The 113,897-nt window shown below is 69.9% G+C and carries 108 protein-coding genes, 1 pseudogene and 1 riboswitch (2 of these 110 only partly in view); of the genes and pseudogenes, 43 read left to right on the top strand and 66 right to left on the bottom strand.

Going from position 1 to position 113,897, the window contains the following annotated elements:
• A protein-coding gene (locus ACGFZS_RS14285) for a GlsB/YeaQ/YmgE family stress response membrane protein (protein WP_355709529.1) crosses the window boundary here: on the bottom strand, positions 1-42 show its 5' portion. The gene continues 225 nt to the left of window position 1, outside the view; the window shows 42 of its 267 coding nt (coding positions 1-42); the start codon lies at positions 40-42; its stop codon lies beyond the left edge, outside the window.
• Positions 43-230: 188 nt separating this feature from the next.
• On the opposite strand from ACGFZS_RS14285, the gene ACGFZS_RS14290 reads away from it, so the two are divergent.
• Positions 231-1,475 carry an APC family permease gene (locus tag ACGFZS_RS14290; RefSeq protein WP_393795282.1) on the top strand — a complete coding sequence of 415 codons (1,245 nt, stop codon included), beginning with the start codon at positions 231-233 and terminating at the stop codon, positions 1,473-1,475.
• 53 nt (positions 1,476-1,528) lie between these two features.
• On the opposite strand, the pseudogene ACGFZS_RS14295 reads toward ACGFZS_RS14290, so the two are convergent.
• From ACGFZS_RS14295 to ACGFZS_RS14355, 13 genes and pseudogenes are all read right to left on the bottom strand, one after another.
• Positions 1,529-2,097 (bottom strand): annotated as a pseudogene (locus tag ACGFZS_RS14295) (SMI1/KNR4 family protein).
• Between the two features lie 110 nt (positions 2,098-2,207).
• Complete coding sequence (locus tag ACGFZS_RS14300; RefSeq protein WP_351487190.1) at positions 2,208-2,600, bottom strand: YccF domain-containing protein; 393 nt, start codon at positions 2,598-2,600, stop codon at positions 2,208-2,210.
• On the bottom strand, positions 2,597-3,460 hold the full coding sequence (htpX, locus tag ACGFZS_RS14305; RefSeq protein ID WP_355709537.1) for a zinc metalloprotease HtpX: 864 nt from the start codon (positions 3,458-3,460) through the stop codon (positions 2,597-2,599). The genes ACGFZS_RS14300 and htpX overlap by 4 nt, the downstream gene beginning before the upstream one ends.
• 250 nt (positions 3,461-3,710) lie before the next feature.
• A complete protein-coding gene (locus tag ACGFZS_RS14310; protein WP_393795283.1) occupies positions 3,711-5,234 on the bottom strand; it encodes an NADH-quinone oxidoreductase subunit N in 1,524 nt (507 codons plus the stop codon).
• Positions 5,231-6,805, bottom strand: coding sequence for an NADH-quinone oxidoreductase subunit M (locus tag ACGFZS_RS14315; RefSeq protein ID WP_393795284.1), 1,575 nt, complete (start codon positions 6,803-6,805; stop codon positions 5,231-5,233). Before ACGFZS_RS14315 ends, ACGFZS_RS14310 begins: the two co-directional genes overlap by 4 nt.
• A gap of 6 nt (positions 6,806-6,811) precedes the next feature.
• A complete protein-coding gene (locus tag ACGFZS_RS14320; RefSeq protein ID WP_393795285.1) occupies positions 6,812-8,806 on the bottom strand; it encodes an NADH-quinone oxidoreductase subunit L in 1,995 nt (664 codons plus the stop codon).
• Positions 8,803-9,180 (bottom strand): NADH-quinone oxidoreductase subunit NuoK, encoded by a 378-nt coding sequence (gene nuoK, locus ACGFZS_RS14325; protein WP_359210432.1) that lies wholly within the window; start codon positions 9,178-9,180, stop codon positions 8,803-8,805. Before nuoK (ACGFZS_RS14325) ends, ACGFZS_RS14320 begins: the two co-directional genes overlap by 4 nt.
• The gene (locus ACGFZS_RS14330; RefSeq protein WP_359210429.1) at positions 9,180-9,821 is read right to left on the bottom strand and encodes an NADH-quinone oxidoreductase subunit J; all 642 of its coding nucleotides are present in this window, start codon (positions 9,819-9,821) and stop codon (positions 9,180-9,182) included. The genes nuoK (ACGFZS_RS14325) and ACGFZS_RS14330 overlap by 1 nt, the downstream gene beginning before the upstream one ends.
• On the bottom strand, positions 9,818-10,435 hold the full coding sequence (locus ACGFZS_RS14335; RefSeq protein ID WP_393795286.1) for a NuoI/complex I 23 kDa subunit family protein: 618 nt from the start codon (positions 10,433-10,435) through the stop codon (positions 9,818-9,820). Before ACGFZS_RS14335 ends, ACGFZS_RS14330 begins: the two co-directional genes overlap by 4 nt.
• Positions 10,436-10,437: 2 nt before the next feature.
• Positions 10,438-11,406 (bottom strand): NADH-quinone oxidoreductase subunit H, encoded by a 969-nt coding sequence (locus ACGFZS_RS14340; RefSeq protein WP_393795287.1) that lies wholly within the window; start codon positions 11,404-11,406, stop codon positions 10,438-10,440.
• On the bottom strand, positions 11,403-12,800 hold the full coding sequence (locus tag ACGFZS_RS14345; RefSeq protein WP_393795288.1) for an NADH-quinone oxidoreductase subunit C: 1,398 nt from the start codon (positions 12,798-12,800) through the stop codon (positions 11,403-11,405). Before ACGFZS_RS14345 ends, ACGFZS_RS14340 begins: the two co-directional genes overlap by 4 nt.
• Positions 12,797-13,411, bottom strand: coding sequence for an NADH-quinone oxidoreductase subunit B (locus tag ACGFZS_RS14350; RefSeq protein WP_393795289.1), 615 nt, complete (start codon positions 13,409-13,411; stop codon positions 12,797-12,799). The genes ACGFZS_RS14345 and ACGFZS_RS14350 overlap by 4 nt, the downstream gene beginning before the upstream one ends.
• A complete protein-coding gene (locus ACGFZS_RS14355; RefSeq protein WP_355709555.1) occupies positions 13,402-13,812 on the bottom strand; it encodes an NADH-quinone oxidoreductase subunit A in 411 nt (136 codons plus the stop codon). Before ACGFZS_RS14355 ends, ACGFZS_RS14350 begins: the two co-directional genes overlap by 10 nt.
• A 238-nt stretch (positions 13,813-14,050) precedes the next feature.
• Here ACGFZS_RS14355 and ACGFZS_RS14360 point away from each other — a divergent pair, with 238 nt between their 5' ends.
• From ACGFZS_RS14360 to ACGFZS_RS14380, 5 genes are all read left to right on the top strand, one after another.
• Entirely contained in the window at positions 14,051-15,250 is a 1,200-nt protein-coding gene (locus ACGFZS_RS14360; RefSeq protein ID WP_393795290.1) for a sensor histidine kinase, read from the top strand.
• Positions 15,251-15,435: 185 nt separating this feature from the next.
• Positions 15,436-16,794: a sensor histidine kinase gene (locus ACGFZS_RS14365; RefSeq protein WP_393795291.1), complete on the top strand. Its 1,359-nt coding sequence runs from the start codon at positions 15,436-15,438 to the stop codon at positions 16,792-16,794.
• A 304-nt stretch (positions 16,795-17,098) separates the two neighbouring features.
• Positions 17,099-17,806 carry a response regulator transcription factor gene (locus ACGFZS_RS14370; RefSeq protein WP_365692427.1) on the top strand — a complete coding sequence of 236 codons (708 nt, stop codon included), beginning with the start codon at positions 17,099-17,101 and terminating at the stop codon, positions 17,804-17,806.
• Positions 17,807-18,008: 202 nt separating this feature from the next.
• The gene (locus ACGFZS_RS14375; protein ID WP_393795292.1) at positions 18,009-19,937 is read left to right on the top strand and encodes a 2-oxoacid:acceptor oxidoreductase subunit alpha; all 1,929 of its coding nucleotides are present in this window, start codon (positions 18,009-18,011) and stop codon (positions 19,935-19,937) included.
• Positions 19,930-20,991, top strand: coding sequence for a 2-oxoacid:ferredoxin oxidoreductase subunit beta (locus ACGFZS_RS14380; protein WP_393795293.1), 1,062 nt, complete (start codon positions 19,930-19,932; stop codon positions 20,989-20,991). Before ACGFZS_RS14375 ends, ACGFZS_RS14380 begins: the two co-directional genes overlap by 8 nt.
• A gap of 76 nt (positions 20,992-21,067) precedes the next feature.
• On the opposite strand, the gene ACGFZS_RS14385 is transcribed toward ACGFZS_RS14380, so the two are convergent.
• Positions 21,068-21,472: a helix-turn-helix domain-containing protein gene (locus ACGFZS_RS14385; RefSeq protein ID WP_359210396.1), complete on the bottom strand. Its 405-nt coding sequence runs from the start codon at positions 21,470-21,472 to the stop codon at positions 21,068-21,070.
• Positions 21,473-21,564: 92 nt separating this feature from the next.
• Here ACGFZS_RS14385 and ACGFZS_RS14390 point away from each other — a divergent pair, with 92 nt between their 5' ends.
• From ACGFZS_RS14390 to ACGFZS_RS14400, 3 genes are all read left to right on the top strand, one after another.
• Complete coding sequence (locus ACGFZS_RS14390) at positions 21,565-22,419, top strand: SDR family oxidoreductase (RefSeq protein WP_393795294.1); 855 nt, start codon at positions 21,565-21,567, stop codon at positions 22,417-22,419.
• Positions 22,420-22,550: 131 nt separating this feature from the next.
• Positions 22,551-23,516, top strand: a complete 966-nt coding sequence (gene rarD / locus ACGFZS_RS14395) for an EamA family transporter RarD (protein WP_393795295.1) — start codon at positions 22,551-22,553, stop codon at positions 23,514-23,516.
• A 31-nt stretch (positions 23,517-23,547) separates the two neighbouring features.
• Complete coding sequence (locus tag ACGFZS_RS14400) at positions 23,548-24,012, top strand: VOC family protein (RefSeq protein ID WP_393795296.1); 465 nt, start codon at positions 23,548-23,550, stop codon at positions 24,010-24,012.
• 52 nt (positions 24,013-24,064) lie between these two features.
• Here ACGFZS_RS14400 and ACGFZS_RS14405 read toward each other — a convergent pair whose 3' ends face one another.
• Positions 24,065-25,459, bottom strand: a complete 1,395-nt coding sequence (locus tag ACGFZS_RS14405) for a tetratricopeptide repeat protein (RefSeq protein ID WP_393795297.1) — start codon at positions 25,457-25,459, stop codon at positions 24,065-24,067.
• 238 nt (positions 25,460-25,697) lie between these two features.
• Between ACGFZS_RS14405 and ACGFZS_RS14410 the strand changes: the two genes are divergently transcribed.
• Positions 25,698-26,285: a flavodoxin family protein gene (locus tag ACGFZS_RS14410; RefSeq protein WP_393795298.1), complete on the top strand. Its 588-nt coding sequence runs from the start codon at positions 25,698-25,700 to the stop codon at positions 26,283-26,285.
• Positions 26,286-26,322: 37 nt separating this feature from the next.
• Here ACGFZS_RS14410 and ACGFZS_RS14415 read toward each other — a convergent pair whose 3' ends face one another.
• The 5 genes from ACGFZS_RS14415 to ACGFZS_RS14435 form a co-directional block, all read right to left on the bottom strand.
• Positions 26,323-27,222 (bottom strand): ABC transporter permease, encoded by a 900-nt coding sequence (locus ACGFZS_RS14415; protein WP_393795299.1) that lies wholly within the window; start codon positions 27,220-27,222, stop codon positions 26,323-26,325.
• A complete protein-coding gene (locus tag ACGFZS_RS14420; protein WP_393795300.1) occupies positions 27,209-28,264 on the bottom strand; it encodes an ABC transporter ATP-binding protein in 1,056 nt (351 codons plus the stop codon). The genes ACGFZS_RS14415 and ACGFZS_RS14420 overlap by 14 nt, the downstream gene beginning before the upstream one ends.
• 56 nt (positions 28,265-28,320) lie before the next feature.
• Positions 28,321-29,562, bottom strand: coding sequence for an outer membrane lipoprotein carrier protein LolA (locus tag ACGFZS_RS14425; protein ID WP_393795301.1), 1,242 nt, complete (start codon positions 29,560-29,562; stop codon positions 28,321-28,323).
• 276 nt (positions 29,563-29,838) lie between these two features.
• Positions 29,839-30,762, bottom strand: a complete 924-nt coding sequence (locus ACGFZS_RS14430) for a CHRD domain-containing protein (RefSeq protein WP_393795302.1) — start codon at positions 30,760-30,762, stop codon at positions 29,839-29,841.
• 209 nt (positions 30,763-30,971) lie between these two features.
• Complete coding sequence (locus tag ACGFZS_RS14435; RefSeq protein WP_359210369.1) at positions 30,972-31,979, bottom strand: polyprenyl synthetase family protein; 1,008 nt, start codon at positions 31,977-31,979, stop codon at positions 30,972-30,974.
• A 1,077-nt stretch (positions 31,980-33,056) separates the two neighbouring features.
• Positions 33,057-33,252, top strand: a riboswitch (cyclic di-AMP (ydaO/yuaA leader).
• Positions 33,253-33,257: 5 nt separating this feature from the next.
• Between ACGFZS_RS14435 and ACGFZS_RS14440 the strand changes: the two genes are divergently transcribed.
• Positions 33,258-33,755 carry a transglycosylase SLT domain-containing protein gene (locus ACGFZS_RS14440; RefSeq protein WP_393795303.1) on the top strand — a complete coding sequence of 166 codons (498 nt, stop codon included), beginning with the start codon at positions 33,258-33,260 and terminating at the stop codon, positions 33,753-33,755.
• A 95-nt stretch (positions 33,756-33,850) separates the two neighbouring features.
• On the opposite strand, the gene ACGFZS_RS14445 is transcribed toward ACGFZS_RS14440, so the two are convergent.
• From ACGFZS_RS14445 to ACGFZS_RS14455, 3 genes are all read right to left on the bottom strand, one after another.
• Positions 33,851-34,657, bottom strand: coding sequence for an HAD family hydrolase (locus ACGFZS_RS14445; RefSeq protein ID WP_359210363.1), 807 nt, complete (start codon positions 34,655-34,657; stop codon positions 33,851-33,853).
• 421 nt (positions 34,658-35,078) lie between these two features.
• Positions 35,079-36,275, bottom strand: a complete 1,197-nt coding sequence (locus ACGFZS_RS14450) for an FAD-dependent oxidoreductase (RefSeq protein ID WP_393795304.1) — start codon at positions 36,273-36,275, stop codon at positions 35,079-35,081.
• Between the two features lie 26 nt (positions 36,276-36,301).
• Complete coding sequence (locus ACGFZS_RS14455; RefSeq protein ID WP_393538497.1) at positions 36,302-37,546, bottom strand: ATP-grasp domain-containing protein; 1,245 nt, start codon at positions 37,544-37,546, stop codon at positions 36,302-36,304.
• 275 nt (positions 37,547-37,821) lie between these two features.
• On the opposite strand from ACGFZS_RS14455, the gene fahA reads away from it, so the two are divergent.
• The 8 genes from fahA to ACGFZS_RS14495 all read left to right on the top strand — a co-directional run bounded on the left by fahA (position 37,822) and on the right by ACGFZS_RS14495 (position 47,338).
• The gene (gene fahA, locus ACGFZS_RS14460) at positions 37,822-39,033 is read left to right on the top strand and encodes a fumarylacetoacetase (protein ID WP_393795470.1); all 1,212 of its coding nucleotides are present in this window, start codon (positions 37,822-37,824) and stop codon (positions 39,031-39,033) included.
• Positions 39,034-39,381: 348 nt separating this feature from the next.
• Positions 39,382-40,320, top strand: coding sequence for a M56 family metallopeptidase (locus tag ACGFZS_RS14465; RefSeq protein ID WP_393795305.1), 939 nt, complete (start codon positions 39,382-39,384; stop codon positions 40,318-40,320).
• A 147-nt stretch (positions 40,321-40,467) separates the two neighbouring features.
• Positions 40,468-41,259 (top strand): GntR family transcriptional regulator, encoded by a 792-nt coding sequence (locus ACGFZS_RS14470; protein WP_393795306.1) that lies wholly within the window; start codon positions 40,468-40,470, stop codon positions 41,257-41,259.
• 40 nt (positions 41,260-41,299) lie between these two features.
• On the top strand, positions 41,300-41,527 hold the full coding sequence (locus ACGFZS_RS14475) for a ferredoxin family protein (protein ID WP_010986276.1): 228 nt from the start codon (positions 41,300-41,302) through the stop codon (positions 41,525-41,527).
• Positions 41,528-41,543: 16 nt separating this feature from the next.
• Positions 41,544-42,890 (top strand): ABC transporter substrate-binding protein, encoded by a 1,347-nt coding sequence (locus tag ACGFZS_RS14480; protein WP_393795307.1) that lies wholly within the window; start codon positions 41,544-41,546, stop codon positions 42,888-42,890.
• Positions 42,887-43,792: an ABC transporter permease gene (locus ACGFZS_RS14485; RefSeq protein WP_393795308.1), complete on the top strand. Its 906-nt coding sequence runs from the start codon at positions 42,887-42,889 to the stop codon at positions 43,790-43,792. The genes ACGFZS_RS14480 and ACGFZS_RS14485 overlap by 4 nt, the downstream gene beginning before the upstream one ends.
• A complete protein-coding gene (locus ACGFZS_RS14490) occupies positions 43,776-44,546 on the top strand; it encodes an ABC transporter ATP-binding protein (protein WP_393795309.1) in 771 nt (256 codons plus the stop codon). The genes ACGFZS_RS14485 and ACGFZS_RS14490 overlap by 17 nt, the downstream gene beginning before the upstream one ends.
• 11 nt (positions 44,547-44,557) lie before the next feature.
• Entirely contained in the window at positions 44,558-47,338 is a 2,781-nt protein-coding gene (locus ACGFZS_RS14495; RefSeq protein WP_393795310.1) for a fumarate reductase/succinate dehydrogenase flavoprotein subunit, read from the top strand.
• A 33-nt stretch (positions 47,339-47,371) separates the two neighbouring features.
• On the opposite strand, the gene recQ is transcribed toward ACGFZS_RS14495, so the two are convergent.
• The gene (gene recQ, locus ACGFZS_RS14500; RefSeq protein WP_393795311.1) at positions 47,372-49,363 is read right to left on the bottom strand and encodes a DNA helicase RecQ; all 1,992 of its coding nucleotides are present in this window, start codon (positions 49,361-49,363) and stop codon (positions 47,372-47,374) included.
• A 365-nt stretch (positions 49,364-49,728) separates the two neighbouring features.
• Here recQ and ACGFZS_RS14505 point away from each other — a divergent pair, with 365 nt between their 5' ends.
• The gene (locus tag ACGFZS_RS14505) at positions 49,729-50,250 is read left to right on the top strand and encodes a hypothetical protein (protein ID WP_393662581.1); all 522 of its coding nucleotides are present in this window, start codon (positions 49,729-49,731) and stop codon (positions 50,248-50,250) included.
• Positions 50,251-50,322: 72 nt separating this feature from the next.
• On the opposite strand, the gene nuoN is transcribed toward ACGFZS_RS14505, so the two are convergent.
• The 14 genes from nuoN to ACGFZS_RS14575 are packed head-to-tail and all read right to left on the bottom strand — an operon-like array spanning position 50,323 to position 66,157.
• A complete protein-coding gene (gene nuoN / locus ACGFZS_RS14510) occupies positions 50,323-51,972 on the bottom strand; it encodes an NADH-quinone oxidoreductase subunit NuoN (RefSeq protein WP_393795312.1) in 1,650 nt (549 codons plus the stop codon).
• Entirely contained in the window at positions 51,969-53,540 is a 1,572-nt protein-coding gene (locus ACGFZS_RS14515) for an NADH-quinone oxidoreductase subunit M (protein WP_393795313.1), read from the bottom strand. The genes nuoN and ACGFZS_RS14515 overlap by 4 nt, the downstream gene beginning before the upstream one ends.
• A 5-nt stretch (positions 53,541-53,545) precedes the next feature.
• Positions 53,546-55,447 carry an NADH-quinone oxidoreductase subunit L gene (nuoL, locus tag ACGFZS_RS14520; RefSeq protein WP_359210330.1) on the bottom strand — a complete coding sequence of 634 codons (1,902 nt, stop codon included), beginning with the start codon at positions 55,445-55,447 and terminating at the stop codon, positions 53,546-53,548.
• A 15-nt stretch (positions 55,448-55,462) separates the two neighbouring features.
• Positions 55,463-55,762 carry an NADH-quinone oxidoreductase subunit NuoK gene (gene nuoK / locus ACGFZS_RS14525; RefSeq protein ID WP_046726439.1) on the bottom strand — a complete coding sequence of 100 codons (300 nt, stop codon included), beginning with the start codon at positions 55,760-55,762 and terminating at the stop codon, positions 55,463-55,465.
• The gene (locus ACGFZS_RS14530; protein ID WP_365692477.1) at positions 55,759-56,601 is read right to left on the bottom strand and encodes an NADH-quinone oxidoreductase subunit J; all 843 of its coding nucleotides are present in this window, start codon (positions 56,599-56,601) and stop codon (positions 55,759-55,761) included. Before ACGFZS_RS14530 ends, nuoK (ACGFZS_RS14525) begins: the two co-directional genes overlap by 4 nt.
• Positions 56,598-57,200, bottom strand: coding sequence for an NADH-quinone oxidoreductase subunit NuoI (gene nuoI / locus ACGFZS_RS14535; RefSeq protein WP_359210324.1), 603 nt, complete (start codon positions 57,198-57,200; stop codon positions 56,598-56,600). Before nuoI ends, ACGFZS_RS14530 begins: the two co-directional genes overlap by 4 nt.
• Positions 57,193-58,560, bottom strand: a complete 1,368-nt coding sequence (gene nuoH, locus ACGFZS_RS14540; protein ID WP_393795314.1) for an NADH-quinone oxidoreductase subunit NuoH — start codon at positions 58,558-58,560, stop codon at positions 57,193-57,195. The genes nuoI and nuoH overlap by 8 nt, the downstream gene beginning before the upstream one ends.
• The gene (locus tag ACGFZS_RS14545) at positions 58,557-61,061 is read right to left on the bottom strand and encodes an NADH-quinone oxidoreductase subunit G (protein ID WP_393795315.1); all 2,505 of its coding nucleotides are present in this window, start codon (positions 61,059-61,061) and stop codon (positions 58,557-58,559) included. Before ACGFZS_RS14545 ends, nuoH begins: the two co-directional genes overlap by 4 nt.
• Positions 61,058-62,404 (bottom strand): NADH-quinone oxidoreductase subunit NuoF, encoded by a 1,347-nt coding sequence (gene nuoF / locus ACGFZS_RS14550; RefSeq protein ID WP_393795316.1) that lies wholly within the window; start codon positions 62,402-62,404, stop codon positions 61,058-61,060. The genes ACGFZS_RS14545 and nuoF overlap by 4 nt, the downstream gene beginning before the upstream one ends.
• A complete protein-coding gene (gene nuoE / locus ACGFZS_RS14555; RefSeq protein WP_393795317.1) occupies positions 62,404-63,174 on the bottom strand; it encodes an NADH-quinone oxidoreductase subunit NuoE in 771 nt (256 codons plus the stop codon). The genes nuoF and nuoE overlap by 1 nt, the downstream gene beginning before the upstream one ends.
• Positions 63,171-64,493, bottom strand: coding sequence for an NADH-quinone oxidoreductase subunit D (locus ACGFZS_RS14560; RefSeq protein WP_359210311.1), 1,323 nt, complete (start codon positions 64,491-64,493; stop codon positions 63,171-63,173). The genes nuoE and ACGFZS_RS14560 overlap by 4 nt, the downstream gene beginning before the upstream one ends.
• Positions 64,490-65,233 (bottom strand): NADH-quinone oxidoreductase subunit C, encoded by a 744-nt coding sequence (locus ACGFZS_RS14565; protein WP_355709624.1) that lies wholly within the window; start codon positions 65,231-65,233, stop codon positions 64,490-64,492. The genes ACGFZS_RS14560 and ACGFZS_RS14565 overlap by 4 nt, the downstream gene beginning before the upstream one ends.
• Complete coding sequence (locus ACGFZS_RS14570) at positions 65,230-65,784, bottom strand: NADH-quinone oxidoreductase subunit B family protein (protein ID WP_030174336.1); 555 nt, start codon at positions 65,782-65,784, stop codon at positions 65,230-65,232. The genes ACGFZS_RS14565 and ACGFZS_RS14570 overlap by 4 nt, the downstream gene beginning before the upstream one ends.
• A gap of 13 nt (positions 65,785-65,797) precedes the next feature.
• Positions 65,798-66,157: an NADH-quinone oxidoreductase subunit A gene (locus tag ACGFZS_RS14575; RefSeq protein ID WP_007383963.1), complete on the bottom strand. Its 360-nt coding sequence runs from the start codon at positions 66,155-66,157 to the stop codon at positions 65,798-65,800.
• Positions 66,158-66,937: 780 nt separating this feature from the next.
• Between ACGFZS_RS14575 and ACGFZS_RS14580 the strand changes: the two genes are divergently transcribed.
• Positions 66,938-67,744: a C40 family peptidase gene (locus ACGFZS_RS14580; RefSeq protein ID WP_393795318.1), complete on the top strand. Its 807-nt coding sequence runs from the start codon at positions 66,938-66,940 to the stop codon at positions 67,742-67,744.
• Between the two features lie 212 nt (positions 67,745-67,956).
• Positions 67,957-68,583: a peptide deformylase gene (gene def, locus ACGFZS_RS14585; protein WP_393795319.1), complete on the top strand. Its 627-nt coding sequence runs from the start codon at positions 67,957-67,959 to the stop codon at positions 68,581-68,583.
• Between the two features lie 6 nt (positions 68,584-68,589).
• Here the strand turns inward: def and ACGFZS_RS14590 are convergent, their stop codons facing one another.
• Positions 68,590-69,924, bottom strand: coding sequence for a geranylgeranyl reductase family protein (locus ACGFZS_RS14590; RefSeq protein ID WP_393795320.1), 1,335 nt, complete (start codon positions 69,922-69,924; stop codon positions 68,590-68,592).
• Between the two features lie 48 nt (positions 69,925-69,972).
• Between ACGFZS_RS14590 and ACGFZS_RS14595 the strand changes: the two genes are divergently transcribed.
• Positions 69,973-70,479 (top strand): GNAT family N-acetyltransferase, encoded by a 507-nt coding sequence (locus ACGFZS_RS14595; RefSeq protein ID WP_393795321.1) that lies wholly within the window; start codon positions 69,973-69,975, stop codon positions 70,477-70,479.
• A 164-nt stretch (positions 70,480-70,643) separates the two neighbouring features.
• Positions 70,644-70,925, top strand: coding sequence for a PASTA domain protein (locus ACGFZS_RS14600; RefSeq protein WP_393538503.1), 282 nt, complete (start codon positions 70,644-70,646; stop codon positions 70,923-70,925).
• A gap of 27 nt (positions 70,926-70,952) precedes the next feature.
• Here the strand turns inward: ACGFZS_RS14600 and ACGFZS_RS14605 are convergent, their stop codons facing one another.
• Genes ACGFZS_RS14605 through ACGFZS_RS14620 form a run of 4 tightly spaced genes read right to left on the bottom strand, consistent with a single transcriptional unit; the run spans position 70,953 to position 75,826 of the window.
• Positions 70,953-71,648: a demethylmenaquinone methyltransferase gene (locus ACGFZS_RS14605; RefSeq protein ID WP_393538183.1), complete on the bottom strand. Its 696-nt coding sequence runs from the start codon at positions 71,646-71,648 to the stop codon at positions 70,953-70,955.
• Between the two features lie 23 nt (positions 71,649-71,671).
• A complete protein-coding gene (locus tag ACGFZS_RS14610; protein ID WP_393795322.1) occupies positions 71,672-72,970 on the bottom strand; it encodes an acyltransferase in 1,299 nt (432 codons plus the stop codon).
• The gene (locus ACGFZS_RS14615) at positions 72,970-75,417 is read right to left on the bottom strand and encodes a bifunctional polysaccharide deacetylase/glycosyltransferase family 2 protein (protein ID WP_393795323.1); all 2,448 of its coding nucleotides are present in this window, start codon (positions 75,415-75,417) and stop codon (positions 72,970-72,972) included. Before ACGFZS_RS14615 ends, ACGFZS_RS14610 begins: the two co-directional genes overlap by 1 nt.
• Positions 75,418-75,439: 22 nt before the next feature.
• Positions 75,440-75,826: a hypothetical protein gene (locus ACGFZS_RS14620; RefSeq protein ID WP_393795324.1), complete on the bottom strand. Its 387-nt coding sequence runs from the start codon at positions 75,824-75,826 to the stop codon at positions 75,440-75,442.
• A 305-nt stretch (positions 75,827-76,131) separates the two neighbouring features.
• Here ACGFZS_RS14620 and ACGFZS_RS14625 point away from each other — a divergent pair, with 305 nt between their 5' ends.
• On the top strand, positions 76,132-77,178 hold the full coding sequence (locus ACGFZS_RS14625) for a chitinase (protein WP_393795325.1): 1,047 nt from the start codon (positions 76,132-76,134) through the stop codon (positions 77,176-77,178).
• Positions 77,179-77,241: 63 nt separating this feature from the next.
• Here the strand turns inward: ACGFZS_RS14625 and ACGFZS_RS14630 are convergent, their stop codons facing one another.
• The 5 genes from ACGFZS_RS14630 to ACGFZS_RS14650 form a co-directional block, all read right to left on the bottom strand.
• On the bottom strand, positions 77,242-77,691 hold the full coding sequence (locus ACGFZS_RS14630; protein WP_393795326.1) for a hypothetical protein: 450 nt from the start codon (positions 77,689-77,691) through the stop codon (positions 77,242-77,244).
• A gap of 7 nt (positions 77,692-77,698) precedes the next feature.
• Positions 77,699-78,898 carry a cyclic dehypoxanthinyl futalosine synthase gene (gene mqnC / locus ACGFZS_RS14635; RefSeq protein ID WP_359210281.1) on the bottom strand — a complete coding sequence of 400 codons (1,200 nt, stop codon included), beginning with the start codon at positions 78,896-78,898 and terminating at the stop codon, positions 77,699-77,701.
• A gap of 72 nt (positions 78,899-78,970) precedes the next feature.
• Entirely contained in the window at positions 78,971-80,014 is a 1,044-nt protein-coding gene (locus ACGFZS_RS14640; protein ID WP_393795327.1) for a prepilin peptidase, read from the bottom strand.
• Positions 80,011-82,956 (bottom strand): hypothetical protein, encoded by a 2,946-nt coding sequence (locus ACGFZS_RS14645; RefSeq protein WP_393795328.1) that lies wholly within the window; start codon positions 82,954-82,956, stop codon positions 80,011-80,013. The genes ACGFZS_RS14640 and ACGFZS_RS14645 overlap by 4 nt, the downstream gene beginning before the upstream one ends.
• 228 nt (positions 82,957-83,184) lie before the next feature.
• Positions 83,185-83,535 (bottom strand): SsgA family sporulation/cell division regulator, encoded by a 351-nt coding sequence (locus ACGFZS_RS14650; protein WP_393662550.1) that lies wholly within the window; start codon positions 83,533-83,535, stop codon positions 83,185-83,187.
• A 272-nt stretch (positions 83,536-83,807) separates the two neighbouring features.
• Here ACGFZS_RS14650 and ACGFZS_RS14655 point away from each other — a divergent pair, with 272 nt between their 5' ends.
• The gene (locus ACGFZS_RS14655; protein ID WP_393795329.1) at positions 83,808-85,394 is read left to right on the top strand and encodes a sigma-70 family RNA polymerase sigma factor; all 1,587 of its coding nucleotides are present in this window, start codon (positions 83,808-83,810) and stop codon (positions 85,392-85,394) included.
• Positions 85,395-85,397: 3 nt separating this feature from the next.
• Here ACGFZS_RS14655 and ACGFZS_RS14660 read toward each other — a convergent pair whose 3' ends face one another.
• The 11 genes from ACGFZS_RS14660 to ACGFZS_RS14710 form a co-directional block, all read right to left on the bottom strand.
• Complete coding sequence (locus ACGFZS_RS14660; RefSeq protein WP_365692508.1) at positions 85,398-85,859, bottom strand: pilus assembly protein TadG-related protein; 462 nt, start codon at positions 85,857-85,859, stop codon at positions 85,398-85,400.
• On the bottom strand, positions 85,856-86,284 hold the full coding sequence (locus ACGFZS_RS14665; protein WP_393795330.1) for a TadE/TadG family type IV pilus assembly protein: 429 nt from the start codon (positions 86,282-86,284) through the stop codon (positions 85,856-85,858). The genes ACGFZS_RS14660 and ACGFZS_RS14665 overlap by 4 nt, the downstream gene beginning before the upstream one ends.
• Positions 86,285-86,764, bottom strand: a complete 480-nt coding sequence (locus ACGFZS_RS14670; RefSeq protein ID WP_393795331.1) for a TadE family protein — start codon at positions 86,762-86,764, stop codon at positions 86,285-86,287.
• A 32-nt stretch (positions 86,765-86,796) separates the two neighbouring features.
• Positions 86,797-87,048, bottom strand: a complete 252-nt coding sequence (locus ACGFZS_RS14675) for a hypothetical protein (protein ID WP_355709657.1) — start codon at positions 87,046-87,048, stop codon at positions 86,797-86,799.
• A gap of 89 nt (positions 87,049-87,137) precedes the next feature.
• Positions 87,138-88,061: a type II secretion system F family protein gene (locus ACGFZS_RS14680; RefSeq protein ID WP_393795332.1), complete on the bottom strand. Its 924-nt coding sequence runs from the start codon at positions 88,059-88,061 to the stop codon at positions 87,138-87,140.
• Complete coding sequence (locus ACGFZS_RS14685) at positions 88,058-89,065, bottom strand: type II secretion system F family protein (protein ID WP_393795333.1); 1,008 nt, start codon at positions 89,063-89,065, stop codon at positions 88,058-88,060. Before ACGFZS_RS14685 ends, ACGFZS_RS14680 begins: the two co-directional genes overlap by 4 nt.
• 6 nt (positions 89,066-89,071) lie before the next feature.
• The gene (locus ACGFZS_RS14690; RefSeq protein ID WP_355709663.1) at positions 89,072-90,379 is read right to left on the bottom strand and encodes an ATPase, T2SS/T4P/T4SS family; all 1,308 of its coding nucleotides are present in this window, start codon (positions 90,377-90,379) and stop codon (positions 89,072-89,074) included.
• Positions 90,376-91,215, bottom strand: coding sequence for a hypothetical protein (locus ACGFZS_RS14695; protein WP_355709665.1), 840 nt, complete (start codon positions 91,213-91,215; stop codon positions 90,376-90,378). The genes ACGFZS_RS14690 and ACGFZS_RS14695 overlap by 4 nt, the downstream gene beginning before the upstream one ends.
• A gap of 17 nt (positions 91,216-91,232) precedes the next feature.
• Positions 91,233-91,961: a hypothetical protein gene (locus tag ACGFZS_RS14700; protein ID WP_393795334.1), complete on the bottom strand. Its 729-nt coding sequence runs from the start codon at positions 91,959-91,961 to the stop codon at positions 91,233-91,235.
• 455 nt (positions 91,962-92,416) lie between these two features.
• Positions 92,417-93,151: a hypothetical protein gene (locus ACGFZS_RS14705; protein ID WP_393795335.1), complete on the bottom strand. Its 735-nt coding sequence runs from the start codon at positions 93,149-93,151 to the stop codon at positions 92,417-92,419.
• Between the two features lie 290 nt (positions 93,152-93,441).
• Positions 93,442-94,083, bottom strand: coding sequence for a hypothetical protein (locus ACGFZS_RS14710; RefSeq protein WP_393795336.1), 642 nt, complete (start codon positions 94,081-94,083; stop codon positions 93,442-93,444).
• Positions 94,084-94,605: 522 nt separating this feature from the next.
• Between ACGFZS_RS14710 and ACGFZS_RS14715 the strand changes: the two genes are divergently transcribed.
• The 16 genes from ACGFZS_RS14715 (at position 94,606) to ACGFZS_RS14790 (ending at position 109,169) form a co-directional block, all read left to right on the top strand.
• Positions 94,606-95,307 carry a hypothetical protein gene (locus ACGFZS_RS14715; RefSeq protein ID WP_393795337.1) on the top strand — a complete coding sequence of 234 codons (702 nt, stop codon included), beginning with the start codon at positions 94,606-94,608 and terminating at the stop codon, positions 95,305-95,307.
• Positions 95,304-95,945, top strand: a complete 642-nt coding sequence (locus ACGFZS_RS14720) for a hypothetical protein (RefSeq protein WP_393795338.1) — start codon at positions 95,304-95,306, stop codon at positions 95,943-95,945. The genes ACGFZS_RS14715 and ACGFZS_RS14720 overlap by 4 nt, the downstream gene beginning before the upstream one ends.
• A 43-nt stretch (positions 95,946-95,988) precedes the next feature.
• On the top strand, positions 95,989-96,660 hold the full coding sequence (locus ACGFZS_RS14725; protein WP_393795339.1) for a hypothetical protein: 672 nt from the start codon (positions 95,989-95,991) through the stop codon (positions 96,658-96,660).
• Between the two features lie 785 nt (positions 96,661-97,445).
• On the top strand, positions 97,446-98,117 hold the full coding sequence (locus ACGFZS_RS14730) for a hypothetical protein (protein WP_393795340.1): 672 nt from the start codon (positions 97,446-97,448) through the stop codon (positions 98,115-98,117).
• Complete coding sequence (locus tag ACGFZS_RS14735; RefSeq protein ID WP_393795341.1) at positions 98,114-99,199, top strand: hypothetical protein; 1,086 nt, start codon at positions 98,114-98,116, stop codon at positions 99,197-99,199. The genes ACGFZS_RS14730 and ACGFZS_RS14735 overlap by 4 nt, the downstream gene beginning before the upstream one ends.
• A gap of 120 nt (positions 99,200-99,319) precedes the next feature.
• A complete protein-coding gene (locus ACGFZS_RS14740; protein WP_393795342.1) occupies positions 99,320-101,089 on the top strand; it encodes a hypothetical protein in 1,770 nt (589 codons plus the stop codon).
• Positions 101,090-101,181: 92 nt separating this feature from the next.
• Entirely contained in the window at positions 101,182-101,688 is a 507-nt protein-coding gene (locus ACGFZS_RS14745) for a hypothetical protein (RefSeq protein ID WP_393795343.1), read from the top strand.
• Between the two features lie 26 nt (positions 101,689-101,714).
• The gene (locus ACGFZS_RS14750; protein WP_393795344.1) at positions 101,715-102,029 is read left to right on the top strand and encodes a hypothetical protein; all 315 of its coding nucleotides are present in this window, start codon (positions 101,715-101,717) and stop codon (positions 102,027-102,029) included.
• A 624-nt stretch (positions 102,030-102,653) separates the two neighbouring features.
• On the top strand, positions 102,654-102,872 hold the full coding sequence (locus ACGFZS_RS14755) for a hypothetical protein (protein ID WP_393795345.1): 219 nt from the start codon (positions 102,654-102,656) through the stop codon (positions 102,870-102,872).
• Positions 102,873-103,003: 131 nt separating this feature from the next.
• The gene (locus ACGFZS_RS14760; protein ID WP_393795346.1) at positions 103,004-103,369 is read left to right on the top strand and encodes a hypothetical protein; all 366 of its coding nucleotides are present in this window, start codon (positions 103,004-103,006) and stop codon (positions 103,367-103,369) included.
• Positions 103,369-104,865, top strand: coding sequence for a C2 family cysteine protease (locus ACGFZS_RS14765; protein WP_393795347.1), 1,497 nt, complete (start codon positions 103,369-103,371; stop codon positions 104,863-104,865). Before ACGFZS_RS14760 ends, ACGFZS_RS14765 begins: the two co-directional genes overlap by 1 nt.
• Positions 104,866-104,914: 49 nt before the next feature.
• A complete protein-coding gene (locus ACGFZS_RS14770; RefSeq protein ID WP_393795348.1) occupies positions 104,915-105,253 on the top strand; it encodes a hypothetical protein in 339 nt (112 codons plus the stop codon).
• Complete coding sequence (locus ACGFZS_RS14775) at positions 105,234-106,061, top strand: hypothetical protein (protein WP_393795349.1); 828 nt, start codon at positions 105,234-105,236, stop codon at positions 106,059-106,061. The genes ACGFZS_RS14770 and ACGFZS_RS14775 overlap by 20 nt, the downstream gene beginning before the upstream one ends.
• Before the next feature lie 197 nt (positions 106,062-106,258).
• On the top strand, positions 106,259-106,816 hold the full coding sequence (locus ACGFZS_RS14780) for a hypothetical protein (RefSeq protein WP_393795350.1): 558 nt from the start codon (positions 106,259-106,261) through the stop codon (positions 106,814-106,816).
• A gap of 75 nt (positions 106,817-106,891) precedes the next feature.
• The gene (locus ACGFZS_RS14785; RefSeq protein ID WP_393795351.1) at positions 106,892-107,605 is read left to right on the top strand and encodes a hypothetical protein; all 714 of its coding nucleotides are present in this window, start codon (positions 106,892-106,894) and stop codon (positions 107,603-107,605) included.
• 151 nt (positions 107,606-107,756) lie between these two features.
• A complete protein-coding gene (locus ACGFZS_RS14790) occupies positions 107,757-109,169 on the top strand; it encodes a PE-PGRS family protein (protein WP_393795352.1) in 1,413 nt (470 codons plus the stop codon).
• Positions 109,170-109,673: 504 nt separating this feature from the next.
• Here the strand turns inward: ACGFZS_RS14790 and ACGFZS_RS14795 are convergent.
• Entirely contained in the window at positions 109,674-110,513 is an 840-nt protein-coding gene (locus tag ACGFZS_RS14795) for a hypothetical protein (protein ID WP_393795353.1), read from the bottom strand.
• Positions 110,514-110,553: 40 nt separating this feature from the next.
• Positions 110,554-110,814 (bottom strand): hypothetical protein, encoded by a 261-nt coding sequence (locus ACGFZS_RS14800; protein ID WP_393795354.1) that lies wholly within the window; start codon positions 110,812-110,814, stop codon positions 110,554-110,556.
• A gap of 203 nt (positions 110,815-111,017) precedes the next feature.
• Here ACGFZS_RS14800 and ACGFZS_RS14805 point away from each other — a divergent pair, with 203 nt between their 5' ends.
• Positions 111,018-111,278, top strand: a complete 261-nt coding sequence (locus ACGFZS_RS14805) for a WXG100 family type VII secretion target (RefSeq protein ID WP_352225532.1) — start codon at positions 111,018-111,020, stop codon at positions 111,276-111,278.
• A gap of 112 nt (positions 111,279-111,390) precedes the next feature.
• On the opposite strand, the gene ACGFZS_RS14810 is transcribed toward ACGFZS_RS14805, so the two are convergent.
• The 4 genes from ACGFZS_RS14810 to ACGFZS_RS14825 all read right to left on the bottom strand — a co-directional run.
• Complete coding sequence (locus ACGFZS_RS14810) at positions 111,391-111,693, bottom strand: hypothetical protein (RefSeq protein WP_393795355.1); 303 nt, start codon at positions 111,691-111,693, stop codon at positions 111,391-111,393.
• Positions 111,690-112,160, bottom strand: a complete 471-nt coding sequence (locus ACGFZS_RS14815) for a DUF3592 domain-containing protein (RefSeq protein ID WP_393795356.1) — start codon at positions 112,158-112,160, stop codon at positions 111,690-111,692. Before ACGFZS_RS14815 ends, ACGFZS_RS14810 begins: the two co-directional genes overlap by 4 nt.
• Positions 112,161-112,320: 160 nt before the next feature.
• Positions 112,321-113,778, bottom strand: coding sequence for a hypothetical protein (locus ACGFZS_RS14820; protein WP_393795357.1), 1,458 nt, complete (start codon positions 113,776-113,778; stop codon positions 112,321-112,323).
• Positions 113,771-113,897, bottom strand: the 3' portion of a protein-coding gene (locus ACGFZS_RS14825) for an SAV_915 family protein (RefSeq protein WP_393795358.1). 164 nt of this gene lie beyond the right edge of the window; only the last 127 of its 291 coding nucleotides appear in the window; its start codon lies off the right edge, out of view; its stop codon occupies positions 113,771-113,773. The genes ACGFZS_RS14820 and ACGFZS_RS14825 overlap by 8 nt, the downstream gene beginning before the upstream one ends.

Below are 113,897 nucleotides of genomic sequence, written 5' to 3' on the forward strand. Positions count from 1 at the left end.
GCCGGCCAACAGTCCCAGGATGATCCAGCTGATGATGCCCATGTCCTGAACCTGCCCTTCCGCGCTGTGTTCGCACTGTTCCGGCCCTGTGATTTCGGTCTGGTCCGGCTGTGCCGGACCGGCTGCCCGAGTCGTCCGCACAGGGCCGTCGCGCGTCTGTTCGTGTCCTGTCGAAGACGAGGACGACCGGGCGATGCCGCGCGGTTGCGTGGATCAGTAGGGTTCGCCGCATGACTGCCTCCCCACCCGTTCTGCGGCGCACGCTCGGTGTGCGGGATGCCGTGCTCGTCGGCCTCGGCTCGATGGTCGGTGCCGGCGTGTTCTCCGCCCTCGGCCCGGCGGCCCGCGCGGCCGGGTCGGCACTGCTGCCCGGGCTCGCCGTCGCCGCCCTGGTCGCCTACTGCAACGCCATGTCCTCGGCCCGCCTCGCCGCACGGTATCCGCAGTCGGGCGGCACCTACGTGTACGGGCGGGAGCGGCTCGGCGCCTTCTGGGGGTACCTCGCGGGCTGGGCGTTCGTCGTCGGGAAGACGGCGTCCTGCGCCGCGATGGCACTGACCGTGGGCGCCTACGTCTGGCCCGGGCAGGCGCACGCGGTGGCGGTCGCGGCCGTGGTGTCGCTGACCGCCGTGAACTACGGCGGCATCCAGAAGTCCGCGTGGCTGACCCGGCTGATCGTGGCCGTGGTGCTGGCGATCCTGGCCGCCGTGGTGGTCGTCTGCCTGACGTCCGGGCAGGCGGACGCCGGACGGCTGGACATCGGGCTGTCGGCGGGCATCGGCGGGCTGCTTCAGGCGGCCGGCCTGCTGTTCTTCGCGTTCGCCGGCTACGCGCGGATCGCGACCCTCGGCGAGGAGGTGCGGGACCCGGCACGCACCATCCCGCGGGCGATCCCGCTGGCCCTCGGTATCACCCTGGTGGTGTACGCGTGCGTGGCGGTGGCCGTGCTCTCGGTGCTGGGCGCGGACGGGCTCGGGCGGGCAGCCGCGCCGCTGGCCGAAGCGGTGCGGGCGGCCGGGGTGCCGGGGCTGGTTCCCGTGGTGCGGGCGGGGGCCGCGGTGGCCGCGCTCGGCTCGCTGCTGGCGCTGATCCTCGGGGTGTCACGGACCACGCTCGCCATGGCCCGCGACGGCCATCTGCCTCCGGCGCTGGCCGCCGTGCACCCGCGTTTCCAGGTCCCGCACCGTGCGGAGCTGGCCGTGGGCGCGGTGGTCGCCGTGGCGGCGGCGACGGCAGACCTCCGGGGTGCCATCGGTTTCTCCTCCTTCGGTGTGCTGGCGTACTACGCGGTGGCCAACGCCTCGGCGTGGACGCTCGACCCGGCACCGCGTGCGCGCCTGGTTCCGCTGGTGGGGCTGCTGGGCTGCGCGGTCCTCGCGTTCGCGCTGCCGCTGACGTCGGTGGCCGCCGGGGCGGCCGTCCTGGTGGTGGGCGCGGCGGCGTACGCCGTACGACGTCGGGCCGCGGCTGGGTAGACGCCGCTCCCGGCGTCGCAGGAGCCGCGTCCCGTGGAGCCCCGGTCGGTCTCTCAGGAGGCCTGTTCCGCGGTGGTGCGCACCCGGAAGTCGGCCCAGGGGGCCAGATCCGTGCCCTCGTCGGTCTCCTCGTACCAGCCCGTGCCGTCCAGCCAGACGCGCAGCCAGTCGGTGAGAGCGGGCGCGTCCACGAACCAGGCGCCGTCCGCGTCGTCGGCGTTCGGCTCGTAGAGCAGGACCGTGGCCTGCGGGGTTCTGCAGTCCACGCACGCGTACATGCCGCAGCCCCAGTGCGATATCGGCAGGACGCCCTCGGGCCAGGGCCACTCCGGGTTCTTGCGGCCGTACTCGCGGTTGGTGAGGTACTGGACGACGGCGGCACCGGTTCGCCGGAGGGAGCGGCGTCGAGCAGGGGCAGCAGGCCGTACGACGGGCCGAAGCCGCCGTCGCCCACCCGCGTGTAGAGCGCGGCGAGCAGGGGCGGCAGAGGGAAGCCCAGGGCCTCCCGGGCCCGGTCGAGCGTGGCGGCGTCGACGGGCGCGGGAAGCGTGGGCCAGCCCCACGGGCGTGAGTCGTCGGCCTGCGCGGTCACCCGTGTCAGCAACTGCTCGATCTCGGTCATGGCTTCATGATGCAGGCCGCCACCGACAATCGGGGCGGCCTGTGGACAACCTCGGCCGGCGCTCCGACCTGTGGACAACTCGGGTGCCGGGAGCGCCGGATGAGGTGCGGTCAGCGGGTGGCGAACGGCTGGTCCGTGGGCACGATCTCGCGTCCGAGCGGGAGCAGGGAGACCGGGATCAGCTTGAAGTTGGCGATGCCGAACGGGATCCCGATGATCGTGAGGCACATGGCGACGCCGGTGACGATGTGGGCGAGCGCCAGCCACCAGCCGGCGAGAACCAGCCACAGGACGTTGCCGACGCAGGAGGGCGCGCCCGCGTCACGCCGCTCGACGGTCGTGTACCCGAAGGGCCACAGGGCGTACACGCCGATACGAAAAGCCGCTATGCCAAAGGGAATGCCGATGATCGTGATGCAGAGGATCACGCCCGCCAGCAGGTAGCCGAGGAACAGCCAGAAGCCGCTCAGGACGAGCCAAATGATGTTCAGGATGGTCTTCACTGCGGGCGACCTGCCATCTTCTCTAGCCGGGCGATCCGTTCCGCCATGGGCGGATGCGTCGAGAACATCTTGGACAGTCCCTGGCCCGGACGGAAGGGGTTCGCGATCATCATGTGGCTCGCGGTCTCGATCCGGGGCTCGGGCGGCAGCGGGAGCTGCTTGGTGCCGGCGTCCAGCTTGCGCAGGGCGCCGGCGAGGGCGAGCGGGTCGCCGGTGAGCTGGGCGCCGGACGCGTCCGCCTCGTACTCCCGGGAACGGCTGATGGCCAGCTGGATGACGGTGGCGGCGAGCGGGCCCAGGATCATGATCAGCAGCAGGCCGAGGAAGCCGGGGCCGTCGTCGTCGTCCGAACGGCCGACCGGGATCAGCCAGGCGAAGTTGACCAGGAACATGATCACCGAGGCGAGGGCGCCGGCGACCGACGAGATGAGGATGTCGCGGTTGTAGACGTGGCTGAGCTCGTGGCCGATGACTCCGCGCAGCTCCCGCTCGTCCAGGATCCGCAGGATGCCCTCCGTGCAGCACACGGCGGCGTTGCGGGGGTTGCGGCCCGTCGCGAAGGCGTTCGGTGCCTCCGTCGGGGAGATGTAGAGGCGGGGCATGGGCTGGCGGGCCTGGGTGGAGAGCTCGCGGACCATCCGGTACAGGGCCGGGGCCTCGAACTCGCTCACCGGACGCGCGCGCATCGCGCGTAGCGCGAGTTTGTCGCTGTTCCAGTACGCGTACGCGTTCGTGCCGAGGGCGACGAGGACCGCGACGATCAGACCCGTCCGGCCGAAGAAACTGCCGATGACGATGATGAGTGCCGACAGTCCCCCGAGGAGAACTGCGGTCCTGAGTCCGTTGTGCCGGCGGTGCACGGTACGCCCTCCAAGTCGTGCGGCAGGGGAACCCTTTGCCTGCGCTGCTGCCTTCCGATCGGTGATGCCACCGGTGTGTCGTGGTGTCACGTCCAGTGGACCCTCCCGCACTGGTCAACGCCAGGCGACGGCCGCTAGTTCCCTTGTGTCCGCTGTGCGCCGCGTGAGCCGTCCGGGTGAGGGCGGGTGCGGGGTGGATGCGGGCGGTCGCTCGCGCGCGTGAAGGGCTTCACGCGCGCGTGGACGGGGGTCAGAACAGGCCGGTGGCGGCGAAGCGGAGTACCAGCTGCGGTGCCCCGGAGAGGGCGACACCTAGCGCGCCGGTGAGGGCGAGCGCGGCCGTGAGCGGCGCCGGGAGGTGGTGCCGCGCGGGCTCGCCCTCGGGGGTGCGGAACAGCAGGGCCGCCCACTGGAGGTAGTAGAAGAGGGCGATCACGACGTTGACGGCCATGACGACGGCCAGCCAGCCGAGGCCCGCGTCGACGGCGGCCGAGAAGACGGTGACCTTCGCGAACAGGCCGATGATGCCGGGTGGCAGTCCGGCCAGACAGAGCAGGAAGAACGCCAGGAGCAGCGCGGTGAGCGGGTTCCTGGCGTACAGGCCGCGGTAGTCGGTGATCCGGTTGAGTTCCCTCGTACGGCCCACCAGGGCGGCCACCGCGAAGGCGCCGAGGTTCACGGCCGCGTACATGAGGGCGTAGGCGACGGTGGAGCCGATGGCCTGCTGGGCGTCCTTGGTGTACGCGGCGGCGGCGATCGGTACCAGCAGATAGCCGGCCTGCCCGACCGACGACCAGGCGAGCAGCCGTACCGCGCTGTACGCGCGCGTGGCCTGCTGGCGCAGGGCGGCCACGTTGCCGACGGTCATGGTGAGGGCGGCCAGGGCGGCGAGTGCGGGGCCCCAGACGTCGGCGTACGACGGGAAGGCGACGACGGTGACCAGGATCAGGCCGGAGAAGCCGACGGCCTTGCCGACGACCGACAGGTAGGCGGCGATGGGGAGCGGGGCGCCGACGTAGGTGTCGGGCACCCAGAAGTGGAAGGGGACGGCGGCCGTCTTGAACGCGAAACCGACGAGGGTGAGGACGACGCCCGCCTGGGCGAGGGTGTGCAGTTGTCCGTCGACGTGCTGGATGCGGTCGGCGACCTGGGTGAGGTAGAGGCTGCCGGTGGTGGCGTACACGAAGCTGACGCCCAGGAGGCTGACGGCGGTCGCGGTCACCGAGGAAAGGAAGAACTTCAGGGCCGCTTCGGAGGACTTAGCGTCGCCGTGCCGGATGCCGACGAGGGCGAAGGCGGGCAGGGAGGCGACCTCCAGGGCGACGATCAGGGTGGCGAGGTCGCGGGAGGCGGGCAGCAGGGCGGCTCCGGCGGCCGAGGAGAGCAGCAGGAACCAGAACTCGCCCTGGGGGTAGCGGCGGTTGCCGTCCCTGAGGGTGGTGACGGACAGCAGGGCCGTGAGCAGGGCGCCGCCGAGCACGAGGAGCTGCACGACGAGGGTGAACCGGTCGGCCGTGTAGCTGCACGCGCGCGTGGAGCCGGTCAGGCAGAAGGTGCTGCGGTCGTGGTCGAGGAGCGGCAGCAGCAGGAGAACGGAGGCGGCGAGTCCGGCGACCGAGACCCAGCCGAGGAGCGGCTTCCTGGCCTCGGGCACGAAGAGGTCGGCGACCAGGACGGCGAGTGCGACGACCGCGGTGAGGGTGGGTGGCGCGACGGCGAGCCAGTCGACGGACTGGACGAGGTTCGCGGCCATCGGCTGGGCCAGGGCGCTCATCGGGTGCCTCCTGAGAGGAGCTGCTGCACGGCCGGGTCGGTCAGGCCGAGCAGGGCCCTGGGCCACAGTCCGGCGACGACGGTGAGGACGACGAGCGGGGTCCAGGCCGCGAACTCGAACGTACGGACGTCGGCGAGCTTCGGCACCTCCCGCGAGGCGGCGCCCATGCAGACGCGGCGGACGACGGCCAGCATGTAGGCGGCGGTCAGCAGGGTTCCGAAGGCCGCGATCGCCATGAAGGTCAGGAAGGCCGGGCGGCTCAGGGCTGCGGCCGGCTCGAACGCGCCGAACAGGGCCAGCATCTCGCCCCAGAACCCGGCGAGGCCGGGCAGTCCGAGCGAGGCGACGGCGGCGAACGCGAGCAGGCCGCCGAGGCGCGGCGCCCTGCCGTAGAGCGCGGCGCCGGTCTCCTCGGCGAGGGTGTCGAGGTCGGTGGTGCCGGTGCGGTCCTTCAGGCCGCCGACCAGGAAGAACAGCAGGCCGGTGATGAGGCCGTGGGCGATGTTCGCGAACAGGGCGCCGTTGACGCCGGTCGGGGTCATGGTGGCGATGCCGAGCAGGACGAAGCCCATGTGGCCGACGGAGGAGTAGGCGATCAGGCGTTTGAGGTCGCCCCGCGCGCCGCGCTTCGCCAGGTTCAGGCAGGCCAGGGATCCATAGATGATCCCGACGACGGCGAAGGCGGCGAGGTAGGGCGCGAAGGTGCGGAATCCGTCCGGTGCGACCGGCAGCAGGATCCGGACGAACCCGTACGTGCCCATCTTCAGCAGCACGCCGGCCAGCAGCACCGAGCCGACGGTCGGCGCGGCGGTGTGGGCGTCCGGCAGCCAGCTGTGCAGGGGCCACATCGGGGTCTTGACCGCGAGCCCGATCCCGATCGCCAGAACGGCGATGACCTGCACGGACGTGGTCAGCGACCGGCCGTTGTCAGTGGCGAGTGCCACCATGTCGAAGGTGCCCGCCTTGATTCCGATCAGGAGCAGGCCCAGCAGCATCAGGACGGACCCGAGCAGGGTGAAGAGGATGAACTTCCAGGCGGCCCGGGTCCGGCCCGCGCCGCCCCAGCGGGCGATGAGGAAGTACATCGGGATGAGCACCGTCTCGAACGCGAGGAAGAACAGCAGCAGGTCGAGGACGGCGAAGCTCGCGAGGGTGCCGGCCTCCAGCACGAGCAGCAGGGCGACGAAGGCCTTCGGGGACGGGCCCGCGGGCATGTTGAAGTACGAGTAGAGCGCGCAGAGGAAGCTCAGCAGCGCGGTCAGGACCACCAGGGGGAGGGAGATGCCGTCGATGCCGAGGTGGATGCGCACGTCGAGTGCGGGGATCCAGCTGATGTCGGTCGTGGCCTGCATCCTCGACGGATGGTCGTGGTCGAAGCCGAGCGCGAGGACGATCGCGGCGATGAGGATCGCGCCGGTCACGGTCACGCCGTGCCGGAGCACGGCCTGCTCGGGCGACTTCCCCTTCAGCCCGGGCGGGGCGGGGAGCAGGGCGGCGACGGCGCCGAGAAGCGGGCCGACGACGATCAATGCCAGAAGGAACTGCATCACGGACTCGCTGATATCGATCACGCCTGCTCACGCTCCCGTGGCGACGAGGAGGACGGCGACCGCCAGGACGACGGTGCCGGCGAGCAGCGCGCTCACATAGGTCTGGACGTTGCCGGTCTGGGCACGCCGTACGGCGGCACCCAGCAGGCGGGGCAGGGCGCCCGCGCCGCGCACATAGGTGTCGACGACCTCGCGGTCGAGGAACTGGACAAGGCTCGCCGCGGCCAGGACCGGGCGGACGAACAGCGCGTCGTAGACGGCGTCCAGGTGGAAGCCCTCGGCGGCGTGCCGGTGCAGCGGGCCGAGCAGCAGCCGACCGGGGTCCGCCGGGTCGGGTGCGTAGGCCACGTCTCCGAACGCCGGTTCGTGGGCGGCGATGGCCTCGGCCTCGACGAGTCCGGCGTCGCCCTCCGGGTGGGCGGCCACGGCACCCAGCGGGGTGCGGGCCGCCAGCGCGCTGGTGCGCTGCCAGGCGCCGTAGGTGACGAGTCCGCCGACCAGCGCAAGGCCGGTGCCGAGGATCGAGGTGGTGAGCGTCGGGGCGAGGGCACGGCCGTCGAACCAGCCGGGCAGCGAGCGGTAGGCCAGCCCGCCGAAGGCCAGGGAGGGGACGGCCAGGACCCACAGCACCACGGTCATCGACAGCGGCTGCCGGCCGTGGTCCGGGGCCTCGATTCCGCGGCCGCGGAAGGCCAGCAGCCACAGCCGGGTCGCGTACGCGGCGGTGAGCAGGGCGGTGACCAGGCCCGCGACGAGGACGATCCAGCCGGCGGCGCCGGGGGCGTGCTCGGTGTGGCCGGTGGCGACGTGTTCGGCGGCGCCGAGGACGGACTCCTTGGAGAAGAAGCCGCTGAAGGGCGGGATCGCGGCGAGCGCGAGCAGCGCCACGGTCATCGTCCAGTAGGCGTCCGGGACGCGGTCGCGCAGACCGGAGGTGCGGGACATGACGGCCAGCGAGTTGGTGCCGGCGGCGTGGATGACCACACCGGCCGCGAGGAACAGCAGCGCCTTGAAGGCGCCGTGCGACAGGAGGTGGAAGACGGCGGCACCGCGGTCGCCGACGGCGAGGGCGCCGGTCATGTAGCCGAGCTGGCCGATCGTCGAGTAGGCGAGGACGCGTTTGATGTCGTCCTGGGCGAGCGCGGCGAGGCCCGAACCGACCATCGTGACGGCGCCCATGGCGGCGAGGACGACCATCACGGCCGCACAGGCCTCGAAGACCGGCAGGAGCCGGGCGACGAAGTAGACGCCGGCGGCGACCATCGTCGCCGCGTGGATCAGTGCGGAGACGGGGGTCGGGCCGGCCATCGCGTCGGGGAGCCAGGTGTGCAGCGGGAACTGCGCCGACTTGCCCGCCACACCGCACAGGAGGAGCAGTCCGACCAGGGCCGGGTGGTGCAGTCCGCCGTTCGCGACGGTCGCGAGGACCGTGGTGATGCGGAACGACCCGGCATCGGTGGCCAGCGCGAACAGGCCGATCAGGAACGGCACGTCGCCGAGCTTGGTGACCAGGAAGGCCTTGAGGGAGGCGGCGCGCGCCTCGGGGGTCTCCCAGTAGTGGCCGACGAGGAAGTAGGAGCAGATGCCCATGACTTCCCAACCGACCAGCAGCACGATCAGGTCGCCGGAGTAGACGACCAGCAGCATCGCGGAGGTGAAGAGGGAGACGAGGGCGGCGTACGAGGGGTAGCGCGGGTCGTCGCGCAGATAGCCGGTCGAGTAGATCTGCACACAGGTGGCGACGAAGGCGACCAGGACGGCGACGAGGGCGGCGAAGCCGTCGATGTACAGGGCGAGTTCGATCGGCACCGAGCCGGTCGGGGTGAGTTCGGTGTGGCCCTGGACGGCCCGGCCGCCGCCCTGGTCGACGGCGACCGCGACGGCCAGCGCCAGTGCGGCGAGGGTCGGCAGGACCGCGAGCGGGCGGACGAACCCGGGAGCCGTACGGCCCAGGAGCAGGCCGGCCACGGCGGCCAGGAAGGGGAGGAGGGGGACGAGGACGGCGAGGGTGGTCGTGGTCACGCGGTGGCCTCAGCCTTCTCGTCGGCCGTCCCGTCCGTGGGCGAGCCGTGCTCGTGGCCCTCGGCGGTGTCGCGGAGCCGGTCGATGTCGGAGGTGCCGCGGTTGCGGTAGACGGCGAGGACGATCGCCAGGCCGATGCCGATCTCGGCGGCGGCGATGGCGATGGTGAACAGGGTCAGTGCCTGGCCGGAGTGCAGGGTGTCCCGGGCCGCCTTGCTCAGCCACACGTCGAAGGCGACCAGGTTGAGGTTGACGGCGTTGAGCATCAGCTCGACCGACATCAGGACCAGGATCGCGTTGCGGCGGGCGAGGACGCCGTACAGGCCGGTGCAGAAGAGGAGAGCGGAGAGGACGGCGGGATAGGCGAGGTGCATCAGCGGGCGCCTTCCTGCTCGATCGGGTGAATCCCGGAATCCGTGACCGAAGGGGAACTCTGCGTGACGGCCCGGCCGTTCACAGGGGGCGGGGCCGACTCCGCCTTCGCCTTCCGGGACAGGACGATCGCGCCGACCAGGGCCGCGAGGAGGAGGACGGAGAGGGCCTCGAAGGGCAGGACCCAGTTCTGGAAGAGGCTCGCGCCGGTGACCTTCGTCGAGCCGGCGGCGGCGCCGCCCAGGTCGATCCAGGTGGCGCGGAAGGCGTCCACGACCACCCAGACCAGGGCGGCCGCGGCGGACACGGCCACGGCGAGGGCTACCCAGCGGTTCTCGGAGTCGGCGTCCGGGGAGCGGCCGATCGGGGCCCTGGTGAGCATCAGACCGAAGAGAAGGAGGACGACGACGGAACCCACGTAGATGAGGACCTGCACCCAGGCGATGAACTCGGCGGTGAGCAGCAGGTACTCGACGGCGAGACCGCCGAGGGCGACCACCAGCCACAGGGCGGCGTGCACCAGCTGGCGGGTGGTGACCGTGATCAGCGCGGCGCCGAAGGTGACCAGCCCGACGAGCAGGAAGGCCACCTCCACACCGGTCGGCGACAGGAAGCCGTGCGGCGCTTGGGCGAGAGGACTCACGACTCCCCCTCCCCCGGCTCGGCACGGTCGGCGGCCGAATCGACTGGCGAGGCCTGCGCGGCTTCTTCGGCCTGCGCGCTCTGCACGGCCTGCGCGGTCGCGAGCTTCTCGGCGGTCTTGCGGGCGGCGGCGATCTCCTTCGGTTCCTCCGCGCCGGGGTCGAGGGCGGGCGGGGCCGGGACCGTCCACATCCACTCGCGGAGCTTGTCCCGCTCGTGGGTGAGTTCGTGGATGTCGGTCTCGGCGTACTCGAACTCCGGGGACCAGAACAGCGCGTCGAAAGGACAGACCTCGATGCAGATACCGCAGTACATGCACAGGGAGAAGTCGATGGCGAAGCGGTCCAGGACGTTGCGGCTGCGTTCACGGCCACCCGGGGTCGCCGCCGGGACGGTCTCCTTGTGGGAGTCGATGTAGATGCACCAGTCGGGGCACTCACGGGCGCAGAGCATGCAGACCGTGCAGTTCTCCTCGAACAAGCCGATGACGCCCCGGGAGCGGGGCGGGAGTTCGGGGAGGACGTCCGGGTACTGCTCGGTGACCGACTTCCGGGTCATCGTGCGCAGGGTGACGGCCAGGCCCTTGGCGAGGCCGCTGCCGGGAAGGGGAGCCACGGTTAGGAGATCACCACCTTGACGATGCCGGTGAGGGCGATCTGGGCGAGAGAGAGGGGGACGAGGAGGGTCCAGGAGAACTTCTGCAACTGGTCCTCGCGCAGCCGGGGGTAGGTCACGCGGAGCCAGATCACGACGAAGGCGAGGATCGCCGTCTTCAGCAGGGTCCACAGCCAGCCGAGGCCGTCGGCGCCCCACGGGCCGTGCCAGCCGCCGAGGAACAGGACGGTGGTCAGTCCGCACAGGACGACGATCCCGGCGTACTCGGCGAGCAGGAACAGCGCGAAGCGCAGGCCGGTGTACTCGGTGTACGCGCCGAAGATGATCTCCGAGTCGGCGACGGGCATGTCGAACGGCGGCCGCTGGAGCTCCGCGAGGCCGGCGATGAAGAAGACCAGTCCGCCGGTGATCTGCCAGGGCAGCCACCACCAGTGGAAGGCGGCGACGATGCCGGGCAGGGAGACCGTGCCGGCCGCCATCGCCACGGAGGCGGCGGCGAGCAGCATGGGGAGTTCGTAGGCGAGAAGCTGGGCGGCGGTACGCAGACCGCCGAGGAGGGAGAACTTGTTGGCACTGGCCCAGCCGGCCATGAGCGAGCCGAGGACGCCGATGCCCATCACGGCCAGTACGAAGAAGACACCGGCGTCCAGGACCTGGCCGACGGCGCCCTCGCCCGGGCCGATCGGGATGGCGAGCAGCACGAGCAGATACGGGAGGAGCGCCACGGCGGGGGCCAGCTGGAAGATACGCCGGTCCGCGCCCGCCGGGACCACGTCCTCCTTCTGCGCGAACTTCACGCCGTCGGCGATGAGCTGGGCCCAGCCGTGGAAGCCACCGGCGTACATCGGGCCGAGGCGGCCCTGCATATGGGCCATCACCTTGTGCTCGGTCTGACCGACGATCAGGGGGAAGGTGAGGAAGACGACGAACACGACGAGAAGTCGCAGGGCGACGTCCAGGGCGTCGTTCACTGCGGGCCTCCTGGGCGGTGGTCGTCGCGGGGAGCGGAAGGTTGCCCGGGGTCGGCGTCGGGGTTGTCGGGAGCCGGGCGCGGCTCCTCCGAAGTGGGCCCGGACTCGTCTGAGATGGGCCCGGACTCCTCCGACGTGGGCTCGGACTCGTCCGCCGTGGGCCCGGCCTCCTCCGACGTGGGCCCGGCCTCCTCCGTCTCCGTCGGCTCGGGGGTGGCAGTCCCCGGCCGCTCTCCCGCCTCGGGTTCGTCGAAGGCGGGGCGGGCGTGGTGCCACGGGGCGTCCGAGCCGCGCGGGGCCGAGGGGCCGGGCGGGGTGACCTGCGGCGTGGCCGGGGTGCCCTGGGGCGTGGTCGGGGTGGCCGGTTCCGTCGGTGGTGCCGTAGGTGCCATATGTGCCGTGTCCTGGGCGCGCTGGGAGGCGGAGCCGCCCGAGGCGGTGCGTGCCCGGCGCGGGCCCCGGGGGGCGGCCGGCGGCTCCTCCTGCGGGGCGGTCTCCTCGGCGGGGGATGCCTCCCGCTGCGAAGCGGACCCCTCACCGGCGCTGCGCGCCCGGCGCGGGGCCGCCGGTGGCTGGTCGCCGGGAGCGGTCCGCTGTGTCGCGGATCCCTCGCTCGCGCTGCGGGCCCGGCGCGCCGATGCCGCCGTCGGCTGTGCGCCCTCAGCCGCTTCCGGCGCGGCGGGCTCCTGGCCGACCGAGCCTTCCGCGGCCGTGCGCGTACGCCGTACCGGACGATCACCGGCCGCAGCGGCCGCGCGGGCCGGGCGTTCGCCGGCGGCGCGTCCTGCCGCGGCTCGTGCCGGGCGGGCGGGGGCAGGGGGGAGTTGGCCCTTCAGGGGGCCCCACTCGTTGGGGTCGGGGACGCCCGGGGGGAGCATCTGGCGGCGCCTGGGGCCGCCGTGGTCGGACTCGCCGGGCTCCTTGGCGCCGGGCCAGGCCTTGGCGACGCGGGCGGCGAGGACGAAGTCCTTGCGCAGGGGGTGGCCTTCGAAGGTCTCCGGGAGAAGGAGGTGGTCGAGGCCGGGGTGGCCGGTGAAGCGGACTCCGAACATCTCGTGGGTCTCGCGTTCGTGCCAGCGGGCGCCCGCGTAGACGCCGACGGCGGACGGGAGTTCGGGGGCGGCGTGCGGCACCGTGGTGCGCAGGAGCAGTCGGCGGACCGGGGCGAGGGCGACGACGTGGGCGGAGACGCGGAAGCCGGTGCCGGGTTCGTCGACCGCGCTCAGCCAGTCGAAGTAGGTGCAGGTGAGGATCGTACGGGCGGTCTCCAGGGCGGTGAGCCAGGAGGCGGGAGGGACGTCGACGGTCAGGACCTCGTAGGACTCCTCCGCGGTCGCGTCCGTACCGAAGAGTTCCTCGACGGGGGCCGGCAGCCAGCCGGTCGGGGCCGTCATCGCGCGTCTCCCTCTCCCGTGGGAGCCGGCGGGAGCACCAGGCCGCTCTGGAGGGCCGCGGTGGAGGGGCGGGAGGTGCCGTACCGCTCGCCCAGGGACTCGGCGGCGATCTTCTCCTGGAGTTTGAGGATGCCCTGGAGGAGGGCCTCGGGGCGGGGCGGGCAGCCGGGGACGTAGACGTCGACGGGGATGATCTGGTCGACGCCCTTGGTGACCGAGTAGGAGTCCCAGTAGGGGCCGCCGCAGTTGGAGCAGGCACCGAAGGAGATGACGTACTTCGGCTCGGGCATCTGCTCGTACAGGCGCTTGACCGCCGGGGCCATCTTGTCGGTGACCGTGCCCGAGACCACCATCAGGTCGGCCTGGCGGGGGCCCGGCGCGAAGGGGATCACGCCGAGGCGGATGAAGTCGTGGCGGGCCATCGACGCGGCGATGAACTCGATCGCGCAGCAGGCGAGGCCGAAGTTGAAGACCCAGAGCGAGTAGCGGCGGCCCCAGTTGAGGACGACCTTCATCGGCTCGGGGGCGAGGCGGGCGAGCGTGCCCAGCCGCTTCGGCTCCGGCAGCGGCACGGGTTCCGGCGTCGGCAGAGGCTCCGGCGTCACGTCCATGTCAGGACGCCCTTCTTGTATGCGTACAGCAGGCCGACGGCGAGGAAGCCGAGGAAGACGAACATCTCCACGAGCGTGGTGGCGCCGTAGCCGGGGGCGGCGAAGACCGTCGCCCAGGGGAACAGGAAGATCGAGTCGACGGCGAAGATGACGTAGAGGAAGGCGTAGACGTAGTAGCGGACCTGGGTGTGGGCCCAGCCCTCGCCGACGGGGTCGACTCCGCACTCGTAGGTGAGGAGTTTCTCGGGCGTGGGGACCACCGGGCGCAGCAGCCGGCCGGCCCCGAAGGCGACGGCGACGAAGAGCACGCCGACGAGTGCCAGCAGTCCCACGACCGAGTAGGACGCGAAGTAGCCCGCCGCGACGACCACGGTCGGCTCACCACCCACCGTCTCCCGCATTGCCCGTCCCTCGCTCCCTCGACAGACAGCAGACCTGACCCGGTCCGCTGTCGTGACCTCAGTCAACTCTTGATTCGACGATCTGTACGCACGGGAGTCTAGGCCCTGATAAAGACACGGTAAGCAGGCCGTCACACGGTGGGACTCGGCACCGGAGCCGGTGGTGGGGTTTTCCCCCGTCCGACCCGGGCGGCGAACTCCATGGCGCGGCGCCACGGCACACGGCACGCTGGCGCATATGACCGCACCAGCACCACGATCCCCCGGCTCCGTCGACGGCGTCGACGGGAGAGAAGACCCCGAGCGGCTGCCGCCCGTGCGCTTCGCCTACGACGGCCACACCTGGAAGGAGATCGCGCACCTTCTGCTGAACCTGCCGATGGCGCTGCTCGGCTTCGTCTACGTCAGCACGACGCTGTGGGTGAGCGGCGTACTGACGCTGACGGTGATCGGCATACCCCTGCTCGCCGCGACCCTGCTGGGGGCCCGGCAGCTGGGGAAGCTGGAGCGGGCACGCGCGCGTGCGCTGCTCGGGGTGCGGGTGGAGGAGCCGACTCCGCTGCCGTTGGCCAAGCGCGGCGCGGGCACGCAGCGGCTGTGGATGACGCTGAAGGATCCGGTGGCCTGGCGGACGCTGCTGTACGACTTCATCCGGCTGCCGTGGGGCATCCTCACGTTCTGTACCACGCTGACCTCGTTGTTCGTGCTGTGGCCGGTGCTGCCGTTCATCGCGCGCGGGCTGTCGAACGCGGACCGGGCCATGGTCCGCGGGCTGCTGTCGCCCTCCGACGAACTGGAGCGCCGGATCGCGGAGCTGGAGTCGGACCGGGGGGTAGTCGTCGACACGGCGGCCGCCGACCTGCGGCGGATCGAACGGGATCTGCACGACGGCGCGCAGGCCCGTCTCGTCAACCTGGCGATGGGGCTCGGTCTGGCGAAGGAGAAGCTGCTGGAGGATCCCGACTCGGCCGCCGTGATGGTCGAGGAGGCGCACGGCGAGGTGAAGCTCGCTCTCCAGGAGCTGCGGGACCTCGCCCGGGGCATCCATCCGGCGGTGCTGACCGACCGCGGGCTGGACGCGGCGCTGTCCTCGGTGGCCTCGCGCTGCACGGTGCCGGTGCAAGTGACCGCCGACCTGCCGTCCAGACCGGCGCCCGCGATCGAGGGCATCGCCTACTTCACCGTCTCCGAGCTGCTGCAGAACATCAGCAAGCACAGCGGGGCGCGTACGGCCTCGGTCGAGGTGTGGCGGACCGAGGACCGGCTGCTGATCCAGGTGCGGGACGACGGGCGCGGCGGCGCGAACCTGGACGGCGGCAGCGGAATGCGCGGGCTCGCGGACCGCCTGGGCGCGGTGGACGGCCTGTTCGTCGTCGACTCGCCGGCCGGCGGTCCTACGACGGTCACCGCCGAGCTGCCCTGGCGCGACCGCTCGTAGAACGGACGCGTGGAACGGACCCGCAGGGCGGAAGGGAACGAAAGAGAGGGGTGGGGAAAACCCCCCTTCCAAGACGCCGACGGCCTCCATGGTCCGTGGACCTGCGAGACAGCAGGGTGGAGGTACGGCAGGACGGGACGACGCCGATGGGGCGAGCCGGGACAGGACGGGACGGGACGACGCCGATGGCCACGGAGTACGGACACGGGTACGGGCAGGACCACGGGTACGACCACGGGCTGTACGAGCCGTACGGCGAGCGTCGGCACCGGGTGCCCGCCGTGCTGCGGGCACCGTTCGAGGGGCGCAGCTGGCGTGAGTTCGGCTATGTGCTGCTGGGCTTTCCGATCGGCGCCACGCTGTTCGTGTGGACGGTGACGATGCTGTCCCTCGGTGTCGGTCTGCTGGTGACTTTCATCGGGATCCCGCTGCTGGCGGTGGCCCTCGCCGGGTGCCGGGGCTTCGGGGCGCTGGAGCGGGCACGCGCGCGTGGGCTGCTGAAGCTGGAGGTGGCCGACCCGGAGCCGCTGCGGATGCGCAAGCCGGGTTTCTTCGCCTGGATGGGGGCGGTGCTGAAGAGCGGCACGTCCTGGCGGCATCTGCTCTACGCGGTCCTGCAGTTCCCCTGGTCGACGTTCTCCTTCGTGGTCGCGCTGAACTTCTGGGCGTACGGCTGGGCGCTGCTGACGTACCCGTTGTGGTTCTGGGTCTTCCCGATGTGGGTCGGCCAGGGCGGCATCCAGCTGTACGGCGACGCCCACCACAGCGTCTACCTCGACAACCCCTTCGAGATCACCGTGACCGCGCTGGTGGGGCTGCTGTTCACGCTGGCCACGCCGTGGATCGTACGGGCGCTGACGCTGGTGGACCGGGTGATGGTGCGGGGGCTGCTCGGGCCGTCGAAGCTGGCGTCGCGCGTGGTGGAGCTGGAGTCGGACCGGGGAGTCGTCGTCGACACGGCGGCCGCCGACCTGCGGCGGATCGAACGGGATCTGCACGACGGCGCGCAGGCCCGTCTCGTCAACCTGGCGATGGGGCTCGGTCTGGCGAAGGAGAAGCTGCAGGAGGATCCGCGGGCCGCCGCGCGGATGGTGGACGAGGCGCACGGCGAGGTGAAGACCGCGCTGCAGGAGCTGCGGGACCTGGCCCGCGGCATCCATCCCGCCGTGCTGACCGACCGGGGGCTGGACGCGGCGCTGTCCTCGGTGGCCGCCCGGTGCACGGTGCCGGTGCAGGTGGAGGTCGACCTGGTGGAGCGGCCGGCGGCGGCGATCGAGGGGATCGCGTACTTCACCGTGTCCGAGCTGCTGCAGAACATCAGCAAGCACGCGCGGGCGACCGCGGCGGCCGTGGACGTGTGGCGCAGCGAGGACCGGCTGATGCTGCAGGTCACGGACGACGGCGTGGGCGGCGCGGACACGGCCAAGGGGTCGGGGCTCGCGGGGCTGGCCGAGCGGCTGGACGCGGTCGACGGGATCCTCGTGGTGGACTCACCGGCGGGCGGGCCGACCCGGGTGACGGCGGAGCTGCCCTGGCGGCGCTGAGGCCGGGACGCGCGGGCCGCCGTCCGTCCCCAGGCCCCTGACGCCCGCCATCCGTCCCCAGGTCCTTGACGCCCGCCATCCGTCCCCAGGCCCTTGGCCCGGCGTCCAGGCCTCCGGCCCGCTTCTCCGTCCCGTCCTCCGGAGGCCTCCTCCCCTGTTCGGAGGGCTGTCGCCCCTGGCCCCGGTTTCGGCCCGGACACCTCGTCCTCGGACGCCGGACGGCCTGAATTGACTCGCCGGCTCGCCGTACTCCGACGCACGCCGATCCGAATGCTGGAATGCTGGACTTCCGGACAGGGCAGGCATGTACGCCGGACGGGGTGTGGGGGGCCGGAAGATCGTGGAGGACAGGGTGCGGGTGGTCATCGCCGAGGATTCCGTGCTGCTCCGAGAGGGGCTGACCCGGCTGCTGACCGACCGGGGACATGACGTCGTCGCGGGCGTCGGCGACGCGGACGCGCTGGTCAAGACCATCGCCGATCTGGACGCGCAGGGCGCGATGCCGGACGTGGTGGTGGCGGACGTACGGATGCCGCCGACGCACACCGACGAGGGCGTGCGAGCGGCCGTACGGCTGCGGAAGGCGCATCCGCAGCTCGGGGTGCTGGTGCTGTCGCAGTACGTGGAGGAGCGCTACGCCACCGAACTGCTGGCCGGTTCCAGTCGCGGTGTGGGCTATCTGCTGAAGGACCGGGTCGCCGACGTGCGGGAGTTCGTGGACGCCGTCGTGCGGGTCGCCGAGGGCGGTACGGCGCTCGATCCCGAGGTGGTCGCGCAGCTGCTCGGGCGCAGCCGCAAGCAGGACGTGCTGGCCGGGCTGACCCCGCGGGAGCGGGAGGTGCTGGGGCTGATGGCCGAGGGGCGGACGAACTCGGCGATCGCGCGGCAGCTGGTCGTGAGCGACGGAGCCGTCGAGAAGCACGTCAGCAACATCTTCCTCAAACTGGGGCTGTCCCAGAGCGACGGGGATCACCGGCGCGTTCTGGCCGTTCTGACCTATCTGAACTCCTGACGGGCCGACGGCACCGTGTCGGCACCGGAAGGCGGCCAGCGGGAGGGAAAATCGTGACAAGTCAGGGCGACAGGTCGTCTCAAAACGCCGTCCAACATGCGAGCAGGCGCGGGAAGGCGACCCTAACCGACGTAGGGTTGAACGTGGGATGGTCCGTGGGACGACCAGGCCCGGACAGCCGCCTCGAAGGAGGTCCAGTTCAGTGACCAGCCAGGTCAGCAGGACAACGGAACAGGCCGACGGAACCGTCGTGGGAGAACAGCGCAAGCCGGGCGGGGTGAAAGACGTCCGGCGCCTGGATCGGGTGATCATCCGGTTCGCGGGGGACTCGGGTGACGGTATGCAGCTCACCGGCGACCGGTTCACGTCGGAGACAGCGTCCTTCGGCAACGATCTTTCGACCCTTCCGAACTTCCCGGCCGAGATCCGGGCCCCCGCAGGCACCCTGCCGGGGGTTTCGTCTTTTCAGCTGCATTTCGCCGACCACGACATCCTCACCCCGGGCGACGCGCCGAACGTACTGGTCGCGATGAACCCGGCGGCGCTGAAAGCCAACATCGGGGATCTGCCGCGCGGTGCGGAGATCATCGTCAACACGGACGAGTTCACCAAACGGGCGATGCAGAAGGTCGGCTACGACACCTCGCCGCTGGAGGACGGTTCGCTCGACGGGTACAGCCTGCACCCGGTGCCGCTGACCACGCTGACCGTGGAGGCCCTGAAGGAATTCGACCTCACCCGCAAGGAGGCCGAGCGCAGCAAGAACATGTTCGCGCTCGGCCTCTTGTCATGGATGTACCACCGGCCGACGGAGGGCACGGAGCGCTTCCTGAAGCAGAAGTTCGCCCGGAAGCCCGAGGTCATGAACGCCAACCTGGCGGCCTTCCGCGCGGGCTGGAATTTCGGCGAGACGACCGAGGACTTCGCCGTCTCGTACGAGATCGCGCCGGCGACCACCGCGTTCCCGGTGGGCACCTACCGCAACATCTCCGGGAACCTGGCCCTGGCCTACGGCCTGGTCACCGCGAGCCGGCAGGCCGACCTGCCGCTGTTCCTCGGCTCGTACCCGATCACCCCGGCCTCCGACATCCTGCACGAACTGTCGAAGCACAAGAACTTCGGCGTGCGGACCTTCCAGGCCGAGGACGAGATCGCCGGCATCGGCGCGGCGCTGGGCGCGGCCTTCGGCGGCTCGCTCGCGGTGACGACGACGTCGGGTCCGGGTGTCGCCCTGAAGAGTGAGACGGTCGGGCTGGCCGTCTCGCTGGAGCTGCCGCTGCTGGTCGTCGACATCCAGCGCGGCGGCCCGTCCACGGGTCTGCCGACCAAGACCGAGCAGGCGGACCTGCTCCAGGCGATGTACGGCCGCAACGGCGAGGCTCCGGTCCCGGTGATCGCTCCGCGCACCCCGGCCGACTGCTTCGACGCCGCCCTGGAGGCGGCCCGGATCGCGCTGACGTACCGGACCCCCGTGATGCTCCTGTCCGACGGCTATCTGGCCAACGGCAGCGAGCCCTGGCGGATCCCGGAGTTGGAGGAGCTCCCCGACCTGCGGGTGCAGTTCGCCCAGGGACCGAACCACACCCTGGAGGACGGCAGCGAGGTCTTCTGGCCCTACAAACGCGACCCGCAGACCCTCGCCCGGCCGTGGGCCATCCCCGGCACCCCCGGCCTCGAACACCGCATCGGCGGCATCGAGAAGCAGGACGGCACGGGCAACATCTCCTACGACCCCGCCAACCACGACTTCATGGTCCGCACCCGGCAGGCCAAGATCGACGGCATCGCCGTCCCCGACGTCGAGGTCGACGACCCGGACGGCGCGCGCACCCTGGTGCTGGGCTGGGGGTCGACGTACGGGCCGATCACGGCGGCGGTACGACGGCTGCGCCGGGACGGCGAGGCGATCGCGCAGGCGCATCTGCGCCACCTCAACCCCTTCCCGAGGAATCTCGGCACCGTCCTGGCGGGTTACGACAAGGTCGTGATCCCCGAGATGAACCTCGGTCAGCTCGCCACCCTCATCCGGGCGAAGTACCTGGTGGACGCGCATTCGTACAACCAGGTCAACGGAATGCCGTTCAAGGCCGAGCAGCTCGCCGCGGCGCTCAAGGAGGCCATCGATGAATGACGCCACCAACCAGCTGCTGCAGCTCGTGCCCAAGGCCGAGGCCAAGCAGTCCATGAAGGACTTCAAGACCGACCAGGAAGTGCGCTGGTGCCCCGGCTGCGGCGACTACGCGATCCTGGCCGCCGTGCAGGGGTTCATGCCGGAACTGGGGCTGGCGAAGGAGAACGTCGTCTTCGTCTCCGGGATCGGCTGCTCGTCGCGTTTTCCGTACTACATGAACACCTACGGGATGCACTCCATCCACGGCCGCGCCCCCGCGATCGCCACCGGGCTGGCCACCAGCCGGCGCGACCTGTCGGTGTGGGTCGTCACCGGTGACGGCGACGCGCTGTCCATCGGCGGCAACCATCTGATCCACGCCCTGCGCCGCAACGTCAACCTGAAGATCCTCCTCTTCAACAACCGCATCTACGGGTTGACGAAAGGCCAGTACTCACCGACTTCCGAAGTCGGGAAAATCACCAAGTCGACACCGATGGGTTCGCTGGACGCCCCGTTCAACCCGGTGTCCCTGGCGATCGGCGCCGAGGCGTCCTTCGTCGCCCGCACCATCGACTCCGACCGCAGGCACCTGACCGAGGTGCTGCGCGCGGCCGCCGCCCACCCGGGCACGGCCCTGATCGAGATCTACCAGAACTGCAACATCTTCAACGACGGCGCCTTCGACACCCTCAAGGACCGCCAGTCGGCCCAGGAGGCGGTGATCCGCCTGGAGCACGGGCAGCCCGTCCGCTTCGGCGCGGACGGCGCGCGCGGCGTCGTACGCGACCGCGCGACCGGTGATCTGACGGTGGTCGACGTGACCGCGGACAACGAGTCCGAGCTGCTGGTCCACGACGCCCACTCCCCCTCGCCGACCACGGCCTTCGCCCTGTCCCGGCTGGCCGACCCCGACACCCTGCACAACACGCCCATCGGCGTGTTCCGCGCGGTGGAACGGCCGGTCTACGACTCCCAGATGTCCGAGCAACTGGACACGGCCGTCGAGCAGCAGGGCAAGGGCGACCTCGCGGCGCTGCTGGCCGGCGGGGACACCTGGACGGTCGTGGGCTGACCCCGGCCCGGCACGGCGAGCGGGGCCCGGACAGCGCGTCCGGGCCCCGCTTCGCGTTCCTGGGGTCCTTCGCCTCTCAGGCGCGCTTCGCCTCGTCGTACGCCTCCCGGGCGCGTTCCACGTCCGGCATGCGCCGCTCGGTCCACAGCGCCAGCTCCCGTACCTGCCGGGCGGCCTCCCGGCCGAGGTCGGTGAGGGAGTAGTCGACCCGGGGCGGGATGACCGGCTGTGCGTCGCGGTGGACGAGTCCGTCGCGTTCGAGGGTCTGGAGGGTCTGGGTCAGCATCTTCTCGCTGACCCGGCCGATCGCGCGGCGCAGTTCGCTGAAGCGGTAGGGGCGGTCGAGCAGCTGGATCAGGACCAGGACGCCCCAGCGGCTGGTGACGTGCTCCAGGACCAGGCGGTACGGACACATCGCCTCGCCGACGACGTACTTGTCGTACTTGGCGCGCTGCTCGACCTCATGGGTACTTACCGGCATGCAAGTACCTTACTTCAAAGTGGGTACTTTCTTCTGGTTAGCGCACCTCCTAGGGTTAGTGGCAACGGAACCCCACAAGGAGATCGCAGACCATGAGCATCGTTGTCACCGGAGCCACCGGACACCTCGGCCGTCACGTCGTGACGCAGCTGCTGGAGAAGGTCCCGGCCGAGCAGATCACCGCCGTCGTCCGCGACGAGGCCAAGGCCGCCGACTTCGCCGCCAAGGGCGTGAAGGTCGCCGTGGCGGACTACAACGCCCCCGAGACCTTCGACGGCGTCTTCGCCGCCGGCGACAAGGTGCTGCTGATCTCCGGCAACGAGTTCGACAAGGGCCGCCCCGCGCAGCACCAGGTCGTCATCGACGCCGCCAAGGCGGCCGGCGTGGCCCTGCTGGCGTACACCAGCGCCCCGGGCAGCCTGACGGCCTCGCTGGTGGACGACCACCGCGCCACCGAGAAGGCGCTGCTCGCCTCCGGCCTGCCGTACACCCTGCTGCGCAACGGCTGGTACCACGAGAACTACACCGAGAACCTCGCGCCGGTCCTGGAGCACAACGCCGTCGTCGCGGCCGCCGGCGAGGGCCGGGTCTCCTCGGCCTCCCGCGCCGACTACGCGGCCGCCGCGGTCGCCGTGCTGACCGGTGAGGGCCACGAGAACCAGACGTACGAGCTGGGCGGCGACACCGCCTGGGGCTTCGCCGAGTACGCGGCCGAGATCGCGAAGCAGACCGGCAAGGACATCGCCTACAACTCCGTACCCGGAGAGGTGCTCCACGGCATCCTGACCGGCGCCGGCGTGCCGGAGATGTTCGCCGGGATCCTGGTCGGCGTCGACGCGTCGATCGCCAAGGGCGAGCTGGCCGTCGACTCCGGCGACCTCTCCCGCCTGGCCGGCCGCCCGACCTCCCCGATCTCGGAGGCCGTCGCCATCGCACTCAAGGGCTGACCTGCACGAACGCCCGCGGGCACACCCCCACCCCGGTCTGTCATGACCGTATGCCGATACGGCCATGACAGACCGGGGTTTCCGGCGCTACCTTCGTCCAGATGTAGTGATTCCAGGGACGAGGAGGGCCGGTGGCCGAGATATCGAAGGGCGAGCAGCGGGCAGGGCTGCTGAACGGCATCGCGGCCTACGGGATGTGGGGGCTGGTCCCCCTGTTCTGGCCGCTGCTGAAGCCCGCCGGGTCGGTGGAGATCCTGGCCCACCGGATGGTGTGGTCCCTGGCCTTCGTCGCCGTCGCCCTGGCCTTCGTACGGCGCTGGGCCTGGGCCGGTGAGCTGCTGCGGCAGCCGCGCCGGCTGGCGCTGGTGGCCGTCGCCGCCGCCGTGATCACGGTCAACTGGGGCGTCTACATCTGGGCCGTGAACGCCGGACACGTGGTCGAGGCCTCGCTCGGCTACTTCATCAACCCGCTGGTGACCATCGCCATGGGCGTGCTGCTGCTCAAGGAGCGGCTGCGCCCCGCGCAGTGGGCGGCGGTGGGCGTCGGCTTCACCGCCGTGATCGTGCTGACCGTCGGCTACGGGCAGCCGCCGTGGATCTCCCTCGTCCTCGCCTTCTCCTTCGCCACCTACGGACTCGTCAAGAAGAAGGTCAACCTCGGCGGCGTCGAGTCACTCGCGGCGGAGACCGCGATCCAGTTCCTGCCCGCGCTCGGCTATCTGCTGTGGCTGGTCGCCCACGGCGAGTCCAGCTTCGTCGACGACGGCGCCGGGCACGCGGCCCTGCTGGCCTCCACCGGCATCGTCACCGCCGTCCCGCTGGTCTGCTTCGGCGCCGCCGCGATCCGCGTCCCGCTCTCCACGCTCGGCCTGCTGCAGTACCTCGCGCCGGTCTTCCAGTTCCTGCTCGGCATCGTCTACTTCCACGAGGCCATGCCCGCCGAGCGCTGGGCCGGCTTCGCCCTGGTCTGGCTCGCCCTCGCCCTGCTCACCTGGGACGCGCTGCGCACCGCCCACCGGGCCGCGCGGGCGCTCGCCGCGGCGCCCGTACCACGGCCCGCGACGCCGGCCGCGGAGACTCCCGCAACTCCGGTGTGAGGCCCGCGGGCGTCGGCTATAAGTGGGCGACATGACGCAGACGCCCGCACCCCTGCACTGGAAGCTCGTCATCGACGCCCGCGACCCGCACGCCCAGGCCGACTTCTGGGCCGCCGCGCTGCACTACGAGACCGAGGACAACAGCGCGTTCGTCGAACACCTGCTGGAGCTGGGCGCCCTGCCCGGCGCGGCCACCGTGGAGTACCACGGCCGTGCCGCCTTCCGTGACCTGATCGCCGTACGCCATCCCGACGATCCCTACGACGAGGAGCGCGGGACCGGGCTGGGACGGCGGCTGCTGTTCCAGCGGGTGCCGGAGACGAAGTCCGGCAAGAACCGGCTCCACGTCGACCTGCGGGCCGGGGAGGGGAAGCGGGCGGAAGAGGTGGCGCGGCTGGAGGCACTGGGCGCGACGGTGCTGCGGCACGTGTCCGAACCGGCCGGCGCGTGGACGGTGATGGCCGACCCGGAGGGCAACGAGTTCTGCGTGCAGTGAGGCCCCACGGCCGCGGTTGCGGCCATGGAGGGGTGATCTGCGGTGACGTCTCTCAGGCGTTCTCGGCCGCGCGGCGGGCGCGTTCCGTGAGGCGGCCCATCCGGGCGCGGGCCGACTCCAGCTCGTCGAGGTCGCCGGCGGCCGGACCGTCCTCGGTGGTGAGCTGTGTCCACAGGGCGATCAGGTCGTGGCCGAGGCGCAGCCCGTGCTCCGGGTCGCGCACCGCGCGCCACGCGGTCGCCGCGCTCCGCACGTTCCCGTACGCCCCCTCGCCGTCCCGCGCCTGCCGGCGCTGCCGGGCCAGGTCGAGGGAGAGGTGGAAGGCGCGCAGCGGGTCGCCCGCCAGGTAGGCGATGTACGCGGTCAGCTCGCCCAGGTGCAGCACCTCGGTGTGGCCGTCGCCGAGGGCCGCGGACGCCTCGGCGACGGTGCGCTCCGCGAGCTCGGCCGCCACTTCGATACGGCCCGCCCGGACCGCCTCGTTGATCCGCGCCATCGGCTCGCTGAGCAGCGCGGCCCCCTCCACCGTCACGGTCACGGGCTCGTCCCCGAGCACCTCCTCCGCGACGGCGTCGAACCCGCGGGCGGGGGTCGGCCCGGGGTCGGGATCGAGGACCCGGAAGGATTCCGGAGCCGTGTGCGGTGCGATGAGCGGTTCGATGAGTGGTTCCGGGCGTGATTCGGTGCGCGGTCGCGGTCCGGTCAGTGGTTCCGCGCGCGGTGCGGTGCGTGGTTCGTCGGTGCGTGGTTCGGTACGTGCTTCCGCGCGGGGGGCTGGGGCGTTCCGGGGGTCGGGCCAGGGTGCCGGGGCGGGTCCGGTGTCGGCTTGCGCGGGTACGACGGCGGGGGCCGGGGTCCCGCCCATGGCGGGCGGTGGGCCGAACACCCCGGTCGGCGGCAGGACCGTGCCCGGCGCCGGCGGTTCCGGCACCGCGCGCGGCGGGAAGGCCGACGCCGGCGTCGCCTCCGTGGCCACCGGCTCGCCGACGGGCCGCAGGAGGTGGAGCGGCCTGTCCCGGCGGGGCTGCTCCGACGGCTCCACCGGCGGCTCCACGGGCGGAGCCATGCGCGGCTCCACGGGCGAGGCTGTGCGCGGCTCCACGGGCGAAACCGTGCTCGGTGCCGTGCGCGGCTCCGCGGACGGAGTCATGCGTACCGGCTCGCCCGCGAAGCTGCTGGCGCCGTCCAGGTTCACCTGGAGGCGGACGACATAGCCGATGCGGGTGTCGTGGACGGTGGCGAGGACGGGACGGCCGGTGGCGCGGGCGAGGCGCTGGAGGTGGTTGAGGACCGCCTGCTGGGGCTCCTCACCGGGCGCCGGGAACAGCGGGACGCCGTCCACGGTCGCGGCGCCGCCCGTCACCCGGACCTCGACCGGTTCCGCCGGCTCACCGGTCTGCTGAGCTTCCCGCATCGTCTCGTTCGTCTCGCGGCTGAGTCGGGACATCGGCCCTCATTCCCCCGGCGTCACCGTCCGGTCGTACCCGTGCGTACCGTCAAGTCTGGCCGCTCGCCCCCGCTCACGCGTCACCACGACGTCACAGCCTCGCATCAGGAAGGGGGCCGCCCGGTGTCCGGCCCCTTGCCGCTCGCCCCCCGCAGACGGAGACCCTGGCCAAATTGAATGCGTACGCATAAGATGCATACGCTTCTATCTGCTGTACGCCACTTTCCCGGGGGACCTCATGACTCGCCGTTTCCTGTTCGTGCTGGGCAGCTCGCGCCTCGACGGCAACACGGAACTCCTGGCGCGCCGCGCGGCCGAACAACTGCCCGACGACGTCGAACAGGAGTGGATCAGCCTGGCCGACCATCCCCTTCCGGACTTCGTGGACCTGCGGCGCGACAGCGACCATGTGCGCGCACCCCGCCACACCAACGCCGGTCTGCTGCTCGACGCCACCCTCGCGGCGACGGACATCGTGATCGCCTCGCCGGTCTACTGGTACTCGGCGTCCGGCCTCACCAAGCGCTACCTGGACTACTGGTCGGGCTGGCTGCGCACACCCGGTGTCGACTTCAAGGCGACCCTGGCGGGGCGCACCCTGTGGGGAGTGGCCGTGCTGGCGGACCACGACCCGGCGGTCGCCGATCCGTACGCCGGGCTGCTCCACAACTCGGCCGCCTACCTCGGCATGCGCTTCGGCGGGGTGCTGCTCGGCAACGGCAGCGGACGCGGCGACGTCCTCAAGGACAACGAGGCGCTGGCGCGGGCCAAGGAGTTCTTCGCCGGGGAGGCGCCCCTCGCCCGCTTCCCCCACGAGTCCGTGTGAACACGCCAGGGGCCGTCGGGCGAGGCCCCACGCCCCGCTACGCGGTGATGTTCTTCGTCGAGAACCGCGCCCAGGCCGCCGAACCGAACACCGCCGCGTACAGGGCCTGCAGTTCCAGGTTCTTGACCAGGTCGTCCCAGTAGACGGGGTCGCGCATCAGGTCGGCGAAGGACAGCCAGTAGTGGGAGAAGAAGTACGGCTGGAGCGCGTGCAGCTGGGGTATCTGGTCGAGGATCTGGACGGTGATCAGCAGACCGACGGTGGTCGCCATCGCCGCGATCCCACTGTTCGTCAGTGTGGACACGAACAGGCCGAGAGCGGCTATGCCGGTCAGGGAGGCCGCCACCACCAGGGCGATCAGCAAGGCCCGGCCCAGGCCCTCGGTGAAGGAGATCTGGGTGCCCGAGATGGTCGTCAGGTCGCCGAGCGGGAAGAGGAGCGCGCCGACGGCGAGGGCCGAGGTGGCCACCACCAGGGTGGCCAGCAGGCAGAAGGCCATCGTCGTCGCGTACTTGGTGAGCAGGAGACGGGTGCGGCCGGCCGGGGCGACCAGCAGATAACGCAGGGTGCCCGCGTTGGCCTCACCCGCGATCGCGTCGCCGGCCACCACGCCGACGGCCATCGGCAGGAAGAACGGGAGGGTCGCGGCCAGGGCCGTGAACACCAGGAACAGTCCGTTGTTGGTGATCTGCGAGATGAACGCCGGGCCCTCGCCGCCGCCCCGGCCGACCTGCCCGTCACCGCTCGTCTCGATCTTCACGGAGATGCCGACCAGCACCGGCACCGCCGCCAGCACGCCCAGCAGCGCGAGGGTGCGCCAGCGCCGGAGGGTGGTGACCAGCTCACTGCGCAGCAGACCGAGGGTCCACAGCGGGTGGGGCCGCCGTACAGCCGTTCCTTCCGCCTCTCCTACGACCGCTGCGTCAGCCCGCGACATCGAAGCCCTCCCCGGTCAGCGCCACGAACGCGTCCTCCAGCGAGGCCCGTTCCAGGGTGAAGCCGCGCACGCGGACGCCCGCCGCGACGAGTGCCGCGTTCACCTCGGCGAGGTCCCGCTCGGGCGGTTCGCCGGTCACCCGGTCCTCGGCGACGACGACGTCCGCGACGCCCTGTTCCTTGAGCACCCGGGCCGCCTCCCCCGTGTCCGGGGTGGTCACCGCCAGCCGGCCGCGCGCCCCGGCCGCCAGGTCGGCGACCGCGCCCTGGGTGATCAGCCGGCCCTGGGCCATGACGGCCGCGTGGGTGCAGACCTGCTCGATCTCGTCGAGGAGGTGGGAGGAGAGGAAGACGGTCGTGCCGTCCCCGGCCAGCTCCCGCACCAGGGAGCGGATCTCCCGCATGCCCTGCGGATCGAGGCCGTTGGTGGGCTCGTCCAGGACGAGCAGTCTGCGGGGCTGCAGCAGCGCGGCGGCCAGGCCGAGGCGCTGTTTCATGCCGAGGGAGTAGGCCTTGGCCTTCTTGGCGGCGGCGGCCGTCAGGCCCACCCGGTCCAGTGCGGTCCCGACGCGGGCGCGCCGGGTGCGCGGGTCGGCGGTCGGGTCTGCGGAGTCGTACCGGAGCAGGTTGTCGCGGCCGGAGAGGAAGCCGTACAGCGCCGGGCCCTCGATGAGGGCGCCGACGTGCGGCAGTACGGCGCGGGAGGACCGGGGCATCGGGTGGCCCAGGACGCGGGCCGTGCCCGAGGTAGGCGCGATCAGGCCCATCAGCATGCGGATGGTGGTGGTCTTGCCGGAGCCGTTCGGACCGAGGAAGCCGAAGACGCTGCCCGCCGGGACGGTCAGGTCGAGACCGTCCACGGCGAGCTGTCCGCCGCCGTAGCGCTTGGTGAGACCACGGGTGTCGATGACGCTTTCGCTCGCCGGGACGCCGTCCCCCGAGTCTCCCGAGTCCTCCGGGTCTGCCGGATTCACCGGGTGCTCCGGTTCTCCCGGGTTCCCCGAGTTCTCCGACTCCCGCTCCGTGGCGGACGGTTGGTCCATCGGCTCCCTCGATTCGTCCTGCGGCGCGGGTACGCACGGTACCCGCGCCGCCTGTACTACCCCGCGTTCGCCGCCTTCACCAGGGCCGCCTTGTCCACGGCGCCGACGTACACCTTGCCGTCGTCCGTGATCAGGGCGTTGATCAGGCGGGTGGAGAAGACCGTGCCCTTGCCGAACTTGCCGGAGACCGGGTCGCCGAGCGAGCCGAGGAAGCCGCTCAGGTCACCGCCGCCGGAGGCGGAGCCGGTGGGCAGGCCGTCCTTGCTGCCGGTGTCGAGGACGGCTATGGAGTTCCAGCCCTTGCCGAGGACGTCGAAGCCCTCCTTCTCCAGGTCCTTCGCGGAGCCGTGGCCGGGCGCCTCGGAGGCCTTGCCGCCCTGGTCCCGCCCGTCGGCCTTGCCGCCCTTGCCGGTCTCGTCGCCCTCGGTGACCTTCGCGCCCTTGGGCGGGGTGAAGTCGAACGTCGAGGCGGCCGGCTTCGCGAAGCTGATCTGGGTGTAGCCGGCGTCCACGACGGCCGCGCCGCCGCTCGACGGGGTGAGCGTGAACTTCAGCGGGGTGCCGGTCTTGGCGTCCACCGCGATGCTGATCGCGCCGACCGTCGTACCGGACTGCTTGGGCTTGATGACCAGCCGGTAGGCGTCGCGGCCGGCCACCTGGGCGGTGCCGTCGACCGTGACCGACGTGGTGTCGTCGACCGACTTGAGGACCTCGTCGGCGAAGTCCTTGGGCGTGGCCGGGGTTTCGTGCTGCTCGGCCTTGCCGGAGTCGGCGGCGGTGGAGTGGTAGACCTCGTTGGACTTGCTGTCGTAGCCCCACACGTCCGTGCCGTTGTGGATGAGGCTGTACTCGGCGCCGCTCTCCAGCAGCGACACCTTCTGCTTCTCGGGGCCGTCGGCGGCGACGCGCAGTGTGTGCGTGCCGGAGGCCAGCTCGGTGAGCTTGGTGGACGGGTCGGCGGACGAGCCGTCGCCGCTGCCCTGCGTCGCCCCGGACAGCAGGCTGCTCTCCAGGCCGCCGAGGTCGGGCAGCCCCAGGTCGGTGCTGATCTTCACCGTGCCGGACAGCTGCTGCACGTCCGACTTGGCGATCTTGTTGATGAGTTCCTGCGCGGTGATCTTCGGCAGATTCGGGTCACCGGAGTCGGCGAGTGCCGGGACCAGGCCGATCGTGGCCGCGGCCACGCCCATCACCGCGACCGGAACGACGTACCGCGCGGCCTTGCGCCGCCGCTCGGCGCGCAGCTCGTCGTCGCCCTGCGCGGCCCCCGTGCTGTCGTCGGATTCGTACGGTGCCATGTGTGCCTTACCTCCGTCGTCGGCGGCGGCTGTCCTCGCACGTGCTCCCACCCTGAGCCGCCATTCTCACCCGAATCGGTGAGTGGTGGTGATTTCCGTGGTTTCCATCTCACCAAATCGGGGGCTCGGAAGCGTCAGACCCGGGAGCCAACTCCGTGTAGTCCTGCGGTATGACACAAGGGTGGAGGCGCCTGCGCCGACCCGTAGGGGTCGTGTGGCGAAGGCGCCTCCGGTTGCGCTTGCGCGGTGTGCTCGGTCGTGTGCTCAGCCGGGCGCTCAGTGGTGCTGCACGAAGACGTAGTCCGCCTGGTAGGGGACGCCGACGACGGCGCCCGGGGTGCAGGTGCCGGTCGGGGCGACGCCGCCGACGGTGTTCAGGCGCAGGATCTCGCCGGTGTGCGCGAGCAGTCCGTGCTTCTTGCCGGACCGGGTGGCCTTGAGGTCGAGCTCGGCGATGTTGCCGTCGCCGTTGGGTGTCTTGGTCAGGACGGCTCCGGTGACCGCGCTGCCGTCGGGCGCAACCCACTGCGGGGTGCCGGAGTCGGGTGCGACGAAGGAGTGCCGGATGCCGCCGCCGAGCTTGGCGCTGACGTCGCGCTGGGCGAAGGCGTAGCCGCCGTCGGCGGCCGGCTTGCACTCGTAGATCTGCTTGCCGGTGACGACGGAGGCCTGGAAGCCGCCGCTCCTGAGGTCGGAGACGGTGCTGACGGCGTGCAGCTGGCCGCGGACGGCCCCGCCGGGGAACCGGGCGGTGTGCAGGTTGGCGTAGAAGGCACCGGGGTCGGTGGTGAGCTGCTTGAGCAGGGCCTTGTCGGTGACCTTGACGCTTCCGGTGACGCTGTGGCCCCTGGCCTTCTTCAGCAGCTTTCCGAAGTCGATCTTCACGCCGCCGTTGGTACCCCTGGCGCCCTGATGGATGTGCAGGTCGGTCGGCCTGCCGGTGCCGCGCCAGGTCACGGCGACGGTCACCTTGTCCCCCTTGACCTGGATGAACTCCAGGGCGGCACCGTCCTTGTCGCCGACGGCGGGCCCACCGGCGACGGGTACCTCGTTGGCCCCGCGCAGGCTGGCGGCGAGGACGACGGAGTCGGTGGCGTGGTGGCTGGTGACGGCGGCTGCCGGTACGGCGGCACCGCCGAGAGCGGTCATGGTGACTGCGGCGGCGACGAGCGTCCCCCGACGCGTTGCGTTGATGACCATGATTCCGTTTTCTCCCCCTGTGTCAGCCGACGCCCCCTGCGTCGGCTTCTGGGGAGGGGTACGGAACCGATCTGGTATTGGACTCAGTCCAGATGCATGACGTGCGTCACAGACATATCGGCCGAGTCCGGGCTCTGACGGGTCGGGCGAGCAGCGGACCAAGGGCAGCCGGACCGGGGTCCGCCGGGGCGGAGTCAGCCGGGGCGGAGTCAGCCGGCCCGGTGCACCACCGCGTCGCACAGCTCCAGGAGGGCCGCCTTGGCGTCGCACTCCGGCAGCGGGGCCAGCGCGGCCCGCGCCTCCTCCGCGTACCGGACCGTGTCCCGGCGCGCCTGCTCCAGCGCCGGATGCACCCGCAGCGCCGCCAGGGCCTCCGCGTGCCGCACGTCGTCCGTGAGGTCGGAGTCCAGTAGCTCGCACAGCGCGACGTCCTCGGCGAGCGCCAGGCGTGCCGCCCGCTCCCGCAGCCGGAGCACCGGCAGGGTGGGGACGCCCTCGCGGAGGTCGGTCCCCGGGGTCTTGCCGGACTCGTGGGAGTCGGAGGCGATGTCCAGGACGTCGTCGGCGAGCTGGAAGGCGACACCGAGGCGTTCGCCGTACTGGGTGAGGACGTCCACGACCGTCTCGTCGGCACCGGACAGCATCGCGCCGAAGCGGCAGGAGACCGCGACCAGCGAGCCGGTCTTGCCGCTGAGCACGTCGAGATAGTGGTCGACCGGGTCGCGGCCGTCCGTCGGGCCTGCCGTCTCCAGGATCTGGCCGGTCACCAGCCGTTCGAACGCGAGGGCCTGGACGCGCACCGCCTCGGGACCGAGATCGGCGAGGATCTGGGAGGCGCGCGCGAAGAGGAAGTCGCCGGTGAGAACGGCGAGCGAGTTGCCCCAGCGGGTGTTGGCGCTGTCGACGCCACGCCGCACGGAGGCCTCGTCCATGACGTCGTCGTGGTACAGCGTGGCCAGGTGGGTCAGCTCGACGACCACGGCCGACGGCACGACACCCGGCGCGTACGGGTCGCCGAACTGCGCGGCGAGCATCACCAGCAGCGGGCGGAACCGCTTTCCGCCGGCGCGCACGAGGTGCTGCGCGGCCTCCGTGATGAAGGGGACCTCACTTTTGGTGGCCTCTAGCAAGCCCTCCTCGACAGCCGTCAATCCGGCCTGGACATCGGCTTCCAGAGCCTGGTCCCGCACGCTCAGCCCGAACGGCCCGACGGTCACGAGGGGTCTCCTGTCTGCTGGTGTCCACTGGCGGTTACACGGTTTGTCGATAGGTCGCTGCCATCACTCAAGTCAGCGTATCCGGTCAGGTTTCGATCACCGAGGGCGCCCACCGTTACACCCCGGGCGCTATCGGATCACGACCGGTATGTTTTTGATCAGCTGATACGACCTGACATCCACTGACTTAACAGGAAGTGCTGGCGGTTGTCCCGAACCGCGGCATAGGCCGTGTCCCTGAGCGGCACCGCCGGGTCCGGGTCGGGCGGGTCCGGGTCCGGGTCGGGCGGGTCCGGCGGCAGAGTCGCGTCGGGGAGCGACCGCACCTCCTCCGGGCGACATCACCTGCCCGGGGGTACCCCTTCCGCCACCGGCGGAAGCCGACGGGCACACATCATGCCCGCCCGGGCCCCCTCCCGCGTTCACGGGACGGCCCACGAGGACCTCCGCACGGACGAGACCGACGCCACCTTCGGCACCTCCCACCACCGCGGACACTTCACCATGACAACGACCGGCCCCGCAGCGGGGGTTCCGCCTCATGGCGGACACGCACGCGCCGGAGGGGACCGGCCCACCACTCGGCACGACGTGACCAGGATCACGCACCCGCCGAGAGCGACCCTTCCCTTCATCGGGCGCGAGCGACCGGGGCATTCACCCCTAAAGTCCGAAATCATCCGCAATGCAAAAAGTCAGACTACATGCGAAATCACCCGTGACGCGGGTCACTTTCTCACCCCTAAAGGGGCATTTCGCACGAATGAGAATGGGTCCACTTTCGGCCCGACCCAGAGATGAGCGGATTCCAGGAAATCCCTCATGTCCGATTTGACTTAATTGCGGGTTCGTGAAGTAGGTCACGCGGGGTCAGATGCCACATATCACGTAAGGCGACCCTTCCTTCCCTTTCCCTGTGGGCGAGTTGAGGGTTGGCAACCGCAAAGGATCAAGCACCCCATACGTCGCAGATCAAGGTCAATCAGTTCTTTATGTGAATCTGACACTTGTTCCGGACATGTGCTCTCGCATACGTTCCCGCTCGCCGGGCGGACGCCGAATCCTGCCGCCGCCCGTCGTGACCCATTGACGAGTCCATTCGCACGGCAGGAGCGGGGGAACCAGGTAAGCCGCCGTACCGGGCGACCGACGTCATCGACGGACGTCGTACCGGAACGGCTAGGGGTGAAGTCGCCTCGCCTTCGGGCGGTGCGGCCGGGCACTCCCCGGGCCCGAACCCGACAGCTCACCTCGCAGGCGACGGAGAGGAACTTCGCCATGTCTGCTGCCGCTCAGAACCGCCGTCCCCGCCGTAACCGCATCGTCCGCGCGCTCGCCGCCGTCGGCACCGGCGCCGCCGTACTCGCCCTCCCGCTCATCGGGGCGACCGCCGCCTCGGCCGCCGTCGCCTCCGCCCCCACCGCCACGACGCCCTCGACGACCCTTGCCGGGTACCCGAACAACCTCGACGGCTGGATCCGGGAGTCGCTCGCGATCATGGCGGAGAGGCACATCCCGGGCACCTACAACGGCATCTACCGCAACGTGATTCGCGAGTCCTCCGGCAACCCGCAGGCGATCAACCTCTGGGACTCCAACGCGGCCAAGGGCATCCCGTCCAAGGGCCTGCTCCAGGTGATCGACCCGACGTTCAAGACCTACCACGTGGTCGGCACGTCGTTCGACATCTACGACCCGGTCGCGAACATCACCGCCGCCTGCAACTACGCCGCCGCGCGGTACGGCTCGATCGACAACGTCCACGGCGCCTACTGATCACCGAGGTTTGAGGCGGCCCGAGCCGCTTAATGGCGTCCGACGGCCTTATGGCCTCATGACGTCATGACCTCGTGGCCGTATGGGCAACAGCGTTACGGGAACAGTCCTTCGAGGACGACGGCGATTCCGTCGTCCTCGTTCGACAAGGTGATCCGGTCGGCCACCGCCTTGAGTTCGGGGTGGGCGTTGGCCATCGCCACCCCGTAGGCCGCCCAGTCGAACATGGGGATGTCGTTGGGCATGTCCCCGAAGGCGATGGCCTGTTCGGGGCTCAGTCCCAGATGGTCGGCGGCCAGCGCCAGCCCCGTCGCCTTGGTCACCCCGCACGGCTGGAGTTCGACGGTTCCCGGCCCCGACATGGTGACCGTGGCGAGCGACCCGACCACCGCGCGGGCGGTCGCCGCCAGCTCGTCGTCGGACAGGGTGTGGTGGCGCAGCAGCACTTTGCTGATGGGCGCGCACCACAGGTCGTCGCGTCGGCCCACGCGCAGGGCGGGCAGCGTGGGGTGGGGCATCAGATAGCCCGGTTCGATGAGCGTGAGCCCGTCCACACCGTCCTGGTCGACCGCCGCGTACACCTGGCCGACCTCGGCCTCGATCTTGCCGAGCGCGGTCTCCGCCAGTTCCCGGTCCAGGGTGACCGACCACAGCAGACGGTGCGCACCGGCGTCGTACACCTGCGCGCCCTGGCCGCAGACCGCGAGTCCCGTGCTGCCGAGGTCGTCGAGGAGCGGGCGCACTCTCGGTGCGGGGCGGCCGGTCACCACGAGATGCCGGGCGCCGGCCCGGCCGGCCCGCGCGAGCGCGGCGAGCGACCGGTCCGAGAGGGTGTCGTCGGCGCGCAGCAGCGTGCCGTCCAGGTCGGTGGCGATCAGTGAGTACGGGAGGGGTGCGACCATGATCAGAGAATACGGACAGCACGGCCCTGAGACTCACTGTGCGTTTCGGCCTCAAGTGACGCCCGCCGCCTCCGTGATGGGGGCGTTCGTGATGGGGGCGTTGTCAGTGGGACCCGTTACGTTTGCGGTGGGGTGAGGTGACCGCACCGGCCGGACGGGGGCGGGTGCGGTGAGAGGCGGTCGGCGGACCTGGGCGAGGCCCGCCGGAACCACGCGCGTCGGCTCTTCGAGGGCTCCCCGAGGACTCCTCGAGGACTCCTCGGCGGCTTCGAGACGCTCGGCGAGTCTCCCGGGGACCGGGGCGGTGGCGCGCGGTACGACGAGAGGTCCGGCGGCTCGGACTGCGGTTCGACGGGGGCGGCGGCAGCGCCGAACTGGACTCCGGGGCATGTCCGTTGGCAACGCCGGGCAGCGCCGCGGGTCAGGCGTGGGTTGCCGCCAGGTGCCTGGCCAGGCGCGGCGAGGCGAACTCCGTGCCGCACACGAATCGCATCACCGGGCCGTACGACGCCGCCGCGGGCAGGCCGGTGAAGTACAGCCCGGGCACCGAGGAGACGTATCCGGCGCCGAGTTTCGGGGCGCCGCGGCTGGTCGCGAGGCGGGTGCGCAGTTCGGCGCCGAGGAAGTCCATCGCGGCGACGTCCACGCGGTAGCCGGTGGCGGCGATGACGTGGTCGGCGGCGAGGCGGTCGGTGCGGCCGTCGTGGGCGCGGACGGTGAGGACCGGCGCGCCGTCGGAGATGTCGGCGCCGGTGACCGCGGCGACCTCGCGGACCTGGACCTTGCCCTCGAAGCGGTCGCGCAGCCACCAGGCGCCGAGCGGGCCGAGGACCCGGCGGACCAGGTAGTGGCGGGCCTGCGCCGGGAGGTAGCGGTAGGGGTGCGGGTAGTAGCTGAGCGCCCACAGGGACCAGGCCCGGCCGAACGGGGACTCCGGGCGCAGCTTCGGCTGGTCCCAGGGCGGGGCGCCGAAGGCGACCCTGCCGTGCCCGCGGGAGACCACCCGGACCTGGGCGCCCGCCTCGGCCGCCAGGGCGGCCGTCTCCAGCGCGGACTGCCCGGCGCCGACGACGATCAGCTCCTTGCCGGAGAAGCGGGTCAGGTCGTGGTGCCGGGAGCTGTGCGAGACCGGTCCCGCCGCTCCGTCCGCCGCCGCTCCCGCGAGCTCCGCCGGGACCCGGGCGAGCCCCGACAGTCCGGTGGCGACGACGACCGCGCGGGCCGTGAACGACTCTCCCGAGTCCAGCTTCAGTTCGAAGCCGTCCGCCCGGTGCCGGTCCACGGAGACCACCCGCACCCGTTCCAGCTCGGGCACCAGCTTCTGCTGGAACCACTCGCCGTAGCCGGTGAAGGTCTCCACCGGGATGATGTCCTCGTCGGTCACCGGTCTGCGGATGCCGGCCGCGTCGCAGTAGTCGGCGAGGGTGTGGCCGCGCTGCGGGCAGTCGAGGCTGGAGGCGGCGGGCGTCGACTTCAGGAGCATGCCCTCGGGCATATGGTCGCGCCAGCTGACCATGGGGTCGCCGAAGACCCGGACGGGGATGCCGCGCGCCCGCAGATGGGCGGCGGTGGACAGGCCGAAGGGCCCGGCACCTATGACTGCTACCGGCTGGATCACGAAGTCCCTCCCCAGGAACGTGGCGCCTACTTCGTGGAGGTGCTGGAGCCGCGGCGGTTGGTGCGCCACAGCTGATAGAGGTGCTTCGCGCCCGGGCGGACGAAGCGGGCGAGCATCGTGACGAACGGCAGCGGGTCGTCACCCGCGAGCCAGGCCAGCTCGGTCCCGCTCGGCTTCTTGGGCGCGTGCGGCGTCGTATAGCCGCTGCGGCGGTAGGCGAGGAGGGCGGGCAGGTCGATGTTCTCCACGACGTACCGGTGGCCGGCGCGCTGTTCCCCCTCCGGAACGCGACGTCCGGTCAGGTCCAGGTGCATCGCACGGACCACGTCCACCCCCGACTCGCTCTCGAAGAGCCGGAACTGGGCGCCCATGCGCGGGTTGAAGTCGAGCAGTTTGTACTGCCCGTCGCGCCGGTCGAAGCGCAGGTCGAGGTCGATGACGCCGGTGAAGCCGATCTGCTTGATGAAACGCGCGGCGAGGTCGGCGAGTTCCGGGTTGTCGACGACGTAGGCGTTCGCGGTCATGCCCGCGTGCGGCGGCCAGGAGCGGACCTTCACGCCGGTGAACAACGCGCGCGGGGTGGAGTCGGCGTCGAAGTAGGCGTGCACGATCCAGTCCTCGGCCTCCTCCCTCGGCAGGTACTCCTGGAGGATGACACCCGGACGGGTGCCCCAGTCACGGGCGAGCGTGAGCAGTCCCTCGCGGGTGGGAATCCGCGTCGTGCCGTTGACAGCGGGCTGTTTCCGCCGGACGAACGCCTCACGGTTCTTGGCGACGATCGGGAAGCGGGCCTTCTCCGCGAAGTCGACGATCTCCTCGTACGACTGCGGGAAGGCGGCCGTCGGACTGGGGATGCCGTGTTCCACGCAGAGTTCGTGCAGGCCCTGCTTGCTGGCGAGCCGGCGGGGCAGTGCGGGATCCACACGCGGGAAGAGGAAACGGTCGCCGAGCGCGTCCTGGTGCTCGGCGATCAGGACGGCGGCCTCCTCGTCGGTGGGGATCAGCACCGTCGGGCGGCCGATGCGGCGGCCGATGCGCAGCAGTCCCTCGACGAGACGATCCGGTTCCTCGGCGCCTGTTGTCGGCCATACGAAAGCCCGTTTGAGATAACGGGAGGAAGCCGCCGGTGTGTACGGGTCCTCCGTTATCGCGTACATGGGAACGCCCAGGCGGCCCAGACTGCGGATCGCGCCGACCCCGCCGTGATGCAGCGGATAGTCGCCGAACTTGACGATCAGGCCGGGCACGTCACGGTCCGCCTCGAACGGCACGCTGACGGCATTCCTGGCCACGGGTCCCCCCACGTGTCCCCCCTACGGACCGGACCCACCCCGTCCGTGTCCCCCAAAGGACGCTAAGCCGGAATTGACCCCTCCGACAAGGCTTATCCGGACATTGCGAACTCTTTAGACACTGCCCATACAGCCAACTCACCCGTAACGTGTGGCGCGACCACATGGAATGCCGCGCAGCGCCATAGTGACGTCGCCACATGGTCGGCCCCGCGCGGCACGGATGAGAGCGAGGCAGCCACCCCATGCCCCCCTTGACCCCCTTCGAGGTCCCCGAGGGTGACCCCTTCGGCTCGCACAACCTTCCGTATGGCGTGTTCTCGACCCCCGAGAGCACCGAACGGAGGGTCGGCGTCCGCCTCGGCGACCACGTCCTCGACGCCGGCGCCGCGGCCCTCGCCCTCGGCTCCCCCTACGCCTCCCTGCTCGCCCGCCCGACCCTCAACCCGCTGCTCGCCACGGGCCGCACCACCTGGTCGGACGTGCGGCGCGCCCTGACCGCCTGGGTGACGGTGCCCGCGCACCGCGAGGTGCTCGAACCCCTCTTCCACCCGCTGTCGTCGGTGACCCTGCACCTCCCCTTCGAGGTCGCCGACTACGTGGACTTCTACGCCTCCGAGAACCACGCCCGCAACGCCGGCCGCATCTTCCGCCCCGACGCCCCCGAACCGCTCACCCCCAACTGGAAGCACCTGCCGATCGGTTACCACGGCCGCGCGGGCACGGTCGTGGTGTCGGGCACGGACGTCGTACGGCCGTCGGGCCAGCGCAAGGCGCCGTCGGATCCCGCACCCGTGTTCGGCCCGTCGGTGCGGCTGGACATCGAGGCCGAGGTCGGCTTCGTGGTCGGCACGCCGTCGAAGCAGGGGAAGCCGGTGGCGCTGGGCGACTTCCGGGAGCACGTGTTCGGCCTGTGCCTGCTGAACGACTGGTCCGCACGGGATATTCAGGCGTGGGAGTACGTCCCGCTCGGCCCGTTCCTCGGCAAGTCGTTCGCCACCTCCGTCGCGGCGTGGATCACCCCGCTGGAGGCGTTGGAGGACGCGCGGGTCGACCCGCCGCGGCGCACGCACCCTCTGCTGCCGTACCTCGACGACTCCACGGAGGAGCCCACCGGTTACGACCTGCGGATGTCGGTGGCGATCAACGGACAGGTGGTGTCCGAGCCGCCGTTCTCCACCATGTACTGGACCGCCGCCCAGCAACTCGCCCACCTGACCGTCAACGGCGCCTCGCTGCGCACCGGCGACCTCTACGGCTCCGGCACGGTGAGCGGCCCGGAACCCGGGCAGCTCGGGTCGCTGCTGGAACTCACCTGGAACGGGCGGGACCCGCTCGAACTCCTGGAAGGCAAGCGGACGTACCTGGAGGACGGCGACGTGGTGACGCTGTCGGCGTGGGCACCGGGGCCGGGCGGTGTCCGGGTGGGACTCGGGGAGGTCGGCGGGCGGATCGTGGCCGGGTGAGGGACGGTTGCGGCACGCCGCGTCGTGGCGGAGACGGGCGGGATGCGTCCGCGGGCGAGGCGGATCCGGCGGCGCTGCGGCTGGTGTTGCGGGAGCGGTGACCTGTGAGTCCCAAGGTGCGGCCAGGAGGGGCGTCCGGATCGTCGTCGAGACCTGACTCGGGGCGCCCCGCACCGTCATACTGACGGGACACGCACCATGCGATGCGCCCGCACGCGCACCATGCGAAGCGACGGCGTACACGGGACGTGACGCGCCGGGCGCACGCACTTTGTCACGCAACGGCGCATCACCCCCGTAGCACTCCGTCACCCGCACGTCTCTCCGACCAGAAAACGGAGCCCCGGCATGACCGTCTGCCTGCTCCTGCTGAGCGCCGTCGCTCTGACGGCCGCGGTGCCGGTGCCGCGCGCGCTGGTGCGGGCCCCGTGGCCGGAACGGGAACCGGTGGTCGCGCTGTGGGTGTGGCAGTGCCTGGTCGCCACCGTGCTGATGTGCTGCCTGGCCGCGCTCGTCCTGGGCGCGGCGGCCGTCTTCCACACCGTGCGCGACCGGGTGTTCGCGCCGGCGCCACCGGCGGTCACCGCCGCGTACGACCTCTCCGTCGCGCCCCTGTGGGCGGTCGCCCTCACCGTGCTACTGGCGTGCGGGGCGGCCTGGACCACGGCGATGCTCGCCCGCGAGTGGGTCGACGCCCGGCGGCGACGCGACCAGACCCGCGCCCACCTGCGCGAGCGGGCACCGGAACTACCGGCGGGGCTGCCCGCGGCGCGCGGGCCGATGCTGGTACTGGAGGACGAGTACCCGGACGCCTGGTGGATGCCCGGCCACCCGCCGCAGCTGGTGGTGACGACGGGGGCGCTGCACCGCCTCACCGACCACCAGCTCGACGCCGTACTCACCCACGAGCGCGGTCATGCCCGCGCCCACCACGACTGGCTGCTCCATCTGTCCAGCGCACTGGCCACGGGCTTCCCGCGCGTGCCGCTCTTCTCCCACTTCTGCGACCAGACCCACCGGCTCGTCGAACTCGCCGCGGACGACACGGCGTCCCGTCGCTGCGGCCACCTCACGACCGCGCTGGCCCTGATCGAACTGAACCAGCACCGCGGCGTCCTGTCCTGCGCGTCGAGCCGCCGGCTGCTCGGCGAGCGGGTCGACCGGCTGCTGGAACCGCCCCCGCGGCTGCTGCGCCACCAGCGCGCCCTGACGACGACGGTGGCGGCGCTGGTGCCCCTGCTGCCGCTGCTGATCACGTTCGCGCCGGGGCTGACGGCGCTCGGCTAGAACCTGGGACACAGACCGGCGCCCCGGTGGCAGATCTTCCCCCGCCGAGCCGAATAACCGCAGCTCAAAGACGTGTCCGACAGGGCCTCAGGTGGCGCAACAATCCCGCAACACCCCCTTCCCTACCGCATAGGTATGGTTCGAGCCATGCCAGCCACCGACCGCATCCGAGACCACGCCGGTCAGGGCGCCGCCACCACGGTCGCCGCCCACCGGACACGTCGCCGGCTGCGTGCGGACCAGGCCCGGCAACTCGCCGACCTGCTGCGCCACCAGATCCTCACCGCCGCGTTCCCGGACGGCACCCTCCCCCACGAGACCACCCTCGCCTCCGACTACCGCGCCTCCCGCAACACCGTCCGCCAGGCCCTGGACCTGCTGCGGGCGGAAGGGCTGGTGGACCGGCTGCCCGGCGTGGGCACCGTGGTCGTCGCCCGGAAATACCCGCACGGGCTCGACCGCCTGATGGGCCTCGCGGAAACCCTCCGCGAACACGGCCAGGTCACCAACGAGGTCCGCACCATGGGCCCAGCCCCGGCACCCACCCCCGTCGCCGAACGCCTCCGCGTCCCGCCCGGCGCCGACGTCCTCTACATCGAACGCCTGCGCCGCCTGAACGGCCTCCCCCTCTCCCTCGACCTCACCTACATCCCCCTCGACATCGGCACCGCCCTGCTCGGCGCCGACCTGGAGAACAACGACGTCTTCAGGCTCCTGGAGACGATCACCGGCCGGCCCCTGGGCCACGCCGAGATCACCCTGGAGGCGGTGAACGCGGACGCCCACTCCGCCGCCGTACTCCAAGCCCCGCGCGGCGCGGCCGTCCTCATGCTGGAACGGCTCACCCACCTCGCCGACGGCCGCCCCGTCGACCTGGAGTTCATCCGCTTCCGCGGCGACCGCATCACCATGAGCGGCCTCCTGCACCGCTCCCTCTGACCCTCCTCCCCTCCGCCTGACCCGTTTCCTGGAGACAGCCATGCCCTTGGCGCCCCAGCGGGCCGACGTGCCCGTGACCATCGACGAGTCGAAGTGCATCGACGGCTGCACCCTCTGCGTGGACATGTGCCCGCTGGACTCCCTCGCCATCGACGAAAGCAACGGCAAGGCCTACATGCACGTCGACGAGTGCTGGTACTGCGGCCCGTGCGCGGCCCGCTGTCCCACCGGAGCCGTGACGGTCAACATGCCCTATCTGCTCCGGTGAGAGGCCCACAACTCCTATGAAACGCACCGCGATCGCCGCCTCGGCGGCCCTCCTCCTGCTGCCGCTCTCCGCCTGCGGCGGCAGCGCCGCGGCAGGCGACGGCAAGACGGTCACTATCACCGTCGGCTACCAGTCCAAGACCATCAACACCGTCACCGCGGGCACCCTGCTCCGCAGCCTCGGCTACTTCGAGCGGCAGCTCAACGCCCTGCACGACGGCCACACCTACAAGGTCGACTGGCAGGACTACGCCACCGGCGCCCCGATCACCGCGCAGATGACCGCCGGGAAGATCGACATCGGCTCGATGGGCGACTTCCCGCTGCTGCTGAACGCGGCCCGCGGCAAACAGCTCGGCCAGCCGACCCGCCTGGTCTCGGTCACCGGCTACAACCTGCGCGGCGGCCTCAACACCGTGGTCACCGCACCCGACTCCAAGCTCACCTCGCTGACGGACCTGAAGGGCAAGAAGGTCTCGACGAGCATCGGCTCCGCCGCCGACGGCACCCTCGTCCGTGCCCTCCAGCGTGCCGGTATCGACCCGGACAAGGGCATCTCCAAACTCAACCAGCAGCCCGCGGTGGGCGCTTCGGCCCTGTCGGCGGGCAGCGTGGACGCGCTGTCCCAGTTCGTGGCCTGGCCGGGCCTGCTCGCCTACCAGGGCAAGGCGAAAGCGCTGTACGACGGCGCCCAGCTGGACCTGCCCACCTTCCACGGCGTCACTGCCCGCGAGGGCTTCGCCGAGCAGCGGCCCACCGTCCTGGAGGCCTTCCTCAAGGCGCAGGCCGAGGCCACCGACTACCTCAACGCGCACCCGGTGACCGCCGCGGAGAAGGTCGCCGCGGCCACGGGGCTGCCCGCCGAGGTCGTCTACCTCTACAACGGCGCCCACGGCATCGCCACCTTCGATCCCGCCGTCAAGCCCGCGCTGGTCTCCGCGCTGAAGCAGGACGTGTCGGTCCTCAAGGCCGCGAAGCTGACGGGTGATGTGGATGTGGACGCGTTCGTCGACGACCAGTACGTGAAGAAGGCCCTGGGCAGCTCCGACTACGCCAAGCGGCTCGCCACCGCGCCGCCGGCGGCCGCGAGCGAGGTGTGGCCCAAGGGCAGCGAGAAGACGACGAGCTTCGGCTCCCCCGAGGAACTGATCGCCTATGTCGCCCAGCACAGCGGGGACATCCGCGCCGCCTACGTCCCCGACGCCACCACCGGCACCCTCTGGTTCGCGGACAAGGCGGTGTGGGTGGCCGACGGCGAGCAGTTGCTGCCGTTCGTGACGCAGGCGACCGCGAAGGCGTACGTGGCAGCGCACGGTGGCGCGCAGGTCGTCGGGTACGCTGACGCGCTGCGGCGGGCGTCGTGAGCCGGTACGTCCTGCGGGTGGTGTCGCTGGCCGCCGCCCTCGGGGTGTGGCAGTTGCTGACCAGTCTGAACGTCGACCTGTGGCTACGTTTCTCGCAGTTCCCGACCGTCGCCGACGTCGCCCGCGCTTTCGCGGACCGGGTCTCGGGCGGCGACTACTGGACCGACCTCACCGACAGCCTCACCCGCATCCTCACCGGTTTCGTGCTGGCGGCCGTCCTGGGTGTCGCGACGGGTGTGCTCGTGGCCCGCTCGCGCCTCGCCGAGGATCTGCTCGGCCCGGTCCTGGAGGTGGTCCGGCCGATCCCGGCGATCGCTCTGGTGCCCGTCGCGATCCTGCTGTTCCCCTCCAATGAGCAGGGCATCGTCTTCATCACCTGCACCGCCGCCTTCTTCCCGGTCATGGTCTCCACCCGGCACGCGGTGCGGGCCCTCACCCCGGTGTGGGAGGAGGCGGTGCGCACCATGGGCGGCGGGCGGTGGCGGATCCTGGGTTCGGTGGTGCTGCCGGGGGCGCTGCCCGGCATCTTCGGGGGCCTGTCGGTCGGTATCGGTGTGTCGTGGATCTGTGTGATCTCCGCCGAGATGATCTCCGGCCAGTACGGGGTCGGTTACCGCACCTGGCAGGACTACACGATCGTCAACTACCCCGGGGTGTTCGTCGGGATGGTCACGATCGGGGTGCTCGGCTGGGTGACGTCCACGGCTGTCGAGCTTCTCGGCCGGCGTCTGACCCGTTGGTTGCCCCGGACGTCGTACGTGCCCGGCGGCCGGCCCCGCACTCCGGTGTCCGCCGTCCGGGTCGCAGTGCGGGCCGAGGGTGATTCCCAGAAGCAGGCCGATGCCCAGCAGCAGGGCCGCGGCGACACCGATCAGGAGGCGCGCGATGAGCACTTCGTCTGAGGTCGCGGCGCCGGAGGCCGCGCGGGGCGCCCGGCTCACGTTCGACGGGGCGGTGCTCGGCCGGCCGGGCGCCCCGGTGCTGCACGATGTCGCGTTGGATGTACGGCCGGGTGAGATCCTCACGGTCGTCGGTCCGTCGGGGTGCGGGAAGTCGACGTTGCTGCGGACGTTCGCCGGGTTGCTGGCTCCGCTGGCCGGGGCGGTGTCCCAGGACGGTGCCGCGGTGACCGGGCCGTCGGCCGACCGGGCGCTGGTCTTCCAGGAGGACGCGCTGCTGCCCTGGCGCTCGCTGCGCGGCAATGTCGAACTGCCGCTCGCCATCAAGGGGGTCGGGCGTTCCGAGCGCCGGTCGCAGGCCGGGTCCTGGCTGGCCCGGGTCGGGCTGGCCGCGCAGGCCGGGCAGTTGCCGCACCGGGTGTCGGGCGGGCAGCGCCAGCGGGCGCAGCTGGCCCGGGCGTTGGCCGGTTCGCCTCGGGTCGTGCTGATGGACGAGCCGTTCGGGGCACTGGACGCCCAGACCCGTTCCGGCATGCAGGACCTGCTGGTGGAGGTGTTGCGCGGTACGGGTGCGACCGTCGTCTTCGTCACCCATGACGTGGACGAGGCGCTTTTCCTCGGCGACCGGGTCGCCCTGCTCGCCTCCGGCCGGGTGGCGTCCGTGCAGGACGTTCCGCGTCCGCGTGTGCGCGGCGCCTTCGACGACCCTGCTCGCGCGGCCCTGCGCCGTACTGTCCTCTCCTCGCTCGGCATCTGAAAGGCATCCCGGTGACCACCCCCGCGAACGCCCCCTCCCCCACTCCCCTGGCCGTTCCCGACGTCGCGGACGCCGAGGAACTGATCTGTGACGTCCTTGTCGTCGGGGGCGGTACCGCCGGCACCATGGCCGCGCTGACCGCCGCCGAGCGCGGTGCGAACGTGCTGCTCCTGGAGAAGGCCCATGTCCGGCACTCCGGGGCGCTCGCCATGGGCATGGACGGCGTCAACAACGCGGTCGTCCCGGGCCGTGCCGAGCCCGACGACTACGTCGCCGAGATCACCCGCGCGAACGACGGGATCGTCGACCAGTCCACGGTCCGGCAGACGGCGACGCGTGGTTTCGCCATGGTCCAGCGCCTGGAGTCGTACGGGGTCAAGTTCGAGAAGGACGAGCATGGCGCGTACGCGGTCCGCCAGGTGCATCGCTCCGGTTCGTACGTACTGCCGATGCCGGAAGGCAAGGATGTCAAGAAGGTCCTGTACCGGCAGTTGCGGCGTCGTGAGATGCGGGAGCGGATCCGGATCGAGAACCGGGTGATGCCGGTGCGGGTGCTGACGGCGGCGGGGCGCGCGGTGGGCGCGGCGGGGTTCAACACCCGTACGGGGGCCTTTGTCGTCGTCCGCGCGGGTGCGGTCGTTCTCGCGACCGGTGCGGCCGGGCGGCTCGGGCTGCCCGCCTCCGGGTACCTGTACGGGACGTACGAGAATCCGACCAACGCCGGTGACGGTTACGCCATGGCCTACCACGCGGGCGCCGAGCTCACCGGGATCGAGTGCTTCCAGATCAATCCCCTGATCAAGGACTACAACGGGCCCGCGTGCGCGTACGTCGCCAATCCGTTCGGGGGTTACCAGGTCAACCGGCACGGTGAGCGGTTCGTCGACTCCGACTACTGGTCGGGGCAGATGATGGCCGAGTTCGCCGCCGAGGTCGCCTCCGACCGCGGCCCGGTCTACCTGAAGCTGAGCCACCTTCCCGAGGAGTCGGTCTCCGCTCTGGAGTCCATCCTGCACTCCACCGAGCGGCCCACCCGTGGCACGTTCCACTCCGGGCGCGGGCACGACTACCGGACCCATGACGTCGAGATGCACATCTCCGAGATCGGTCTGTGCGGCGGCCACTCCGCTTCCGGGGTCCGGGTCGACGACCATGCCCGGACGACCGTCCCCCGCTTGTACGCCGCCGGTGACCTGGCCTGCGTCCCGCACAACTACATGATCGGCGCGTTCGTCTTCGGTGATCTGGCGGGTGCGGACGCCGCCCAGTACTCGGCGTACGAAGGGGAGTTGCCGGCCGGCCAGGTGCGTGAGGCGCACGAGTTGATCTACCGTCCGCTGCGCAACCCGGACGGCCCGCCGCAGCCCCAGGTCGAGTACAAGCTGCGCCGCTTCGTGAACGACTACGTGGCTCCGCCGAAGTCCGGGGCCCGGCTCTCCCTCGCTCTGGAGTCCTTCGAGCGGATGCGGGAGGACATCGCCGCCATGGGTGCCCGGACCCCGCACGAGCTGATGCGGTGCGCCGAGGTCGACTTCATCCGTGACTGCGCCGAGATGGCCGCTCGTGCCTCCCTGGCCCGTACGGAGTCCCGCTGGGGTCTCTACCACGACCGGCTCGATCACCCCGAGCGTGATGACGCCTCCTGGTTCCACCATCTCGATCTGCACAAGTCCCCCTCTGGTGCGATGGAGTTCACGGCTCGTCCCGTGGCTCCGTATCTGGTGCCGGTCGAGGAGTTCACCCCGGTCGGCGGTCCGTCCCGGTACATCGGCGAGGTGCGTGCGCTGGATGTGGCGACGGCGGGTGCCCGTGACGTGCCGCCGGTCGCCACCGGGCCGGTGGCGGCCTCCGCTGCCGCGCGGCCCGTCGAGCCCGACCGGGCCGAGCCTGCTTCGCCGCGTCTGCTGGTGCTCCTCGCCCTCGCCGAGGAGGAGCCCGAACTCGACGCTCTTGCGCCCTATTTGACGGACCGTGACGCCTCGGTACGTCGTACCGCCGTGTCGGTCCTGACGGAGACGGCTCCGCCGGGTACCGGGCAGGCGCTGGCGGGTGCGCTCGCCGACGCGGACGCCGGGGTGCGTTCGACCGCCGCCTCCTCGCTGCGTGAGCTGGTGGAGACGCTGCCGCCCGAGCCGGCGCTGCGCGATGCCCTGGCCGCCGCGCTCGCGGTGTCCGACCCTGTCGTCCGCGCGGCCGCGCTGGACGTGCTGCGGGCGCTGCGCCTCGGCGACCCCGGCTTGTTCGCCGCTTCCCTGTCCGACGCCGATCCGGCGGTCCGGATCGAGGCGGTGCGGGCGCTGGTCTCGGTGGACGCGGCCGCCGCTCTGGCCCGCGCGGTCGCCGACCCGTCACGGGAGGTGCGGGTGACGGTGGCGAAGGCTCTCGGCACGGTGGGAGCCGCCGGCTCCGGGGCCGCTCCGGAGCGGGACGGCGTCCTGGATGCCCTCACCACGCTCACCGGCGACGCGGATGTGCTGGTCCGGGGTGCGGCGTACGAGGCTCTCGGGGGCGTCGGCTGCCCGCCGCCGCTGGCCGAGGCGGCCGTGGCCGCGTCGGCGGACCCCGCCTGGCAGGTCCGCGTCGGTGCCGCGAGGGCGTTGGGCGCCGCCGGTGCCGCGGTGGCGGTGCCCGCCCTGGCCAAGGTCCTCGCCGACCCGAACGCCGACGTCCGCAAGGCCGCCGTCCTCGCTCTGACCCGGCACGCCGGTGTCGAGGAGGCCCGCGCGGCCCTGGCCACGGCGACGGCGGACTCGGACGCGGACGTCAGGGCGTATGCGGCGAGGGGGCTGTAGGCGGCCGTCCGTTGCAGAAGGCCGCCCCGCTCCTTATATCCAGTCCTCCGGTTCCGGTTCCGCGTCCATCTCGGGCCAGTGGTCCTCGTCCCCGGCTGATGCGGGCGCGGAGGCCGGGGCGGGCGGTGTGTTGAGGGAGGCCAGTACGCCGAGCACGCCCTCGCCGTAGGTCACCAGCTTCTTCTCGCCGACGCCGCCGACGGTGGCCAGTTCGGCGATCGACTCGGGCCGGCGGGTGACGATCTCCCGCAGGGTGGCGTCGTGGAAGATCACGTATGCCGGTACGCCCTGTTCGCGGGCCTGCTCGGCACGCCAGGCGCGCAGTGCCTCGAACGCGGGGAGCAGGTCCTCGGGCAGCTCTGCCACGGCCGCCTTCGCCTTGCCCTTGCCGGACCCGGAGGACCCGGACGTCCCGGAGGACCGGGAGACCACCGGCTTCTTGGGTTCCTTGCGCAGCGGGACGTCGAGTTCGCGCCGCAGTACGGCCCCGCTGGCCTCGGTGAGCACGAGGGTGCCGTACTCGCCCTCGACCGCGAGCAGGCCCTGGGCGAGGAGTTGCCGGACGACGCCCCGCCATTCGCCTTCTTCGAGGTCGGTGCCGATGCCGAAGACGGACAGCTGGTCGTGGTCGAACTGGATGACCTTGCCGGTGCGCTTGCCGAGCAGGATGTCGACGATCTGGACGGCGCCGAACTTCTGCCCGCGTTCGCGCTGGAGTCGTACCACTGTGGAGAGGACCTTCTGGGCGGCGACGGTGCCGTCCCAGGTCTCGGGCGGGGTGAGGCAGGTGTCGCAGTTGCCGCAGCCCGCGGGGTCGGGGTCCTGGCCGAAGTAGTTCAGCAGCTGTCCGCGGCGGCACTGGGCCGTCTCGCACAGGGCGAGCATGGAGTCGAGGTGGGCCTGGGCGCGGCGGCGGAAGGCCTCGTCGCCCTCACCGGACTGGATGAGCTTGCGCTGCTGTATGACGTCGTTGAGGCCGTAGGCCATCCAGGCGGTGGAGGACAGTCCGTCACGGCCGGCACGGCCGGTCTCCTGGTAGTAGCCCTCGACGGACTTGGGCAGGTCGAGGTGGGCGACGAAGCGGACGTCGGGTTTGTCGATGCCCATGCCGAAGGCGATGGTGGCGACCACGACCAGGCCGTCCTCGCGCAGGAAGCGGGACTGGTGGGCCGCGCGGGTGCCGGCGTCGAGGCCGGCGTGGTACGGCACGGCCTCGACGCCGTTGCGGCTGAGGAATTCCGCCGTCGACTCGACGGACTTGCGGGACAGGCAGTAGACGATGCCCGCGTCCCCCTCGTGTTCCTGGCGGAGGAAGGCGAGGAGCTGCTTCTTGGGGTCGGCCTTGGGGATGATCCGGTACTGGATGTTGGGCCGGTCGAAGCTGGCTTCGAAGTGCCGGGCGGCCGGCATGTGGAGTCGCTGGGTGATCTCCTGGTGGGTCGCGCGGGTGGCGGTGGCCGTGAGCGCGATGCGCGGGACGTCCGGCCAGCGCTCGCCGAGCAGGGAGAGGGCGAGGTAGTCGGGGCGGAAGTCGTGGCCCCACTGGGAGACGCAGTGTGCCTCGTCGATGGCGAAGACGGCGATCTTGCCGCGGGTGAGCAGGTCCAGTGTGGAGTCCAGGCGGAGCCGTTCCGGGGCCAGGTAGAGCAGGTCGAGCTCGCCGGAAAGGAACTGGGCCTCGACCACGCGCCGCTCGTCGAAGTCCTGGGTGGAGTTGATGAAGCCGGCGTTCACGCCGAGGGCGCGCAGGGCGTCCACCTGGTCCTGCATGAGGGCGATGAGCGGTGAGATCACGATGCCCGTACCCGGTCTGACCAGGGCGGGGATCTGGTAGCACAGTGATTTTCCGCCGCCGGTCGGCATGAGGACGACGGCGTCGCCGCCCGCCACCACATGCTCGATGATCGCTTCCTGCTCGCCTCGGAAGGCGTCATATCCGAAGACCCGGTGCAGCGTGGCCAGTGCCTCGCTGTCCGCCGGTCCGTGCGCCTGTGGCGCCCCCGGCGTCTCGGTCGTCCCTGGCATCTCGTCGGTCCCGCCCGTCCCGCCCATCGTCGTGTCCCCCGTACGTCGTCCCTCGACCACTGCCTCCACGATAGGGGTCCGGACCGACAGCGCCCGAGTTATCCACAGGCTGCCCGCCCGGGAGAGGGGCTCGGGCGCGGGTTCCGGGCCCGGTGTCCCTCGTGGCGCGAGTTCCGGGCCGGTCTCCTCGTGGCGCGAGTTCCGGGCCGGTCTCCCTCGTCCGCAGCTGGCCCTCAGTCCTTTGGCGGTCTCCGCGTGGCGGCCGGGAAGCGGCGGGGGCCATGCTGCACGGGCGGGACCGGGGAGGCCCGTGCTGTACGGAGGTGTCGCGCTCGCGTGCCTCGTCCGCCCCAAGGAGCTTCACGATGTCTCTCAGGTCCCGCACTGCCGGCGCCGTTCTGGCGCTGGCCGTGCCGTTCGCCCTGGCCGCGGTGCCCGCCGGCGCGGCTCCCGTCCCCGAGCCCGATCCCGATCCGTTCGTGTGGACGGATCTGACCCCGACGTACACGGCGACGGCGGACTACCAGTACGAGCCGTTCGCGATCACGGACGGGTACATCCGCGCCGGCACCTGTGACCGGACCGCCCTGGGCGGGGCGGGCTACCACTACGTCAAGAGGGACAACGTGGGCGGTCTCGATCCGGCGGAGCCCGCGGGTCTCCTCTACGAGACGGACACCGACGGCGGCCGGGCGCTGGTGGCGGTGGAGTGGATCGTGCCGGCCGGGACCGGATCGACCCCGCCGACGTTGTTCGGGCAGACGTTCCAGGGGCCGGGGACGGTTCCCGGTGTGGACGGGGCCGTGTACACGCTGCGTGCCTGGATCTGGAAGGACAATCCGAGCGGCCTGTTCGCGCCGTGGAATCCGACGGTGACGTGCGCGTAGGCCTGACCCGCACGCACGCGTGGGCCCCGGTTCCCGTGCGGGGAACCGGGGCCCACGGCTGTGGCGGACGACTCAGCGCACGAACACTCCGGCCTGGCTCGCCAGGTCCAGGAAGTACTGCGGTGCCACGCCGAGGACGAGGGTGACCGCCACGCCCAGGCCGATCGCCGCCATGGTCAGCGGTGACGGCACGGCGACGGTGGGGCCCTCGGGCCTCGGTTCGCTGAAGAACATCAGGACGATCACGCGGATGTAGAAGAACGCGGCGATCGCCGACGAGATCACACCGATGACGACCAGCGGGGCCGCTCCGCCCTCGGCCGCCGCCTTGAACACGGCGAACTTCCCGGCGAAGCCGGAGGTGAGCGGGATGCCGGCGAAGGCCAGCAGGAAGACGGCGAAGACGGCGGCCACCAGCGGTGACCGGCGGCCGAGCCCCGCCCACTTGGACAGGTGGGTCGCCTCGCCGCCCGCGTCGCGCACCAGGGTGACCACGGCGAAGGCGCCGATGGTCACGAAGGAGTACGCGGCGAGGTAGAAGAGGACGGAGGACACGCCGTCCTTGGAGGTCGCGATGACACCCGCGAGGATGAATCCGGCGTGCGCGATCGACGAGTACGCCAGCAGTCGCTTGATGTCGGTCTGGGTGATCGCGACGATCGCGCCGCCCAGCATGGTGATGATCGCGACACCCCACATGACGGGCCGCCAGTCCCAGCGCAGGCCGGGCAGGACCACGTACAGGAGGCGCAGCAGCGCGCCGAAGGCGGCCACCTTGGTGGCGGCGGCCATGAAGCCGGTGACCGGGGTGGGCGCGCCCTGGTAGACGTCGGGCGTCCACATGTGGAAGGGGACCGCGCCGACCTTGAAGAGCAGGCCCATGACGACGAGCGCGGTGCCGACCAGGAGCAGCGCGTCGTTGCCCATGGTGTCGGCGAGGGCCGGGTCGATGTTGGTGACGGTGCCGTCGACGACCTGGGCGATCGTGGAGTACGACACGGAGCCGGCGTAGCCGTACAGCAGGGCGATGCCGAACAGGGTGAACGCGGAGGCGAAGGCGCCGAGCAGGAAGTACTTGACGGCGGCTTCCTGGGACATGAGGCGCTTGCGGCGGGCGAGCGCGCACATCAGGTAGAGCGGGAGGGAGAAGACCTCCAGGGCCACGAAGAGCGTCAGCAGGTCGTTGGCCGAGGGGAACACCAGCATGCCCGCGACGGCGAAGAGCAGGAGCGGGAAGACCTCGGTGGTGGTGAAGCCGGCCTTCACCGCGGCCTTCTCGCTGTCGCTGCCGGGGACGGAGGCGGCCTGGGCGGCGAAGGAGTCGACGCGGTTGCCGTGGGCCTCCGGGTCGAGGCGGCGTTCGGCGAAGGTGAACAGGGCGACGAGGCCGGACAGCAGGATCGTTCCCTGGAGGAACAGGGAGGGTCCGTCGACGGCGATGGCGCCCATGGCGGCGATGTGCGCCTTCGTCGTGCCGTAGCCGTCCGCGGCGAGCGCGACGACCGCCGCGAAGGCCGCGCAGAGGGCTACCGCGGAGACGAAGACCTGTGCGTAGTAGCGGTTCTTGCGCGGGACGAACGCCTCGACCAGCACTCCGACGATCGCCGCGCCGACGATGATCAGGGTGGGCGACAATTGCCCGTATTCGATCTTCGGCGCGGGGATCTTCGAGATCGGCTCGGCCGCGGTTGTCCACAGGCTGTGGACGGCTGTTGCGCTCACTTGGCCGCCTCCACCTCGGGCTTGGGGTCGGTCTTGTGTACGTCCGACATGGTCTGTTTGACCGCCGGGTTGACGATGTCCGTGACGGGCTTCGGGTAGACGCCCAGGAAGATCAGCAGAACGATCAGCGGGGCGACCACGACGAGTTCGCGTGCCTTCAGGTCGGGCATCGCGGAGACCTCCGGTTTCACCGGGCCCGTCATCGTCCGCTGGTAGAGGACGAGGGTGTAGAGCGCGGCGAGGACGATGCCGAAGGTGGCGATGATCCCGATGGCCGGGTAGCGCGTGAACGTGCCGACCAGAACCAGGAACTCGCTGACGAACGGGGCGAGGCCGGGCAGGGAGAGTGTGGCCAGGCCGCCGATCAGGAAGGTGCCGGCGAGCACCGGGGCGACCTTCTGCACACCGCCGTAGTCGGCGATGAGCCGCGAGCCGCGCCGGGAGATCAGGAAGCCGGCGACGAGCATCAGCGCGGCCGTGGAGATGCCGTGGTTGACCATGTAGAGGGTCGCGCCGGACTGGCCCTGGCTGGTCATCGCGAAGATGCCCAGGATGATGAAGCCGAAGTGCGAGATCGACGCGTAGGCGACCAGGCGCTTGATGTCGCGCTGGCCGACGGCGAGCAGTGCGCCGTAGATGATGCTGATCAGGGCGAGGACCAGGATGACCGGCGTCGCCCACTTGCTGGCCTCGGGGAAGAGCTGGAGGCAGAAGCGGAGCATCGCGAAGGTGCCGACCTTGTCGACGACCGCGGTGATGAGGACGGCGACGGGGGCGGTGGACTCCTGCATGGCGTTGGGCAGCCAGGTGTGCAGCGGCCACAGCGGCGCCTTCACCGCGAAGGCGAAGAAGAAGCCGAGGAACAGCCAGCGTTCGGTGCTGGTGGCCATGTGCAGGGTGCCGTTCGCGCGGGCCTGCGCGATCTCGGCGAGGGAGAAGTTCCCGGCGACGACATAGAGGCCGATCACCGCGGCCAGCATGATCAGGCCGCCGACCAGGTTGTAGAGGAGGAACTTCACGGCGGCGTACGACCGCTGGGTGGACGCCGTCTCCTCGCCGTGCTCGTGGGCGCGGTCGCCGAAGCCGCCGATGAGGAAGTACATCGGGATCAGCATGGCTTCGAAGAAGATGTAGAAGAGAAAGACGTCGGTGGCCTCGAAGGAGATGATCACCATCGCCTCGACGGCCAGGATCAGGGCGAAGAAGCCCTGGGTCGGCCGCCACCGCTTGCTGCCGGTCTCCAGCGGGTCGGCGTCGTGCCAGCCCGCCAGGATGATGAACGGGATCAGCAGGGCCGTGAGGGCGAGGAGCACGACGGCGATGCCGTCGACGCCCAGTTCGTACCGGACGCCGAAGTCCGCGATCCAGGCGTGTGATTCGGTGAGCTGGTAGCGGGCGCCGTCCGGGTCGAAGCGGACCAGGACGACGATCGCGAGGACCAGGGTGGCGAGCGAGACCAGCAGCGCGAGCCATTTCGCGGCGGTGCGCCGCGCGGCCGGTACGGCGGCCGTGGCGACCGCGCCGACGGCCGGGAGCGCCGCTGTCGCTGTCAGCAGAGGAAAGGACATCGGTATCAAACCGCCCTCATCAGCAGGGTCGCGGCGACCAGGAGGGCAGCGCCGCCGAACATCGAGACCGCGTACGAGCGCGCGTAGCCGTTCTGGAGCTTGCGCAGTCGGCCGGAGAGTCCGCCGACGCCCGCCGCGGTGCCGTTGACGACGCCGTCGACCAGGGTGTGGTCGACGTACACCAGGGAGCGGGTGAGGTGTTCGCCGCCGCGGACGAGGACGACGTGGTTGAAGTCGTCCTGGAGGAGGTCGCGGCGGGCCGCGCGGGTGAGCAGCGAACCGCGCGGGGCGACGGCCGGGACGGGACGGCGGCCGTACTGGAGGTAGGCGATGCCGACGCCGATGACCAGGCAGACCATGGTGGCGCCGGTGACGGTGGCGGCGCTGAGCGGGGAGTCGCCCTCGCTGTGGCCGGTGATCGGCTCCAGCCAGTGCAGGAAGCGGTCGCCGATGCTGAAGAAGCCGCCGGCGAAGACCGAGCCGACCGCCAGGACGATCATCGGGATGGTCATGACCTTCGGGGACTCGTGCGGGTGCGGCTCGTGGCCGTGCTCGTCGGGCTGCCAGCGCTTCTCGCCGAAGAACGTCATCAGCATCACGCGCGTCATGTAGAAGGCGGTGATGGCGGCACCGACGAGGGCGCAGGTGCCGAGGATCCAGCCCTCGGTGCCGCCCTTGGCGAACGCCGCCTCGATGATCTTGTCCTTGGAGAAGAAGCCGGACAGGCCGGGGAAGCCGATGATCGCGAGGTAGCCGAGGCCGAAGGTGATGAAGGTGACCGGCATGTACTTGCGGAGACCGCCGTACCTGCGCATGTCGACCTCGTCGTTCATGCCGTGCATGACGGAACCTGCGCCGAGGAACAGCCCGGCCTTGAAGAAGCCGTGTGTCACCAGGTGCATGATCGCGAAGACGTAGCCGATCGGGCCGAGGCCGGCGGCGAGGACCATGTAGCCGATCTGCGACATGGTCGAACCGGCGAGTGCCTTCTTGATGTCGTCCTTGGCGCAACCGACGATCGCACCGAACAGGAGGGTGACGGCGCCGACGACGGTGACGACCAGTTGCGCGTCCGGGGCCGCGTTGAAGATCGCTCCGGAGCGGACGATGAGGTACACGCCCGCGGTCACCATGGTCGCCGCGTGGATGAGGGCCGAGACCGGGGTCGGGCCTTCCATGGCGTCGCCGAGCCAGGACTGCAGCGGCACCTGGGCGGACTTGCCGCAGGCGGCGAGCAGGAGCATCAGGCCGATCGCGGTGAGCTTGCCCTCGGAGGCCTCGGTGGCGTGGTCGAGGACCGGGCCGAAGGCGAACGTGCCGAACGTCGTGAACATCAGCATGATCGCGATCGACAGGCCCATGTCGCCGACCCGGTTGACCAGGAAGGCCTTCTTGGCCGCCGTGGCCGCGCTGGGCTTGTGCTGCCAGAAGCCGATCAGCAGGTACGAGGCGAGGCCGACGCCCTCCCAGCCGACGTACAGCAGCAGGTAGTTGTCGGCGAGGACTAGCAGCAGCATCGCCGCGAGGAACAGGTTGAGGTAGCCGAAGAAGCGGCGGCGGCGCTCGTCGTGCTCCATGTACCCGATCGAGTACACGTGGATGAGCGAGCCGACGCCGGTGATCAGCAGGACGAACGTCATCGACAGCTGGTCGAGGCGGAAGGTGACGTCCGCCTGGAAGCCCTCCACCGGCACCCAGGTGTACAGGTGCTGCATCAGGGTGCGGTGTTCGGGGTTCTTGCCCAGCAGGTCGGCGAAGAGGATCACGCCGAACACGAAGGACGTCGTCGAAAGGAGCGTGCCGACCCAGTGGCCCACCGCGTCCAGGCGGCGGCCGCCGACCAGGAGGACGGCCGCTCCGAGCAGGGGCGCCGCGATCAGCAGCGCGATCAGGTTCTCTGCGTTCATACGGTCCAGCGCCCCTTACAACTTCATCAGGCTGGCGTCGTCGACCGAGGCCGAGTGGCGGGTACGGAACAGCGACACGATGATCGCGAGCCCGACCACGACCTCCGCGGCGGCGACGACCATCGTGAAGAAGGCGATGATCTGGCCGTCGAGATTGCCGTGCATCCGGGAGAAGACGACGAACGCGAGGTTGCAGGCGTTGAGCATGAGCTCGATGCACATGAAGACGACGATCGCGTTCCGTCTGATCAGCACACCGGTGGCACCGATCGTGAACAACAGGGCGGCGAGATAGAGGTAGTAGACCGGGTTCACTTCGACGCCTCCTCGCTCCGCTTGAGGTTCGCCGGCTCGATCGGGGTGCGCTCCAGCCGTTCCTCGGCGCGCTGTTCCAGGGCCCGCAGGTCGTTGAGCGCCTCCGCGGACACGTCCCGGACCTGGCCGCGGTCGCGCAGCGTCTTGCTGACCGTGAGCTCGGAGGAGGTGCCGTCGGGCAGCAGGCCGGCGATGTCCACGGCGTTGTGCCGGGCGTAGACGCCGGGGGCGGGCAGCGGCGGTACGTGCTTGCCGTCGCGTACGCGCTGCTCGGACAGCTCGCGCTGGGTCTTGGGGCGTTCGGTGCGCTCGCGGTGGGTGAGCACCATGGCGCCGACGGCGGCCGTGATGAGCAGGGCGCCGGTGATTTCGAAGGCGAACACGTACTTGGTGAAGATGAGGGCGGCGAGGCCCTCGACGTTGCCGTTGGCGTTGGCCTGGCCGGTGCCGTTGAACTGCTTCAGGGAGGCGTTGGCGATGCCCGCGAAGAGCAGGACGCCGAAGCCGACCCCACAGAGAAGGGCCAGCCAGCGCTGGCCCTTGATGGTCTCCTGCAGGGAGTCGGCGGCGGTCACGCCGACCAGCATCACCACGAAGAGGAACAGCATCATGATCGCGCCGGTGTAGACGACGATCTGCACGATGCCCAGGAAGTAGGCGCCGTTGGCGAGGTAGAACACCGCCAGGATGATCATGGTCCCGGCGAGCGAGAGCGCGCTGTGCACGGCCTTCTTCATGAAGACGGTGGACAGGGCGCCGATCACGGCGACGGAGCCGAGGACCCAGAACTGGAAGGCCTCGCCGGTGGAGGTGGTGTAGGCGGCGAGTTGCGGGCTCATGCCTCCACCTCCTCGTCCTCGGGCTTCTCGCCCTTGGAGACCGCGACCTGCTGCACGGTCCCCGGCGCGGCCTCGGTGACCAGGCCCCGGTAGTAGTCCTGTTCGTCGGTCCCCGGGAAGATCGCGTGCGGGGTGTCGACCATGCCCTCGTCGAGGCCGGCGAGCAGCTGTTCCTTGGTGTAGATGAGGTTGGCGCGGCTGCTGTCGGCCAGTTCGAACTCGTTGGTCATCGTGAGCGCGCGCGTGGGGCACGCCTCGATGCACAGCCCGCACAGGATGCAGCGGGCGTAGTTGATCTGGTAGACGCGGCCGTAGCGCTCGCCCGGCGAGTAGCGCTCCTCGTCGGTGTTGTCGGCGCCTTCCACATAGATGGCGTCGGCGGGGCAGGCCCAGGCGCACAGCTCGCAGCCGACGCACTTCTCCAGGCCGTCCGGATGGCGGTTGAGCTGGTGCCGTCCGTGGAACCGCGGAGCCGTGGTCTTCTTCTGCTCCGGGTACTGCTCGGTCAGCCGCTTCTTGAACATGGCCTTGAAGGTCACGCCGAAGCCGGCCACCGGGTTCTGGAAACCGGGTTTGGTCTCCTTGGGTTCCTCAGTCATCGGACGCCTCCTTTCCATCCGTAGATCCGTCACTCACAGTGTCCGACCCGCCACTGACAATCAGCTCCCGCTCCCGGCGCGGACTGCGCCGGGGCACCGGCGGCAGCTCCTGCCCGGGCAGCGGCGGTACGGGGAATCCGCCCGCCATCGGGTCGAACGCGGGCGGCTCGGCGTCGGCCTGCGCGGTCGTCTCCTTGCCCTTGTCGCGGAAGACGTCGACGACGAAGGACAGGAGCAGCAGGGCGAGGACGCCGCCGACGACGTACAGGGCGATGTCGGCGAAGCCGTAGTTCTCGTTGCGCAGGGTCCGCACGGTCGCGACGAGCATCAGCCAGACGACCGAGACCGGGATGAGGACCTTCCAGCCGAGCTTCATCAGCTGGTCGTAGCGCACGCGCGGGAGCGTGCCGCGCAGCCAGATGAAGAAGAACAGCAGCAGCTGGACCTTGATGACGAACCAGAGCAGCGGCCACCAGCCGTGGTTGGCGCCCTCCCAGAAGGCGCTGATCGGCCAGGGGGCGCGCCAGCCGCCGAGGAAGAGGGTGGTCGACACGGCGGAGACGGTGACCATGTTGACGTACTCGGCGAGCATGAACATCGCGAACTTGATCGACGAGTACTCGGTGTTGAAGCCGCCGACGAGGTCGCCCTCGGACTCGGGCATGTCGAACGGGGCGCGGTTGGTCTCGCCGACCATGGTGACGACGTAGATGATGAACGAGACCGGCAGCAGCAGGATGTACCAGCGGCCCTGCTGCTGTTCGACGATCGCCGACGTCGACATGGAGCCCGAGTAGAGGAACACGGAGGCGAACGCGGCGCCCATGGCGATCTCGTAGGAGATCATCTGCGCGCAGGAGCGCAGGCCGCCCAGGAGCGGGTACGTCGACCCGGAGCTCCAGCCGGCCAGCACGATGCCGTAGATGCCGACGGAGGCGACCGCGAGGATGTAGAGCATCGCGATCGGCAGGTCGGTGAGCTGCATCGCGGTGCGGGTGCCGAAGATGGAGATCTCGTTGTCGGCGGGGCCGAAGGGGATCACCGCGATCGCCATGAAGGCCGGGATGGCCGCGACGATCGGTGCGAGGACGTAGACGGCCTTGTCCGCGCGTTTGACGATGACGTCTTCCTTGAGCATCAGCTTGATGCCGTCGGCGAGCGACTGGAGCATGCCCCAGGGGCCGTGCCGGTTGGGGCCGATGCGCAGCTGCATCCAGGCGACGACCTTGCGCTCCCAGACGATGGAGAACAGCACGGTCACCATCAGGAAGGCGAAGCAGAACACCGCCTTGATGACGACCAGCCACCAGGGGTCGCGGCCGAACATGGAGAGGTCTTCAGCGGCGAGGTACGGGCTCATGCCTCCACCTCCTTGGGGGCCTCACCGGCGGTGGCCGCCGGGCCGATACGGACGAGGGAGCCGGGCAGCGCTCCGGTGCCGGAGGCGACGCCGCCGGCGACCGAGTTCAGCGGGAGCCAGACCACGCGGTCGGGCATCTCGGTGATACGGAGCGGGAGTTCGACGGTGCCGGAGGTTCCGGTGACGGCGATGAGGCCGCCGTCACCGACGCCGGCCTCGGCGGCGGTCGCGGCGGACACGCGCGCGTGGGCGGCGTGCCGGGTGCCGGCGAGCGCCTCGTCGCCCTCCTGGAGGACGCCGTGGTCTAGGAGGAGGCGGTGTCCGGCGAGCACGGCCTCCCCGGCGGCGGGCCTGGGCAGCGAGGCCCCGGTCTCCGTCGGTGCGGAGGCCCGCGGTCCGTCCCAGGCGCCCAGCCGGTCCAGTTCCGACCGCGCGGTGCGCAGATCGGGCAGGCCCAGGTGGACGTCCATGGCGTCGGCGAGCATCTGCAGCACGCGCGCGTCGGTCGGCGGGAGCCTGCGGGTCATCTGGTCGGGCTTGAGGGCGGCCTCGAAGAAGCGGGCCCGGCCTTCCCAGTTCAGGAAGGTGCCGGCCTTCTCGGCGACCGCGGCGACCGGCAGGACGACGTCGGCGTGCTCGGTGACCTCGCTGGGCCGCAGCTCCAGGGAGACCAGGAAGCCGACGGCCTCCAGGGCCGCACGCGCGCGTGCCGGGTCGGGCAGGTCGGCGACCTCGACGCCGGCGACCACCAGCGCGGACAGTTCGCCGCGGACGGCGGCCTCGACGATCTGGCCGGTGTCGCGGCCGTAGCGGAGCGGGAGTTCGGACAGGCCCCAGACGGCGGCGACCTCCTCACGCGCGCGCGGGTCGGTGGCCGGGCGGCCGCCCGGCAGCAGCGACGGCAGCGCGCCCGCCTCGATCGCGCCGCGCTCCCCGGCCCGGCGCGGGATCCACACCAGCTGAGCGCCGGTGGCGGTGGCGGCCCGTACGGCGGCGGTGAGGCCGCCGGCGACCGACGCCAGCCGCTCTCCTACGACGATCACCGCGCCCTCGGTGCGCAGCGACTCGGCGGCCCGGGCGCCGGACTCCTCCAGGCCGACGCCGCTCGCGAGCGCGTCCAGCCACTCGGTCTCGGTGCCGGGCGCGGCCGGCAGCAGGGTGCCGCCCGCCTTCTCCAGCCCGCGCGTGGCGTACGTGGCGAGGGAGAACACCCGCTGCTTGTGCTTGCGCCAGGCCTTGCGCAGCCGCAGGAAAACGCCTGGGGCCTCCTCCTCCGACTCGAACCCGACCAGCAGGACGGCGGGCGCCTTCTCCAGGGAGGTGTAGGTGACGCCCGTGCTGTCGAGGTCACGGCCTCGGCCGGCCACCCGGGCGGCCAGGAAGTCGGCCTCCTCGCCGCTGTGCACGCGCGCGCGGAAGTCGATGTCGTTGGTGTCGAGCGCCACGCGCGCGAACTTGCTGTACGCGTAGGCGTCTTCGACGGTGAGCCGGCCGCCGGTCAGGACGCCGGCCCGGGAGCGGGCGGCGGCCAGTCCGCGGGCGGCCGCGTCCAGGGCCTCGGGCCAGGAGGCGGGCTCCAGCCGGCCGTTCGCGCCGCGCACGAGCGGGGTCTCCAGCCGGTCCTTCTGCTGCGCGTACCGGAACCCGAAGCGTCCCTTGTCGCAGATCCACTCCTCGTTGACCTCGGGGTCGTTGGCGGCGAGCCGCCGCATGACCTTGCCGCGCCGGTGGTCGGTGCGGGTGGCGCAGCCGCCCGAGCAGTGCTCGCACACCGACGGCGAGGAGATCAGGTCGAAGGGGCGGGAGCGGAACCGGTACGCCGCCGAGGTCAGCGCGCCCACCGGGCAGATCTGGATGGTGTTCCCGGAGAAGTACGACTCGAACGGGTCGCCCTCGCCGGTGCCGACCTGCTGGAGCGCGCCGCGTTCCAGGAGTTCGATCATCGGGTCGCCGGCGACCTGGTTGGAGAACCGGGTGCAGCGGGCGCAGAGCACGCACCGTTCGCGGTCCAGGAGTACCTGGGTGGAGATCGGGACGGGCTTCTCGTAGGTGCGCTTCTTGCCGTCGAAGCGGGACTCGGCGTTGCCGTGCGACATCGCCTGGTTCTGCAGCGGGCACTCGCCGCCCTTGTCGCAGACGGGGCAGTCCAGCGGGTGGTTGATGAGCAGCAGCTCCATCACGCCGTGCTGGGCCTTTTCGGCGACCGGGGAGGTGAGGTGAGTCTTCACCACCATGCCGTCCGTACAGGTGATCGTGCAGGAGGCCATGGGCTTGCGCTGGCCCTCGACCTCGACGATGCACTGGCGGCAGGCGCCGGCCGGGTCCAGCAGGGGGTGGTCGCAGAAGCGCGGGATCTCGATGCCGAGTTGTTCGGCGGCGCGGATGACCAGGGTGCCCTTGGGCACGCTGATCTCGACGCCGTCGATCGTCAGCGTGACGAGGTCCTCCGGCGGGACCGCCGCCGTTCCCCCCGAGGAGGGGGAACTCGTGGTCACGGTCATGCGTTCACCTCCGGGCGGTCCGCCCAGGCAGTCGACTTGGCCGGGTCGAAGGGGCAGCCCCGGCCCGTGATGTGCTGCTCGTACTCCTCGCGGAAGTACTTCAGCGAGGAGAAGATCGGGGACGCCGCGCCGTCGCCGAGGGCGCAGAAGGACTTGCCGTTGATGTTGTCGGCGATGTCGTTCAGCTTGTCGAGGTCGGACATGACGCCCTTGCCGGCCTCGATGTCGCGGAGCAACTGCACGAGCCAGTAGGTGCCTTCGCGGCAGGGGGTGCACTTGCCGCAGGACTCGTGGGCGTAGAACTCGGTCCAGCGGGTGACGGCGCGCACCACGCAGGTGGTCTCGTCGAAGCACTGGAGTGCTTTGGTGCCGAGCATGGAACCGGCGGCGCCCACTCCCTCGTAGTCCAGGGGGACGTCGAGGTGCTCGTCGGTGAACATGGGCGTCGAGGAGCCGCCCGGTGTCCAGAACTTCAGGCGGTGGCCGGCGCGCATCCCGCCGCTCATGTCGAGGAGCTGGCGCAGGGTGATGCCGAGCGGGGCCTCGTACTGGCCGGGGCTGGCGACATGGCCGCTGAGGGAGTAGAGCGTGAAGCCCGGGGACTTCTCGCTCCCCATCGACCTGAACCAGTCCTTGCCCTTGTGCAGGATGGCGGGAACCGAGGCGATGGACTCGACGTTGTTCACAACAGTCGGGCAGGCATAGAGCCCTTCGACGGCCGGGAAGGGAGGACGCAGTCGCGGTTGGCCGCGGCGGCCTTCGAGCGAGTCGAGCAGGGCGGTCTCCTCACCGCAGATGTACGCGCCGGCGCCGGCGTGCACGGTGAGCTGGAGATCGAGTCCGCTGCCGAGGATGTTCTCGCCGAGGAGACCGGCCGCGTAGGCCTCGCGCACGGCTTCGTGCAACCGCCGCAGGACGGGGACGACTTCACCCCGCAGGTAGATGAAGGCATGCGACGACCGGATGGCGTAGCACGCGATCACGATGCCCTCGATGAGGCTGTGCGGGTTGGCGAAGAGGAGCGGGATGTCCTTGCAGGTCCCGGGCTCCGACTCGTCGGCGTTGACAACTAGATAGTGCGGTTTGCCGTCTCCCTGCGGAATGAACTGCCACTTCATCCCGGTGGGGAATCCGGCGCCGCCGCGGCCGCGCAGTCCGGACTCCTTCACATAGGCGATCAGGTCGTCCGGGGACATCGCGAGCGCCTTGCGGAGCCCCTCGTATCCTTCGTGCCTTCGGTAGACGTCGAGCGTCCAGGACCGGTCCTCGTCCCAGAAGGCCGACAGCACGGGTGCGAGCAGCTTCTCGGGGCTGGTGTCCTTCAGGTCGGGTGCCACCGTCATCACTCCCCCTCCTCTGCGGACGGTGCTTCGTGGGATTGCTGGGCGCGCGGGTGGACCACGCGCGCGGGTGCGGTCTCGCCCTTGGCCAGGCGCAGGCCCACCAGCGAGGCGGGTCCGGCGCTGCCGCTCTCCTCGACGGCCCCGGGGCGTTCGTCGGGGAAGCCGGCCAGGATGCGCGCGGTCTCCTTGAAGGTGCAGACGCGGGCGCCGCGGGTGGGTTCGACGTCCCGGCCCATGCGCAGGTCGTCGACGAGACGTTTGGCGCTGGCGGGGGTCTGGTTGTCGAAGAACTCCCAGTTGACCATCACGACCGGGGCGTAGTCGCAGGCCGCGTTGCACTCGATGTGCTCCAGGGTGACCTTGCCGTCGGCGGTGGTCTCGCCGTTGCCGACGCCCAGGTGCTCCTGGAGGGTCTCGAAGATCGCGTCGCCGCCCATCACCGCGCACAGCGTGTTGGTGCAGACGCCCACCTGGTAGTCGCCGGAGGGCCGCCGCCGGTACATGGTGTAGAAGGTGGCGACGGCGGTGACCTCGGCCGTGGTCAGCTCCAGCACATCCGCGCAGAACCGCATCCCGGTGCGGGTGACGTGTCCCTCCTCCGACTGCACGAGGTGCAGCAGCGGCAGCAGGGCGGACCGGGAGTCGGGGTAGCGGGCGATGATCTCGCGCGCGTCCGCCTCCAGCCGGGCCCGGACGTCGTCGGGGTACGCGGGCGCGGGCAGCTCGGGCATGCCCAGGCTGATACCGCGCTCCGAGGAAGAGGTGGTCACCGGTCGACGCCTCCCATCACGGGGTCGATGGACGCGACGGCGACGATGACGTCGGCGACCTGGCCGCCCTCGCACATCGCCGCCATGGCCTGCAGGTTGGTGAAGGACGGGTCGCGGAAGTGGACCCGGAACGGGCGGGTGCCGCCGTCGGACACGGCGTGCACGCCGAGTTCGCCCTTGGGTGACTCGACGGCCGCGTAGGCCTGGCCGGGCGGGACCCGGAAGCCCTCGGTGACCAGCTTGAAGTGGTGGATCAGGGCCTCCATGGAGGTGCCCATGATCTTCTTGATGTGGTCGAGGGAGTTGCCGAGCCCGTCGGGGCCCAGGGCGAGCTGGGCGGGCCAGGCGATCTTCTTGTCGGCGACCATGACCGGGCCGGGCTGGAGCCGGTCCAAGCACTGCTCGACGATCCCGAGCGACTGGCGCATCTCCTCCAGCCGGATCAGGAAGCGGCCGTAGGAGTCGCAGGTGTCGGCGGTCGGGACCTCGAAGTCGTAGGTCTCGTAGCCGCAGTACGGCTGGGCCTTGCGCAGGTCGTGCGGGAGGCCGGTGGAGCGCAGGATCGGGCCGGTCGCGCCGAGGGCCATGCAGCCGGCCAGGTCCAGGTAGCCGACGTCCTGCATGCGGGCCTTGAAGATGGGGTTCCCGGTGGCGAGCTTGTCGTACTCCGGGAGGTTCTTCCGCATCTTCTTCACGAACTCGCGGATCTGGTCCACGGCGCCGGGCGGCAGGTCCTGCGCGAGTCCGCCGGGGCGGATGTACGCGTGGTTCATCCGCAGGCCGGTGATGAGCTCGTAGAGATCGAGAATCATTTCACGATCACGGAAGCCGTAGATCATGATCGTGGTGGCGCCGAGTTCCATGCCGCCGGTGGCGATGCACACCAGGTGGGAGGAGAGCCGGTTCAGCTCCATCAGGAGCACCCGGATGATCTTGGCGCGCTCGGTGATCTCGTCCTCGATGCCGAGGAGCTTCTCGACGGCGAGACAGTAGGCGGTCTCGTTGAAGAAGGACGTCAGGTAGTCCATGCGCGTCACGAACGTGGTGCCCTGCGTCCAGGTGCGGAACTCGAGGTTCTTCTCGATCCCGGTGTGGAGGTAGCCGATGCCGCAGCGGGCCTCGGTGACGGTCTCGCCGTCGATCTCCAGGATGAGGCGGAGCACTCCGTGGGTGGACGGATGCTGGGGACCCATGTTGACGACGATGCGTTCGTCGTCGGCGCGGGCCGCGGACTGGACGATCTCGTCCCAGTCGCCGCCGGTGACCGTGTACACGGTGCCCTCGGTGGTCTCCCGCGGAGTTGCGTGCTGCGTGCTCATGAGTACGACCTCCGCTGGTCCGGAGCCGGGATCTGGGCGCCCTTGTACTCGACGGGGATGCCGCCGAGGGGGTAGTCCTTGCGCTGCGGATGGCCCTGCCAGTCGTCCGGCATCATGATCCGCGTCAGGGCCGGGTGACCGTCGAAGACGATCCCGAAGAAGTCGTAGGTCTCCCGCTCGTGCCAGTCGTTGGTCGGATAGACGGAGACCAGGGACGGGATGTGCGGGTCGGCGTCCGGGGCGCTGACCTCCAGGCGGATCAGCCGGTTGTGGGTGATCGAGCGCAGGTGGTAGACGGCGTGCAGCTCGCGGCCCTTGTCGTGGAGGTAGTGGACGCCGCTGACGCCGGTGCACAGTTCGAAGCGGAGCGCCGGGTCGTCGCGCAGGGTGCGGGCGACGCGCGGCAGGTGCTCGCGTTCGATGTGGAAGGTGATCTCGTCGCGGTCGACGACCGTCTTCTCGATGGCGTTGCCGGGGAGCAGCCCCTGCTCCTCCAGGGCGCCCTCCAGCTCGTCGGCGACCTCGTCGAACCAGCCGCCGTAGGGGCGGGCGGCCGGCCCCGGGAGCCGGACCGAGCGGACCAGACCGCCGTAGCCGGAGGTGTCGCCGCCGTTGTTCGCGCCGAACATGCCGCGCTGGACGCGGATCTCCTCACCACCCTGGCCGCGCTGGCCGGGGAGGTTGTCGGCGGCCATGTCCTTCTCGGGGTTCACCCCGTTGTGGCCGTTCGCGTCGCTCACCGCAGCAGCCCCTTCATCTCGATCGTGGGCAGGGCCTTGAGCGCCGCCTCCTCCGCCTCGCGGGCGGCCTCCTCGGCGTTGACGCCGAGCTTGGAGGACTGGATCTTCTGATGGAGCTTGAGGATCGCGTCCATCAGCATCTCGGGGCGCGGCGGGCAGCCGGGCAGATAGATGTCGACGGGGACGACGTGGTCGACGCCCTGGACGATCGCGTAGTTGTTGAACATGCCGCCCGAGGAGGCGCAGACGCCCATGGAGATCACCCACTTGGGGTTGGGCATCTGGTCGTAGACCTGCCTCAGCACCGGCGCCATCTTCTGGCTGACCCGGCCGGCGACGATCATGAGGTCGGCCTGGCGGGGTGAGCCGCGGAAGACCTCCATGCCGAAGCGGGCCAGGTCGTAGCGGCCGGCGCCGGTGGTCATCATCTCGATGGCGCAGCAGGCGAGGCCGAAGGTGGCGGGGAAGACGGACGCCTTGCGCACCCAGCCCGCGGCCTGCTCGACGGTGGTCAGCAGGAATCCGCTCGGCAGCTTTTCTTCGAGTCCCATGTCTAAAGGCCCCTCAGTCCCATTCCAGGCCGCCGCGCCGCCAGACGTACGCGTAGGCGACGAAGACGGTGAGCACGAAGAGCAGCATCTCCACGAGCCCGAAAACACCCAGGGCGTCGAAGGTGACGGCCCAGGGGTAGAGGAAGACGATCTCGATGTCGAAGACGATGAAGAGCATCGCCGTCAGGTAGTACTTGATCGGGAAACGCCCGCCGCCGGCCGGCGTGGGGGTCGGCTCGATACCGCACTCGTAGGCTTCGAGCTTGGCGCGGTTGTACCGCTTCGGACCGATCAGCGTGGCCATGACCACGGAGAAGATCGCAAAGCCTGCCCCGAGGGCTCCCAGTACGAGGATGGGCGCATAGGCGTTCACCGCTCCTCGCTCCTCTCAGTCGGCACTGACTGGTGGCGGTTCGGATCGGGCTCCCCACCCGCCTCATCCGTCCCGCGAACCCCGCGCGTCCCGGGCGAAGATCGCGAACATGTGAAGCAGGTCACAAGCCCAACTGCCTCGCATCTTATGCCCGCCGCTCTGTGATCTGCGACACGGGGTATTGCACAAGCTTTGTGATCTCCACCACCTGACGATCGATCATGAAGTCGGATGAGTGGTGATCTTCGCACGCGAAGCGTCCAGCTGATCACCAGAAGTGACATTTTCGATCGTCACCGCAGGCGGGAGGGGGTCCAGGGTGGGCGTCTCTATATCAAGAGAGTTCCCCTGCATGCAAATTGGCGATGGACAGGGAGCGCTGATAGTGGACCGCATTCACACATCAGAGGGAGGCGTGGGGCGCGATGTGGACGCGTGCACGCGTTCACGAACTCGGGCGGACCCGATCACCGAGTGGATCTCGCGGAGGTTCCGCGCGAGACGCACCCCTCCCGGTAACCGTTCCGTGACCTGCGCCACATCGATGAGAGGCGTCTGAGAACCGGGCTTGGCCAATCATCTCAACCGATGGTAGGCGGGGGGCAATCCGGGCGTAATGGCGAAAGAGCGTGATCACGGGCGTGATCACACGCGTCCACAATGTCCGTTACGGCGTCAATAAAGAACGACACGCGAGAGATTTACGGGATCCATTGAGCAACTGTGGCGCAGCACACGTTTCTTGAAGATATGAAGGAGCCCCTGGTACCCGTTGTTCTCATGTCCCACACCGCTCACATACGCAGCCACCGGAAGCCCCGCCGCAGCGCGACGACAAACATCGCCGTGCGTGCCGGAGTTGCCAGTGGCGTCCTCGGCATGGCAGCGGCGGGCGCGGCCTCGGCGAGTGCCGCCGAACCCGTGACGCAGACGCTCGAACTGCCCATCCTGACGGCCGATGTGGCCACCCAGGTGGCCCAGTCCGCCGACGCCACGCAGCAGGCCGCGGCGAACTACTCGCTGCAGGCCGAGCGTGACGCTGCCGCCACAAAGGCCGCGAAGCAGGCCAAGTCGGACCTCGCTGAGGCGAAGAAGAAGGCCGAGGCCAAGAAGAAGGCCGAGGCGGCCCGCAAGGCCGCCGCGGAGCAGGCCGCCTCGCGCAGCGCCGAGCGCACCACCCTCAGCGCCACCGCGCCCAGCGCCAGCACCTCCACGAGCACGTCCACGGCGACCGGTTCGGCCGCCGCCGTGGTGGCCTTCGTGAAGGCGCAGATCGGCGACGCCTACGTCTCCGGTGGCACGGGCCCCAACTCGTGGGACTGCTCGGGTCTCGTGCAGGCCGCCTTCAAGTCGGTCGGCGTCAGCCTGCCGCGCGTCTCGCAGGACCAGTCCACGCAGGGCACCCAGGTCTCGCTGAGCAACCTCCAGCCCGGCGACATCCTCTACTGGGGCAGCGCGGGCAGCGCGTACCACGTGGCGGTGTATGTGGGCGACGGCATGTTCGTCGGCGCGCAGAACCCGTCCAGCGGCGTCGGAGAGCACCCCCTGTCGTACGACCCGCCGACCGGCGCGGTCCGCGTGCTCTGAGAATCAGGGCAACAGCGACAACCAGGGCAACACACCAGCACGGAAGGGCCGCAGCCGCTCGGGGGCAGCGGCCCTTCCGGCTGCCCGCACACTCCCGTGGACGTCCATGGACGTTTTCCACAGGCCCCCCGCGAACCCGGTGCCTCCTGGGATCCTCGACGCAGGCCGCTCGCACGGAGCGGCGGCCCGAGAACCGAGAAGGAGACACCGCGATGCCACGCGTCTTCGTCCAGGGGAACCCCATGGACCACTACCCCCGGCACGCCCCCGAGGCCCGGCACGGTTCGGTGCGCCGGATCACCGAGACCGGCGAGGAGGTCCTGCACAAGCCGTGCCGGGACGTCACCGAGTTCGGTCCCGACCTCGCCGCGCTGATCGACGACATGTTCCTCACGATGTACATCGCCGACGGAGCCGGCCTCGCCGCCAACCAAGTGGGGGTCGATCTGCGCCTGTTCGTGTACGACTGCCCCGACGACGAAGGTGTCCGACATGTCGGACACATCGTCAATCCCGTACTGGAGGCGCTGGCCCCGGCCGCGCGACGGCTGCTCGACGACAGCGAGGGGTGCCTGTCGGTGCCGGGCGCCACGATGGACGTACCGCGACCGGACCGGGCGGTCGTCCACGGACAGGACAAGGACGGCAATTCGCTCACCCTTGAGGGAACGGGGTATTTCGCCCGCTGTCTCGCGCACGAGACGGACCATGTGAACGGGCGCGTGTATCTCGACCGGCTCTCCAAGCGGGAGCGGAAGGAAGCACTGCGGCAGGTGGCGGACCGGCGGGAGGACGTCTACGCCCGCCGGGCCGCCAACATCGAGGCGATCGGCTCCTAGGAGCGGTCAGGCCTTCGGGGCCACCTTGCTCAGGCCGTTGATGATGCGGTCCATCGCGTCGCCGCCGGTCGGGTCGGTGAGGTTCGCCAGCAGCTTGAGGGTGAACTTCATCAGCATCGGGTGGGTCAGGCCGCGCTGGGCGGCGATCTGCATGACCTTCGGGTTGCCGATGAGCTTCACGAAGGCGCGGCCCAGCGTGTAGTAGCCGCCGTAGGTGTCCTTGAGGACGCGCGGGTAGCGCTGCAGGGCCATCTCGCGGCCGCTGGGCGTGGCCCGCGCGTGGGCCTGGACGATGACGTCGGCGGCGATCTGGCCGGACTCCATGGCGTAGGCGATGCCCTCGCCGTTGAAGGGGTTCACCAGGCCGCCGGCGTCGCCGACGAGGAGCAGGCCGCGCGTGTAGTGGGGCTGGCGGTTGAAGGCCATGGGGAGGGCGGCACCGCGAATCGGGCCGGTCATGTTCTCCGGGGTGTAGCCCCAGTCCTCGGGCATGGAGGCGCACCAGGCCTTGAGGACCTCGCGCCAGTCCAGTTCCTTGAAGGAGTCGGAGGTGTTCAGGACGCCGAGGCCCACGTTGGAGGTGCCGTCGCCCATGCCGAAGATCCAGCCGTAGCCGGGAAGGAGGCGGTCCTGGGGGCCGCGGCGGTCCCAGAGTTCCAGCCAGGACTCCAGGTAGTCGTCCTCGTGCCGGGGGGAGGTGAAGTAGGTCCGGACGGCCACGCCCATCGGGCGGTCCTCGCGGCGGTGCAGGCCCATCGCGAGGGAGAGGCGGGTGGAGTTGCCGTCGGCGGCCACGACGAGGGGCGCGTGGAAGGTGACTTCGCGCTTCTCCTCGCCGAGCTTGGCGTGTACGCCGGTGATCCGGCCGGTGCGGTCGTCGATGATCGGGGCGCCGACGTTGCACCGCTCGAAGAGCCGCGCACCCGCCTTCTGGGCCTGGCGGGCGAGCTGTTCGTCGAAGTCGTCGCGCTTGCGGACGAGGCCGTAGTCGGGGAAGGAGGCGAGATCCGGCCAGTCCAGCTGGAGGCGGGTGCCGCCGCCGATGATGCGCAGGCCCTTGTTGCGCAGCCAGCCGGCCTCCTCGGAGATGTCGACGCCCATGGCGACCAGCTGTTTCACCGCGCGCGGGGTGAGTCCGTCGCCGCACACCTTCTCGCGCGGGAACTCGGTCTTCTCCAGCAGGAGTACGTCGAGGCCGGACTTGGCGAGGTGGTACGCCGTCGTGGAGCCGGCTGGCCCCGCGCCGACGACGATGACATCGGCGGTGTTTTCGGAGAGGGGCTCGGTCACGACGGGGGCTCCCCAAGGCTCGAAATCTGCGTGCCGACCGGCACTGGACATGGGCAGTCTATTCAGCGGTACTGATCACCCGGCTGAAGGGCTGCCCCTGTGAACCGAGCTCTCCCCGCGGTACGGCTGCGTGTGCCCACGCACGAGGACGCGTTCGCCTGGCACCGGGTCTTCGACGACCCGGAGGTGATGGAGTTCCACGGCGGCCGGTCCGCGGAGCTGTCCGTCTACGAGGAGCTCACCGCCCGCCAGCGCCGGCACGACGCGGAGCTCGGCTTCTGCCTGTGGACGATGACCGACGAGGCCGGACGGGTCATCGGCTTCACCGGCGGCCAGCCGTGGCCGCGGGAGTGGGGACCGAGGGGCGAGATCGAGATCGGCTGGCGGCTCGCGCGGGAGTACTGGGGCAAGGGGTACGCGACGGCGGCGGCACAGATGACGCTGGAGCGGCTGCGGGCGGCGGGCGTGCCGAAGGTGGTGGCGATGGTCCGGCCCGGGAACGAGCGGTCGGTCGCGGTCGCCCGCCGCCTCGGGATGGAACTGGCGGAGACCTTCCCGCACCCGCTGTTCGCGGAGGAGGCGCTCTGCTTCCGGCTCGACCTGTAGAACAATCACCACGATTACACAGAGTAACGATCTGTTACAGAAAGACACTTGGCGCTTCCGGCCGCCATATGCCGGGGGTTACCCTTCCAGTATCGCTGGGGGTGACATCTGTGCACATAACACCCAAAACACCCGAAGTGCGTGTGCCACGGCTGGTCGGGCTGATGGCCGTGGACGCGCGCGAGACCGCCCAGGCGCGGGGTCTGTTCCTCAACGCGCCGGACCGGCCGGACTTCCATCTCACGGTCGTCGACTATGTCGTGCGCCAGTTCCCACAGCCCGGTGCCGAGGTGCCCCGGGACTCGATGGTGTACGTGTGGTTCGACTTCGGTGAGGGCGAGGGCGGCGGGGGCGTGCGCGAGCCACGCGTCCCACGGCCGCCCTCAGGCGGGCTGCAGCGCGAGCTGGACCGGCCCGGGGACGCCTTCGAGGTGAGCAGCCTGTGAGTGGGTGGTCGGGTCCCCGGTCGGGGCTCAGGCCGCCTTGAAGCCCCGGTGCAGGGCGACGATCCCGCCGCTGAGGTTGCGCCAGGCCGTCTTCGACCAGCCCGCCTCGCGCAGCCGTCCGGCCAGCGCGGGCTGGTCGGGCCAGGCACGGATGGACTCGGCGAGGTAGACGTAGGCCTCCGGGTTGGAGGAGACCGCGCGGGCGACCGGCGGCAGCGCCCGCATCAGGTACTCGGTGTAGACGGTCCGGAAGGGCGCCCAGGTGGGGTGCGAGAACTCGCAGATCACCACCCGTCCGCCCGGCCGGGTCACCCGGTACATCTCGCGCAGGGCCGCGTCGGTGTCCTGGACGTTGCGCAGCCCGAAGGAGATCGTCACGGCGTCGAAGGTGTCGTCCTTGAACGGCAGCTTCGTGGCGTCCCCGGCGGTGAAGGGCATCCAGGGGGTGCGCCGCTTGCCGACCTGGAGCATCCCCTGGGAGAAGTCGCAGGGCACGACATAGGCGCCGGCCCGGGCGAACGGCTGGGAGGAGGTGCCCGTGCCGGCCGCCAGGTCCAGGATCTTCTGCGCGGGGCGCGCGTCGACGGCCTTGGCGACCTCCTTGCGCCACTGCCGGTCCTGGCCGAGCGACAGCACGTCGTTGGTCAGGTCGTACCGTTCCGCCACGTCGTCGAACATCGAGGCGACTTCGTGCGGCTGCTTGTTCAGGGAGGCGCGGGTCACCTCGCCATTCTTGCAGCACGCCGTCACGGAAGAAGCTTGGGCTTCTTCTTCGCGGCCACGTCCTCCACCCAGCCGCACATCACGATGAACACCGCGATCAGGATCCAGCCGACGCCGAACATGAACCACTGGCTGTCCAGCGGGAGCCATTTCTCGAACGCGGGCACGTTCCACATCTGGTCGATCAGCGGGACCGCCAGGATCAGCGCGATCTCGTGCCAGAGGTAGATCGTCACCGCGCGGGCGTTGAAGACCGTGACCGTCCGGTCGAGTCGCCGGAAGCGGGCCAGCCAGGCGAAGTCGATCTTGAAGTAGGCCTTCGCCCACATCAGCAGCATCACGAACCCGGCCGACCAGAAGGCCTGCGCGAGGGGGTTCTCGTCCAGGTCGTAGGTCCCGAAGTCGGCCTGGTGCGCGAAGGCGTACCAGCCGCCGTACGCCACCGCGGCGAGCGAGGCGACGACCACCAGGGCCGGCTTCATCCGCTGGAGCACGCCGTCGCGGTGCGCGAAGCCGAGGATCCAGCAGAAGAGGTACGTCGACAGGTCCCACAGGGCGCTGCCGAAGCGGTTGTCCGGGCCCGACCAGACGAAGTTCAGGACGAGGATCGGGGCCAGCGAGCCCAGCAGCACCGGGATCGGGGCCTTGCGGAAGAGCCACAGCAGGGCCGGGGAGAGCAGGACGAACCACAGGTACGTCCGCAGGTACCAGAGGATCTCCCAGGCCTGCTCGCCCCACGCGTTGCCCGGCGGGTCGCCGAGCGGCACGACCCAGTAGACGATCTGCCAGCCGGGCATCCAGTCGTGGATCAGCATCGCCAGGACGACGAAGACACCCCAGAACCAGAAGGGAGGCAGGAGACGGCGCAGGCGGCTCTTCACGACCTTGAGCGCGGGGCGCTCCAGGGACTTCGCCATCAGGGTGCCGGCCAGGCCGAACATGATGCCCATGGAGGGGAAGACCATCCCGCACCAGGCCCACCCGAAGGTGTGATAGGTGACGACCCGGATCAGGGCGACCGCGCGGAGCGTGTCGAAGTAGCGGTCGCGCCCGGCGGGCTTGGACCGCGGGTCGGGGGCGGGCCCGGGCCGCGGTTCCTCGACCACGGGCGCCGGTTCCTGCTCGGGCGCGGGCTCCGGCTCCACCACCGGCGGGAGCGGAGCCGTCTGGTCCGCGGCCGGGGTGTAGCCGTAGTCGACGTACTGCTGTTGCTGCGGGTACGGCTGCTGCGCGTACTGCTGCTGGCCGCCGTACGGGTTCGGGTTGTAGTCGTAGCCGTAGCCCTGCTGCTGGTACGGGTTCTGCTGCTGGTCCCAGCTCATCAGCCGCTCACCCCCGCCGGGGTGCCGACCTCGCCGGTGCGCTTGAGCTTCTGCCAGCGCAGGCGGCCGCCGGTGAGAGCGGTGATGCAGGAGTGGATGAGGACCAGGTACATCATCTGACGGTAGGCGAGCTGCTGGAGCGGCATCATCAGCAGGTAGCGGTACTGCTCCTTGTCGAGGCGGAACGCGTAGGCGGCGCAGGCCAGCTGGATGCCGAGGACGGCGAGCCAGGCGAGCAGGGCCGCCTCGAAGTCGACGAAGATCATGGAGTAGACCGTGAAGACGTCGATGAGGGGCGCGAAGACCGGCGTGACGATCTGGAAGAGGACCACCAGGGGCATGCCGACCCGGCCGAAGCGGCCCGAGGGACCCTTGTCCGTCAGGGACTTGCGGTGCTTCCACAGCGCCTGCATGGTGCCGTAGGACCAGCGGTAGCGCTGGGACCACAGCTGCTTGAGCGAACCGGGCGCCTCCGTCCAGGCCTTGGCGTGCTCCTGGTAGACGACCCGCCAGCCCGCGCGGTGCATGGCGATGGTGATGTCGGTGTCCTCGGCGAGGGTGTCCTCGCTCATCCCGCCGACCTGGAGGACCGCGTCGCGGCGGAACGCGCCGATCGCGCCGGGGATGGTGGGCATGCAGCGCAGCAGGTCGTACATGCGGCGGTCCAGGTTGAAGCCCATCACGTACTCGATGTGCTGCCAGGCGCCGATGACCGTGTTGCGGTTGCCGACCTTGGCGTTGCCGGCGACCGCGCCGACCTCGGGGTCGGCGAAGGGCTGCACCAGCTGGTGCACCGCGTCCGGCTCGAAGACGGTGTCGCCGTCCATCATGATGACGATGTCGTACGTGGCGTTGCGGACACCGTTGTTGAGGGCGGCCGGCTTGCCCGCGTTCTCCTGCCGGATGACCCGGACGTTGGCCATGCCGAGCTTGTCGGCGGCGGCGCGGGCGATCTCCGAGGTGCCGTCCGTGGAACCGTCGTCGACGACGATGACCTCGATCGGGTGGGTGCTCTGCGCCAGCGACTCCAGGGTGTTGGCGATGCACTCCTTCTCGTTGTACGCCGGGACGATCACGCTCACCGGGCCGGTGACCGTCGGACCCCAGCTGAAGCGGCGTTTGTTGCGCTGTCTGTAGTGACGGCGGGCGATGAGCAGCATCATCCCGAAGCGGCCCATGACCGCGACGCCGACGACGAGCAGCAGGTAGGAGAGGACCGGCAGGGCCCATTCGGCGATCGCGACCGCCACGATGAGCGCCTTGCCCTCGTAGAGGGTCATGCCGGTGGCGGTGCGGTGGGCCGCCTGGAGACGGGCGGTGGTGGAGGTGGAACCGTTCTGGCCGCTCTGACCGTTCTGGCCGTTCGGCGCGGTGCCGGTGCCCCCGCCCTCGCCGTTCGGGGCGGTGCCGCCCTCGCCGACCGGTGCGTTGCCCGTGCCCGTGCCGGCGAGCGCGCCTGCCTCGGTGACCCCGGTGGCGGTCTGACCACCGGTGCCGCTCGTGCCACCCGTCCCGCTCGTGCCGCTCGTGCCGTTGCTCGCGGCGGCGGACGCCCGGTTCGCGGCGTTCCGCTTCTCGATGACCCCGCTGATGGTGGTGAAGGTGTAGCCCTTCGCCTTCATCTTCTTGATGTACGTCGGCAGCGCCTTGATCGTCTGCGAGCGCTCGCCGCCGGCGTCGTGGAAGAGCACCGAGGCGCCCTTGTTCTTCTTCGGCGTGGCCCACTTGATGATCTTCGAGACGCCCGGCTTCTTCCAGTCGTCGCTGTCGGTGTCGACGAAGACGCTGGTGTAGCCCTCCTTGCCGAGCTTCTGGTAGACGGGCCAGCTGTAGTTGTCGATGGCGTCGGTCTCGGAGGAGTACGGCGCGCGGAAGAGGGTCGTCGTGATGCCGGCCGCGCCGGCGAGCGCCAGCTGGGTCTGCTGCATCTCGCGGTTGACCCGGGCGTCGCTCTGGTACGACAGGTCGACGTGCGTGAAGGTGTGGATGCCCACCTCGTTGCCCTGCTGGACCATCGACTTCACGATGCTCGGGTAGCGCGACACCATCGAGCCGACCAGGAAGAACGTACCCGGTACGTCGTTCTCCTCAAGGATCTTGAGGACCTGCGGGGTCCAGGTCGGGTTGGGGCCGTCGTCGAAGGTGAGCGCGATGGTCTTGGAGGGGACGGAGACGGTGGTCGCCTGGCCGCCCCGGAAGGTGAGGATCGGGCCGCCGTCGAGGATCTTGTCCGGCACCTTGCTGGAACTGGCGCCGCTGCGGACCCGGTTGTCGCCGCCGACCTCTGCGCGCAGATAGCCGTCGAGCAGCATCACGCAGGTCAGCGCCAGCAGAATCAGCAGCGCGAGGATGACACGTGGTTTCTGCAGCGCCGCGGCCCGGCCCGCCGCCCGCTCGATACGGGAGGGGGCGCGCCTGCGGCCGCGTGAGGACGTCGGTGTAGTCATGGGGAGAGGCCTGCGTTTCCGGTCAGTCGGCGGTGGCGGATGCGGAGGCGGACGGGGTGGCGGTGGTCGGGGTGGCGGACGGCGGGGCCGACGGGCGGCCGCTGGGTGCGCCGATCTGACGGCCGATGCCGCCCTGCGGGCGCTCGCCGCCGGGGGCGCTGCCGCCGCGTGCGAAGTCGGGGATCAGCGAGTCCGGGGTGAGCGAGGTCCCCCAGCCCATGAAGGCGGCGCCGAGCACTCCCGTGTAGGCGAGACAGACGACGCCGAGGAGGAGGCCGACACGGCGCAGGACCTTGGACCGGCGGCCGGACGAGTCGACGAAGACGGGCCCCTCGGCAGACCCGTTGCCTTGTTTGCGGCGGCGACCGCGCATGCTGGCGCGGCTTTCGATGGCAGGCTCGGATTGCATTCCTCGGATATTAGGGAGTCTTTATGTGACCGCCTTCGGAGTTCTTGTGAGGTGACCATGAGAATCCCCTTAACCTGTCTTTTGGCTGAGAGATTCTGTGAACAGCTGCGGGAGCGGTAGGGGTGGGGAACCTACCTCAACACCCCTTTTGCGATGACCGATTCACCCGTTTCAGCGGCTTCGTTCCATGAGTTTTCTATGTATCCGCCGAACAGTTGAACACCATGTACGTGTGAGACGTTTTCCTTTGGAATCAGGCTTTGTTTCGAGCTTGAGACACAAATCACGAGAGCGGGTGCATCTTAATGCGGGGTTTCCTGAGGCCGGCTGCTGGGCTTACCTGCCTGTTTGCCATGGCAGTGACAGGGTGCTCCTCGGGCTCCGACGGCACGTCGGACGCGGCTCCCGCGCCGCCGAAGCAGGCCTCGGCCTCGCCGAGCGAGTCCGACGGGTCGGACACGTCGAGCACGTCGGGGACGGCGTACGCGCCCTACGTCAGCGCGACGGAGGCGGCCGACACGGACGACGCGGGGGCGCCGTCGACGTACAACCTCGCCTTCGTGATCTCCAGCGGCAGCAGCTGCACGCCGAAGTGGAACGGGACGACGGCGATCGGCAGTTCGGCCGTGAAGTCGCGGATCTCCGCGCTGAAGGAGGGTGGCGCGACGGTCCGGGTGTCCTTCGGCGGGGCCTCCGGGAAGGAGCTGGCGACGACGTGCTCCAGCGCGTCGAAACTGGCGGCGGCGTACGGGGCCGCGCTGGACGCCGCGGGCTCCACCCAGGCCGACTTCGACATCGAGGGCGACACCCTCACCGACTCCGACTCGGTCGCCCTGCGGTCGGAGGCGATCGCGCAGCTCCAGAAGGACCGGCCGGACCTGGAGGTCTCCTTCACCCTGCCCGTGATGCCGTCCGGGCTCGACTCCGACGGCCTGGCGCTGCTGGAGTCCGCGAACAAGTACGACGTGCAGGTCTCGACGGTCAACATCATGACCATGAACTACGGCGAGTCCTACGACGAGGACATGGGCGACTACGCGGTCACCTCGGCGAAGGCCACGCAGAAGCAGCTGAAGAAGGTGTTCGGGCTGTCCGACGCGGGGGCGTGGGGCGGGATGGCGCTGACCTCGATGATCGGGGTGAACGACGTCGACGGGGAGACGTTCTCGCTGTCGGACGCGGCCGATGTGCGGGCGTTCGCGGAGGAGAAGGGGGTCGCGTGGGTGTCGATGTGGTCGACGTTCCGGGATGTGCAGTGTGAGAGCGGGTCTGCTTCGCAGGATGACGCGGCGACGGACTGCAGTGGCGTGACGCAGAGTTCGGGGGCGTTCGGGAAGGCGTTCGCGGGTTGAGTGTTGGCTGCGGGCCGGTGGGGGTTGAGCGCGCAGTTCCTCGCGCCCCTTTCGGGGCGCTCGCTACTTGCGTCTATGAACAAGGCGGCCGGCGCAGATCGTCGCGATGCACTGGCCCGTCTCGTCGAACGCCGCCAGGTCGGCTCGGGCCGTCTCGGTGAGGGTCGGCTTGAGGGGCGTGGCCGGCAGGACCACGACATCGTTGCGGTCCGCGGCCGCCCGCAGCTCGGGCGCATCCACATACCGCTCCAGGACCGCCGTCGCCCCCAGTTTCAGTACCGCGTGCACCCGCTCGCGCGGGCTGGGGGCGTCCGGGAGGGGGCCGTCGTGGACGCGGGCGGGGCCGAGGGTGCCCGGCCAGGTGCGCAGGCGTGCCTGGGGGAAGCGGGCGCGGAGGTCGTCGTACGTCCCGACGGCGCCGATCCGGTCCCGTACGACCACCACGGCGCCGTTCTCGATCGGCTCGGCGGCCCAGGTGACGAAGACCTGGTCCGCCGTGTGCATCGTCTCCACGGTCGGGTCAGTTGGAGGCGAGGAGCTTCAACTCCGGGTGGGCCGTGCCGCCCTCGATCGCCGTGGACGAGATGTGGGACATCACGCGCTCGTCGACCGGGTCGTTCGCCGGGTCGTCGTGGACGACGAGGTGCTCGTAGGTGGTGGCACGCTGGGCCGGGACCCGGTCCGCCTTGCGGATCAGGTCGATGATCTCCAGGCGGTTGGAGCGGTGCTTGGCGCCGGCCGAGGAGACGACGTTCTCCTCCAGCATGATCGAGCCGAGGTCGTCCGCGCCGTAGTGGAGCGAGAGCTGGCCGACCTCCTTGCCCGTCGTCAGCCAGGAGCCCTGGATGTGGGCGATGTTGTCCATGAAGATCCGCGCGATCGCGATCATCCGCAGGTACTCGAAGAGCGTGGCCTGCGTGCGGCCCTTCAGGTGGTTGTTCTCGGGCTGGTAGGTGTACGGGATGAAGGCCCGGAAGCCGCCGGTGCGGTCCTGGACGTCCCGGATCATGCGGAGGTGCTCGATGCGCTCGGCGTTGGTCTCGCCGGTGCCCATGAGCATGGTCGAGGTGGACTCGACGCCCAGCTTGTGGGCCGTCTCCATGATCTCCAGCCAGCGCTCGCCGCTCTCCTTGAGGGGCGCGATGGCCTTGCGGGGGCGTGCGGGGAGGAGTTCCGCGCCGGCGCCCGCGAAGGAGTCCAGGCCGGCCTCGTGGATCCGGGTGATGGCCTCCTCGACGGAGACCCCGGAGATCCGGGCCATGTGCTCGACCTCGGACGCGCCGAGGGAGTGGATGACCAGCTGCGGGAACGCGTCCTTGATCGCCTTGAAGTGCTTCTCGTAGTACTCGACGCCGAAGTCGGGGTGGTGGCCGCCCTGGAACATGATCTGGGTGCCGCCCAGCTCGACCGTCTCCGCGCAGCGGCGCAGGATGTCGTCGAGGTCGCGGGTCCAGCCCTTGTCCTTGTCCTTGGGGGCCGCGTAGAAGGCGCAGAACTTGCACGCCGTGACGCAGACGTTCGTGTAGTTGATGTTCCGCTCGATGATGTACGTCGCGATGTGCTCGGTACCGGCGTACCTGCGGCGGCGTACGGCGTCGGCGGCGGCGCCCAGCGCGTGCAGGGGCGCGTCGCGGTAGAGGTCGAGCGCCTCTTCCGGGGTGATCCGCCCACCGGCGGCGGCACGGTCGAGAACGGACTGGAGGTCGGCCTTCTCGGTCACCGGGGCGTCCCTTTCGGCAGGGGTTGTGGGCGGACCGAACCAGCCTACGCCAGGGCCTGTCGCCGCCTGACCTCAGGCTGTGTACGCGCCGACCAACAGGCCCGCGAACGCGCCCGCGATCAGGAACGGCCCGAACGCGATCGCCGTCTTGCGGCCGGCCCGCCGTACGACGACGAGCGCGCCGCCGTACAGGGCGCCGAGCAGGAACCCGGCGAAGGTGCCGAGCAGGACGGTGGGCCAGCCGTACCAGCCGAGGGCTGCGCCGGTGCCGAGGGCGAGCTTCACGTCGCCGAAGCCCATGCCGCCGGGGTTGATGAGGAAGAGCAGGAAGTAGCCGGCGCCGAGGGCCAGGGCCGCGTAGAGGGAGGTGCGCCAGTGGCCGGCGTGCTCGGGGAGCAGGGCGGCCAGGCCGAGGAGGGCGAGGGCGGTGGCCGCGAGGGGGAGGGTGAGGGGGTCGGGGAGGCGCTGGACGCGGAAGTCTACGACCGCGAGGAGGACGCCGACGGGGGCGAGGAGGAGCCAGACGGCGAGTTCGGGGCGGGGGCCGGTGGCGAGGGCGAGGGCGGTGCAGGTCAGGGCGGTGGTCAGGGCGAGAGTGGTGGGTGCGGGGTGGTGGGGGGTTGCGGATTTTGTTTTCCCACCCGCACCACCCGTGCGACTTTCGTCGTCGGGTGCGGGTGGCCCCTGTGGTGCGTCCTCACCGTCGGCGGCTGCGGGTTCGGCGGTGGGGGCTGCGGGTTCACCGGGGGCGGGTGCGGGTGCGGCGGTGGGGGCTGCGGGTGCGTCGGCTGCGGGTGCGGGTGCGGCGGCTGAGGGTGCGTCGGCTGCGGGTTCGCCGTCGGCGGGAGCAGCGGATTCGCCGTCGGCGGCTGCCGGTGCGGCGGTGGGTTCGGTGGGTGTCGAGTCCTCGGTCGGGGTGGGGGTTGGGCAGGTGGGGCAAGGGGTGGGGCCGAGCCAGCCTCGGAGGGGGTGGCCGGTGGGGCAGTGGGTGCGCCAGTCCTGCCCGGCCGGTGTGGAGAAGCGGTAGGCGGCGCGGGGCAGGAGGGTGCCCGTCGCCGCGCCCCAGAGGGCGGCGGTGACGGGCAGGGCGAGGTCTAGGGCGTCCAGGGCGGTCATCCCGTCGCGGCGGCGCCGTCGCGCCAGGTCGGGAGGAGTTCGTCGAGGAGGGCCTCGGTGCGCGGGGGCAGGCCCCGGGCACCGCTGCGGGCGATGAGGTCGGCGGCGAGGGCGCGCACCCGGTCGGGGTCGCCGGTGGCGTGCGTGGCGCGCAGCAGCTCGTTCCAGAGGCGCTCGTCCGCCGCGGCGGTCTTCAGTGCCGCGCCGAGCGCCTCGATCGCCTTCTCCGCACGGTCCTTCTCCAGGTGGAACGCGGAGAGGGCGAGGCCGATGTCGGCGACGAGCAGCGGCAGCTGGGCGTCGATGATCTCGTGGGTGAGCCAGCGGTAGCGGCCCTCCGCGCGGTCGGCGAGCAGCGGGCCGCGGACCAGGACGAGCGCGTCGGTGAGGAGCCGGCCGCGGACCGCGCGGCTGTCGACGCCCTTGCCCTGGGTGGCCTCGTGGTAGAGGGAGCGCAGCACGTCCAGGTCGGAGACGACGGTCTTGGCGAGCACGAGCCGTCCGGTCGCGTCGGTCCGCAGCCGCGGGCTGCCGTCGGGGTCGGTGCCCAGCCAGCCGCGCAGTCGCTCCAGGAGGGCGTCACGGACGTCCTCCGTCACCCCGCGCGGCCACAGCGCGGACGACAGCACGCGCGGGTGCACGCCCTCGCGGTGCAGCAGGAGCAGGGCGAGGGCCTCGTGGAGCAGGGCGCTGCGCTCGCCGTCGGGGGTGTCGAGGCCGATGATCTCGTACGGCCCGACGAGCCGCGCGTACACGGCCGGCCGGCCCTGCTCGCTGATGTCGACGAGGAACGGCGGCGCGTTGGTCGGCCCGTCGGGGTCGCGCTCGGGGTCGGCCTCGACGAACAGCTCGACGACCGCGCGCTGCTGAACGGCGGGCAGCAGTTGGGCGTCGAGTTCGAGGCCGAGGAGCGGGGCGAGGAGCTTGCCCTCCGGGGTGACCTCCATCGCCCAGGCGGCGCCGGGCAGGTCGCCGGTGTCGGTGCCGACCAGGTAGCCGATGCCCAGCCGGCCGGCGTCGGCGGCGAGTTCGGCGAGCCGCAGCGCGTCCTCGGCGGACGGCCGGCCGGCGAGCAGCACGAGGTGCGGGGCCCAACGGGTGTGCTGGGCCGGGCCGGTGCGGCCGACGAGGACCGAGTCGTGGCCGGCGGCGCCGAGCGCGCCGCGCCGCTGCCGGGTCTCCGCCTCCATCGTCTCGAACAGCGCGTCCACGTCGTCGAGATGGCGCAGCCGGTTCGGGGCGAGCGGGGTGAGGTCGGCGCCGAAGCCGACGAGGGTGATGGTCATCCGGTCCGACCAGCCGTTGGTGGCGAGTTCGGCGGCGACCGAGGCGAACAGGGCGGCCCGGTCGGCCTCGCGGCCGCTCAGCGAGACGATGCCGGGCACGGCCTCCAGGTTGAGCAGCAGCCGTGAGTCGTCCATGGTGCCGAGGCTGACCAGGCCGGGGTACGGCGCGGCGGTGTCGGTGTCCTCGTAGCGGGCGGCGTCCGCGCGGGACAGCGTCCAGAACGTGGGGTCCTGGCCGGGCTGCCAGGGCGCCGGCGGGTTCCCGGACGGCTGGGCGAGCTGGAGGTGCAGATCGCCGTGGCTGAGCCAGGCCGCGTAGACGACGGGCAGGTGCCGGGACTCGGCGGCGAGGGCGGCGGCCAGTCCGCGCAGCGACCGGTCGAGCAGCCGTACGCCCTCCGGGTCGGCGCCCACCAGCAGGGCGTCCTGGACGTCCTGGGCGTCGCCGGTCGGGGTGGGCGGCTCCATGCCGCGCCGGCCGCCGACGGCGCCGAGCGCCGACTGCCACAGGGCCTGCCGGCGCCGGCGGCCGAGGGCGGCGAGCAGGCCGGCGGCGAGCAGCGGGGCGCCGAGGAGGGCCTCGGGCAGCCCGAAGGAGGAGTCGCCGGAGGTCTGGTGGGCGGCTTCGTGGGCGTGCGCGGCCGTACCGCCGCCGTCGCCCGCGGGGCGCTGGGCGGGCACGGTGATCTGGGCGGTGGCGCCGTCGCCGCCCGCGTGCTGCCCGCCCTGCCGCTGGGCGTGGTCGCCGGTCCGGGCGTAGTCGCCGATCTGCTGCTGGAGGTGCGGCGAGACATGCGCGTCGGGGTTCTCGACGAGTTCGCCGCCGTGGGCGTCGCCGGGCATCTCCATGATCCAGCCGGGGCGGATGAGGCTGGCCTCGGAGAGCCGGGAGCCGTCGGGCTGGACGCGGTCCTTGTTGAGCTCGTAGATCTCCTTGTACCGGCGGCCGTCGCCGAGGTGGCGCTGCGCTATCTCCCACAGGGAGTCGTGGTGGCGGCCCTCGGGCGGCTGGATCCGGTAGTACTTCGTGGCGCCGTGCGCGCCGGTGCCGCTCTGCTCGGCCTGGGCCGCGACATGGCCGGCCTGTTCGGCGAGGGCGGCGGCGGTGCTCTTCGCCTGCTCCTGCTGCTGGGCGAGGATGCCGGGGGTCGCCTGGGCGGTGGCCACCGTGCCCTTCTGGTTGCCCTCCAGGCTGTGGCCGAGCTGCGAGAGGCCGGGGGTGAAGCTGGCGGCGGTGGCGCCGAGCAGCAGCAGCGCGGCGACGAGTTGCCGGGCGAGCAGCTGGCTGGGGCCGGCGCCGGGGACCCGGCTGGGCAGGCCGACGCCGGAGAGGGCCGCCTTGACCTCGACCAGCACACAGGCCGTGAACTGGGCCCAGGCCAGCCAGACGATGACCGTCAGCGTGTTGAGGAAGGTGTCGACGCCGATCGGCTGCGACAGCCAGTCCATGCTGGGCGCGCTGGTCGGCAGGGGCCAGCCGACGGTGACCGCGAGGGCGCCGGGGACACCGACGACGAGCAGGAGCAGCGCCACGAAGGCGAGGAACGCCTTGACGAAGTCCCCGAACGTACGCCGACGCAGCCGCACCGGCTGCGGGGTCCGGTTCCGCGGACCCGACGGGTTCCCCGTCGAGCCTGATGTGCTGCGTCGCGCCATGGCGGGTGTCCTGGGTCGTGTGGGGAGGAGGTGGGCCGGGGGCGCGACGAGCCTACCGAGCCCCCACCGACGATCCTATTGACTGGGACTGACAGCGTCGAAGGGCAGAGCGGCCAACAGCCGCCCCGATTAGCCCCTTTCGTCAACGAACACCCGAATAAGGGGACTTGTCCCTCCAGGGGCGCACACCACCCCTCCACACACTCCGCACACTCCCCCGCGCGCCGGTCAACCGCCGACCCGCAGCGACGACAGCAGGAAACGGGTGAGGACCGCCGTGGGGAAGCTGATCGCCGCCACCCCTTCCTCCGCGCGGAGTTCGACGACCGTGCGCGCGGGGCCGTATGGCCGCACCTGCACGTTGCCGAGGGCGGCGGGGGTCTCCAGGCCCTCCTGGAGCAAAGCCCGCGCGAAGGTCCAGGTGACCTCCTCGCCGTCCAGGGAGATCCACGGCGGGAAGACGAAGTGCACGGCCTGCGGGTCGGCCGAGGTGTAGCGGAGGGTCGCGGGGACCGCCACCTCCTGCTCGTCGGCGGTGAGCAGGCGGGCGCCGGTGGGCTGCTCTAGCGTGATGGGCACGGGTCTTCTCCGGGGGTGCGGTCCTGCAAGTGGTCGTACAAGTGGTCGTGCGAGCGGTCGTACAAGTGGTCGTGCGAGCGGTCGTACAAGTGGTCGTGCGCGTGGTCGCATAAGTGAGAGCAGCCCGCGGCCGGTTGATTACGCGGGAAACGCACGCGAGTTGAGTGACTTGTGTCACTTCTTGATGCGCTTGAAACTGTGCTTGAAAGTTTTGCCATCTACCCTGACAAACCCTTTCCCCGCCCCACGCCCGGCAACTGGAGCGTTCCGCCATGCACGACGGTTCCTCTGCAGTGATCAGCACCACCGCCTACGCCCGGATCTACGAGGAACAGCAGCCGCGTCTCGTCGCGTACGCCCGCTCCCTCACCAGGAACGCCTGGCTCGCCGAAGACCTGGTCGCCGAGGCGCACTTCAGGGTCTGGCGGCGGCTCGCCGAGGGGCACGAGATCGACAACGTGTCGGCGTACCTGACGACGACGGTCCGGCATCTCGCGTACGCGGCGAGCGGGGCGACCCGCGAGATGCCCCGGGATCCGCACGAGGACGAGCCCGCCGAGGCCGGCCGCCACGGGGACGACCCCGCCGAGCAGGTCTCCTCGGTCGACCTCCTCGTGCGCGTACTGGCCCAGCTCCCCGAACGCTGGGTCAAGGCGCTGTGGCTGGCGGAGGCGGAGGGACAGCCGCTCGCGCAGATCGGGCCGCAGCTGGGCACCAAGGAGGGCGCCACCGCCGTACTCCTGCACCGCGCCCGCGAGGGCATGCGGCAGGCCTTCCTGCGCACCCAGACCGGCGCCCCGGACGATCCCGCCTGCCAGGTCCACTGGAGCCGGATGCCCGCGTATGTGCGCGGCGCCGCGACGGAGCGTCAGTCCGACCGGCTGCTCGGCCATGTCGACACCTGCGAGGACTGCCGGACCCGGCTCGCCGCCCTGATGCGCGCCAACGACCGGTTGCCCGCGCTGGCCGGTCCCGCCCTGCTGGTGTTCGCGGTCGGCGGGGCGGCGGGGAAGTTCCTGCTGACCCTGACCGCCGCCGGGGCCTCGGCGGGCGCGCACGCCGGCGCGGGCGGCGGCGGAGGCGGGCTGCTGCACGGTGTACGGCAGGCCACCACCGTCGGCGGTACGAAGGCGCCCGTGGTGGTCGCGGCGGGCGCCATGGTGGTCGGCGCGGCGGCGCTGGTGCTCATCCTCGGCCCGGGCCAATCCTCCTCGGTCCCCGCCCAACGGACTCCGGTCGCGGACGCGCCGGTGGCCCAGGTGCCGGTGGCCGGGACACCGGCGGTGCCGACGGACGTCCCCACGACGGAGCCGGCGGCGGTCGCGGAGGGGAGCGACGGCGCGGGGACGGCCGAGGGCGCGGCCGGTCCGGTGCGTACGGTCGGGTCCGGGCCGTCGGACACGACCGGGGTCACGCCGGTCCCCGGCGGAAGTGGCTCCGGGAGCGGCGGGGACGACGGGGGCGGCGACACCGCGGCGCCGCCCGAGACGACCGCGCCGTCCCCCTCGCCGTCTCCCTCGCAGCCCGCGGATCCCACTCCCCCGGCCGAACCCACCGAACCGGCCCCTCCGTCTCCTCCGGCCGCGTCGGAGGACCCCACTCCGCCCGCCGAGCCGACCGACCCGGCCCCCGTGGACCCCCCGCCCGCCGAGCCCACCGACCCGGTCACCCCGCCGGACGACGACTGCCCGCCCCCGCCGAGCGACACCGGCGGCAACGGCAACGGCAACGGCGATCACAACGGGAAGGGCAAGGGAAAGGGCAACGGTCACAAGGGCAACGGCGGCAGAGGAGCCGGGGCCGAGTCCGACGCGCGGATCCCGGCGCAGCGGGACCAGGCGTCCGAGAAGGACGGGTGACGCTCAGCCGACCTCGTTCTCGGCGGTCGCCTGCCCGTGCACCACGATGGCGCCGCCGTAGAACATGCCCGTGAGGACCGGCTGGTACGTCAACTGGACCTCGACCTGGACCTGTTGGGGGTCGGCGGCGACGCAGTGGGTGCCGGCGATGTCGGCGGTGGACATGTCCATCTCGCGGGCGAAGGTCTTCACCCGGGCGTCGCAGTCCTGGTAGTTGATGGGCGCGCCGCCCTGCCCCTCGTAGAGCTTGGCCGTGTCGATGTCCTGCGCCGCGTAACGCGCGGCCTGTTCCGCGATGTCGGCGGCCCGTTCGCGTTTGGAGATGGACAGGCCGCCGTCGATGACGAAGGCGGAGAGGGAGAGGAAGACCAGCGCGAAGATGATGACCGCGCCGGCGCCCGAGCCCCGGTCGTCGAGACGGAGCCGGCGCGCGGCCCACCAGGTACGCAGCACGGCGAGGCTCATGCGGCCCTCCGGAACGGGTCGAGCGGTGAGGAGAAGCTCGCGGTGAGCGTCGTCGGGATGTCCAGGCCCAGCATGGCCAGACCGCGCACCTCGCAGCTCACCTCGACCGTGAAGATGCTGTCGGGTTCGAAGCCCTGGCTGGTCTGTACGACGGAGACCGGGCCGGAGCAGACGTCCGACAGGTCCGCGTCGGCGGCCTTCTGCGCTTCCGACATGGCCGTGGCGTGGTCCTTCTGGATGGACCCGGCGCGGGCCGCGTCCCGCGCGGCACCGTCGATCGCGCCCCGCCCGTCGACGAGTTGGCCGAAGGCGACCAGGACGAGGATGAACAGGATCATGACCGGGGCGAGGATGACGACCTCGATGGTCGACAGTCCCCGGTCGTCCGGAGTTCTCGCCTGAGAGGAGTTCTGCGGGGAGGACATCTAGTTCGTATCCTCCACGAACCGCTCCACCGGACCCGACGACTGCGCGTGCACCGTCAGGTCCAGGCCCGGGAACACCGTCGGGATGCGCGCCGAGATCTCGACGCCGACCGTGTTCTGTTCCGGCTGGATCGTCTTCACGTCGGGCGACAGGACCAGTTGCGGCCCGAGCTGGCTGATGTAGGAGTCGACCACGTCCTGGGCCTCGCCGCGCCAGGCGCCGGGCTCCGCGTCGGCGGTGGCACGGGCCTTGCGGGCGCCGGCCTGGGCCGCCGCCTGGGCCACGTGGTCGGCGAAGAAGTACAACGCGAACTGCACCGTCGCGAAGATCATGAAGAAGAGGACGGGGGTGAGCAGTACGAACTCGATGGCGGTCATCCCCGAGTCTCCCGAGCCGCCCGAGCCGCCCGAGTCGCCGCGCGCGGCGGCCGCCCGGCGGCGTACCCAGCCGCGCGGACCTCTGCTCACGCCCACCAGCATCCCCGTCACCCCCGTCGTACGTACGTCGTCGATCAGCAGGTTCCGCTGGCGTTGGCGCCCTTGATGCAGTTGCCGACCTTGTTGGCGCCGTCGCTCAGCGCGGCGTTGATGATGGCGGCCACCACGCCGACGATCGCGACCACGACCGCCGAGATGATGACCCACTCGACGGCGGAGGCACCGCGGTCGAGTTCGCCGGAGCGGGCGCGCTCCACGCGGGCCTGCAGGAAGGTGACCAGGAAGTCCATGGCCGGGATCCCGGTGCTGAAGTTCCGTCGGTTCATGATGGCTTGTCCTCTCGATACAGCAGTTGGCGAAGGTTCTCGAATCAGCTCGTCTCAGCTCATCTCGCCTCGTCGCGAGGCACAGAACATCAGCTCACCTGGAACACCCGCATCGCCGCCGGGAAGATCAGGAAGACCAGGAAGCCGGCGCACAGCAGCAGCTGGGCGACGAGCATCGACTGGGACTTCTCGCCCGCGCTGCCCTCGATCTCGGCGAGTTCGCGGTGGCGCATGGTCTCGGCGCGGGAGGCGAGGGACTCGCGGACCTTGGCGCCGTCGTCCGCGACCAGGGCCAGCGAGGCCGACAGGTCCTTCAGTTCCTCCACGCCCAGTTCCTCGCCGAGCGCGCCGAGCGCCTGCCACTGGCTGACGCCGGTGATCCGGGCGTCGGAGAGGGCGTTGCGGATCCGCTGGTTGGCCCAGCCGTCGGAGACCTCGGCGGCCGCCATCAGGGCCTCGGGCAGGCCGCGGCCGCCCGCCAGGCTCATCGACACCAGGTCGAGATAGGCCCCGATGACACGCCTGAGGTCCCGGCGCTTCTCGGCCGCGTCCCGTCGTACCTCCAGGTCGGGCAGGAAGAAGAACAGGGCCGCGCAGGCCAGGGAGAGCCAGACCGGGATGACCGGGCTGTGTCCGAAGCCCATGGTGTAGACGACGGCGAACAGGAACGGGCCGAAGATCAGGCCGGCCGCCGCGAGCAGCACCTTGGTCGCCAGGAACTTCTCCCAGCTGCGGTCGAGCACCGCGAGGTCGGCGCGGAGCGAGCGCTGTTCCCAGCCCTGCTGCCGGTAGAAGTCGGCGACCCGGTCGCCGACTTCGGCCCGCAGCGAGCCGAGCCGGCCGGTGTCCCGCGTCTGCCGCGCCGACTCGTACGCGGCGCCGCGCGCCCGCATCGCGTCGATCCGGGCGACCTGCGCGACCGCGCTGCGCTTGGACGGCATCAGGGCGCGGATCAGGGCGTAGACGCCCAGCCCCAGGATCACGCCGACGACGATCGGCATCGTGAGGTTCATCGGCGGGCTCCTTCCTCGGTGGGGAGCTGCTGCTGGCCCGGTGCGCCGGGGGCGCCCGGTGTGCCGGGAGCGGTGCGGGGCGGTCGTACGAACTGCACGGAGGACTGGTCGCGGACCAGGAACCGTTCCGGGGTCTCGATGGTGGACAGCTTGCGCAGCCACCAGAAGCCGAGCGCGAACAGCCCGCAGACCAGGGCGAGCACGAGCTGGCCGACGGCGGTGCCGTACGGCGACACGAAGTCGCGGTTGAAGACGGCGAGGCCGAGCACGAACGCCACCGACACGGCGACGACGATCTGCACCGACCGCCGGGTGGACGCCCGCTGGGCCATCACGCGCTGGCGCATGTCGACCTCTTCACGGGCCGACTTGGCGAGCGCGCCGAGCACCTGGCGCAGACCGGGGCCGCGCAGCCGGGCGTTGAGGATGAGGGCGGCGACGATGATGTCGGCGGACGCGTCGTTGATCTCGTCGGCGAGGTGCTGGAGCGCGTCGGGCAGCGGGGTGCGGGCGCGCAGCCGGTCGACGAGGGCGTCCAGGTGCGGCCGCAGGATCGGGGCGGCGGCCCGCGCCGAGGCGGGGATGGCCTGCTCCAGGCCGACCGCGCCGGCGATCGTGTCGCGCAGCGACTCCGTCCAGGAGGCCAGCGCCTCCACACGCTTCATCGCGGCCCGCTCCTCGGCGGCGCCGCCGAACAGCTTGTCCCAGAAGAAGACGAGGACACCGGCGGCGATGCCGGCCACCGCCCAGCGGGTCAGCAGCAGCACGACCAGCCCGATGATGGCCGCGAGGGAACCGCGCTGACCGGCGAACCGGATCAGCTCGGCGGCCCGTTCGTTGGCCTTCTGCTTCTCGTGGTCGGGCTTGGCGGGCAGGCCGCGGATCGCCAGGATCAGCAGCGCGAGTCCGCCGCCGACGGCCACACCGCAGCCGAGGGCGATGAGGACCGACGTGGAGAAGAGCCCGCCCATGGAGCCCAGGGAGTCCAGGGAACCCAGGTTCATGTCACGTCACCCCCACGCCCCGTGCGGCTGGTAGCCGTAGGCCATCAGGTCCTCCAGGCAGGCTATGGGCGCATGCGGTACGACCCGGCCGTCGTGTGCCTCCGCGAAGACCTCGCTGGACAGCACCCGGCCGTCGACGCCGTTGACCTCGCGGACCGAGGTGACCATGCGCTGGAGCCGGCCGCCGGTCTGGTAGTTGTTGCGCCGCTGGATGAAGACGACGAAGTTCACCGCGCCCGCGATCAGCATCTGGCTGGCCTCGATGGGCAGCCGTTCGGAGGCCTGGAGCGCGTACGTCGAGATGCGGTTGAAGACTTCGCTGGAGCTGTTGGCGTGGATCGTCGACAGCGAACCGTCGTTGCCCTGCGACATCGCGTTGAGCATGGTGACGATCTCGTCGCCGAGGACCTCGCCGACGATGACCCGGGAGGGGTTCATACGCAGGGACCGCCGGACCAGCTCCGCCATGCTGATGGTGCCCTGGCCCTCGGAGTTGGGCAGCCGCTCCTCGAACGCCACCACGTTGGGATGCAGATCGTGGAAGGTGTCGAGCCCCAGCTCCAGGGCCCGCTCCACGGTGATGAGCCGCTCGTGCGGCGGGATTTCATTGGCGAGCGCACGCAGCAGCGTCGTCTTGCCGGCGTTCGTGGCCCCCGCGATCATGATGTTCTTGCGGGCCCGGACGGCACAGGCCATGAAGTGCGCGACCTCGGGCGTCAGCGTGCCGTTGCCGACCAGGTCGGAGATGAAGACCTTGCCCATGCGGGCGCGACGGATGGAGAGCGCGGGCCGCCGGGTGACGTCCATGACGGCGGAGAGCCGGGAGCCGTCGGGCAGCCTCAGGTCGAGCTGCGGATTGGCGGAGTCGAACGGCCGGGACGACAGCCCCGAGTACGCGCCGAGCACCTGGATGAGCTCGATCAGCTCCTCGTCGGTCTCGGCGACGGGGTCCGCCTTGACCTCACGGCCGTCGCTGTAGCCCACGAAGACCTGGTCGCACCCGTTGATGTCGATGTTCTCGACCTCCGGGTTGTCGAGCAGCGGCTGCAGCCGCCCCACGCCGAACAGCGCGGCGTGCACGGCGGCGGCGTACTGCTCCTCGGTCTCCGCGTCCAGCGGGGTCCGCCCGGCGTTGATCTCCGCGCGGGCGTTCTCCTCCAGGATCTGGGCTATGACCGCGCGGGCGTACTGCCGTTCGTCCTCGGTGGACATCGGCGTCACGCCGGACGCCTGGTCCTGGCGGCGCTGCTCGGCGATACGGTCGCCGGCGTCCTGCCGGAACCGCTTGACCAACTGGTGGTCGACAGCGGTCATCGGCCGGCCCCCGCGTGGGGCGCCTGGTTCGGTACGGACCAGGCGGCGCCGTACTGCTGGTGGAGGTCGGCGGTGACCTTGCGGGCCGAGCGGATGAGCAGGGACTTGTCGAGCCGCCCGCGCTTGCGGCCGGCCAACTGGTCGGCGCCGGACGGGTCGTCGGCGATGGTCCCCACCACCCGGGCGCCGGTCTGGGCGTGTACGAGCATGTCGTTGACCTGGTTGACCAGCTTGCCGGAGCCGGCCGGATCGGCGATCAGCACGACACCGATCAGCGGGGTGGCGAGGGCGGCGGCGCCGCGCGGACCGCCGTGCAGCTTCTGCGCGAGCGCCCCGGCCCGGTCCCGGACCCGGGCGAGCGCCTCCGGCTCGGTGCGCGAGACCAGCAGCACGAGCGCGGCGTGCGGGAACATCTCCACGGCCGGGGTGTCGCCGCTGATCCGCCCGCAGTCGGCGATGACGTCGGCGGGGGCGTTCGGGGAGTCGGCGAGGGAGGCGAAGGCGTGCCCGAGGGTCGGCCACAGCCCCGCGAGCCCGGCGGCGTGCTCGGCGATACCGAGCCCGACCAGCACCTCAAGACCGCCGCTCAACGGCTGCACGTGGTCCCAGAGTTGATCGGGTACGAGTCCTCTTCGCGCGGTTGCCGCGATGGACAGCATCCCGGTGTTCGGATTCAGCGGTCCGCCGTGCGCGGCGGCACTGCGGTAGACCAGGTCACCGCCGGCCGGGTCGGCCTCGGCCAGCAGCACGCGACGCGGCCAGACCGCGGCCAGCGCGACGGCCGCGGTGGTGACGCCGGGGGAACCCTTGTCGGCGGCGATTGCGATGAGCGCCATGGGGTGTCGGCCGCCTTCTAGTTGCCGTTGCCGGGGACGAGGACGAGGGCGACCTCACCGTTGGAAGCGGCGTCGGCCAGATCGGCGGCCTTGTCGCTGTCGACGGTGAGCGTGACGGCGTAGTTGGTGCTGGCGGTGAAGTCCGAGCCGCTCTTCTTCTCCGGCACGGAGCTGACCTTTGCGTCACCGACGATCAGCGCGTCGGTGCCGCTGCTGGAGGAGGAGCTGCCGCCGGACGAGGAACCGCCGCCGGAGCTGGTGACACGGTAGGCGGCGACGGTGTCGCCGATCTCGATACCGGTCGGGTACTGGCCCTCCTTCAGGGCCAGGCCGACGGTGGACTTGCCGGCGGGGAGCTTGCTCTCACTGCCGAACATCTCACCGACGGCGACGACGCCCGCCGGGATGGTGCTGACGGCCTTCAGCTTCTTCAGGCTCTCCAGCTGGGACCACCTGACGTAGTGGATGCTGGAGTCGTCGGCGACCATGACCGAGGTCACGTTGCTGCCGGTCACGGAGGACCCGGCCGGGATCTCCGCCGTGATCTTGACGACCTCGATACGATCACCGGCCTGCAGCACGAGCGTCGTCGCGCCCAGCGCACCGAGCAGGATCAACAGCACGGCCAGCGCGGCCAGCGCGGGCTTGCGCTCCCGGGGGGCGGTGGGAAGCCGGTCACCGACCGAAGGCTGAGCCGGACCGGCGGAACGACCGGCGCCCGCCCCCGTACGCTCTTGGATCTTCACGCAACCGCTCCCCGTTACAACCAGACTTCGTCTGTCAAGAACCCTGAAACACCGTCAACGCCCTCAGCACCGTGAAAGCGGACACTCCACACGAACCACCCCGACTCGGCCGATTACTGTGCCGCAGGGCGAGTGTCAAGCGATCGCACCGTATCAGTCACCCATAAGCCCCTCAAGGCGCGCCCGAACACCTTGACCTCACCGAAATCGTCGTTGCGATCTGCAACGGCGGGGCGGTATGGGCCGGTTGGGAATAGGGGGACATCGGCGAGGTCTGGACTGTGCGCGGGCGAATCCAGAACACCCACGTCACACCCCACCCCCGCCCCCTCCCCTCACCGACCGCCCGTGAGGCCTGCACGAATCACTCACATCGATGTGACCGACACATGCCACGACAGGACGGGCCGCCGACCGCTTCCGGCGACTCCCGCCCGCCCGCTCGCTCGCGACTGCTACCGATTCACCGACTGGATCTCATGGACCGTCACATTCTGCTCGAACGTGGACAACCCGTCCGGCAGGCCCGGCTGTTGTGCCGGTCCGTCGGGGTCGGCGGAGTCCGTCCAGGTCACCTTCCAGGTGATGGCGGCCTTGAAGGGATAGGTGCCGCTCCCCGACGACCTCAGGTACGTCACGTTGCAGCCCGCGTCCTTGCTGTCGACCGTGTACCCCTTGTCGCCCTTGACCAGGTCGTACGTGCAGGTCTGCGGGTCCGCGTCCGCCGTTCCCGCGTCGATCCGCAGAGCCACGGGGGTCGCGACGGTGGTCGCGGCCATCTGGACGCCCTTGTAGTCGATGCTCGCGGTCGTCCAGACGCGGTCGAAGTCGCCGTCGAGCTTGACCCTCGTACCGAGGTTCACGACGAGCCGGTCACCCTTGGGGCTCAGCTCCACCGGCGGTGTGGGCAACTTGGTGGAGTTGTAGGCGAGTTCGGAGAGCGTCTGCGGGGTGAGCTGGTGCGGGTCCTGCTTCGGCTGAGCCTGCGGGACCCAGATCTCCCAGTTGTCGGGGGTGACGGGGCAGGCCTCGTTGTAAGCGTCGTCACGGAACTGCACCTGCCACCACAGGCCCTTGTCGCCCTTGTGGTAGTCCTCTTCCTCCCGCTTCTTCGCATAGCTCGCCGCCGGCTCCTGCGCGCCCTTGTACGCGGACTTGATGAACTCCTCGTACTCCTCAGGCGTGTACATCGGCTCGTACCAGCAGACCGGGGGCTTCCAGTTCGCGTTCGAGGACGTGGCTTTGGAGGTGGAGCTGGAGGAGCTGCCGGTCTTGCTCTGACGGACCTGGATGTGGGCGCCGATGACGCCTTTGCCGGAACTCGCACTGGAGTCGGAGTCAGGCTGGCCCGTCGGACCGGTTCCGGTCGTGTCGGTGCCACCTCCTGAGCTGTCATCCGCATGGGCCGGGAAACTCGCCCCCAGCGCCAGCACCAGACCGATGGCAGCTGCCGTTCGGACGCCTGGACGAACCACGTTCATCACTGGCCCTGCACGCACTCCGCATCCCCCTTCTTCCAACTCTGCTGCGTCACCTGCCAGTCACCGGCAGAGTCCCGCTGGGCCTGGACCGTGTACAGGACGAAGCTCTTGTCGCTCGCCTGCGTGCGCTGCACCTTGCCGGTCTTGATCACCTTGTCGTAGGCCTTGCTCTGGTCCTCGCAGTAGCTGGCCGCCGCCGACTTGCCGTTCGCGACGTCGGTGACCTTGAAGCCGTAGTACCGGTAGTGGCCGGTCAGCGTGAGCCCTTCCTTCTTGTTGAACTCGGAGACCCGGTTCACCCAAAAGATGCGGGCATTGGCGGCGAAGTAACGGTTCAGGTTGGCGGTCTGCCCATTCCCCTTGCCGAAGGCCTCGATGCGGGCCTGGGCCGCGTACGCCACATCCCGCAGAATCGCGTCCTTGGTGCTGTCCCCTACCGACTCCCGGTACACCGCCACGGTGATGTCCGACGGGAAGTCGAAGCTCGGCGCGTTCTTGTCGGCCGACGCGGAAGCAGCGGGGGACGCGGAAGCCGACTCGCTGCTGTCCGCCCCCTTGATCTTGTCGTTCGCCGAGCTGTTGCCGGAGTCGCTGCTGCAACCGGTCACCGAGACGGCGAGAGCGGCAAGAAGGCCGGCCACAGCCGTCCTCCGTCGCGTGGTCAGCATGAGTGCTTGTCCTCAGAGGTAGATGGTCGGCGTACCAAGGGATGATCCCATGAGTGACAGACGCGGGACCAAGCCCCTCCGGGGGCCGATGCGACTCCGTGAAGTACGTGAAGACGCCTTCACATGAGGAATGCCGGGCCCCAGTCGGCGCATCCGCAAACGCCCGCACGGCCCGTATCCGGCGCCGACTACCACCCGAACTGCAGCCGTGCCGATCGGTGGACGACGTTGCCCGTTCCCTGGCCATACCGCTGCCGGCAACACCACCGCGCGGTCGACGAATTGTCCGGAGCGCCGCACGCCCCCAAGGCTTTCCGGTTCGTGAAGCCGTTCTCCACAAGCGAGCTGACGTGCTTCACGGCATCCTCGACCCGCCAGGACACAATCCGGATACACAGGAAGGTGGTTGACACACCCTGGGCCGGGTTTCCCCGCATACCTTACATGTTCGCGCTGGCGAAACCGTGAACCCCGCCGATAGCCTCTGCACCCTTGATGAACTTCATTCTCTCGGGGGAGCCAACAGTGAAGCGCCGCACTTTGCCCGTTGCCGCCGCGCTCGCCGCAACCGCGGCTTTGCTGATCACGGCGTGCGGAGGCGCGGGCGACGACTCCAGGGGCGGTATCAAGATCGCGGGGGACGCCGCGGCCGGCTCGGGTTCTTCCTCGTCCTCCGCCTCGCCCTTGTCCTCCGCCTCGGCCGACAAGAACACACCGACCTTCGCGTTTCCGTCGGACATCGACACGACCGTGGAGCGGCGGTCCATCGGAAACGCCACGAAGGACGCGATCCTGCGGGACGTGGCGTATTCGGCTCAGGCCCGGCTGGAGGCCTTTGCCAAGGGTGACGGTCACACGGCCAACATGAACCGCTACTTCGCCGCATCCGCTCTCACCTACTGGACTCAGCGAGTCGCGACGGTCCGGAAGGACGGCCTCACCGTCACCGGCCACTACCGCTTCTTCGACTTCGCGGTGGAAGACGTGGAGAAGCCAGGGACGGCGGCGGCCCGCTACTGCGAGGACCAGAGCACGGCGTACGGCAAGGAAGTCAAGACGGGCAAGGTCCTGCACACCAAGCCGAGCGACAACGACTTCATCCTCATCACGCTTCAAGCCACGAAGGACTCGCGCGGCGACTGGCAAGTGACACAGCAGCACTGGAAGAAGGCGGACGCCTCGTGCGTGCAGGGATGAACGCAACGGCCGCGGTGAAGCGCCGCACCGTGCCTGTCGCATCCGCGCTGGCCACGACCGCAGCACTGCTGCTTACGGCGTGCGCAGGCGGAGACGACAGCTCCGAAGGAAACTCCAAACCTCCATCGGCGTCCGCCTCACCTGTGCATACCGCGCCGAACTTCGACTTCCCGTCGGACATCACCGTGACCGTCGACAGGCAATCGACGGGGAACGCCACCAGGGACGCGATTCTGCGAGATGTGGCGTACTCGACCCAGGCCAACATCGAGGCCTTCACCAGCGACAACGGCCGCACGGCCAACCTGGACCGATACTTCGCCGGGCAGGCACTGACCTACTGGTCCCAGCGGGTTGCGACGCTCAAGAAGGACGGCCTCACGCTCACGGGCGATTACCTGTACTACGACTTCAAGGTCACCGACGTTACGAACGGCAAGACGGCGGCGGCCCGCTACTGCGAGGACCAGGGCAAGGCATACGGCAAGGAAATCAAGACGGGCAAGGTCCTGCACACCAAGCCGAGCGACAACGACTTCATCCTCTACACGCTCCAGGCCGCCAAGGACTCGCGCGGCGACTGGCAAGTGACACAGCAGCACTGGAAGAGGGCCGACGCCTCGTGTGTACGGGGATAGGGCGACTCTCTTGAACGGTCCATCTTCTCACGGGGAGTTCACTGTGAAGCGCCGTACATTGCCCGCCGCTGCCGCGCTGGCTGCAACGACAGCACTACTGCTGACCGCCTGCGGAAGCAGCGACGACAAAGCCGGCGACAACGACAAGACCGCCGGCGCCGACCAGGGAACAAAGAAGCCGACGTCTTCGGCATCAGCTGCGGAAACACCAGTACAGGACAAGCCGGACGGCGTGGACGTGTCCCTGCCCAAGGACGTGAACCTGGTCTTCGACTGGGCCAAGCCGAAAGACAAGAACGGGGCTGCGGCAATGGATGATGCCGCGAACTTCCTCCGCGCCATCTACCGAGGCGTCGACAAGCGCACGACCAAGGACGCAGCCGTCGCCGCATATGCCACCGACGGTGGACTGAAGTACGCGGATGCACAGATCAACGCCTATGTCGAAGGCGGCTGGACGGTCATCGGCACCCGGCGCCACTACGACGCCACCACACGGTCCACCACGAACGGCCAGTCGGTGGAGGTGGCATTCTGCTCGGACTCGAGCAAGTTCTACGGCAAGGAGACCAAGAGCGGGAAGGTCCTCAAAACCGATCCCAGCATCAAGGACTTCGACTACTTCAAAATCATCATGGTCAAGCTCCCCACGAACGACGGCCTGTGGCAGGCGTCCAAGGTGTACGTCGAGGCAAAGGCCGCGAAGTGCCGCTGAGGCCCTTCCTACTTCGGAGGGACATGGTCAGGTGGAAGGCGAGGACGCCCTTGACCATGTCGGTGATGCGGCCGGTGCTGCACTGCAGATTCCACCGTGGTCCCGGCGACCCCCTTCACCGAGAGGACCCACAAGGACGCGAAGTGCGACCTGCCGTCCAGACTCCCGAGCTGAGCGCCCGTTCGTGTCCCCGCTATCGAGGTGCCGATGGGGCGGTCCGTGCGTAGATGGACCCGCCAGCCTTCTTCCGGCCGGCGGGGCTGGGGTCCTCGACAGGGGACGCCGTCAAGGCGGCGACGGCGCGTGCATCCGAGTGGGCGAACTTGCCGACACGCTCAGCAGCCATGGCCCGGACATGCGAAGCCAGGTCTGAAGCCAAATGGTCCAACGCGGGTTCGAGGACCCGGGCCGGGCCCGGGGCGCAGCTGTCTCCCTTGCACCGATCGCACGCCAGAGCTCGGTATCCATAGGCCCAGTTCGCTCTGTGACCAGCTGCAGGGCGCGTCTGCAAGGCGGGTGCGGAGGGTGAGGTGACCGCTGGCCGCCATGCAAGGCGCCGCGATAGCGAAGCGGAACTCGTGCCTTGCAGTGACCGAGCGGCAGCGCGACCACAGATCTGTGGCCGCCGCCCGTTCAGGCACGATCAGGACACAGGTCACGACTCCAAGCACCCTATGCGCCCAGAATTATCACCATTGGCAGCGAAGTTCGCTCTGGCGAAACCGAGAACCTCCCCGATACCGTCGGCTCTCTTGAATGGTCTTTTTTCTCACGGGGAGTTCACTGTGAAGCGCCGTACTTTGCCCGCCGCTGCCGCGCTGGCGGCAACGGCAGCACTGCTGTTGACCGCCTGCGGAAGCGGCGACGACAAGGCCAGCGACAAGGACAAGATCGCCGGCGCCGACCAGGGAACGAAGACACCGACGGCTTCGGCATCAGCTTCGGGAGCGCCGGCAGAGGACAAGCCGGACGGCGTGGACGTGTCGCTGCCCAAGGACATGAACCTGGTCTTCGACTGGGACAAGCCGAAGGACACGAACGAAGCCGCCGCGATGGCGGACGCGGCGAACTACGTCCGTGCCATCTACCACGGCGTCGACAAGCGCACGTCGAAGGTCGCGGCCGTAGCGGCCTATTCCACCGGCGACGGTCTGAGCTACGCGCAGACGCAGATCAACGACAGGGTCGACGGCGGCTGGACCGCCACTGGCACCCGACGTCACTACCAGGCCACCACCCGCTCCGCGTCCAACGGCAACTCGGTGGAGGTCGACTTCTGCGTGGACAGCAGCAAGTTCTACGGCAAAGTGGTCAAGACCGGGAAGATCCTGAAGAGCGAGCCCAGTATCGCGGACTACGACTACTTCAAAATCATCATGGTCAAGCTCCCCACCAGCGACGGCCTGTGGCAGGCCTCCAAGGTGTTCGTCGAGGCGAAGGCGGCGAAGTGCCGATGAACAGGTCACGGCGTTCGGCACTCGGCGTCGGCATAACTGCCCTGACGCTGGTCTTCGGCGTCACCGCTCTCACGGAACCCGCCTACTCGGCAGAACCGTCGAGCAACAACCACGGCGCCGGCACGGTCGAGGAGGGCGGCCCCGACGACACCGGCATCTACGCCTCCGCCAAGATCCAGTACTCCGGCTCCGTAACCAAGGACGGCAGCACCGGCAACGTCACGTCCTCCGATGTCAACTGGACCCCGCCGCCCTGTTGGTACGCCCCCTACCTCGGTGCCAAGGACTTCAAGAAGAAGATGTCCGAGCAGATCGAGAGCGCCAAGAACACGCCCGGAATGGGCGGCACCGCGGGCGCCGCGATAGGTGAGATGCAGCGCCACTACGAGGACGAGTACGGCTGGACCGACACCCCTGGTTACAAGGACTACAACGTCGAGAAGGACGGCGAGGGGATGTTCTGGGCCGCCGTCGAGAATCCCGACGAACCCGACGTACTCAAGCGGAGCTCCTGCAACGACCTCCCCTTCTGGGTCGACAACGGCGAGACCCCGCCGGCCCGGTACGAAGAGGCCATCAACCCGAAGATCCTCGCCGCCCTCGCCTACCAGCACATGCAGCTGCCCGACACCAAGGTGAGCCTCGCACCCGAGACCGTCACCAAAGTGAACCTGCCGACATGGGCCTGGCTCGACAAGGCCGTGTTCAACGAGGTCCAGGCCACGGCGGCCATCAACGTCCCCGGCTTCAACCTCCGGTCCACGACCACCGCGAAGCCCCTCTCCCTCAAGCTCGAACCCGGCACGACGGACGCCGAGACCTTCCCCGCCTCCGGCGAGTGCGTCATCAACGCCGACCATTCCATCGGCGAGCCCTACGCCCAGGGCAAGTCCGACGAGATTCCGCCGTGCGGCCTCAAGTACCTCCGCTCCTCGGGCAATGGCACCTTCAAGCTCCGGGCCACCATCACCTGGGAAATCACCTGGACCGGCACCGGCGGCGCCGACGGCCGCTTCCCCGACGGCGCCTTCGGCAAGGACCAGCAGATCGCCGTACAAGAGATCCAGTCCGTGAACCGCTGACACCAGCGAAACCATGTACACGACAGACAGCGTCCGTAAGCTTGGCGTCGCACGCGGCTGCCGTCACGCGACGCCACTCGACAACTTCACTTACCTGAAGTGCTCACCTGGGGGAAGCACATGCGCCCGGACGACGGCGGAGGAGACTTCCGCGGTATCAACCCGGACCGGCTCGGTGATCTGATCAAGGAGATCGGCACCAATTCCGGTGACGGGGCCGCAGCCGCGCCCACGCGGGTCAACAGCTGGATGAGTCACGCGCGTCGGCTACAGATGGACACCTCCCGCCTGACGAAGATCACCAGGCATCTCAGCTGGGCACAGGATCAACTCCCCATGCTCCGGCGTCGACAGAGCCTGGCCATGGACGAGGAGAAGCGGAACAAGGAGATCGGTCTCGGAAGCGGCATGGTTTCCTCCGGCGCGGGGGACATCGGCACGTTCAAGACGCAGTCCGAAGCCCAGAAGGCCGCCAAGAAGGACGCGAAGGCCTACAAGGACGGGGACATGAGCCTCGCCGACTACATGAAGAAGCTCGAGGCCAACCAGACGGACCCGGACTACTGCAAGGCCGCCATGGACGAGCTGGGCGAGACGGCGCTCTACCGGCTGCAGGACGGTCCGATGATGTTCAACCCGGACAACCCCGAAGCCGGTACACGCATCCTGGCGACGACGGTCGCCACCGCCATGCGCAACGGGACGACGTTCAAGGACGAGAACGGCAACGAGGACCTCCAGCACCTGTCCGGCCTGCTCGCCTACGCCGACTTCCCGACGGACGTCGTAGCGAACCTCGGCAAACAGTGCCTGGCACCCGGCAACTACATGTACGGCGAGAAGGTCTGGGAGGCCATGGGCAACGACCCCGCGGCGTCCACCAAGTTCCTGCACGACAACATGGACGTCATCCCCGGTTGGATGAAGGACGACTCCGACCACCACGGCGGCATGCCGGACTATCAGGCCAAGGCCTTCGCCGAGGTCATCAAGGCAGGAACGCTGGGCGACTTCGGCGCCGATCAGGACATGGCTGCAGAGAACACCGAGAAGTTGGTCACGTATTACGGCAAGCACCCCGACGAAAGCACCCACCCGGAGATCCAGGCCGCCTTCGGTCAGATCATCATGACCCGCTGGGACGACGTCCAGTCGATCCTGACGGACCCGGCTCCGGCCGATCCTGGTGCAGGCCATGTGTTCGTGGACGACGACGCGATGAGGTCGTTCATCAACGAGGCGATGCACAACCCGAAGGCCGCCGCCGAACTGATGGCCTTCAGCAAGCAGAAGTCCGACGACCTCGCTCTTGCCTACCCCAAAAATCCCGAAGTACTGCACGCCAGCGGAATGATCGATGGGATCTTCAGCTCGGAGATGATGTCGGTCTACAACGAGGTGAAGCAGAAGAACGCGGACGACGCCGCCGAGTGGAACTCCACACTCACCGGCCAGTTGACGACGGCACTGAACACAGGCGTGGAAGTGGCATTCGATCCCGGCGGTGCCGCCGCGTCGGTGTCCAAGGCCGCCATCAACGACGTGATAGGCCTCGTCACTCAAGACCTCAACTTGGTGGACCAAGGGCAGGATCCGGAACCGCCCTCCACAGTGACTTGGCGAGGGGAGTGGCAGAAAGCGGCCCGCCTGACCTTCCAGGAAAACAACACCGTCGGAAACCCGCAAAAATATGCCGACGCCTACTGTGACGGTAAGCCCTTCCTGAGGACGGACGGGTTCCACGCGGGCGAGATCGTGGAGGGTGCGTCCCCGAAACAGCTTCAGGCATATAACGAGTGGCTCAAGGACCAGGACCTCGCCCAGGCCTCTAGGGACCATTTCCTGGATCTGGATCACGGGCGAGACAATGGAAATGAAGGAGTGAATTAATGAGAATGAATCGCCGCAGTCTTCCCATAGCAGCTGCAGCTGTACTGGTCCTTGCCGTGTTCGCCACAGGTTGCGGTGACGGAGGGACGAACGTGACTGACGGCAAGAAGGCGGCCGACAAATCACGACAGCCGGTCGGAGAAACGTTCTGGAAGCTGCACTATGCCCTAGCCAACGACGTTCTCCTGACATCCGGAACGGGCGGCTTCACCAACTGTGCGGATCCAAAAACAAAAGATTCAGTCATGTACGTTGTCGAAGAACCTTTCGCAAGGAAAACAAAAAATCAGACCGATGAGCAGTTCATGGCCATCATGAAGAACCGCTTGAGCGCTGCCGACTGGAACCTCAAGCCCTCCGGCGACAAGATTCAGTCCGCCACGAAGAACGGCATCGAGGTTCAGTTGCGCCTGCTCGATCGCACCGGGGACAGCGCCGCGCTTGCCCGACTTGACGTCCGGGGAAAATGCACAAACGTCGGCGAGGCCAAGGACGACATCTTCCACGCTTACGGCGGGTCGAAGCGTGACGAGTACACCTCGTCATCCGCATCGCCCAGCCCCATCCCGAGCTTCCTCAGCTCCGACTCAACGCCCTGAACACACCTTCACCCCGCTGGAGCGCCATGACCGACAAGGTACCGAGCCCCATCTGGCAGGAGTTGGACACCCTCTACCAAGCAGTGTCCAAGGACATCGCGACGGTGGCCGACGCACTCAAGAACCCCGACACGCAGATGGCCGGCGGCAAGGGCAACGTCTGGGTCGGTCCCAACGCCCGGAACTGGGGCAGCGATCTGCACGGAGCCAATGCCGATCTGTCCAAGCAGGCACATGAATTCCTCGCGGATGTGGCGAGTCAGCGCGCCTCGCATCCGAAGGAAGTCACTCAGGCCGAGGCCGACAGCGAGCGACGGTTCCTTGCCGGGCGTATGGGCTGACCGTGAAACGCGTGGTACGGCCGTAGCTGCCGAAAGTCGCCTCTTTTGTTTGCATCACCTGTGGTCTTGAGCGCCCAAGTGCTCCGCACAACCACAGCTGAACCCCCGGGGGAAGAATCTACGTGCCGGACGATGTGCCACACACCGAGTCCGTGAGTGGGACTTCACCACCTATCGACTGGGCAGCCATCAGGGAGCGCGCAAGCCGTCGGCGTAAGCGACGCAGGGCGATCTGCGGAATAGTCGGTGGCGCAGCGATCGCGACCGCAGGCGGCATTGGTGTGCTGACCGGAGGGAGCGGTCACGGCACGACCTCTGCCAGCACATCAGAGGCGCTCTCGCCGGTACTGCACGTGCGTGGCACGCACAACTACCGGGTGCAGATACTCGATGCCCGGACCGTGGTGAAGTTGGCGAACGGCACCGGCAGTCCACCGGATGACCTGATGGCACTGGCTCTGCTCCTGCGGGAGCAGATGGAGTCGAGCGACCTCAGCACCCAAACACTCCCCTTGAACATGGGGATCAATTACCCTAGCCGTGCTGCCGACATAGGATCGGGCAAGCTCGCCGGGACCAGGGGACGTACTCGATTTCGGGACAAATTACCTGACCAAGAACCAGATGCTCTCCGGTGATGACAAAACCCAGGGCGTCGACCTGGCGTTCGGCACCTTGCGGACAAACACCGTCTACTACCACTGGGTCTGGCAACTCGTCTCGAAGAAGGCGAACCTGACCAGCGCCACCCTCTGCCAGTCGGCGCGGTCGGGCAACGACACCAACTGCATTCCCATTCGGCGCGATCAATACGGCTTCCGTCAAGTGACTCGCCCGAAGTGACGACCGTGTGACGGTCAAGGAGATTCCCGTCGGTAATCGCGAGGCCGGCGCGCCCCTCGTATGCTTCACCACCGGCGTCGTATCGTGCGCGACTCGCGACGCAGCAGTTGTCAACGGGGGAGGGACCGCGTATGGCGGCCACGGACGGCGGCGACGCCGTAGAACTGAAGAAGCGGGCCGAGGCGTTGCGTGGGTGTGCGCGGGAGGCTCGGGGGATAGCGCGGCGGCTGGGGCCGTATCTCGATGATGCCGTGAAGAAGGCGAGTCCGCGGGCCGCCGCCTTCCGTACCGGCGACGACGCGAACGCGATCTGGGAGGGGCCGTTCGCCGACGAGTGCACGGCGACTCTGCGGAAGCGGCAGGGCAGCCTGAACGGCATGGCCAGTGCGCTGCTTGCCGATGCCACGCGCTGGGACGCGCAGGCCGACGAGCTGGACCGGCAGGCCAAGGCGAAGGGGAAGGACGGGGCGAAGACCGGGACGGGCGGCGGCAACTGATGGCGTTCAGAGGGTTCGACGCCGGCAAGCTGACCGGCCTCGCCAATGACCTGGACACGCTCGCCGGGCAGTCCGGGCGGCTGCACACCCAGCTCGCCTCCGTCCTGACCAGCGCCCAGCAGAACCTGCCGCCCGGGCAGAACGCGTCCCGCGATCCCGACCTGCAGGATCTCGTCGGGGACGTGATCCCGATGCCGGCCGTCCTCGGCGGGCGCCGCCGGCTGCCCGGGTCCCTCGGCGCCGAACTCGGCGACATGCAGGCGTCGATGAAGCGTCGTATCAAGCAGATCGAGGGAGTGCAGGAGCTGGCCGCGCGGGGGTACCCCGTCAACGACAGCGACCTCTTCCTCGACGAGAACCCGCCCGACGCGAAGAAGATCGACGACGCGTTGCGTCATCTGCAGGAGCTGCAGGGCAAGGACTTCGGGACCGACGGGAACCGGGACGACCTGGAGAAGGTCTCCGGTGAACTCGACGGGCTGACGGCCGCCGAGACCGACGCCCTCGTCTCGAAGGCCTCCCCCAAGGACCTCGCCTTCTACAGCCAGTTGCTCGGCAACACCGATGACTCGTTCTGGAACCCGTTCGACGAGAACGGTATGCCGGAGGACAAACGCCGCGACACCCTCGGCAAGATGCTGTCCAAGATCGGCCCGGAGAACTTCGGCAAGTTCCAGACGGCGTTCCCCGGCATGCAGCCGGACGTCACCAACACCGCCGCCTGGCAGAACGGCGGGAACAGCCAGAACGGCCAGACCAACAGCGGCATCCACTGGGAGACGCCCTCCGACCCGCTGATCGTCGACGGCGTCTCCGCGGACGACGTCAACCAGCGCCAGTTCGGCGACTGCTGGTACGTCGCCTCGCTCGCCGGACTGGCCCAGAAGGACCCCAAGTTCATCGAGGACGGCATCAAGCAGAACCCCAACGGCACGGTCAGCGTCCGCGTCTGGGACAAGAACGGCGCCTACCAGTGGGTCACCATGACCGCCGACCTGCCGACCGACAGCAACGGCTCCCCCATCACCACGTACGGCAACGGCGAGTCCTGGCCGGCGTACTACGAGAAGGCCTTCGCGATGGTCTACTCGGACGACGGCGACGACAAGCGCGGCTACGGCGGTATCGAGGGCGACGACCCCAAGAAGTCCGCGCCGTATCTGACGGGCAAGGAAGGCGACGACCTCACCACCGGTGGCTTCCTGGGCATCGGCAAGCACTCCGACAACAACCTGGCGGACCTGAAGAAGGCCTTCGACTCCGGCAAGGTCGTCACCGTCTCCACTCCCGACGACGAGAACCTGGACAAGGACCACCCCAAGGAGTGGGGCAACACCTACTGCACCGACCACGCCTACTACGTGCGCGGCTTCACCGCCGACGGCAAGGTCGTCCTCGGCAATCCGTGGGGCGTGTCCGGCTATCCGCCGATCACGGTGTCGCAGGATCAGTTCGACAAGTACTTCGGGGGAGCCGAGGCCTTCGATGCGCCCTGATGCCCGACCGGTTCCCCCGCTTCCCCCGCTTCCCCCGCGGATCCCACAGGTGAGTGACGTGTCCCAGCGCCCGCACGTGAAATACCCCTTCGAGACCGACGACGGCCGCTGGGTGCTGCGCCACCACATCCCGTACGACGTCCGGTACGACGGCCGTGCCCACCAGGTCGTGGCGGCCGTCTTCGGCGAACCGTCGGTACACGGCCGGATCCGGATCGGCCGCGAAGGCAGCCCCCTCGCCGAGTACGACGACCTGACCCCCGGCGACCCCGTGGAGATCACCGGCGACGCCTGGCGCGTCACGGAGGTCGAGTACCGCACCCACATCACGCTGGAGCGCGTGACCGAAGGCAACAAGGAGGCGACCGGTGCTCAGGCCGGCCAGTAAGTCGCGTACGTACGGCACCGCGGGCACGGTCACGGCCGCCCTGCTGGCCCTGGCCCTGTCCGGCTGCGGATCGTCGTCCGACGGAACCGGCGGTGACGGCGGTGACGGCAGTGACGGCCCGACGACCGCCGCGCCCGCGACCACCCAGGCAGCGGCGAAGGACAAGGGCCCTGTGTGCGTGGGCAAGGCCTCGGCCGACGGCCTGCACGTGCTGCGCGGCGGCGGGTTCCGGCTGCCGGGCGGCGGAGGTGTCCAGTACGACTCCGCCACCGCCGACGGTACGACCCGCACCGCGACCCTGCGCGAGGGCGCGAGCTACGCGGACGGCCAGAAGCAGCAGACCGTCAAGGCCGGACAGCAGATCACCGTCTCCGGGCACGCCTACACGGTCGGCCAGATCTGCTCCTACCGCGTCGTCCTCGAACCACGGGACGCGAAGGACAGGGCCGCCCTGGCCGCGGCCCCCACGTCCCTCAAGTCGAAGGGCGGCGCGGCGGACGACGGCCTGTGCTTCACCACCAGCCCGTCCGTACTCGCCGCGGCGGCGAAGGGGTTTCCGGCCCACGGAGGCACCCTCTCCCTGCTCCGCAACGGCGGTGTGAAGACCTTCCCCACCGGACTGTCGATCACCGTCTCCTACGTCGACACCGCGGCCGGCACCGCCGGGGTCGGCGCGAACTGCGCCGGGATCCCGGTAGCCGTGTACAAGGACGTCCGGGCCGGTGACACGGTCGAGTTCGCGGGCGTGCTGTTCAAGGTGTCGGGGCTCGCGGAGGGCGTCGTACGGCTGACGCGGACGAGCGCATAGCAGCGCATGGACCGCAGTTGGACTTCCAGCGTGGTGGTACGAACAGTGCCGCACCCCGGCGATTGCGGAGACAGACTGTGTTCGACAGAAGCAGGAACATCGGTGAGCCGCCCATCCCCGTCGTGCCCTGGGCAGACGCATGGGAGTTCAGCATCACCGATGAGGAACGGCCCGTCACTCTCCAGCGGAGGCGTCCGGTGCTCGGCGTCCGAGCCGTGCGGGTTCCGCACGGTGGAGGTGCACAGAAGGTCAACGCGCCGTGTGCGTTCCTGCCCCCACAGGGCTCCGCGGACGACTTGCGGCTGTACCAGGACGTGGAGGGCCGCAACCTCTTGTGCTCGGTCGGTGATCCCGAGGAGGCGGACGGCGTACGTCACTACCGTGTCCGTGACGGGCAGGGACAGCTCGTCGGCACCGTCCGCCGCCTTCCGCCGCTCAAACACGCCCTCAAGGCAACGTGGCGCATCGAGCAACCCGGTCATCCCGAGATCGTGAGCAGCGCGGAGTGGGCGAAGAACGGGGTCACCGAGATGGTGCAGAAGGGCGCGGGGAAGCTCCTGCTGGGCGCCGTGCAGGCCGTGACGGACATGGAGGCAGAGGGAGGCGACCGGGCCGCCACGTCGCGCATGCTGGAGTGGAGAGCGCGTGGTGAGCTGGTACTGACATCCGACGCGGATCGCCGGTTCCTGGTCAGGGCGGCCTGGCTCGACCGCCGGCTGGTGTTCTCGTACGGACTGCTGCGGGCCGGACGTTGACCGACGGCAGCCTTCGGCCCACGCCCAAGGAATCGTAAACTCGCCTGGGTAGAGTCATGCTGTCCGGTGCGAAGCGTGGCCATGGAGGCGGAAGTGGCGTTCGGCAGGAACAACAAGGCGAAGGCAGCGGAGGAAGGGCCGGTCGAGCCTGTCTCCTGGGAGAACGTGTTCAAGTTCGTGGTCGGCTCCGTTGAGCGCCCCAAGTCCACCAAGCGGCCACGGTCGGTGTGGGGAAAGCCAGCCGTGCGCGTGCCGAAGGGCAACAAGGACAATCCGGTTCTCGCTCCCTGCGCGTTCCTCGGTTCGTCGTCCGTCGAGGGGCTTCCGTCGCGTCCGGAGCTCACGCTCTACGAGGATGCCGAGGCACGGCGCCTTCTGTGCTACGTCGAGGAGCCCCAGGAGGTGGACGGAGAGCGGCATCACGTCGTACGTGACGCACAGGGGCAGATCATCGGAACCCTTCGCCGCGTACCGCCCAAGCGCCCGTTCAAGCACACCTGGCGCATCGACCAGCCCGGTCAGCCGGAAATCGTCGGGCGCAACGAGTGGGCGAGTGGGAGTGCCGGACAGGTGGCGGCGCGTGTGGCCATCCGGGCCACCTTCGAGGCGGTGGACGGCCTGTTCTTCGCGGGTACGGACGACAAGGCGGGCAGCAAGGCACGGCCGCTGGAGTGGCGAGCCGGGGACAAGGTCGTCATGACCTCCGAGGGCAGCGCGCAGGTCCAGATTCAGGCGAACTGGCTCGACCGACGGCTGGCATTCGCCTTCGCCCTGGTGGGAGACAAGTAACAGTCCTGTGGACCACCTGAGCTGAGCTCATGCGTTCCCCAATGACGGGTAAAGCGCGTGCGTAGGATGATATTCCTGCGTCGAGTCAGATCAGCCATGGCTGTCGAAGCAGCGGTACATGCAGGGTCCGCACTTTTGAGGGGGCAAGAGCGTGAGGACCGTAAATCCGGATGATCTGGAGCAGCTCGCCAAGCTGCTTGACGGGCGAGGCGGCGTCCAGGACAAGCTCGACGAGGCCTTCACCAGAGCCTCACGTCTGGGTGTGTCGAGCAAGGTGACTTCCCTCAAGCCGCTGCGGAGTTGGGTGACGGAAGCCGGCCCGGATCTGCGCAAGCGTGCGACGATCGCCCGGCTGGAGAGCGGTGATCCCGAAGCCGGAGTTCTCTGGGCGGGGTTCAGTACCAAGGACCTCGACAGGTACCTCAAGGATCATGCGGGCGAAGGACTCTCCCCCGACGAGATCCTTCTGGCCAACTCCGTGGCCGCCAGCGACGATCCGGACGCCGACGTCTTCAAACGCAAGTCCAACGAGTCACTGAACGACTGGATCTCGCGGATCAAGACGCACGCCCTGGAGCAGATTCCGGGTCTCAAACCGCACGCCGCGACGATCATGAGTGTGATCGACCTGTACGGCGACTGGAAGTCGGTCAACGGAACCATGGCGACCGTCACCATTCAGGGTGCGGCTCTCACCAAGGTCCTGGTCGGCAACTCGTTCAAGGAGGGCATGCTCCGCACCTGGAAGACCCGCATCGGAGTCACCCTTCGAGGGTCGGACAACAGCCTGCTGCGCTGGTCGGGTACGAAGCTCATCAAGTACACGCCGAAGATCCGCTCCCTCGGCGCACCCGGCAGCTGGTTTCCCAGCAAGCTCAGCCAATGGGCTCAGACGGTACCGGGCACCAAGGCCAAGGTTGCCGAGTGGACCGGCAAGGGTTACGACGCCATCCGCAGCCTGAAGTTCATGAAGTCCCCCATCTGGAAGGGGGTTTCGGCCAACAGGGCCATCAACTTCATCGTGGGCTCGGACTCGCTCGCAGCTCGGTACGGTGGGCTGACCCACTCGGGACAGGCTGTTTCCCGGGCTGGTAACGCGAGCCTCTTCAAGGTGTCGGGAAACATCTACTCAAGGGCCCGAGGCCTCGGTTTCAGCCGAACGGCGTCGTTGGGGAAGGGTCTGGCCGGAGCGGGCAAAGTCGCCGGCTTCCTGCGCGGTGCCGGCATCGCCGGAAGCGCCGCCTCGACGGTGTTCAGCGCAGCGAACGTCGTCGCCCAGGGCAACCCGGTCAAGGCTTTCCAGCGCAATGGCGCCGGCTACGTCGCGGATGTCGCGGAATTGGGCTTCAACGCCTCGATGACTGCGGCCATGATCGCCCCCAACCCGGTCACCATCGGCCTCGCCGTGGGCTTCGGAGTCGTCTACGCCGGGGCCAAGGTCGTCGAGCACTGGGACGACATCAAGAAGGGCGCGGGCGAGGCGACGAAGTGGGTCGGCAACAAGGTCAACGACCTGGGGAAGAGTATCGCCAAGTCCAAGGCGAACCCGATGAACTGGTTCTAGATCGGTCCCGTTCCCGACTTCGGGAACTCCGGGCCGCGACGCCGCGGCCCTCCCGGCTCAGCCGGGGACGGGGCCGGCCCTCGGGAGCCGGTATGAGGACGACCAGGACACCGCAACGGTCACGTCGTCCTCTCCCTCGCACCACTCGCCAGGTTCCCTCGTCGCGCTGTCGGCCGAGAAGAAGGTCATCGAGGTGCAACAGGGCTCCGCCGTCCTCAGCCCTTCCCAGGCGGGTTTCTCCGACCCCGCGCACGCAGCGCCCCCTGCCCCATGGTGACCTTCGCGCCATCGTGCTTCGGGTGAGCCGTTCTCTCCCCCGCAGGGGAATACCGAATACCGGTTGCGGCAGCCTCCCCGCGCCGAACGGCCGGATGCTCCCGCACACCCACGCTGTACGAGTCTGTTGGGCTCGACCTCGAAGTCACAGCTCAACACGAATCTGCCTGCGGAACCATCGCTGACGTGCGGGGTGACGGCTCTCGTCGCCGACACGGGCCCCTGTGGTCACTCCCCCTCGTTCAGCAGTTCCTCCCGGTCCGGCAGGAGGTCTGTGATCTTTTCCCAGACCTCGGCGGAGTTGGACTTCACCAGGACGAGGGGGCTGTCCGGGCCAACATCGCCAGGCATGATCGGCTCCTCGGGCTGTTCGCGGATCCAGTAGCCGAGGGGGCCACAGTCCCAGACCGCAAGGGCGCGGATCATGGCGGACGTCTGGCCGTCGTGTCGGCCGTCCCACGCGGTGGTGACGCGCCATGTGGCGTTCAGGGAGACGACCAGGTCCAGGAACTGACTCAAGGCCGGGTCCTTGAGGTCGGTGTCCGCCTCTACGAGCGCCTTGCGTACGAGTTCGCGAGTCGCGTCGTCGTCGGCGCCGGGCTCTTCCAGAGCAACGAACGCCGCGTCGAGAGCCGCAAGTTTCGTCGCGATGCGAACTTCGGGCGCGCCCTCCTCGGGCTTCTCCCCGCGGTGCAGATTGACCTTGCGGGCCAGTTCCCACACCAAGGTGTTGGGCTCGATGGAGACGTACTCGGACTCCTCCTCGCCCGGCCACCCGTCGTGCGCGATCACCGATTCCTGGCCCACGACCACGCCGTGGTTGACCGGACCGTGCTCGCCGGTGACCTCCACCTGGATCATCAGCATGGGATCGGCCAGCGCGCCGAGCAGGTCACGCAGCAGCGGTGCCAGCTCGCCTTCCTCGCCGACCAAGCCGATCTGCTGGAGCTCGACCAGCGATTCCCACAGCTCGTCGGGGGGCGTCTCACCGTCCAGGAGGTGGGCGAACACGGCGATATGGCGGTCGGCGAGGCGGAAGCGCGCGCGGGAGCTGTCGTACGAAGGCACTGGTGGTGAATTCCTCTCGCGAAGCGGCGTCGGCGCCGGCTCACTTCTTCGGGTTCTGCAGGTCCTTGGCGTCGTTCGTGCACTGCTGGGCCTCTTCCCGCAAGGACTGGGCCACTGTGCCGCAGGTCGTCTGCCAGCTCTTCAGCTTGCCGCGCACGTCGTCGGCGTTGGGGCCGGACCAGGACTTCATCCCGGTGGTGCTGTGCTGCTTCGCGGCGGCGAGGAGGGAGTCGACGTGGTCCGCCAGGGACCTCAACTGACCGGCACGCTGATTGAGTTCCTGAATGTCAGGATTTGCCATAGCAGCCTCCCCCGCTGTATCGACCGCCTCAGCATACCGATGCACGGTTACGTCCGGTCCTGCCCCCCGACCGCGACGAACACGACTTGTTCACCGGAAGATCCCATCTTCGGCAGCGGTGGACGGGAACTACGGAGGGTGCGGTAGCGTCCACTGTTGCAAACGGACCGTCCGGTTGCCGCTTAACCACGGGGAGGATTGTCATGGATCGCGGTGCAGATCTCCAGCAACTCCGGGAGCTTTCCAAGCTCTTCGCTCACAAGGCCCACGACCTGCAGGCCCTGATCAAGGACCTGGACGCGCGGACGGGCAACAGCGAGGGCTTCTGGAAGGGCCCGAAGGCCGACCGTTTCCGCCACGACTGGCACGACGTCAAGCCGACGTTCTCGAAGTGGGTCGACACGCTGAACGAGGCCAGCAAGTCGGCCAACACGAGCGCGGACAACATCGAGCGCGCCACCTGATTCGTTCCGGATTCGTTCCGGATTCATTCCGGGCGATCCGCGCGGATGACGCTGCTCGCCGGGGCGCCGGCCGTAGACCTGCGGGTCTTCGGGCGGCGCCCCGGCTGCGTGTTCAGGCCCCTTGGTGGTACGTCCGCGCGTCGGCCTGGGAGACCTGGTCGGGCTCGTTCCTGATGGCCGCGTCGATGACCGGCAGCAACTTGTCCACCTGGTCGCGCAGTCGCCGGTTTCGGCCGTCCAACTCCTGTTGCCAGGCACGGGCGTTCCTGCCGACCCACACCTTGTCGCCCCCCATGTCCGCGGCCGGACGCTTGAGCGCGTCGCGGAAGGTGTCGACCTCCTTGGCGAGGTCGCCGCGGAGCCGCACCAGGTCCGCCTTCCTCGGGTTGGGAACCTTGGGCTCGGGGTCGGTCACCGGAGTTCCCCCTCCTGCTCGTTCTCCTGCTCGTTCTCGTGCTCGCGGGCGGCCAGCAGTCTGTGCCGCAGGACGGTGAGGAAGATGGCCCCGGCCAGGAAGAACGGGGTCAGGACCAGGAAGATCAGCATCGGCAGTGTCATGGCCGGCGGGTGTTTCACCCACGCCGTCGTCAGTACGCGGGTGGGGTCGTGCGGGTCGTAGGTCACCGACACGGTGGTTCCCGTCGTCAGCCCGCCGGGGCGTTTGCCGCCCCAGTCGCTGAGGGTGGTGTCGACCTCGCGCTGGCCCACGTCGAAGCGGAGCTTGATGTTCCCCGGGCTGCCGAACTTGTCGCGCGGTGCGGACGTGACCTCCGCCCAGGTGGCGACCCCCCTCGAACGCAGATCGCTGACGAGCGCATGGGATGGGAGGAGGAATACGAGGAAACCGCCGGAAGTAAAAATAAACAAGGCAAACAGTGTCACAATCGCTCGCCGCTTCGGCACTGGCTGCCGCATACGGTTGATCTTCCTGCGTGACGCGTCCAGACGAGCCTTCTGTTCGGCGACTTTGGGGGGCAGGTTCCGGTCGTTCCCAGACCGCCTCGTCCTCTTCTTCTTAGCCATCAGATCCGGTTTCTCTGAGTTAGAACCCCAGCCAACTGCCGACCGCTTTGGCGGCACCACCTATGCTCCTGCCAACATCCTTGACCGCATGGCTTACGGCATGAATGGCCCTCTTGCCGGTAGGGGTGTTGAGAAGGTAATAGGCACCGTAGCCAAGCCCGGCGCCCACCAAGATGCCTGCTCCCACGGCCCAACCCACCGGGCCGCCCGCCGCGGCAGTTATCAGCACTTCGGTGCCGTAGGTGGTGGCCATTCCGACCCCGAGGGATGCGACGTTCGACGTGACGGCCACGTCCGTGTCGGAGTGGTTCACCTTGATGTCGTAGGCGATACCGCCGATGGTCAGCAGGGTGCCGACCAGGGGCAGCCGGTCGCCCGTCCGGAAGACCTTGCCGAGCCATCCGGCGTCGCTCGCCGAGCCCCGGACGAAGGGGGCCTTGTCGACGAGCCAGCGGCCCGAGTCGCCGACCGTCGTCTCCATGAAGCGGGAGAGCGAGCCCAGGCCGTACTTGCCGTAAATCTGCTCGGCCTCGCGGGAGGCGGCCTTGGAGGCCTTCGCGGCGGCCCGGGTCTCCTTGCGGAACTGGGCCCGTTCCTGGGGGGACATGGCGTTGACGCGCTTGTCGTAGGCGGCCTTGGCCTCCTGGGAGAACTTGTCGGCCTCGTCCCAGAGTTGCTCGGACAGGTGGGACTGGAAGCCGATGACGCTCGCGAGGAGACCCGCGTGGACGGTCCACGTTGCTTTGGGGTCCCCGAGGTCCGTGACGGCCTTCTTCAGATGCTTCCAGGCCGTGTCCCAGAGATCGGGGTCGTCCCCCTGCATCAGGGCCCGGTTGAAGACGGCACCCGGCTCGTCCTTGGGGATGTCGCCGTGGAAGAGGTCGAGCACCTTGTCGAAGCCCGGCGCCGGCTGGTCCGCGTTCACCGCGGCCGTGAACGCCGCGCCGAAGACCTTGGTGTCCTCCTCGGCCGTCGGCGCGCCGGCCGTCGCGATGGCCATGGGGAGGTTCTTGACCAGGTTCGGGTCCATCTTCGCGTAGAAGGACGAGTCGAAGTCCGGGTCGCCCTTGTGCTGGGCCAGTACCGCGGCGATGCGGTGGAACTCGGGACCGGCGTCGGCGGGGTCCATGCCGGCGAGGGCGTTCGCCTCCTTGGCGACGTCCGCGCCCTGGTCGCGGGCCTGCTGCACGGTCCACACCGGTTCACGCAGCTCGACCATGGTGGGCTTGGGGCCCACGCCGTGGAACTCCATCGCGGCGGCGAGCGCCTGGCGGCGGCGCAGCATGGGCAGTTCGCCGTCGACCCAGGCGGCGATCCGGTCGATCTCGGTCAGGGCGGCGGTGTCGAGGCCGAATCTCTGGAACCGGGCGGTGTAGGCGGCCTTGCCCTGGTGCAGGGCCTTGCTGCCCGACACCAGGCTGTTGATGGTCCCCATCAGGTTGTCCGGGTTGATCCCCGAGAAGTTCGGGTCAGTCACGGTCCGGGGCTCCCGCGCCGTCGGGCAGCCGGGGGTCCAGCAGGACGGCCTGCGCGCCCGAGCCCCGCAGCGCCGTCTCGAGTTCCGCGGTCGGGATCGCCACCCAGGGCTGCTCCTCG

It is taken from the genome of Streptomyces sp. NPDC048288 (assembly GCF_043201555.1).
Lineage (GTDB): Bacteria > Actinomycetota > Actinomycetes > Streptomycetales > Streptomycetaceae > Streptomyces.

Coding starts and splice junctions, on each gene's coding strand:
- ACGFZS_RS14665 (WP_393795330.1), bottom strand. CDS start 86,284: ATGTCCTCCCCGCAGAACTCCTCTCAGGCGAGAACTCCGGACGACCGG.
- ACGFZS_RS14425 (WP_393795301.1), bottom strand. CDS start 29,562: ATGGCACCGTACGAATCCGACGACAGCACGGGGGCCGCGCAGGGCGAC.
- ACGFZS_RS14370 (WP_365692427.1), top strand. CDS start 17,099: ATGTACGCCGGACGGGGTGTGGGGGGCCGGAAGATCGTGGAGGACAGG.
- ACGFZS_RS14740 (WP_393795342.1), top strand. CDS start 99,320: ATGCGCCCGGACGACGGCGGAGGAGACTTCCGCGGTATCAACCCGGAC.
- ACGFZS_RS14380 (WP_393795293.1), top strand. CDS start 19,930: ATGAATGACGCCACCAACCAGCTGCTGCAGCTCGTGCCCAAGGCCGAG.
- ACGFZS_RS14765 (WP_393795347.1), top strand. CDS start 103,369: ATGGCGTTCAGAGGGTTCGACGCCGGCAAGCTGACCGGCCTCGCCAAT.
- ACGFZS_RS14645 (WP_393795328.1), bottom strand. CDS start 82,956: ATGGCGCGACGCAGCACATCAGGCTCGACGGGGAACCCGTCGGGTCCG.
- ACGFZS_RS14385 (WP_359210396.1), bottom strand. CDS start 21,472: ATGCCGGTAAGTACCCATGAGGTCGAGCAGCGCGCCAAGTACGACAAG.
- def (WP_393795319.1), top strand. CDS start 67,957: ATGCCACGCGTCTTCGTCCAGGGGAACCCCATGGACCACTACCCCCGG.
- ACGFZS_RS14355 (WP_355709555.1), bottom strand. CDS start 13,812: ATGCGGGAGACGGTGGGTGGTGAGCCGACCGTGGTCGTCGCGGCGGGC.
- ACGFZS_RS14290 (WP_393795282.1), top strand. CDS start 231: ATGACTGCCTCCCCACCCGTTCTGCGGCGCACGCTCGGTGTGCGGGAT.
- ACGFZS_RS14805 (WP_352225532.1), top strand. CDS start 111,018: ATGGATCGCGGTGCAGATCTCCAGCAACTCCGGGAGCTTTCCAAGCTC.
- nuoH (WP_393795314.1), bottom strand. CDS start 58,560: ATGAGCCCGTACCTCGCCGCTGAAGACCTCTCCATGTTCGGCCGCGAC.
- ACGFZS_RS14620 (WP_393795324.1), bottom strand. CDS start 75,826: ATGCAATCCGAGCCTGCCATCGAAAGCCGCGCCAGCATGCGCGGTCGC.
- ACGFZS_RS14475 (WP_010986276.1), top strand. CDS start 41,300: ATGCCCTTGGCGCCCCAGCGGGCCGACGTGCCCGTGACCATCGACGAG.
- ACGFZS_RS14465 (WP_393795305.1), top strand. CDS start 39,382: ATGACCGTCTGCCTGCTCCTGCTGAGCGCCGTCGCTCTGACGGCCGCG.
- ACGFZS_RS14685 (WP_393795333.1), bottom strand. CDS start 89,065: ATGAACCTGGGTTCCCTGGACTCCCTGGGCTCCATGGGCGGGCTCTTC.
- ACGFZS_RS14345 (WP_393795288.1), bottom strand. CDS start 12,800: ATGACGGCCCCGACCGGCTGGCTGCCGGCCCCCGTCGAGGAACTCTTC.
- ACGFZS_RS14590 (WP_393795320.1), bottom strand. CDS start 69,924: ATGTCCAGTGCCGGTCGGCACGCAGATTTCGAGCCTTGGGGAGCCCCC.
- ACGFZS_RS14490 (WP_393795309.1), top strand. CDS start 43,776: ATGAGCACTTCGTCTGAGGTCGCGGCGCCGGAGGCCGCGCGGGGCGCC.
- ACGFZS_RS14390 (WP_393795294.1), top strand. CDS start 21,565: ATGAGCATCGTTGTCACCGGAGCCACCGGACACCTCGGCCGTCACGTC.
- ACGFZS_RS14720 (WP_393795338.1), top strand. CDS start 95,304: ATGAACGCAACGGCCGCGGTGAAGCGCCGCACCGTGCCTGTCGCATCC.
- ACGFZS_RS14660 (WP_365692508.1), bottom strand. CDS start 85,859: ATGAGCCTCGCCGTGCTGCGTACCTGGTGGGCCGCGCGCCGGCTCCGT.
- ACGFZS_RS14755 (WP_393795345.1), top strand. CDS start 102,654: ATGCTCTCCGGTGATGACAAAACCCAGGGCGTCGACCTGGCGTTCGGC.
- ACGFZS_RS14350 (WP_393795289.1), bottom strand. CDS start 13,411: ATGGACGTGACGCCGGAGCCTCTGCCGACGCCGGAACCCGTGCCGCTG.
- ACGFZS_RS14440 (WP_393795303.1), top strand. CDS start 33,258: ATGTCTGCTGCCGCTCAGAACCGCCGTCCCCGCCGTAACCGCATCGTC.
- ACGFZS_RS14560 (WP_359210311.1), bottom strand. CDS start 64,493: ATGAGCACGCAGCACGCAACTCCGCGGGAGACCACCGAGGGCACCGTG.
- nuoI (WP_359210324.1), bottom strand. CDS start 57,200: ATGACTGAGGAACCCAAGGAGACCAAACCCGGTTTCCAGAACCCGGTG.
- ACGFZS_RS14405 (WP_393795297.1), bottom strand. CDS start 25,459: ATGTCCCGACTCAGCCGCGAGACGAACGAGACGATGCGGGAAGCTCAG.
- nuoK (WP_359210432.1), bottom strand. CDS start 9,180: ATGCACCTCGCCTATCCCGCCGTCCTCTCCGCTCTCCTCTTCTGCACC.
- ACGFZS_RS14800 (WP_393795354.1), bottom strand. CDS start 110,814: ATGGCAAATCCTGACATTCAGGAACTCAATCAGCGTGCCGGTCAGTTG.
- ACGFZS_RS14545 (WP_393795315.1), bottom strand. CDS start 61,061: ATGACCGTGACCACGAGTTCCCCCTCCTCGGGGGGAACGGCGGCGGTC.
- ACGFZS_RS14410 (WP_393795298.1), top strand. CDS start 25,698: ATGACTCGCCGTTTCCTGTTCGTGCTGGGCAGCTCGCGCCTCGACGGC.
- ACGFZS_RS14640 (WP_393795327.1), bottom strand. CDS start 80,014: ATGACCGCCCTGGACGCCCTAGACCTCGCCCTGCCCGTCACCGCCGCC.
- ACGFZS_RS14570 (WP_030174336.1), bottom strand. CDS start 65,784: ATGGGACTCGAAGAAAAGCTGCCGAGCGGATTCCTGCTGACCACCGTC.
- ACGFZS_RS14715 (WP_393795337.1), top strand. CDS start 94,606: ATGAACTTCATTCTCTCGGGGGAGCCAACAGTGAAGCGCCGCACTTTG.
- ACGFZS_RS14400 (WP_393795296.1), top strand. CDS start 23,548: ATGACGCAGACGCCCGCACCCCTGCACTGGAAGCTCGTCATCGACGCC.
- recQ (WP_393795311.1), bottom strand. CDS start 49,363: ATGCCAGGGACGACCGAGACGCCGGGGGCGCCACAGGCGCACGGACCG.
- ACGFZS_RS14610 (WP_393795322.1), bottom strand. CDS start 72,970: ATGAGCTGGGACCAGCAGCAGAACCCGTACCAGCAGCAGGGCTACGGC.
- ACGFZS_RS14750 (WP_393795344.1), top strand. CDS start 101,715: ATGACCGACAAGGTACCGAGCCCCATCTGGCAGGAGTTGGACACCCTC.
- ACGFZS_RS14505 (WP_393662581.1), top strand. CDS start 49,729: ATGTCTCTCAGGTCCCGCACTGCCGGCGCCGTTCTGGCGCTGGCCGTG.
- ACGFZS_RS14735 (WP_393795341.1), top strand. CDS start 98,114: ATGAACAGGTCACGGCGTTCGGCACTCGGCGTCGGCATAACTGCCCTG.
- ACGFZS_RS14680 (WP_393795332.1), bottom strand. CDS start 88,061: ATGAACCTCACGATGCCGATCGTCGTCGGCGTGATCCTGGGGCTGGGC.
- ACGFZS_RS14420 (WP_393795300.1), bottom strand. CDS start 28,264: ATGGACCAACCGTCCGCCACGGAGCGGGAGTCGGAGAACTCGGGGAAC.
- ACGFZS_RS14625 (WP_393795325.1), top strand. CDS start 76,132: ATGCGGGGTTTCCTGAGGCCGGCTGCTGGGCTTACCTGCCTGTTTGCC.
- ACGFZS_RS14360 (WP_393795290.1), top strand. CDS start 14,051: ATGACCGCACCAGCACCACGATCCCCCGGCTCCGTCGACGGCGTCGAC.
- ACGFZS_RS14760 (WP_393795346.1), top strand. CDS start 103,004: ATGGCGGCCACGGACGGCGGCGACGCCGTAGAACTGAAGAAGCGGGCC.
- ACGFZS_RS14690 (WP_355709663.1), bottom strand. CDS start 90,379: ATGACCGCTGTCGACCACCAGTTGGTCAAGCGGTTCCGGCAGGACGCC.
- ACGFZS_RS14580 (WP_393795318.1), top strand. CDS start 66,938: ATGTCCCACACCGCTCACATACGCAGCCACCGGAAGCCCCGCCGCAGC.
- ACGFZS_RS14675 (WP_355709657.1), bottom strand. CDS start 87,048: ATGAACCGACGGAACTTCAGCACCGGGATCCCGGCCATGGACTTCCTG.
- ACGFZS_RS14415 (WP_393795299.1), bottom strand. CDS start 27,222: ATGTCGCGGGCTGACGCAGCGGTCGTAGGAGAGGCGGAAGGAACGGCT.
- ACGFZS_RS14530 (WP_365692477.1), bottom strand. CDS start 56,601: ATGAGCCCGCAACTCGCCGCCTACACCACCTCCACCGGCGAGGCCTTC.
- ACGFZS_RS14515 (WP_393795313.1), bottom strand. CDS start 53,540: ATGTCCTTTCCTCTGCTGACAGCGACAGCGGCGCTCCCGGCCGTCGGC.
- ACGFZS_RS14670 (WP_393795331.1), bottom strand. CDS start 86,764: ATGCTGGTGGGCGTGAGCAGAGGTCCGCGCGGCTGGGTACGCCGCCGG.
- ACGFZS_RS14480 (WP_393795307.1), top strand. CDS start 41,544: ATGAAACGCACCGCGATCGCCGCCTCGGCGGCCCTCCTCCTGCTGCCG.
- ACGFZS_RS14470 (WP_393795306.1), top strand. CDS start 40,468: ATGCCAGCCACCGACCGCATCCGAGACCACGCCGGTCAGGGCGCCGCC.
- ACGFZS_RS14445 (WP_359210363.1), bottom strand. CDS start 34,657: ATGGTCGCACCCCTCCCGTACTCACTGATCGCCACCGACCTGGACGGC.
- ACGFZS_RS14430 (WP_393795302.1), bottom strand. CDS start 30,762: ATGGTCATCAACGCAACGCGTCGGGGGACGCTCGTCGCCGCCGCAGTC.
- ACGFZS_RS14705 (WP_393795335.1), bottom strand. CDS start 93,151: ATGTACACGCCTGAGGAGTACGAGGAGTTCATCAAGTCCGCGTACAAG.
- ACGFZS_RS14655 (WP_393795329.1), top strand. CDS start 83,808: ATGCACGACGGTTCCTCTGCAGTGATCAGCACCACCGCCTACGCCCGG.
- ACGFZS_RS14310 (WP_393795283.1), bottom strand. CDS start 5,234: ATGAGCGCCCTGGCCCAGCCGATGGCCGCGAACCTCGTCCAGTCCGTC.
- ACGFZS_RS14600 (WP_393538503.1), top strand. CDS start 70,644: ATGGCCGTGGACGCGCGCGAGACCGCCCAGGCGCGGGGTCTGTTCCTC.
- ACGFZS_RS14615 (WP_393795323.1), bottom strand. CDS start 75,417: ATGACTACACCGACGTCCTCACGCGGCCGCAGGCGCGCCCCCTCCCGT.
- ACGFZS_RS14365 (WP_393795291.1), top strand. CDS start 15,436: ATGGCCACGGAGTACGGACACGGGTACGGGCAGGACCACGGGTACGAC.
- nuoL (WP_359210330.1), bottom strand. CDS start 55,447: ATGAACGCAGAGAACCTGATCGCGCTGCTGATCGCGGCGCCCCTGCTC.
- nuoF (WP_393795316.1), bottom strand. CDS start 62,404: ATGACGGTGGCACCCGACCTGAAGGACACCAGCCCCGAGAAGCTGCTC.
- ACGFZS_RS14695 (WP_355709665.1), bottom strand. CDS start 91,215: ATGGCGCTCATCGCAATCGCCGCCGACAAGGGTTCCCCCGGCGTCACC.